The 110,328-nt window shown below is 64.3% G+C and carries 120 protein-coding genes and 1 pseudogene (2 of these 121 cut by a window edge); 54 read left to right on the top strand and 67 right to left on the bottom strand.

The genetic code is table 11. The features are described 5' to 3' along the window. Positions 1-407, top strand: the 3' end of a protein-coding gene (locus A3E1_RS0106345) for a lytic polysaccharide monooxygenase (RefSeq protein ID WP_020519912.1). It extends 691 nt beyond the left edge of the window; the window shows 407 of its 1,098 coding nt (coding positions 692-1,098); the start codon falls outside the window, past its left edge; it ends in the stop codon at positions 405-407. On the opposite strand, the gene A3E1_RS0106340 is transcribed toward A3E1_RS0106345, so the two are convergent. Continuing rightward, a complete protein-coding gene (locus A3E1_RS0106340; protein WP_020519911.1) occupies positions 404-1,939 on the bottom strand; it encodes a cation:proton antiporter in 1,536 nt (511 codons plus the stop codon). The two genes, A3E1_RS0106345 and A3E1_RS0106340, sit on opposite strands and share 4 nt — an antisense overlap. A gap of 237 nt (positions 1,940-2,176) precedes the next feature. Between A3E1_RS0106340 and A3E1_RS39210 the strand changes: the two genes are divergently transcribed. Further along, a complete protein-coding gene (locus A3E1_RS39210) occupies positions 2,177-4,429 on the top strand; it encodes an ATP-binding cassette domain-containing protein (RefSeq protein ID WP_169454370.1) in 2,253 nt (750 codons plus the stop codon). 185 nt (positions 4,430-4,614) lie between these two features. Here the strand turns inward: A3E1_RS39210 and A3E1_RS0106330 are convergent, their stop codons facing one another. The 5 genes from A3E1_RS0106330 to A3E1_RS0106310 all read right to left on the bottom strand — a co-directional run bounded on the left by A3E1_RS0106330 (position 4,615) and on the right by A3E1_RS0106310 (position 9,347). Next, entirely contained in the window at positions 4,615-5,049 is a 435-nt protein-coding gene (locus tag A3E1_RS0106330) for a DUF4395 domain-containing protein (protein ID WP_020519909.1), read from the bottom strand. Continuing rightward, positions 5,042-5,446: a TlpA family protein disulfide reductase gene (locus A3E1_RS0106325; protein WP_020519908.1), complete on the bottom strand. Its 405-nt coding sequence runs from the start codon at positions 5,444-5,446 to the stop codon at positions 5,042-5,044. The genes A3E1_RS0106330 and A3E1_RS0106325 overlap by 8 nt, the downstream gene beginning before the upstream one ends. A 24-nt stretch (positions 5,447-5,470) precedes the next feature. Further along, positions 5,471-7,444, bottom strand: a complete 1,974-nt coding sequence (locus A3E1_RS0106320) for an MDR family MFS transporter (RefSeq protein ID WP_020519907.1) — start codon at positions 7,442-7,444, stop codon at positions 5,471-5,473. Between the two features lie 66 nt (positions 7,445-7,510). Next, positions 7,511-8,338: an SGNH/GDSL hydrolase family protein gene (locus tag A3E1_RS0106315; RefSeq protein ID WP_020519906.1), complete on the bottom strand. Its 828-nt coding sequence runs from the start codon at positions 8,336-8,338 to the stop codon at positions 7,511-7,513. A gap of 67 nt (positions 8,339-8,405) precedes the next feature. Beyond that, positions 8,406-9,347: a ketopantoate reductase family protein gene (locus tag A3E1_RS0106310; protein ID WP_040390597.1), complete on the bottom strand. Its 942-nt coding sequence runs from the start codon at positions 9,345-9,347 to the stop codon at positions 8,406-8,408. A 79-nt stretch (positions 9,348-9,426) separates the two neighbouring features. Between A3E1_RS0106310 and A3E1_RS0106305 the strand changes: the two genes are divergently transcribed. After that, entirely contained in the window at positions 9,427-10,836 is a 1,410-nt protein-coding gene (locus tag A3E1_RS0106305; RefSeq protein WP_157631334.1) for a fibronectin type III domain-containing protein, read from the top strand. A 108-nt stretch (positions 10,837-10,944) separates the two neighbouring features. Here the strand turns inward: A3E1_RS0106305 and A3E1_RS0106300 are convergent, their stop codons facing one another. The 3 genes from A3E1_RS0106300 to trmB form a co-directional block, all read right to left on the bottom strand. Further along, positions 10,945-11,145 carry a hypothetical protein gene (locus A3E1_RS0106300; protein WP_020519903.1) on the bottom strand — a complete coding sequence of 67 codons (201 nt, stop codon included), beginning with the start codon at positions 11,143-11,145 and terminating at the stop codon, positions 10,945-10,947. A 79-nt stretch (positions 11,146-11,224) separates the two neighbouring features. Continuing rightward, positions 11,225-11,860 carry a phosphoribosyltransferase gene (locus A3E1_RS0106295; RefSeq protein ID WP_020519902.1) on the bottom strand — a complete coding sequence of 212 codons (636 nt, stop codon included), beginning with the start codon at positions 11,858-11,860 and terminating at the stop codon, positions 11,225-11,227. A gap of 4 nt (positions 11,861-11,864) precedes the next feature. After that, positions 11,865-12,533: a tRNA (guanosine(46)-N7)-methyltransferase TrmB gene (trmB, locus tag A3E1_RS0106290; protein ID WP_020519901.1), complete on the bottom strand. Its 669-nt coding sequence runs from the start codon at positions 12,531-12,533 to the stop codon at positions 11,865-11,867. A gap of 45 nt (positions 12,534-12,578) precedes the next feature. Here trmB and A3E1_RS44480 point away from each other — a divergent pair, with 45 nt between their 5' ends. The 3 genes from A3E1_RS44480 to valS all read left to right on the top strand — a co-directional run bounded on the left by A3E1_RS44480 (position 12,579) and on the right by valS (position 17,419). Beyond that, the gene (locus tag A3E1_RS44480; protein ID WP_020519900.1) at positions 12,579-14,552 is read left to right on the top strand and encodes an acyltransferase family protein; all 1,974 of its coding nucleotides are present in this window, start codon (positions 12,579-12,581) and stop codon (positions 14,550-14,552) included. A gap of 35 nt (positions 14,553-14,587) precedes the next feature. Continuing rightward, positions 14,588-14,854, top strand: a complete 267-nt coding sequence (locus A3E1_RS0106280) for a hypothetical protein (protein WP_020519899.1) — start codon at positions 14,588-14,590, stop codon at positions 14,852-14,854. Between the two features lie 186 nt (positions 14,855-15,040). Further along, the gene (gene valS / locus A3E1_RS0106275; RefSeq protein ID WP_020519898.1) at positions 15,041-17,419 is read left to right on the top strand and encodes a valine--tRNA ligase; all 2,379 of its coding nucleotides are present in this window, start codon (positions 15,041-15,043) and stop codon (positions 17,417-17,419) included. Between the two features lie 450 nt (positions 17,420-17,869). Here the strand turns inward: valS and A3E1_RS0106270 are convergent, their stop codons facing one another. Further along, positions 17,870-18,868, bottom strand: a complete 999-nt coding sequence (locus tag A3E1_RS0106270; RefSeq protein WP_020519897.1) for an LCP family protein — start codon at positions 18,866-18,868, stop codon at positions 17,870-17,872. Between the two features lie 97 nt (positions 18,869-18,965). On the opposite strand from A3E1_RS0106270, the gene A3E1_RS0106265 reads away from it, so the two are divergent. The 3 genes from A3E1_RS0106265 to A3E1_RS0106255 are packed head-to-tail and all read left to right on the top strand — an operon-like array spanning position 18,966 to position 22,393. Next, positions 18,966-20,909, top strand: a complete 1,944-nt coding sequence (locus tag A3E1_RS0106265) for a transglycosylase domain-containing protein (RefSeq protein ID WP_020519896.1) — start codon at positions 18,966-18,968, stop codon at positions 20,907-20,909. Beyond that, positions 20,906-21,715, top strand: coding sequence for a 1-aminocyclopropane-1-carboxylate deaminase/D-cysteine desulfhydrase (locus tag A3E1_RS0106260; RefSeq protein ID WP_020519895.1), 810 nt, complete (start codon positions 20,906-20,908; stop codon positions 21,713-21,715). The genes A3E1_RS0106265 and A3E1_RS0106260 overlap by 4 nt, the downstream gene beginning before the upstream one ends. Positions 21,716-21,769: 54 nt before the next feature. After that, positions 21,770-22,393 carry a DUF998 domain-containing protein gene (locus A3E1_RS0106255; RefSeq protein ID WP_020519894.1) on the top strand — a complete coding sequence of 208 codons (624 nt, stop codon included), beginning with the start codon at positions 21,770-21,772 and terminating at the stop codon, positions 22,391-22,393. 61 nt (positions 22,394-22,454) lie between these two features. Here the strand turns inward: A3E1_RS0106255 and A3E1_RS0106250 are convergent, their stop codons facing one another. Then, positions 22,455-23,648 carry an ATP-grasp domain-containing protein gene (locus A3E1_RS0106250; protein ID WP_020519893.1) on the bottom strand — a complete coding sequence of 398 codons (1,194 nt, stop codon included), beginning with the start codon at positions 23,646-23,648 and terminating at the stop codon, positions 22,455-22,457. A gap of 152 nt (positions 23,649-23,800) precedes the next feature. On the opposite strand from A3E1_RS0106250, the gene A3E1_RS0106245 reads away from it, so the two are divergent. From A3E1_RS0106245 to A3E1_RS0106235, 3 genes are read left to right on the top strand one after another with little or no spacing between them, the layout of a single operon-like run. Then, positions 23,801-24,676 carry a helix-turn-helix domain-containing protein gene (locus tag A3E1_RS0106245; protein ID WP_020519892.1) on the top strand — a complete coding sequence of 292 codons (876 nt, stop codon included), beginning with the start codon at positions 23,801-23,803 and terminating at the stop codon, positions 24,674-24,676. Next, on the top strand, positions 24,669-25,664 hold the full coding sequence (locus tag A3E1_RS0106240) for an aldo/keto reductase (protein WP_020519891.1): 996 nt from the start codon (positions 24,669-24,671) through the stop codon (positions 25,662-25,664). The genes A3E1_RS0106245 and A3E1_RS0106240 overlap by 8 nt, the downstream gene beginning before the upstream one ends. 9 nt (positions 25,665-25,673) lie before the next feature. Further along, entirely contained in the window at positions 25,674-26,225 is a 552-nt protein-coding gene (locus A3E1_RS0106235; RefSeq protein WP_020519890.1) for a YdeI/OmpD-associated family protein, read from the top strand. Between the two features lie 25 nt (positions 26,226-26,250). On the opposite strand, the gene A3E1_RS0106230 is transcribed toward A3E1_RS0106235, so the two are convergent. Together A3E1_RS0106230 and A3E1_RS39200 are read right to left on the bottom strand one after the other, a co-directional pair. Continuing rightward, positions 26,251-28,563 (bottom strand): glycoside hydrolase family 6 protein, encoded by a 2,313-nt coding sequence (locus tag A3E1_RS0106230; RefSeq protein WP_020519889.1) that lies wholly within the window; start codon positions 28,561-28,563, stop codon positions 26,251-26,253. Positions 28,564-28,721: 158 nt separating this feature from the next. Beyond that, positions 28,722-29,327 (bottom strand): TetR/AcrR family transcriptional regulator, encoded by a 606-nt coding sequence (locus A3E1_RS39200; protein ID WP_051104800.1) that lies wholly within the window; start codon positions 29,325-29,327, stop codon positions 28,722-28,724. Positions 29,328-29,345: 18 nt separating this feature from the next. On the opposite strand from A3E1_RS39200, the gene A3E1_RS0106220 reads away from it, so the two are divergent. After that, positions 29,346-30,311, top strand: coding sequence for an NAD-dependent epimerase/dehydratase family protein (locus tag A3E1_RS0106220; RefSeq protein WP_026208136.1), 966 nt, complete (start codon positions 29,346-29,348; stop codon positions 30,309-30,311). Next, positions 30,308-30,820 (top strand): CYTH domain-containing protein, encoded by a 513-nt coding sequence (locus tag A3E1_RS0106215; protein WP_020519886.1) that lies wholly within the window; start codon positions 30,308-30,310, stop codon positions 30,818-30,820. The genes A3E1_RS0106220 and A3E1_RS0106215 overlap by 4 nt, the downstream gene beginning before the upstream one ends. Here the strand turns inward: A3E1_RS0106215 and A3E1_RS39195 are convergent. The 4 genes from A3E1_RS39195 to A3E1_RS0106195 all read right to left on the bottom strand — a co-directional run bounded on the left by A3E1_RS39195 (position 30,817) and on the right by A3E1_RS0106195 (position 32,682). Further along, positions 30,817-31,266, bottom strand: a complete 450-nt coding sequence (locus A3E1_RS39195) for a ribosomal maturation YjgA family protein (RefSeq protein ID WP_020519885.1) — start codon at positions 31,264-31,266, stop codon at positions 30,817-30,819. The two genes, A3E1_RS0106215 and A3E1_RS39195, sit on opposite strands and share 4 nt — an antisense overlap. A 53-nt stretch (positions 31,267-31,319) precedes the next feature. Then, positions 31,320-31,622 (bottom strand): SemiSWEET family sugar transporter, encoded by a 303-nt coding sequence (locus A3E1_RS0106205; RefSeq protein ID WP_211215859.1) that lies wholly within the window; start codon positions 31,620-31,622, stop codon positions 31,320-31,322. A 98-nt stretch (positions 31,623-31,720) separates the two neighbouring features. Beyond that, positions 31,721-32,083: an Mth938-like domain-containing protein gene (locus A3E1_RS0106200; RefSeq protein ID WP_020519883.1), complete on the bottom strand. Its 363-nt coding sequence runs from the start codon at positions 32,081-32,083 to the stop codon at positions 31,721-31,723. Then, positions 32,083-32,682: a VOC family protein gene (locus tag A3E1_RS0106195; protein ID WP_020519882.1), complete on the bottom strand. Its 600-nt coding sequence runs from the start codon at positions 32,680-32,682 to the stop codon at positions 32,083-32,085. Before A3E1_RS0106195 ends, A3E1_RS0106200 begins: the two co-directional genes overlap by 1 nt. 23 nt (positions 32,683-32,705) lie before the next feature. On the opposite strand from A3E1_RS0106195, the gene A3E1_RS0106190 reads away from it, so the two are divergent. After that, positions 32,706-33,125, top strand: coding sequence for an NUDIX hydrolase (locus tag A3E1_RS0106190; protein ID WP_020519881.1), 420 nt, complete (start codon positions 32,706-32,708; stop codon positions 33,123-33,125). 110 nt (positions 33,126-33,235) lie between these two features. Continuing rightward, on the top strand, positions 33,236-33,445 hold the full coding sequence (locus A3E1_RS0106185) for a CsbD family protein (RefSeq protein ID WP_020519880.1): 210 nt from the start codon (positions 33,236-33,238) through the stop codon (positions 33,443-33,445). 5 nt (positions 33,446-33,450) lie between these two features. On the opposite strand, the gene A3E1_RS0106180 is transcribed toward A3E1_RS0106185, so the two are convergent. After that, a complete protein-coding gene (locus A3E1_RS0106180) occupies positions 33,451-33,732 on the bottom strand; it encodes a hypothetical protein (RefSeq protein ID WP_020519879.1) in 282 nt (93 codons plus the stop codon). A gap of 47 nt (positions 33,733-33,779) precedes the next feature. Between A3E1_RS0106180 and A3E1_RS0106175 the strand changes: the two genes are divergently transcribed. After that, the gene (locus tag A3E1_RS0106175) at positions 33,780-34,220 is read left to right on the top strand and encodes a GNAT family N-acetyltransferase (protein ID WP_020519878.1); all 441 of its coding nucleotides are present in this window, start codon (positions 33,780-33,782) and stop codon (positions 34,218-34,220) included. Here the strand turns inward: A3E1_RS0106175 and A3E1_RS0106170 are convergent. The 3 genes from A3E1_RS0106170 to A3E1_RS0106160 are packed head-to-tail and all read right to left on the bottom strand — an operon-like array spanning position 34,203 to position 36,721. Continuing rightward, positions 34,203-34,820, bottom strand: a complete 618-nt coding sequence (locus A3E1_RS0106170) for a pentapeptide repeat-containing protein (RefSeq protein ID WP_020519877.1) — start codon at positions 34,818-34,820, stop codon at positions 34,203-34,205. The genes A3E1_RS0106175 and A3E1_RS0106170 overlap by 18 nt on opposite strands. Before the next feature lie 22 nt (positions 34,821-34,842). Further along, positions 34,843-35,868: a 1-acyl-sn-glycerol-3-phosphate acyltransferase gene (locus A3E1_RS0106165; protein ID WP_211215858.1), complete on the bottom strand. Its 1,026-nt coding sequence runs from the start codon at positions 35,866-35,868 to the stop codon at positions 34,843-34,845. Positions 35,869-35,878: 10 nt separating this feature from the next. Then, positions 35,879-36,721, bottom strand: a complete 843-nt coding sequence (locus tag A3E1_RS0106160) for a patatin-like phospholipase family protein (RefSeq protein WP_020519875.1) — start codon at positions 36,719-36,721, stop codon at positions 35,879-35,881. A 31-nt stretch (positions 36,722-36,752) separates the two neighbouring features. Here A3E1_RS0106160 and A3E1_RS0106155 point away from each other — a divergent pair, with 31 nt between their 5' ends. Further along, complete coding sequence (locus A3E1_RS0106155) at positions 36,753-37,166, top strand: hypothetical protein (protein WP_157631333.1); 414 nt, start codon at positions 36,753-36,755, stop codon at positions 37,164-37,166. 34 nt (positions 37,167-37,200) lie between these two features. Continuing rightward, positions 37,201-38,541, top strand: coding sequence for a hypothetical protein (locus tag A3E1_RS0106150; RefSeq protein WP_020519873.1), 1,341 nt, complete (start codon positions 37,201-37,203; stop codon positions 38,539-38,541). Between the two features lie 100 nt (positions 38,542-38,641). Here the strand turns inward: A3E1_RS0106150 and A3E1_RS0106145 are convergent, their stop codons facing one another. The 7 genes and pseudogenes from A3E1_RS0106145 to A3E1_RS0106115 all read right to left on the bottom strand — a co-directional run bounded on the left by A3E1_RS0106145 (position 38,642) and on the right by A3E1_RS0106115 (position 44,306). Next, positions 38,642-39,319: a neutral zinc metallopeptidase gene (locus tag A3E1_RS0106145; RefSeq protein WP_020519872.1), complete on the bottom strand. Its 678-nt coding sequence runs from the start codon at positions 39,317-39,319 to the stop codon at positions 38,642-38,644. Between the two features lie 78 nt (positions 39,320-39,397). Next, positions 39,398-40,206, bottom strand: a pseudogene (locus tag A3E1_RS45940) (NAD(P)H-binding protein). Then, the gene (locus A3E1_RS0106135; protein ID WP_020519870.1) at positions 40,203-40,643 is read right to left on the bottom strand and encodes a hypothetical protein; all 441 of its coding nucleotides are present in this window, start codon (positions 40,641-40,643) and stop codon (positions 40,203-40,205) included. The pseudogene A3E1_RS45940 and the gene A3E1_RS0106135 overlap by 4 nt, the downstream one beginning before the upstream one ends. A 77-nt stretch (positions 40,644-40,720) precedes the next feature. Then, a complete protein-coding gene (locus A3E1_RS0106130) occupies positions 40,721-42,172 on the bottom strand; it encodes a multicopper oxidase family protein (RefSeq protein WP_020519869.1) in 1,452 nt (483 codons plus the stop codon). A gap of 4 nt (positions 42,173-42,176) precedes the next feature. Next, complete coding sequence (locus A3E1_RS0106125; protein WP_020519868.1) at positions 42,177-42,644, bottom strand: COX15/CtaA family protein; 468 nt, start codon at positions 42,642-42,644, stop codon at positions 42,177-42,179. 95 nt (positions 42,645-42,739) lie between these two features. Continuing rightward, positions 42,740-43,327 carry a suppressor of fused domain protein gene (locus tag A3E1_RS0106120; RefSeq protein WP_020519867.1) on the bottom strand — a complete coding sequence of 196 codons (588 nt, stop codon included), beginning with the start codon at positions 43,325-43,327 and terminating at the stop codon, positions 42,740-42,742. Between the two features lie 10 nt (positions 43,328-43,337). Further along, positions 43,338-44,306 (bottom strand): phosphotransferase family protein, encoded by a 969-nt coding sequence (locus tag A3E1_RS0106115; protein WP_020519866.1) that lies wholly within the window; start codon positions 44,304-44,306, stop codon positions 43,338-43,340. Between the two features lie 53 nt (positions 44,307-44,359). Here A3E1_RS0106115 and A3E1_RS39185 point away from each other — a divergent pair, with 53 nt between their 5' ends. Next, positions 44,360-45,274 (top strand): aminoglycoside phosphotransferase family protein, encoded by a 915-nt coding sequence (locus A3E1_RS39185; protein WP_020519865.1) that lies wholly within the window; start codon positions 44,360-44,362, stop codon positions 45,272-45,274. Between the two features lie 29 nt (positions 45,275-45,303). Next, positions 45,304-46,032 (top strand): hypothetical protein, encoded by a 729-nt coding sequence (locus A3E1_RS0106105; protein WP_020519864.1) that lies wholly within the window; start codon positions 45,304-45,306, stop codon positions 46,030-46,032. A 75-nt stretch (positions 46,033-46,107) separates the two neighbouring features. Here A3E1_RS0106105 and A3E1_RS0106100 read toward each other — a convergent pair whose 3' ends face one another. Beyond that, complete coding sequence (locus A3E1_RS0106100; protein WP_026208133.1) at positions 46,108-46,311, bottom strand: cold-shock protein; 204 nt, start codon at positions 46,309-46,311, stop codon at positions 46,108-46,110. A 252-nt stretch (positions 46,312-46,563) separates the two neighbouring features. On the opposite strand from A3E1_RS0106100, the gene A3E1_RS0106095 reads away from it, so the two are divergent. Beyond that, the gene (locus A3E1_RS0106095) at positions 46,564-47,142 is read left to right on the top strand and encodes a class I SAM-dependent methyltransferase (RefSeq protein ID WP_245571087.1); all 579 of its coding nucleotides are present in this window, start codon (positions 46,564-46,566) and stop codon (positions 47,140-47,142) included. Here A3E1_RS0106095 and A3E1_RS0106090 read toward each other — a convergent pair. Then, the gene (locus tag A3E1_RS0106090) at positions 47,129-47,782 is read right to left on the bottom strand and encodes a formylglycine-generating enzyme family protein (RefSeq protein ID WP_020519861.1); all 654 of its coding nucleotides are present in this window, start codon (positions 47,780-47,782) and stop codon (positions 47,129-47,131) included. The genes A3E1_RS0106095 and A3E1_RS0106090 overlap by 14 nt on opposite strands. A 42-nt stretch (positions 47,783-47,824) precedes the next feature. On the opposite strand from A3E1_RS0106090, the gene A3E1_RS39180 reads away from it, so the two are divergent. Further along, positions 47,825-48,259: a hypothetical protein gene (locus tag A3E1_RS39180; protein WP_020519860.1), complete on the top strand. Its 435-nt coding sequence runs from the start codon at positions 47,825-47,827 to the stop codon at positions 48,257-48,259. Here the strand turns inward: A3E1_RS39180 and A3E1_RS0106080 are convergent. Beyond that, positions 48,238-49,197 (bottom strand): GlxA family transcriptional regulator, encoded by a 960-nt coding sequence (locus A3E1_RS0106080; RefSeq protein ID WP_245571086.1) that lies wholly within the window; start codon positions 49,195-49,197, stop codon positions 48,238-48,240. The genes A3E1_RS39180 and A3E1_RS0106080 overlap by 22 nt on opposite strands. A gap of 96 nt (positions 49,198-49,293) precedes the next feature. On the opposite strand from A3E1_RS0106080, the gene A3E1_RS39175 reads away from it, so the two are divergent. Continuing rightward, positions 49,294-49,818, top strand: coding sequence for a hypothetical protein (locus tag A3E1_RS39175; protein WP_020519858.1), 525 nt, complete (start codon positions 49,294-49,296; stop codon positions 49,816-49,818). 11 nt (positions 49,819-49,829) lie between these two features. Further along, a complete protein-coding gene (locus A3E1_RS0106070) occupies positions 49,830-50,315 on the top strand; it encodes a GNAT family N-acetyltransferase (RefSeq protein ID WP_020519857.1) in 486 nt (161 codons plus the stop codon). On the opposite strand, the gene A3E1_RS0106065 is transcribed toward A3E1_RS0106070, so the two are convergent. Further along, positions 50,296-50,865, bottom strand: a complete 570-nt coding sequence (locus tag A3E1_RS0106065) for an HVO_A0114 family putative DNA-binding protein (protein WP_020519856.1) — start codon at positions 50,863-50,865, stop codon at positions 50,296-50,298. The genes A3E1_RS0106070 and A3E1_RS0106065 overlap by 20 nt on opposite strands. A gap of 84 nt (positions 50,866-50,949) precedes the next feature. Between A3E1_RS0106065 and A3E1_RS0106060 the strand changes: the two genes are divergently transcribed. Together A3E1_RS0106060 and A3E1_RS0106055 are read left to right on the top strand one after the other, a co-directional pair. After that, on the top strand, positions 50,950-52,002 hold the full coding sequence (locus A3E1_RS0106060; protein ID WP_020519855.1) for a hypothetical protein: 1,053 nt from the start codon (positions 50,950-50,952) through the stop codon (positions 52,000-52,002). A gap of 33 nt (positions 52,003-52,035) precedes the next feature. Next, complete coding sequence (locus A3E1_RS0106055) at positions 52,036-52,893, top strand: hypothetical protein (protein WP_020519854.1); 858 nt, start codon at positions 52,036-52,038, stop codon at positions 52,891-52,893. On the opposite strand, the gene A3E1_RS0106050 is transcribed toward A3E1_RS0106055, so the two are convergent. From A3E1_RS0106050 to A3E1_RS39170, 3 genes are all read right to left on the bottom strand, one after another. After that, complete coding sequence (locus A3E1_RS0106050) at positions 52,865-53,218, bottom strand: DUF952 domain-containing protein (RefSeq protein ID WP_020519853.1); 354 nt, start codon at positions 53,216-53,218, stop codon at positions 52,865-52,867. The genes A3E1_RS0106055 and A3E1_RS0106050 overlap by 29 nt on opposite strands. A gap of 10 nt (positions 53,219-53,228) precedes the next feature. Then, on the bottom strand, positions 53,229-53,804 hold the full coding sequence (locus tag A3E1_RS0106045) for a hypothetical protein (RefSeq protein ID WP_020519852.1): 576 nt from the start codon (positions 53,802-53,804) through the stop codon (positions 53,229-53,231). 73 nt (positions 53,805-53,877) lie between these two features. Next, positions 53,878-54,312: an aldo/keto reductase gene (locus A3E1_RS39170; RefSeq protein ID WP_020519851.1), complete on the bottom strand. Its 435-nt coding sequence runs from the start codon at positions 54,310-54,312 to the stop codon at positions 53,878-53,880. Positions 54,313-54,380: 68 nt separating this feature from the next. Between A3E1_RS39170 and A3E1_RS0106035 the strand changes: the two genes are divergently transcribed. Further along, on the top strand, positions 54,381-55,115 hold the full coding sequence (locus tag A3E1_RS0106035) for an SIR2 family NAD-dependent protein deacylase (RefSeq protein WP_026208131.1): 735 nt from the start codon (positions 54,381-54,383) through the stop codon (positions 55,113-55,115). 7 nt (positions 55,116-55,122) lie between these two features. Further along, positions 55,123-56,703 (top strand): hypothetical protein, encoded by a 1,581-nt coding sequence (locus A3E1_RS0106030; protein WP_020519849.1) that lies wholly within the window; start codon positions 55,123-55,125, stop codon positions 56,701-56,703. Position 56,704: 1 nt separating this feature from the next. Here A3E1_RS0106030 and A3E1_RS0106025 read toward each other — a convergent pair whose 3' ends face one another. From A3E1_RS0106025 to A3E1_RS0106015, 3 genes are read right to left on the bottom strand one after another with little or no spacing between them, the layout of a single operon-like run. Continuing rightward, positions 56,705-57,157, bottom strand: coding sequence for a hypothetical protein (locus A3E1_RS0106025; RefSeq protein ID WP_020519848.1), 453 nt, complete (start codon positions 57,155-57,157; stop codon positions 56,705-56,707). A gap of 10 nt (positions 57,158-57,167) precedes the next feature. Further along, positions 57,168-58,061: a class I SAM-dependent methyltransferase gene (locus A3E1_RS39165; RefSeq protein ID WP_157631331.1), complete on the bottom strand. Its 894-nt coding sequence runs from the start codon at positions 58,059-58,061 to the stop codon at positions 57,168-57,170. An 8-nt stretch (positions 58,062-58,069) separates the two neighbouring features. Continuing rightward, positions 58,070-58,456: a hypothetical protein gene (locus A3E1_RS0106015; RefSeq protein WP_020519846.1), complete on the bottom strand. Its 387-nt coding sequence runs from the start codon at positions 58,454-58,456 to the stop codon at positions 58,070-58,072. Positions 58,457-58,553: 97 nt separating this feature from the next. Here A3E1_RS0106015 and A3E1_RS39160 point away from each other — a divergent pair, with 97 nt between their 5' ends. Further along, the gene (locus A3E1_RS39160; RefSeq protein ID WP_020519845.1) at positions 58,554-59,000 is read left to right on the top strand and encodes a YidB family protein; all 447 of its coding nucleotides are present in this window, start codon (positions 58,554-58,556) and stop codon (positions 58,998-59,000) included. Between the two features lie 28 nt (positions 59,001-59,028). On the opposite strand, the gene A3E1_RS0106005 is transcribed toward A3E1_RS39160, so the two are convergent. Continuing rightward, the gene (locus tag A3E1_RS0106005; RefSeq protein ID WP_020519844.1) at positions 59,029-59,778 is read right to left on the bottom strand and encodes a DUF2127 domain-containing protein; all 750 of its coding nucleotides are present in this window, start codon (positions 59,776-59,778) and stop codon (positions 59,029-59,031) included. A gap of 2 nt (positions 59,779-59,780) precedes the next feature. Beyond that, complete coding sequence (locus A3E1_RS0106000) at positions 59,781-61,088, bottom strand: alpha/beta hydrolase (protein ID WP_040390344.1); 1,308 nt, start codon at positions 61,086-61,088, stop codon at positions 59,781-59,783. A 255-nt stretch (positions 61,089-61,343) separates the two neighbouring features. Between A3E1_RS0106000 and A3E1_RS48305 the strand changes: the two genes are divergently transcribed. Then, positions 61,344-62,048, top strand: coding sequence for a hypothetical protein (locus A3E1_RS48305; RefSeq protein WP_245571085.1), 705 nt, complete (start codon positions 61,344-61,346; stop codon positions 62,046-62,048). 6 nt (positions 62,049-62,054) lie between these two features. Here A3E1_RS48305 and A3E1_RS45565 read toward each other — a convergent pair whose 3' ends face one another. Genes A3E1_RS45565 through A3E1_RS0105980 form a run of 3 tightly spaced genes read right to left on the bottom strand, consistent with a single transcriptional unit; the run spans position 62,055 to position 66,102 of the window. Further along, positions 62,055-63,815 carry a polysaccharide deacetylase family protein gene (locus tag A3E1_RS45565; RefSeq protein WP_245571084.1) on the bottom strand — a complete coding sequence of 587 codons (1,761 nt, stop codon included), beginning with the start codon at positions 63,813-63,815 and terminating at the stop codon, positions 62,055-62,057. Beyond that, positions 63,812-64,939, bottom strand: a complete 1,128-nt coding sequence (locus A3E1_RS39145; protein WP_020519840.1) for a CapA family protein — start codon at positions 64,937-64,939, stop codon at positions 63,812-63,814. The genes A3E1_RS45565 and A3E1_RS39145 overlap by 4 nt, the downstream gene beginning before the upstream one ends. After that, positions 64,936-66,102 (bottom strand): YncE family protein, encoded by a 1,167-nt coding sequence (locus A3E1_RS0105980; RefSeq protein WP_026208129.1) that lies wholly within the window; start codon positions 66,100-66,102, stop codon positions 64,936-64,938. The genes A3E1_RS39145 and A3E1_RS0105980 overlap by 4 nt, the downstream gene beginning before the upstream one ends. 49 nt (positions 66,103-66,151) lie before the next feature. Here A3E1_RS0105980 and A3E1_RS0105975 point away from each other — a divergent pair, with 49 nt between their 5' ends. From A3E1_RS0105975 to A3E1_RS0105965, 3 genes are read left to right on the top strand one after another with little or no spacing between them, the layout of a single operon-like run. After that, the gene (locus tag A3E1_RS0105975; protein ID WP_020519838.1) at positions 66,152-66,910 is read left to right on the top strand and encodes a hypothetical protein; all 759 of its coding nucleotides are present in this window, start codon (positions 66,152-66,154) and stop codon (positions 66,908-66,910) included. A gap of 46 nt (positions 66,911-66,956) precedes the next feature. Next, entirely contained in the window at positions 66,957-68,000 is a 1,044-nt protein-coding gene (locus A3E1_RS47900) for a hypothetical protein (protein ID WP_020519837.1), read from the top strand. After that, entirely contained in the window at positions 68,000-69,529 is a 1,530-nt protein-coding gene (locus A3E1_RS0105965) for an alkaline phosphatase D family protein (protein ID WP_020519836.1), read from the top strand. The genes A3E1_RS47900 and A3E1_RS0105965 overlap by 1 nt, the downstream gene beginning before the upstream one ends. A gap of 65 nt (positions 69,530-69,594) precedes the next feature. On the opposite strand, the gene A3E1_RS0105960 is transcribed toward A3E1_RS0105965, so the two are convergent. Both A3E1_RS0105960 and A3E1_RS0105955 read right to left on the bottom strand, forming a co-directional pair. After that, positions 69,595-70,341 carry an ABC transporter permease gene (locus tag A3E1_RS0105960; RefSeq protein ID WP_020519835.1) on the bottom strand — a complete coding sequence of 249 codons (747 nt, stop codon included), beginning with the start codon at positions 70,339-70,341 and terminating at the stop codon, positions 69,595-69,597. Further along, a complete protein-coding gene (locus A3E1_RS0105955) occupies positions 70,338-71,231 on the bottom strand; it encodes an ATP-binding cassette domain-containing protein (protein WP_020519834.1) in 894 nt (297 codons plus the stop codon). The genes A3E1_RS0105960 and A3E1_RS0105955 overlap by 4 nt, the downstream gene beginning before the upstream one ends. A gap of 61 nt (positions 71,232-71,292) precedes the next feature. Between A3E1_RS0105955 and A3E1_RS0105950 the strand changes: the two genes are divergently transcribed. After that, a complete protein-coding gene (locus A3E1_RS0105950) occupies positions 71,293-71,865 on the top strand; it encodes a TetR/AcrR family transcriptional regulator (protein ID WP_020519833.1) in 573 nt (190 codons plus the stop codon). A 36-nt stretch (positions 71,866-71,901) separates the two neighbouring features. On the opposite strand, the gene A3E1_RS0105945 is transcribed toward A3E1_RS0105950, so the two are convergent. Next, positions 71,902-73,389, bottom strand: coding sequence for an alkaline phosphatase family protein (locus A3E1_RS0105945; RefSeq protein ID WP_157631330.1), 1,488 nt, complete (start codon positions 73,387-73,389; stop codon positions 71,902-71,904). Positions 73,390-73,446: 57 nt separating this feature from the next. Between A3E1_RS0105945 and A3E1_RS39140 the strand changes: the two genes are divergently transcribed. After that, a complete protein-coding gene (locus A3E1_RS39140) occupies positions 73,447-73,863 on the top strand; it encodes an NUDIX hydrolase (protein WP_020519831.1) in 417 nt (138 codons plus the stop codon). Here the strand turns inward: A3E1_RS39140 and A3E1_RS0105935 are convergent. Further along, entirely contained in the window at positions 73,852-74,925 is a 1,074-nt protein-coding gene (locus A3E1_RS0105935) for a DUF5925 domain-containing protein (RefSeq protein ID WP_040390583.1), read from the bottom strand. The two genes, A3E1_RS39140 and A3E1_RS0105935, sit on opposite strands and share 12 nt — an antisense overlap. 83 nt (positions 74,926-75,008) lie before the next feature. Between A3E1_RS0105935 and A3E1_RS0105930 the strand changes: the two genes are divergently transcribed. Next, positions 75,009-75,869 carry a DUF2268 domain-containing protein gene (locus tag A3E1_RS0105930; RefSeq protein WP_020519829.1) on the top strand — a complete coding sequence of 287 codons (861 nt, stop codon included), beginning with the start codon at positions 75,009-75,011 and terminating at the stop codon, positions 75,867-75,869. 17 nt (positions 75,870-75,886) lie between these two features. Here A3E1_RS0105930 and A3E1_RS0105925 read toward each other — a convergent pair whose 3' ends face one another. Continuing rightward, entirely contained in the window at positions 75,887-76,555 is a 669-nt protein-coding gene (locus A3E1_RS0105925) for an ArsR/SmtB family transcription factor (protein WP_020519828.1), read from the bottom strand. Positions 76,556-76,634: 79 nt separating this feature from the next. On the opposite strand from A3E1_RS0105925, the gene A3E1_RS0105920 reads away from it, so the two are divergent. Both A3E1_RS0105920 and A3E1_RS0105915 read left to right on the top strand, forming a co-directional pair. Continuing rightward, entirely contained in the window at positions 76,635-77,174 is a 540-nt protein-coding gene (locus A3E1_RS0105920) for an XdhC family protein (protein WP_020519827.1), read from the top strand. Between the two features lie 98 nt (positions 77,175-77,272). Next, positions 77,273-78,529: a Gfo/Idh/MocA family protein gene (locus A3E1_RS0105915; protein WP_020519826.1), complete on the top strand. Its 1,257-nt coding sequence runs from the start codon at positions 77,273-77,275 to the stop codon at positions 78,527-78,529. Between the two features lie 179 nt (positions 78,530-78,708). Here the strand turns inward: A3E1_RS0105915 and A3E1_RS48795 are convergent, their stop codons facing one another. Then, positions 78,709-78,831, bottom strand: a complete 123-nt coding sequence (locus A3E1_RS48795; protein ID WP_281167362.1) for a hypothetical protein — start codon at positions 78,829-78,831, stop codon at positions 78,709-78,711. Positions 78,832-78,918: 87 nt separating this feature from the next. Between A3E1_RS48795 and A3E1_RS0105905 the strand changes: the two genes are divergently transcribed. Beyond that, positions 78,919-79,158 (top strand): DUF6289 family protein, encoded by a 240-nt coding sequence (locus A3E1_RS0105905; RefSeq protein ID WP_157631329.1) that lies wholly within the window; start codon positions 78,919-78,921, stop codon positions 79,156-79,158. A 1-nt stretch (position 79,159) separates the two neighbouring features. Here A3E1_RS0105905 and A3E1_RS0105900 read toward each other — a convergent pair whose 3' ends face one another. Further along, positions 79,160-80,293 carry a thiolase family protein gene (locus A3E1_RS0105900; protein WP_020519823.1) on the bottom strand — a complete coding sequence of 378 codons (1,134 nt, stop codon included), beginning with the start codon at positions 80,291-80,293 and terminating at the stop codon, positions 79,160-79,162. Between the two features lie 37 nt (positions 80,294-80,330). On the opposite strand from A3E1_RS0105900, the gene A3E1_RS0105895 reads away from it, so the two are divergent. After that, positions 80,331-80,696 carry a PH domain-containing protein gene (locus A3E1_RS0105895; RefSeq protein ID WP_020519822.1) on the top strand — a complete coding sequence of 122 codons (366 nt, stop codon included), beginning with the start codon at positions 80,331-80,333 and terminating at the stop codon, positions 80,694-80,696. Here the strand turns inward: A3E1_RS0105895 and A3E1_RS0105890 are convergent. Genes A3E1_RS0105890 through A3E1_RS0105880 form a run of 3 tightly spaced genes read right to left on the bottom strand, consistent with a single transcriptional unit; the run spans position 80,693 to position 83,675 of the window. Next, positions 80,693-81,523, bottom strand: a complete 831-nt coding sequence (locus tag A3E1_RS0105890; RefSeq protein WP_020519821.1) for a carbohydrate ABC transporter permease — start codon at positions 81,521-81,523, stop codon at positions 80,693-80,695. The genes A3E1_RS0105895 and A3E1_RS0105890 overlap by 4 nt on opposite strands. Beyond that, the gene (locus A3E1_RS0105885; protein WP_020519820.1) at positions 81,520-82,401 is read right to left on the bottom strand and encodes a carbohydrate ABC transporter permease; all 882 of its coding nucleotides are present in this window, start codon (positions 82,399-82,401) and stop codon (positions 81,520-81,522) included. Before A3E1_RS0105885 ends, A3E1_RS0105890 begins: the two co-directional genes overlap by 4 nt. A gap of 2 nt (positions 82,402-82,403) precedes the next feature. Beyond that, complete coding sequence (locus A3E1_RS0105880) at positions 82,404-83,675, bottom strand: ABC transporter substrate-binding protein (protein WP_020519819.1); 1,272 nt, start codon at positions 83,673-83,675, stop codon at positions 82,404-82,406. A 77-nt stretch (positions 83,676-83,752) separates the two neighbouring features. Here A3E1_RS0105880 and A3E1_RS39135 point away from each other — a divergent pair, with 77 nt between their 5' ends. Further along, entirely contained in the window at positions 83,753-84,889 is a 1,137-nt protein-coding gene (locus A3E1_RS39135) for an ROK family transcriptional regulator (protein ID WP_020519818.1), read from the top strand. Positions 84,890-85,035: 146 nt separating this feature from the next. Here the strand turns inward: A3E1_RS39135 and A3E1_RS0105870 are convergent, their stop codons facing one another. Then, a complete protein-coding gene (locus tag A3E1_RS0105870) occupies positions 85,036-86,007 on the bottom strand; it encodes a LacI family DNA-binding transcriptional regulator (RefSeq protein ID WP_020519817.1) in 972 nt (323 codons plus the stop codon). 73 nt (positions 86,008-86,080) lie between these two features. On the opposite strand from A3E1_RS0105870, the gene A3E1_RS0105865 reads away from it, so the two are divergent. Together A3E1_RS0105865 and A3E1_RS39130 are read left to right on the top strand one after the other, a co-directional pair. Further along, positions 86,081-87,073, top strand: coding sequence for an ROK family protein (locus tag A3E1_RS0105865; protein ID WP_020519816.1), 993 nt, complete (start codon positions 86,081-86,083; stop codon positions 87,071-87,073). Between the two features lie 4 nt (positions 87,074-87,077). Continuing rightward, positions 87,078-87,494: a hypothetical protein gene (locus A3E1_RS39130; RefSeq protein ID WP_020519815.1), complete on the top strand. Its 417-nt coding sequence runs from the start codon at positions 87,078-87,080 to the stop codon at positions 87,492-87,494. Here A3E1_RS39130 and A3E1_RS0105855 read toward each other — a convergent pair. Beyond that, entirely contained in the window at positions 87,451-87,900 is a 450-nt protein-coding gene (locus A3E1_RS0105855; protein ID WP_026208125.1) for a VOC family protein, read from the bottom strand. The two genes, A3E1_RS39130 and A3E1_RS0105855, sit on opposite strands and share 44 nt — an antisense overlap. Before the next feature lie 49 nt (positions 87,901-87,949). On the opposite strand from A3E1_RS0105855, the gene A3E1_RS0105850 reads away from it, so the two are divergent. The 4 genes from A3E1_RS0105850 (at position 87,950) to A3E1_RS44465 (ending at position 91,140) form a co-directional block, all read left to right on the top strand. Then, the gene (locus tag A3E1_RS0105850; protein WP_020519813.1) at positions 87,950-88,135 is read left to right on the top strand and encodes a hypothetical protein; all 186 of its coding nucleotides are present in this window, start codon (positions 87,950-87,952) and stop codon (positions 88,133-88,135) included. A gap of 76 nt (positions 88,136-88,211) precedes the next feature. Next, positions 88,212-89,048 (top strand): DUF4397 domain-containing protein, encoded by an 837-nt coding sequence (locus tag A3E1_RS0105845; protein ID WP_245571083.1) that lies wholly within the window; start codon positions 88,212-88,214, stop codon positions 89,046-89,048. Next, a complete protein-coding gene (locus tag A3E1_RS0105840; RefSeq protein ID WP_083929370.1) occupies positions 88,961-89,638 on the top strand; it encodes a class F sortase in 678 nt (225 codons plus the stop codon). Before A3E1_RS0105845 ends, A3E1_RS0105840 begins: the two co-directional genes overlap by 88 nt. A 29-nt stretch (positions 89,639-89,667) precedes the next feature. Continuing rightward, on the top strand, positions 89,668-91,140 hold the full coding sequence (locus A3E1_RS44465; protein ID WP_020519810.1) for a serine/threonine-protein kinase: 1,473 nt from the start codon (positions 89,668-89,670) through the stop codon (positions 91,138-91,140). Here A3E1_RS44465 and A3E1_RS0105830 read toward each other — a convergent pair. Next, positions 91,105-91,575: a hypothetical protein gene (locus A3E1_RS0105830; protein ID WP_211215857.1), complete on the bottom strand. Its 471-nt coding sequence runs from the start codon at positions 91,573-91,575 to the stop codon at positions 91,105-91,107. The genes A3E1_RS44465 and A3E1_RS0105830 overlap by 36 nt on opposite strands. Positions 91,576-91,624: 49 nt before the next feature. Further along, entirely contained in the window at positions 91,625-94,744 is a 3,120-nt protein-coding gene (locus A3E1_RS0105825) for a GH92 family glycosyl hydrolase (protein ID WP_020519808.1), read from the bottom strand. A 114-nt stretch (positions 94,745-94,858) separates the two neighbouring features. On the opposite strand from A3E1_RS0105825, the gene A3E1_RS0105820 reads away from it, so the two are divergent. Then, complete coding sequence (locus A3E1_RS0105820) at positions 94,859-95,959, top strand: aromatic ring-hydroxylating oxygenase subunit alpha (RefSeq protein ID WP_020519807.1); 1,101 nt, start codon at positions 94,859-94,861, stop codon at positions 95,957-95,959. Here A3E1_RS0105820 and A3E1_RS0105815 read toward each other — a convergent pair. Further along, entirely contained in the window at positions 95,913-96,308 is a 396-nt protein-coding gene (locus A3E1_RS0105815) for an Rv0361 family membrane protein (RefSeq protein WP_020519806.1), read from the bottom strand. The genes A3E1_RS0105820 and A3E1_RS0105815 overlap by 47 nt on opposite strands. Next, positions 96,305-96,904, bottom strand: a complete 600-nt coding sequence (locus tag A3E1_RS0105810; RefSeq protein ID WP_211215876.1) for a nitroreductase family protein — start codon at positions 96,902-96,904, stop codon at positions 96,305-96,307. The genes A3E1_RS0105815 and A3E1_RS0105810 overlap by 4 nt, the downstream gene beginning before the upstream one ends. A 185-nt stretch (positions 96,905-97,089) precedes the next feature. Here A3E1_RS0105810 and A3E1_RS39120 point away from each other — a divergent pair, with 185 nt between their 5' ends. Further along, positions 97,090-97,899, top strand: a complete 810-nt coding sequence (locus A3E1_RS39120; RefSeq protein ID WP_020519804.1) for a nucleoside hydrolase — start codon at positions 97,090-97,092, stop codon at positions 97,897-97,899. Next, on the top strand, positions 97,896-98,639 hold the full coding sequence (locus A3E1_RS0105800) for an enoyl-CoA hydratase/isomerase family protein (protein WP_020519803.1): 744 nt from the start codon (positions 97,896-97,898) through the stop codon (positions 98,637-98,639). The genes A3E1_RS39120 and A3E1_RS0105800 overlap by 4 nt, the downstream gene beginning before the upstream one ends. Before the next feature lie 36 nt (positions 98,640-98,675). On the opposite strand, the gene A3E1_RS0105795 is transcribed toward A3E1_RS0105800, so the two are convergent. From A3E1_RS0105795 to A3E1_RS0105760, 8 genes are all read right to left on the bottom strand, one after another. After that, the gene (locus A3E1_RS0105795) at positions 98,676-99,077 is read right to left on the bottom strand and encodes a DUF4352 domain-containing protein (RefSeq protein WP_157631328.1); all 402 of its coding nucleotides are present in this window, start codon (positions 99,075-99,077) and stop codon (positions 98,676-98,678) included. A 314-nt stretch (positions 99,078-99,391) separates the two neighbouring features. Next, positions 99,392-100,171 (bottom strand): methyltransferase domain-containing protein, encoded by a 780-nt coding sequence (locus tag A3E1_RS44460; protein WP_020519801.1) that lies wholly within the window; start codon positions 100,169-100,171, stop codon positions 99,392-99,394. A gap of 136 nt (positions 100,172-100,307) precedes the next feature. After that, positions 100,308-100,754: a pyridoxamine 5'-phosphate oxidase family protein gene (locus A3E1_RS0105785; RefSeq protein WP_020519800.1), complete on the bottom strand. Its 447-nt coding sequence runs from the start codon at positions 100,752-100,754 to the stop codon at positions 100,308-100,310. Positions 100,755-100,777: 23 nt separating this feature from the next. Next, positions 100,778-101,236 carry a carboxymuconolactone decarboxylase family protein gene (locus tag A3E1_RS0105780; protein WP_020519799.1) on the bottom strand — a complete coding sequence of 153 codons (459 nt, stop codon included), beginning with the start codon at positions 101,234-101,236 and terminating at the stop codon, positions 100,778-100,780. Between the two features lie 100 nt (positions 101,237-101,336). Next, entirely contained in the window at positions 101,337-101,720 is a 384-nt protein-coding gene (locus A3E1_RS0105775) for a DUF742 domain-containing protein (RefSeq protein ID WP_020519798.1), read from the bottom strand. A 45-nt stretch (positions 101,721-101,765) separates the two neighbouring features. Further along, positions 101,766-103,490 (bottom strand): 1,4-alpha-glucan branching protein GlgB, encoded by a 1,725-nt coding sequence (glgB, locus tag A3E1_RS0105770; protein ID WP_020519797.1) that lies wholly within the window; start codon positions 103,488-103,490, stop codon positions 101,766-101,768. After that, entirely contained in the window at positions 103,487-104,728 is a 1,242-nt protein-coding gene (locus tag A3E1_RS39110) for a glycosyltransferase family 4 protein (protein WP_020519796.1), read from the bottom strand. The genes glgB and A3E1_RS39110 overlap by 4 nt, the downstream gene beginning before the upstream one ends. Before the next feature lie 120 nt (positions 104,729-104,848). Beyond that, positions 104,849-106,627 (bottom strand): amylo-alpha-1,6-glucosidase, encoded by a 1,779-nt coding sequence (locus A3E1_RS0105760; protein WP_020519795.1) that lies wholly within the window; start codon positions 106,625-106,627, stop codon positions 104,849-104,851. Between the two features lie 27 nt (positions 106,628-106,654). Between A3E1_RS0105760 and A3E1_RS0105755 the strand changes: the two genes are divergently transcribed. The 3 genes from A3E1_RS0105755 to A3E1_RS0105745 form a co-directional block, all read left to right on the top strand. Then, positions 106,655-109,258 carry an MGH1-like glycoside hydrolase domain-containing protein gene (locus A3E1_RS0105755; RefSeq protein ID WP_020519794.1) on the top strand — a complete coding sequence of 868 codons (2,604 nt, stop codon included), beginning with the start codon at positions 106,655-106,657 and terminating at the stop codon, positions 109,256-109,258. Positions 109,259-109,514: 256 nt separating this feature from the next. Next, the gene (locus tag A3E1_RS0105750; RefSeq protein ID WP_169454369.1) at positions 109,515-110,315 is read left to right on the top strand and encodes a winged helix-turn-helix domain-containing protein; all 801 of its coding nucleotides are present in this window, start codon (positions 109,515-109,517) and stop codon (positions 110,313-110,315) included. A gap of 10 nt (positions 110,316-110,325) precedes the next feature. Further along, positions 110,326-110,328, top strand: the 5' end (the start) of a protein-coding gene (locus A3E1_RS0105745) for an amidohydrolase (RefSeq protein ID WP_020519792.1). 1,185 nt of this gene lie beyond the right edge of the window; only the first 3 of its 1,188 coding nucleotides appear in the window; its start codon is at positions 110,326-110,328; its stop codon lies beyond the right edge, outside the window.

The raw sequence follows: 110,328 nt of genomic DNA, 5'->3' as shown, positions 1-110,328 counted from the left end.
TCACCGGGGTCGGGCCGAACCAGACTCAGCCGCCGCCCTCGTCGCCGCCACCGTCCTCGCCGCCGCCTTCGTCGCCACCGCCTTCCTCGCCGCCTCCCGGCGGGGCGTGCACCGCGACGTACGCCAAGACGGGTGAGTGGAACAACGGCTTCCAGGGCGGCATCACTGTCCGCAACAACAGCACGAGTGCCAGCCTCAATGGCTGGACCGTCACGGCGACGTTCGCGAATGGACAGACCGTGACGCAATCGTGGGACAGCACGTATAGCCAGAGCGGCAATACCGTGACGTTCCGCAACGCGGGCTATAACGGCACGATTTCGCCAAGTGGCACCAGAACATTGGGCTTCCTGGCGAACTGGTCGGGAACGAATTCGGCACCGACGCTGGCCTGCTCGTCTCCTTAGCTGGCCGCGGTTTTGAGGTCTAGCTGACGCAGGAGGTCATCGACCGCCTCAGGCTCGTGCGGCCGTCTACTTAGGACGGCCGCACGGGCCGCGGCGAGCATCTCGTGGCGGACCGCGAGGAAGCGCTGGCGTTGCGGAAAGCGCGTGTCGCCCTGCTCCTCGTCTGGCTCGCTCACCACGTTGCGGAACCAGATCGACAGCCAGTCTTCTTGCTCTGCCGTGATTTCGCCCGTGCGCTGCATCTCGGCCAGCCGCTGGGCGGCAGCGTCCACGGCGACTTCGGTCAGCTCTCGCTCGGCGATCCTGCGGCGCTCGAATCCCGTGTTCAGGCCCAGCTTTCGCACCAGCCAAGGCAACGTGAGCCCGGGCAAGGTGAGGGTCACCAAGGCGACGACGACCGCGACGAAGATGATTTGGTTGCGGCCCGGGAAACTTTCCGGCAAGGCGAGCGCGGTGGCCACGGTGACAACGGCCCGCATTCCGGCCCAGGACACCACTAACAGCTCGCGCCAGTTGCCCGGCGAGTCCTGATCACGCGCGTGTCCCTGACGGAGCCAGACGTAGCCACCGACGACGGACATCCACAGGAACCGCACGATCAGGAGGGTCAGGCACACGAGCAGAGCGAACGAGACGTAGCCCCATGCGTCGCGCCCGACATGGCGCAGCACATCGACGAACTCGATGCCAACGAGCCCGAACGTAAAGCCGGTCACGAGCACCTCGACGACTTCCCAGAACGGACGGCCATAGAGCCTGCCCTCCACGTCGTCAGGGTCCACCTTGCGGGCACTCATCCAGAACGCGGCCACGAGCACGGCCATGACACCGGAGGCTTTCGCGGACTCCGCGCCAAGGTAAGCGGCATAAGGCGTCACCAGACTCAGCCCGGCGCGCAGTCCAGCTCCGCCAAGCTTGTCGGCGAGCCAGCCGAAGACGACCGCGTTCACGATGCCAATACCGATGCCGGCCAGAGCCGAGTAAACGAAACTGCCCGCCGCGCTCCACCACGACAGCGATCCCGTGAGCACGCCCGCGACGGCGACCTGATAGATCGTCAGCGCGGTCACGTCGTTGAACAGGCCTTCACCTTCGAGCAGCGTGATGATCCGCCTGGGCAAACCGAGGCGACTGGCCACAGCTGAAATGGCGGCAGGATCAGGCGGCGCGCAGATCGCTCCTAAGACGACAGCCGCGCCCAGCGGAAGCGCGGGGTGGATGCGTGTGGCGACAAAGGCGACGGCGGCTGTCGTGACGAACACGAGCGCCACCGCGAGGGTGAGGATGGGCCGCCAGCCCTGCACGAAGCGGCGCCAGGAGCTGTTCTGGGCGGCCGTCCACAGCAGCGGGGGAAGAACGAGCGGAAGGATGAACGAAGGTTCGAAGCCGAAGTCGCGTCCCATGGGCAGCAACCCGAGCACGACACCGAAACCGGCGGCGATGACAGGACTCGGCAATCGCAGCCGTTCGCCAAGCGGAACCGAGATAAGTCCCAGCACGAGCAGGAACAGCAGCACACCCTCGTTGGTCACAAAGGTGATTATTAGGATTTGAGGGCCGGTACGTGCGGTCGCCTCGCGGCGAGTGGCGCACTAGGGCTCCGAGCTTGACCTGGTATTCCCTAATGGCTTTTGTAGTTGAGGCCCGGGGACACTGTCCACGCACCAGCCTCGACAAGAGTGCCACGTGATCGCTATTCCCGCCACGGAACTATGTCACCTTTGAGCGTGAGCTTGATCTAAGTGCGGGACTACCGCCAAGATGTCCGAGTGTCAAGCGAGAACCCCTCAGCTACCGCCCCTGCGGTCGCAGCTGGACAGACCCCTAACGCCGCCGTGCAGCACGCGGCACGCATCCGCATCGGGCGAGATGCCGACAACGACGTAGTCCTGGCTGACCTGCAGGTTTCCCGGCATCATTCCGAGGTCCGCCGTGTCGGCGACACTTACCAGGTCGTCGACTTGGGCAGCCGAAACGGCACCTACCTCAATGGACGGATGGTTCAGAAGCCAACCGTGATCCACGCTGGGGACGTCGTCTCCATCGGCCGTCACGAGTTACTTTTTGACGGCCACCGCCTCCATGACCACGTAGATACCGGCCCGGCATCCCTTCTCGCCGACGACCTGACGGTCCGCATCGGGAACAAAGTGCTTCTCGATGACGTGAGCTTCGCCCTCGCCGAGGGCAGCCTGCTCGCCGTCATCGGCCCCAGTGGCTGTGGCAAGTCCACTTTGGTCAAAGCGCTGACCGGCCTGAGGCCAGCGACCCAGGGCCGCATTTGGTACGGCGGACGCGACCTCTACGCCGACTACGCTCAGCTGCGCTACCGGCTCGGCATGGTCCCGCAGGACGACGTGCTGCACAAGCAGCTCAAGGTCCGCACGGCGCTGCGCTTCGCCGCCGCGCTGCGCTTCGCCGACGACGTCCCGCGTAAGGTCCGCTGGGCCAAGGTCGATGAGGTCATGCAGACGATGCGCCTGACCGAGCGCGCCAAGCAGCGCATCGACACCCTGTCGGGCGGTCAGCGCAAGCGTGCCTCGGTGGCCATGGAGCTGCTGACCGAACCGTCGTTGTTCTGCCTCGACGAGCCCACGTCCGGTTTGGACCCCGCGCTCGACAAGGAAGTCATGATGGAGCTGCGGGAGCTCGCCGACAAGGGCAAGACCGTGGTGATCGTGACGCATAGCGTGCTGCACCTGGATGTTTGCGACCGCGTCCTCGTCATGTGTCTCGGTGGCACGATGGGCTACTTCGGCCCGGTGGAACAGCTGCTCGGCTTCTTTGACGCCGAGGACTACGCCGATGTCTTCCAGAAGATCACTGATGAGCCAGAGCGCTGGACGCGGGCCTTCCGCAACTCGCCGCTCTACGCCCGCTACGTGAGCGCCGTGACGCCCACTGAGCGATCTGCTCCCCGTCCGGCTCTGGCCCCGGTGGCTGTTGTCGACGAGATTCAGATCCCGGCGGCGGCGGAACCGCACCACACGCAAGAGGTGCCGGCGAGCGTCACTGTTCCGGCGCAGCGCAGCGGACAGCTCGACGACGAGCCGACGTTGCACGTCATCCCGACTGACATGCCCCCGGAGCCCGAGCCGATTCAGCCCGGGCCGACGCTGGCTCGCACGAGGCCAAACGCGCCGCAGGCCAAGCCGGGCACGGCCAACATGGACAAGCAAGGCTGGCGCCTGTTCGCCCGCAACCCCAGTGCCCCGCTGCGCCAATACATCACGCTGTGCAACCGGATGTTGCGGGTCATCTTCTCCGACCGCGGCTTTAGCGCCTTCTTGATCGCTATGCCGTTAGTACTGGCGCTGCTGTCCTACACCGCTCCGGGCGACAACGGCCTGAAGTTCGGCACGTTCACCCAGGGCATTCAGGCCCAGCAGCTGCTCGTCGTGCTGGTCACGGGCGCGGCGTTCCTCGGAACCGCGGCAGCCATCCGCGAAATCGTCAACGAGGCGGCGATCTACGCCCGTGAACGTGCGGTGGGCTTGTCCGCAGCCGCCTACCTGAGTTCGAAGATCACCGTCTTCTTCCTCATCAACACGGCGCAGACGGCACTGTTCGTTTACTTGGCCCTGTTCGAGGGTCCGCCGAGCAAGTCGCTGGTCTTCCCGAGCCAGACCGTCGAAATCATCGTGGCCATGGTGGCTCTCGCGCTGGTGTCGACCCTGCTTGGGCTCCTGTTCAGCGCACTGGCCCGCACCACGGAGCAGACGACACCCATCATGGTCGTGCTTGTCATGGCGATGCTGGTCTTCTCCGGCGGTCTGTTCCTGCTTGCTGGCAGCCCGGTCATGGAGTACATCTCCTGGATCTTCCCGACCCGCTGGGGCTTTGCCGCCGGTGCTGAGACCACGCAACTGGCGGCCATGCTGCCCAAGGGATTCCAGGACCCACTGTTCGTGCACGACAAGGGTCTCTGGATAAAGAGCATGGTCTTCCTGTGCGTCCAGGCCGTGGTCTTCATCGCTCTGACCCGCCTGGCCCTGCGCAGGCACGAACCCGGTCGCTCATAACCATTTGCGACACCAGCCTCCATGCCGCGACCCCCGCGGCATGGAGGCTTTCCTTTCACCAGCCGCCGCAGCCCCACCGGGCGAAGCCACGAAGCAAGCGCGTTTCCCGCGTTAGACAACCTGCGGCCGAAGCCACGAAGCAGCCGGCATTACGGCGCGAAACGGCAAGCGGTGGCAGGTGACAGCTAACGCGAGGCGGGGACGCGGGCGGTCAAGGGACGGCCGACGAGACGGCGGTAGGCGAGGTAGACCTCGCAGCCGAGGCACAGGCCGAAGGCGGCATTGAGGAACGCGGCCGCCAGGGCGAAGGACGCCGCGACGATGCCGAGCACGGGCAGCCCTGTGAAATAGCCGATCGCGGAGACGGTGGCGAACACGAGACCGACAGTCTGGGCGAACCGCACCGGGGCGGCTGGTTCCAGGTCGGCGGGTGGCGAGAGCCGTGGCGCGACCAGCCAGCGGTACAAAAGCCCATACGGGCCGAGCCGCACAGAGAAGGCTGTCAGTCCAAACACGACGGCCTGAGCCAGCATGAGCCAGCCTGAACTGAACGTCAGGGCAAGCAGCACAACGACTGTCGTCAGGGCGGCGGCGAAGCGTGGCCCACGGGGATCAAGCATGGACGACTCCAATCGCGGAGCGAAGCTGTTCCAGGGTCGGGACGCCCTGGATCCGCCCGGCGACGTTGCCTGACGCATCGATGATGAACAAGGTCGGGGTCTTCCACACGTTCAGGGAGCGCACGGCGTCGAGGTGACTCTCCGCGTCGACCTCAACATGATCAACGTCCGACGAGGAAGCAAGCGAAGCGCAACGCACGCGCACAGCCCGGCACGGGGCACAGAAGGCGGATGAGAACTGCAGCAACGTCACGCGCCCGGGCCTGACGCCGAGTGAGGCGAAGTCAAAAACAACACGGGCCGCGACGAGCTTGCCCGCTCTAGAGCGGTGGAACAGCCCAAAGCCGAGGGCCGCCACGAGAACGGCGGCCCCGGCGAACAAACCGGTCAAGCCCACGTCAGCAAGACTGGCACACAGTTGTTAATTTGACTTAGCGGTTGATTCCTCAATCACAAATTGCCGCGCGGCGGAATCAAGCGCCTGTGAGAACTCTTCGTCTCCGACGTCTTTCCAGTCGGACAGTTCCGAGGCGAGCCAGTCCCGCCAGGCGGCCGAGATCCGGTCGTATTCGGCGAGGCCACGTGGCGTCATCCGCAGCTCGCCCTCAGTCTCGAAGAGGTAGCCGTCCCGGATGCACCGCTCGAAGGCTGGCCGCAGGACGCCAGGCGGCAGGTGATAGCGCGCGGCAATCGCCGACAGTTGCGCGTCGCCACGGTATTCCCCGAACAAGGCGACCCGGGATAGGCACCACGCATTGGCCGAATCCATGGGTACCCCCGCGGCTTTTAAAACACCCGGCGCGGCCTCGACGCCCTTGCGGCGCCAGACCCGCGATATCGCGGCCTCGAGCAGATCGGCCCGGTTGTCGTTCTCGGGCATCGAGAAGCCTTCGCCCATATCGGAAGCCGCCGCCTTGGCGGTGTCCCGCAACGGAACTTCCTTGAGGAAGAAGGCGATCAGCATGGCGAGGATGCCGATCGGGACAGCGAAGAGGAAGACGTTTTGCAGCGCGTCGGCATAACCACCGACCACGATGTCGCGCAACGGTTCCGGTAGCGAGTGCACGCCTTTCGGGCTCTGCAGCACGTTCGGGTCGACTCCGGCTGGCAACGCGGGAGCGTTAGCGAGCTGATCGCGCAAGCTGTTGGAGTAGACCGTTCCAAACAAAGCGACCCCAAAAGAGCTTCCGAGGGTACGCAGGAAGGTCACCCCCGAGGTGGCGACACCCAAATCCTTATACGCCACCGTGTTTTGCACCACGATGGTGAGCACCTGCATGCTCAGGCCCATGCCGAGCCCGAGAATGAACAGGTAAAGCGAGGACACGAGCAGTGAGGTCGAGGCGTCCATTCGCGACAGCAGGAACATGCCTAGCGCGGTCACGCCGCCGCCCAGAATCGGGAAGATCTTGTAGCGCCCGGTCCGTCCCACGATCGTGCCGCTGGCCATAGAGGTAATGAGCAAGCCGAACACCATCGGCATCATCCGCAGCCCGGATTCGGTCGCTGACACGCCTTCCACGTATTGCTGGAACGTCGGCAGGAATGTCATCGCGCCGAACATGGCGAAGCCGACGATGAACGACAGGATCCCGCAGAGCGTGAAGACCTGATTGCGGAACAATCGCATGGGCAGCATGGGTTCTGGGGCTCGCGACTCCACGAAGACGAACAGTCCCAGCAGAAGGAGCCCGGCGACACCAAGTCCGATAATCGTTGGCGAGCTCCACGCGTACTCGACACCGCCCCAGCTGGTCATCAGGATCAGGCAGGTCGACGCGGCCGCGATCACCGCGATACCAAGGTAATCGATGATCGGATGCGACGTCGGCTTGATGCGCGGCATCTTGTACTGGCAGTAGATGATCAGCGCGATGCCGATGGGAATGTTGACGTAGAACGCCCAGCGCCACGACAGGTGGTCGGTGAACAGTCCGCCGAGCAGTGGCCCAAGCACGGTGACGACACCGAACACGGCACCGAGGGCTCCCTGATATTTGCCGCGTTCCCGCAGCGGAATGTAGTCGGCGATCAGTGCCATCGCCGTGACCATCATGCCGCCGGCGCCGATGCCCTGCACACCGCGGGCGATGACGAGCCACAGCATCGAGTCGGCCATGCCGCAGAAGATCGACGCGATCAGGAAGATGGCGATGGATACCTGGAAGACGATCTTGCGGCCGAAAAGGTCACCGAGCTTGCCGACGAGCGCGGCCGCGATGGTTTCGGCTAGGAGGTAGGCGGTGACGACCCAGGAGATATGCGACGCTCCGCCGAGGTCACCGACGATCGTGGGCAGGGCCGTCCCGACGATGGTCTGGTCGAGTGCGGCAAGGAACATACCGATCGCGACGGTGCCGAAGACAGCGTTACGGCTGACGGAAGTGACCTCCACGAGACCACTCTGCCGAAATAACCGACTTGCCGCAGAAGTTTACGGCAAGTCGGCTTTGTCCTAGAACTACCAGTTGAAGCCCGCGGCGTAACTCACGCTCGCGAGCACGCCCTGGCCGGTGCGGTTCGGGTGGAAGTAGTCCCAGCTGGAGACCTGCGACAGCGCGAACGGATAGTTGAACACCGCGTTGTCGTCGAAGTCGCAGTTGGAGCCATAGGCGGCGCAAGCCTGGGCGAGCTGCGCGTTGAAGTCGACCACGCGCTGACGGACCCGGTTGCGGCGGTCTTCGTCAGCCTGGGCGGTGGACGTGGGGTTGGCCAGCATGGACTGGCAGATGCCGAACAGGCTCCACGCGCTGCGTGCCGAGGAGCTGCCCTTGCCGACGAACCACAGGCGCTTGATGTCCGGGATGGAGATCACGGCGACCTTGGCGTTGGGAAGGCCGTTCTTCAACGTCGAAAGAGCGGCATCGATCTGTGAACGGAACGTCGCGACCGAGGTCATCGAGCCTTCGCTGCTGGTGCAGGCATCGTTGGCGCCAATGAGGATGGTCACGTATTGCACGCCCTGGCCGACCGCCGTGTTGGCCTGGCCAGCCATGTCTGAGGCCTTGGCCCCGGACCGGCCGTCGTTGTAGTTCTTGCCGCTGATCGCGGGATTCTTGGCCAGGATCCGGCTGTAGTGACTGGCGACAACCGAGTCCGTGCCGGTGCTAAACGACCGGCTGGGTGCGTCTGAATACCAGCCGCTGGCGTTGAAGCCACGGGTGATCGAGTCACCCATGCTTGCCATAGAACTGGGGGGCGGGCCAGGATCGGCCGCTGCCGGGGTCGCCGGCAGCAGCGAGATCGCCAAGCCCGCGGCGAGCGCGAGGGACGTACGCGCGAACCGCATGGGGGTCCTCCGATGGGGGTTCGAAGTTAGTGCAGGTTACCGAACGGTAACGGAACCGTGACCCCGGTCACAAGTCCATCTTGGACAACCATTGCGAACCTGGCATAGTTCCAGGTGGAGAACCTGTTGCGGCGAACCAGTTCGCCATCTGACGGGCATGATCGTTGTAACGGGCATCTATCCCGTTTAACCGTCCAAGTAAGACGATCTCACCGTTGAGGTAGTCAGCTTCGACGATGCCTGTCCCCCGCTGCAGGCTCTGCCACGTCGAGCCACCGCTGCTTCTAACACCCACCTGAAGCACGTCACCCCGGCGCTCACTGTCTTGTTCTTCCGAGACGACGCTGATTCCCGCCGCTTCCAGCACCCGTTCGCCTTCGGCCCGCACGAGACGGGCGATCTCGGGCGCATCGGCAGGCTGGCAAACAGCGTGCACGGCGTTGCCGAGGTTCATCAGCAGCTTGCGGTACTTCCAGCGCATGATGTCTTCGCGCGGTTCGCTCAGGCAGCCAGCGGTGCGCAGCGCCGCCGCGATTTCGCCGGCCCGATCGTCCACTCCAGACGGATAGCGGCCGATATCCAGGATGCCGGGCACTGGCCACGACTTGACCTGCACCACACCCGGCTCCAGGTGCGTCGAGGGGAACATGACGCAAATCGCGTACACGTAGGCGTTAAGGCGCAACGCCGTCCGCTCATTGGCGACACCATTTTGCAGGCACACGACCGGCAGACGCGGGTCAAGACCCCGAAGCGCCGCCTCGGTGTCCTGCGACTTCATCCCGAGAAGAACCACATCATCGTCGCGCCACTCCAGCTCCGAGGGCCGGCTCACGGCCTGCACGGGCAAAAGTTCACTTCCTTGCTGGTACTCGAAAAGCAGCCCTTTGTCTTTGATGGCTTGATAGTGCTGACCCCGGGCGATGATCACCACGTCCTGACCCGCCCGGTGAAGCAGAGCCGCGACACTACCCCCGACGGCACCTGCTCCGTATACGACAAACCTCATGGCATCCGAACCTAGCGCGATCGTGGTCAGGCGGGCACTATGAGCGGGTGCTTGCACGAGCTGGTGGTGGCCTGAGCTGATGCCCACGCCCGAAGGATCTCTGCCGCGGGCGCGCCACCTCGTGTCGCAGCTCGATTTCCCAGGCGCTCAGCAGTTGCTGAGCGGCCTGCTGCCGAGCGTGCCCGCCGATCCGGCGGGAGCTGACGCCGAAGACGCTGAGGCGGCGGTGCTTTACGCGGGTGTGCTGTTGCGCTTGTCCGACCCGGTGATCGCCCGCACCTGGGGCGAGTTCGCCTATGCGGCGATGCGCCGCCTGCACGGCGAGCGTGATCGCCGCACGCTGCATGCGATTGGCGTGCTCGCGGTCACCGAACACCGGGCCGGGTTGCTCGAACAGTCCACTCGCCACTATCAGCAACTGATCACGGCTCTGGCGGCCGAGGAAGGTCCCGACGGCGATCGTGCCCTCGCGGCGCGGGCCGACGCGGCGATCGTGGAACACGCGCGCGGCCTGTGCGACACCGCCCGTCACGCGCTCAGTGAAGTGATCACGGCACACCAAGTCCGTTACGGCGCAACACATCCGGTCGGCATCCGGATGATGATCCGGCTCGCGGCGATGTGGCGGGACTGCCGCAATCCCGAGCAGGCCCACCTAACACTGGCCAAAGCCCGTGCCTACGCGGCCGAGCTGCCACCTGACGACGAAACCCATACCGCGCTGAGCAACGCGTCACGGGCGATGGCTGACCACAACCACCAATGTGGAGTCGCGACGCTGAACCCGGGTGCCCCGGCCGGAGTGTTCCCGGTGATGGTCGTTCCCGATCCACAGGACTTCATCGCGCCCCGGCGTCCCGGCACACCGCAGATGCCAGCCGATGAGTGGCCCGACGACGACTTGCTCGAACCGCCCGCACCGCCCAAGACTCCCGTTTACGTCCCGCCCCCGGCCGCCCCACCGCCGCCGGTGCTGGTGATACCAAGTCAAACGCTGATGCCACCGCCTCCGCCCCGGCCGGTGAAACCGCCAAAGGTCAAGCGCCGCAAGCCTTGGCTGGCTCCGCTCGCGGTCGGGGTGACAGCCCTCATCGCGGCCGCGCTAGTGACCGCCGGCATCCTCACCTCGGGCGGGCAGCAAAACCCGCAAGCTCAGGCGACATTGTCCGGCTCGGCGTCAGCCGCGCCCACCGAGGCGACCGTGAACGCACAGCCCTCGGGTCCGGTGGCAAACCTGCACCTAACCGATCAAGGCGACAAGCTGCTCATCACGTGGGTTTATCCGGCTAATGCCAAGGGCCCCATCGTGGTGTCGGCCGCGAAGGCCGGAGAACCCATGCGGCCCTTGCAGTCTTTGCCAGCGGGCACGGAAAGCATGACCCTGCCGGGCCTAGACCCGGCAGGGAACTATTGCGTCACCGTGACCGTCGCCTATCAGGCCGATCACATGGTCATGTCCCAGCCCGTCTGCACAGACCGCCGCCGATAAGCCAACCGCGTGGGCCATTTGGCTCGTGGCAAGGCGCACGACGGCGCCGTTTGCCGTTCTTGCAAACACGCCGGCGAGCAACACCGCCACGGGGCGAAGGATCCGCGGTTAGCCAGCTTTTCTATTCGACCAGATTCGCTGGCCGCCGCCCTGGGTGTTCTTGGGCGTGAAGTGCTGGCGGCCCGGCTGCTGCACGGGCTGGCCGGTCTTCTTGCCTTTGGCGCGGCGTTCGGCGCGGTTCATCGGGACGTCTTCGGCTTGCTCGGCTGACTCGTCCGGATTGGACTGTTGCGGAGTGGCTTCACTCATGAGATCTCTCCAAGCTGGATGAAAAAGCGGGAAAAATGGGGCCGGAGCGAATCACTCTCAGATCAACATGGCATCGAGCCTAGCAGGGCGTTGCTTCGGCGAGTAACCGAGTTACCTCGGTGTCAGAGGTCGCGGTGAAGTCGGCATACCACTGCCCGACGGCCTGAAAGTCAGCCGGGGCAAGGACCGTGACCACTTCGTCGGCCATGTTGTGCAGGCTGGCCACGGTATCGGCCGGGATCACGGGTGCGGCCAGGACGATGCGGGTCGCCCCGCGGAGCCGGGCGACGGCGCAGGCGGCGCCCGCGGTGGCACCCGTGGCTACCCCGTCGTCCACGATCACCGCTGTGTGCCCGGCGAGGAGGCAGGCGGGCCGGCCCTGGCGCCATAGGGCGACCCGGTGCTCCAGTTCGGCTCGCTCCGCCGCTTCCACCCGTTCGAGGTCGCCCTGCCGGGCGTAGGCGGTCACGGCGGGATTGAGCACCCGGGCGCCGTCTTCCCCGATCGCGCCCATGGCCACCTCAGGTTGCTGAGGAAGGCCGAGTTTGCGTACCACGATGACGTCCAGTGGTGCCTGAAGTGCTTGCGCCACTTCGAAAGCGACCGGGACTCCCCCACGCGGCAGCCCGAGCACGACGAGCGGCTGGCCACGCAGGTGTCGCAGGCGGGCCGCTAGCGCGCGCCCTGCTGCCACCCGGTCAGCGAACCGCTGCACCCCTTCACGATAGGCGCGTATAGACCAGATCCGTCACGGAACTGCCCGCTGCCAGCGCTCTGGCCTCGAATTTGGTGACGGGGCGCGACAGTGGGCGCTCGATGACACCGCCGCTGAGCGTGGGGTCAGCGTTGAGCACTTCGAGCATCTGCTCGGCGTAATGTGCCCAGTCGGTGGCCAAGTGCAGCACACCGCCGGGGCGCAGCCGCGACACGAGCAAGGTCACGTTCACACGCTGGATCAGCCTGCGCTTGTGATGACGCGCCTTGGGCCACGGATCCGGGAAGTAGATGTGCACCGCGTCGAGGGAGTCGGCCGGGAGCATGTGGCGCACGAGTTCCAGGGCGTCCCCGGCCGCGACCCTAACGTTGCCGAGCCCGGCCTCCTCCACGGTCGCGAGCAGGTTGCCCAAGCCGGGCGGAAAGACTTCCACCGCAAGGTAATCGCGGCCCGGGTCGGCGGCTGCCATCGCGACGGTCGCGTCACCCATGCCGGACCCGATCTCCAGCACGACCGGGGCTTGCCGGCCGAACAGAGCTGTCAGATCCAGGGCAGGGCCGGGGATGCGGAAGCCCAGACGGGGCAGCAAACGCTCCAGAGCGTCTTCGTGCCGTCCGCTGACCCGCCCACGGCGCGGATAGAACGTCGTGATCTTCGTTTGATGTACAGCCACACAGCTGACCCTACCGAGCCGCCTTTGGCCGTACCGTGCTGATCCATGGGTCCCGGCGGCTTACGGTACGCACCGGGACTCGATGGTGTCCGGGCACTGGCCGTCTTGTCGGTGTTTGTCTATCACCTGGCCGTGACCAGCGGCGGGGAGCATTACCTGTCCGGCGGGTTCATCGGCGTTGATGTGTTCTTCGTGCTGTCCGGATATCTGATCACCAGCCTGCTCATGGTGGAGTTCCGCACGACAGGCCGCTTGTCGCTCAAGGGTTTCTACGTGCGGCGGGCCAGGCGGCTGCTGCCAGCTGTCTTCGCGTTGCTGCTCATGGCCGGGCTGATCGGCTCGTTCTGGCTGACGCAGCAGGCCGCCCGGATCAAAGGCGACATCATCGCCTCCCTTGGCTACGTGACGAATTGGTGGCTCATCTTCCAGGAGCACTCCTATTTCGGGACCGGTGACCGGCCACCACTGCTGACCCATCTGTGGTCGCTGGCGGTCGAGGAGCAGTTCTATCTGGTGTGGCCGTTGCTGTTGCTGCTGTTCGCGCGCAACCGGGCACGCCGGCGGACCATGCTCACGGTGCTCCTTCTGCTCATTCTCACGTCCACGATGGCGGCGGCGTTGCTCTACGACCCGTGGGCTGACCCGTCGCGGGTTTACTACGGCACCGACACGCGCGCTGCCGCGCCGCTCATCGGTGCCGCTGCCGCGTTGCTCCTGCGCCCGTGGCAACAGAAGAAGAGTCACCGCAGCGGGCCGTGGGACGCCATCGGCTTCGCTGGCCTAGCCGGGCTGGCGGCCATCGCGTGGTTCATCGGCGACCGCGATCCGTTGCTGTATCACGGCGGTTTCCTGGTCACAGCGCTGGCAGCGGCGGCTCTCGTCGTGGCGGCCGGGCACCCGGCGACCCTGCTCGGCGATCTGCTTGGGCTGCAACCCTTGCGGTGGCTCGGTCAGCGGTCGTACGCGTTCTATCTGTGGCACTGGCCGGTGTGTGCGCTAACGCAACCCGGCCTTGACGTGCCATGGAGCGGGTGGGCCAACACCGGGCTGCGGCTCGGGCTAACCCTTGCCCTGGCTGAGATCTCGTACTGGCTCGTGGAGCGGCCGTTGCGCCCGAGGGTCGTCAAGTCCACTCCAGACGGTGCGACGATGATCCTTCCCGTCTACCGCAAGCGCCGGATCGCTCCCGCCGTCACGGTCACGGCGGTCGTGCTCGTTGCCTTCGCCGGGGTGGGTTATCAGCTCACGAGGACCGAACACGTGACTCCCCTTGCCGCGGGAGCGCCGCCGATCGACGACTCGCCTGACCTCATCGTCCCGGTCAAGGCCGTGCCGTCAGCGCCCGTCAAACGCGCCATACCCGTCAAGGTCACGCTGTTTGGCGACTCGCAAGGACGTGCCCTGTTCGCCAATAAGCCTGCTGACATCGCTACCTACCTCACCTTGACGGACGCTTCGGCACAGGCGTGCGGCATCTTGCGGGGCAAGGTGCGCAGCCGCATCGGCGAGACGCATGACCTCATCGGGGCGTGCCCGAACTGGCTTGGGCAATGGGAACGCGACGTGCTGAAGTCCAAACCAGACATTGCTCTGGTCATCATCGGCGCGTGGGAGGTTTTCGACCTTCAGACGAGTACCAGCAAAATGGTTTTTGGAACCCCGGAGTGGGACGCGCTATTGCTGAGCACTCTCGAACCGGGCTTGCGGGTCCTGAAAGCGAGCGGTGCCGCGGTGGCGATCGCGCTATTGCCTTGCTACCGCCCGTTTCGCAACACTGGAGGCGCTGGATACTGGCCCGACCGCGGCGATGACACCCGCACCCGGCACGTGAACACCCTGCTCAAGCAAGCGGCCGTAAGCATCGGGGCGACGACTATTGATCCGCCCGCGGAGTTCTGCACCGATGACGCGCTCTCGCGCGACGTGAAGGTCCGCTGGGATGGCATCCATTATGGAAAGCCTGGTGCGGCGCTGTATTTCGGGGCAATCATCCCACAATTGTTGATTGTGCCAAATTGACACATTCTCGCGTTCGCCGTGGAAGGCTCGGGCGCATGGGGAAAAACAAGAACGGCCGCATGGCCGACCGCGCACACGACGCCGTCACCAAGGTTGAGCAGGATCTCGACAAGGGCATTGACGACGTACGTGACTTCAACGAACGCGTCGAGGGCAAGGCCAAGAATATGGCCAGCAAGACCCATGAAAAAGTCAGAAATGACGCCGCCAACATGAAGAAGCGGGTCGTGGACACGGCTGACAAGATCGACCAGGACGTCTCCGACAAGGCGATGTCCCGGATGAAGGAACGTCACAGCTAACACGGCAGCGCGCAGCCGGCGGCAAATGCCGCCGGCTGTTACTATGACCGTTGTGACACACACCTTCCAAGCTGTAGTACGCGTAGCCAACTCAGGCCACGCGTAGCTTTCAGCTTGTCATCGTGCGCCTGGAGCGCATGGTGATCACATGTGTCATCCGGGTGCCCCGTCTGTAGGGGAAAATCCATGAAACCCGATCTCGATGCTCTCGCCACCAAGTGGTCATCCCGCTGGGAAGCCGAGCAGACCTACCGATTCGATCCCACAGCGCCCCGTGACCGGGTGTTCGCCATCGACACGCCACCGCCCACGGCTAGCGGCCAACTACACATGGGCAGTGTGTTCGGCTACGTGCAGACCGACGTGATCGCCCGATTCCAGCGCATGCTTGGCAAAACCGTGTTCTACCCCATGGGCTGGGACGACAACGGTCTGCCCACGGAACGGCGGGTGCAGAACTATTACGGCGTGCGCTGCGATCCGTCGCTTCCTTACGATCCCTCATTTCAGCCCGGCGGCGGTCAGACAGCCGTGAGCCGGCGTAACTTCACCGAGCTGTGCCACGAACTGACCACATTGGACGAGAAGTCGTTCGAAGAGGTGTTCCGCACCGCTGGACTGTCCGTGGACTGGTCCCTGCTTTACACGACCATCGGCGACAAGGCGCAAGCCGTGTCGCAGCGCGCTTTTCTCGACGCCCTTGCTCGCGGTGACGCCTACCGTTCTTACGCACCAACGTTATGGGACACGACTTTCCGCACCGCCGTGGCACAGGCCGAAACCGAGGACCGTCCGCGTGCCAGTGCCTATCACACGCTCGCGTTTGACGATGTGCTCGTGAAGACCACCCGCCCGGAGCTCCTTCCGGCATGTGTGGCGCTCGTGGCCCACCCCGATGACGAGCATTATCAGCCGCTTTTTGGGCGCTCACTGCGTACACCCCTGTTTGGGCAAGAGGTGCGGGTGTTCCCGCACCGCCTCGCGGACCCGGCGAAGGGCACGGGCATCGCGATGGTGTGCACCTTCGGCGACACGACCGACGTGATCTGGTGGCGTGAGCTGGACCTGCCCGCCCGGCCGGTGCTCGGTTTCGACGGGCGCTTCCTGCCGGAGGTGCCGCATCTGGCTGGCCTGACCGTGCCGCAGGGACGCACGAAAGTGCTTGAGCTGCTTGGCGAAACGCACCCCGAGCCGATCGAGCACCCGGTGAAGTTCTACGAGAAGGGCGACCGTCCACTGGAGATAGTGGTGACCGGGCAGTGGTATTTGCGCAACGGCGGGCGTGACCCGGAGTTGCGTGCGCACCTTTTGGAACGTGGCCGCGAGTTGCAATGGCACCCGCCGCACATGCGAGTGCGTTATGAGCACTGGGTGAACGGGCTCGCCGGCGACTGGCTCATCAGCCGCCAGCGCTACTTCGGGGTGCCGATTCCGTTGTGGTACAAGCTTTCTTCCTCGGGTGAGGTGCTTCACTCTGAGGTGATCCTGCCGTCGAAACTGCCGGTGGACCCGGCCTCTGAGACGCCGCCCGGCTATGACGAATCGCAACGCGGTGTGCCCGGCGGCTTCGCCGGCGAGACGGACATCTTCGACACGTGGGCCACTTCTTCTTTGACGCCAACGATCGCCGGGTTCGACGTGCCGATGGACCTGCGCCCACAAGGCCCCGAAATCATTCGCACCTGGCTTTTCGACACCATTTTGCGGTACTCCGAAAGCCTGCCCTGGAAGCACGCGATGATCAACGGGTGGATCCTCGATCCCGACCGCAAGAAGATGGGCAAGTCCATCGGCAACACCGTGACACCCCTTGCGTTGTTCTCCGAGTTTTCATCAGACGCGGTGCGCTACTGGGCCGCGTCGGCTACCCCGGGCACAGATACCGCGTTTGACACCGGTCAGATGCGCATCGGCCGCCGTCTCGCCACGAAAATCCTGAACGCTTCGCAGTTTGTGCTGTCGTTTGACCCTTCTTCATCGCCGCCTTCGGCCGCGCTGGATCTGTCGCTCCTAGCTGGACTGTCCGCTGTGGTGGACGAGGCCACTGCCGCCTTGGAGGAGTTCGACTTCGCCCGTGCGCTGTCAGTCACGGAGAAGTTCTTCTGGCACTTCTGCGACGACTATCTGGAGTTGGTGAAACTTCGCGCCTACGCCGGCGACGCCAGTGCCCAGACCACCCTGCGGTCAGCGTTGTCGGTGCTACTGCGCCTATTCGCGCCCATGATGCCTTTCGTGACCGAGGAGGCTTGGTCGTGGTTCAACACCGGCAGCATCCACCTGTCGCCCTGGCCCACCAGGGCTTCGCTGCCTGGGGGCCCTTCCGCAGATTCCTCGCCGGATTCTTTGTCTGGCTCGCAAACGGGCGCCGGTGACCCGGCGTTGCTTTCGCTGGCGGCTTCGGTGATCCGGCACGCCCGCAAGCAGAAGTCGGACGCGAAGCAGTCCATGAAGGCGCCGATCGAGACGCTGACGGTCACCATGACGGACGCGGAGTGGGCACTTCTCCAGCCCGCGCTGCCCGACATCCAGGCCGCCGGCGTGATCGGCACCCTCACCCGCGCTTAGCCGATCTTGCGGAGTGATCCACAGCCCGAAAAGGGTGATCAAACAGCCTGTTGATCACCCTTTTCGGGATCCCAATCATCTTCATTGATCCACCTCCGGCGAGCGCTCCGAAGCGGACGACGACGTCGCCCGCCCCTGATCCGGCGTTCCGGCGGAGCTGACAGCGCACACCGACTGCAACCGCCCGTGATCCGCCTTCCGGCGCATCTGCGATGCGCGCTGACCGCGACCGACCCGTGATCCACATCCCTAAACGTGATCGACAGCCCGGCAGACGTGATCAACAGGCGGTTTGATCACGTCTCAATGGCTGTGGATCGCGGAAAGGGATGTGGATCAGCATCCAGCCACCAGCCGGGCAGCGGACAGCGACGCGGGGCCGAATGAAGCGAGCCCGAGCGATACGGGACTAGCAGCTCGCGCGATCAAAGTTGCCGAAGCAAGCGGCGATCAAGACGTGGAGGCGACCGGCGAAGGTGAAGCGGTGGCTAGATACTGCGCCACGGTGTCGTTGACAAAGGTCGCGTAAAGCTCCCGTGCCTTCACCGGATCCGGCAGCACGACGCTTTGCCCATCGATCGTGGACACGCCCTTGTGCGGCGAGGTCAGGTACGTCATGTCGTTGCTGCGCAAGTCCCGCAGGGCGATGGCGGTCTTCATCAGGTCGAACCCGCGGTCGACCGTCACGGCTGATGTCACCGCTTGCAGGAACCCGTTGAGCCTGGCCGGGTCGGTGAGGATGCCGGCCTCGGTCGCCCGGTCGATCACGGCGGTGATCAGCTGCTGCTGGTGTTTCTGGCGGGAGAAGTCGCCGTCGGCGAACTGGTAGCGCTGCCGCACCCAGTCCAGCGCCTCGGCGCCGGTAAAACTGTGCGCGCCTTCGGTGAACACGCGATAGGGCGCATGGATGGAGGTCACTGTCTTTTCGACGGTCATGTCCACGCCACCAAGGGTGTCCACGACACTCTCAAACCCGGCGAAGTCGATCATCACGAAGTGGTCAACCGCGACGCCCGTGTAGTTCTGCACGGTCTGGACTAGAAGCGATGCCCCGCCCCAGGCATAGGCCGCGTTGATCTTCGCGTTGCCGTGCCCTGGCACTGGAACCCACGTATCGCGGGCGATAGAGCTCAAGTAGACGTGATCTCGGGCCTCGTTGACGTGCGCCAGCATGATCGTGTCGGTGCGGCTGTCCTCGGTCGAAGCGGGGTCCCGCGAGTCGCTGCCAACGATCAGAAGATTGAACGCCCCGGTTTCGCGCGGTTGCTGCGACTGGTCCGTGGTGATGGCGTCGACGCGGTCCAGATTGTTGTTCAGTGAGCGGCCGTAAAGCCAAAGGCCCGTTATGCCCACTCCCGTCAGCAAGGCGAGCGTAAGTCCCACTCCCAGCACGACCTTCGGCCAGCGCCTGCGGGAACGCTTGGCGTGAGAGCTCACGTAAATAGACATCGGCCGACCATAGGCAGGCAAACTGTGAGATTGCTAAGAGAATGCGAGCTATGCCACATCTCATGCTGTTCTCAGGATCAGCAGGCAGTCTTGCCAGGTGCACAAGATCGGCAAACTCCTCCTAGCCGGGCTTATCGGTGGCGTCCTCGTCGCCATCGCCGCCCTCCCCGCCACCGCCCTCGCCACTTGGGCCGTCAACCACTCCGGCGTCGCCTATGACGAATTGCCTGAGGTGCTGCGGAATCCGACGATCAGCCAGGCTAGCTATTTATATGCCAGCGACGGTCAGAGCTTGCTCACGACCTTCTATGACGAGAACCGCCGCAACGTGAAGCTCGGCGACGTCGCCAAGGTGATGCAGGACGCTGTCGTCGCGGCCGAGGACGCCCGCTTCTACGAGCACAACGGCGTTGACGTGATGGGTGTCGTGCGGGCGCTCGTGCGCAACAGTTCCGCGGGCGAAACGCAGCAGGGCGCCTCCACGCTGACGATGCAATATGTGCGCAACGTGCTCAAGAACGATCCTGCCTATGGCGAGAAGGCGACCGAGGTGAGCGCGTCGCGCAAAATCCAGGAGGCGCGTTACGCCATCACGCTGGAGCAGCATCTGTCCAAACAGGAGATCCTGGAGCGCTATCTCAACATCGCCTACTTCGGCAGTGGCGCCTACGGCATCGACGCGGCCGCGAACGTCTACTTCTCCAAAGAGCCGTCGCAACTCACGCTCAGCGAAGCGGCCACGCTCGCCGGCATGCTGCAAAACCCAGAGAAGACCGATTATGAGGTACGCCGTGAGTACTCCCTGAACGCGATGGTAGGCACGGGCGCCATCACTCAGGCACAGGCGGATGAGGCGAAGCAATCGCCCGTGACCTTCCAGAAAGGCAGCTCCCCCAACAACTGCACCGCCGCGTGGGCCGACACCGGTTTCTTCTGTGACTACTTCCGCCAGTGGTGGGACGGACAGTCCCTCGGCAACCTGAACACCGGCGGTTTCAAAATCGTGTCCACTTTAGACGCTAACGTGCACGCCAGCGCCCGGCAGCAGGTGAACTCGGTCTACGGCAACGACAGCAAGTTCGTTGCCCCGATGGCGGTCGTGGAGCCGGGCACCGGCAAAGTGCTGTCGCTGGCGGTGAACCGCACCTATGGCGACACGTTCAATCAGCTCGTCGCGGGTGGCCCGGGTGTCGATGGCTACCAGGCCGGCTCCACTTACAAGATGTTCGCGATGCTCGCCGCGCTCGAGGCCGGTCTGCCGCTGACGACGAGCTTTGACGCCACGGGAACGTTCGTCACCGACGCCCCGATCAGCACACCCGGAAAGAACAACTGCGGCGGAAAGTTCTGCATCTCAAACTCGAATCCGTCGTTCATGGACGGTCAGCGCAGCATGTGGGATGGGTTCGGCCGGTCGGTCAACACCTACTTCATGTGGCTGCACACCAACGTTGGCCCCGAAAAGACGGCGAACATGGCTAAGCGCCTGGGCATCAAGGAAACCCTTGGCGTCAACGCGTTTGTCATCGGGACGACCCCGACGTTCCCGCTGGAGCTGGCTAACGCCTACGCCACTGTGGCCGCTGACGGAAAGTATTGCACCCCAACGCCCGTGGTCTCCATCAACGGCGAACCGGTCGAGGCGCAGTGCCATCAGGCCATCAGCGCCGATGTCGCGCGAGCGGCCACTGACGCGGCCCGTTGCCCGGTGGGCCAGCAGGGCTACTTCGGCCGGTGCAACGGCGGCACGGCGACGGCGGTCAACGGCATCATGGGCAACCGCCCGGTCGCTGGAAAGACCGGAAGCTCGGACAACGGGCAGACGGAGTCGTTCGTCGCGTTCACACCGCAGCTCGCGGCAGCGATGATCACGGCGAACCCGGTGGACCCGACGGATGGTGTCGGTTCGGCAATCCTGTCCAAGGTCTACCGCGCCGTGGCCACGACGCTCGCGACCTCGCTGCAAGGGCAGCCCGTGGAGCAGTTCGGCAAGCCCAGTGATCAGATCGCCCTCGGCCGGGGGGTTAGGCTTCCCAGGTGAAGCTTGCCCTGCCGTCTCCGGTGGAGCAGGTGCACGATGAGCGGCTCAGCGTGCACCTGCTCCTCAAGCGTGACGATCTGATCCACCCGGATCTGCCGGGCAACAAGTGGCGCAAGCTGAAATACAACCTAGCCACGGCCAGAGAACAAGGCCACGACACGTTGCTCACCTTTGGCGGGGCGTATTCCAATCACCTGCGCGCGACAGCTGCCGCGGGTCACCTCTTCGGTTTCCACACCATCGGCATCGTGCGCGGAGAGGAGCACCTGCCGCTCAATCCAGTGCTGCGCTTCGCTGTCGACCGCGGGATGAAACTGTCCTATGTGGATCGTTCGGCGTACCGGCTCAAGCAGCCGCCGCCGGGCGACTACTACCTCATCCCCGAGGGCGGCACGAATTCCCTTGCGGTCAAAGGGGTCGCTGAGCTCGCCGCCGAGCTGGACCCGTATGACTACGTCTGTGTCGCTGTCGGCACGGGCGGCACGCTGGCCGGACTGGCTCACGGCCTCAAGACTGGCCGCGCGCTGGGCTTCGCTGTGCTGAAGGGAGGCGGGTTCCTACACGATGCTGTGGCAGAGCTGCTCCCGGAGCCGAGAGACAACTGGGCGATTGATACCTCCTTCCACTTTGGCGGCTACGCCAAATGCCCGCCGGAGTTACTCGCCTTCGTCGAGGACTTCAGGGCCAGGCACGGCATCGCCCTTGACCCCATCTACACCGGCAAGATGATGTACGGCATCTATGCGCTGGACGCCCGTGGCTTCTTCGCCCCCGGGGCAACCGTCTGTGCCGTGATCACCGGTTAAAAAATCTTGAACCGGCACCGATGAGTCTGGCCGGGACGCCCGGTCTTACCGGGCATGACGAAAACAACTAAGAACCTTTTGACCGCTGGAGTCATCGCCGGTCCCCTGTTCGTGATCACGGTGCTGATCCAGGAACTGACGCGTGAGGGCTTCGATCCGAAGAAGCATCCGCTGAGCTTGTTAAGCCTGGGCGACCTGGGCTGGCTGCAGATCACGAACTTTGTCCTATGTGGAGTGCTCGCCTTCGCTTCCGCCTTCGGCATGCGGCGGGTGCTAAGCCCCGGCCGGGCCGGCACTTGGGGACCTATCCTCATCGGCGTCTACGGCATTGGGCTGATCTGGGGCGGCGTCTTTGTCGCGGACCCGGCATTTGGGTACCCCATAGGAACTCCAGATAGCGCCCCGGCGGAGCTGAGCTGGCACGGGATCCTGCATGGCATCGCCCCTGCCGCCGCGAGCCTGGCCCTGATGGCCGCCTGCGTCGTTTTCGCCCGGCGGTTCGCCGCTGAAGGCAAGCGTGGCTGGGTCATCTACAGCATCGCGGTCCTCGTGGCTGAAGTGGTGCTGACGTCAGCTTCCTTCGCCCTGGCTGACTACCGGCTCATGTTCGCCGGTGGCGTCATCATCTGGACCTGGATCGCCGCGGTGACCGCGCATTACAGAAAAGTCTCCGCCTAGGACATGCGTGGCGAGGCCGGTGCGATGACACGGGCCTCGCCACTTCCCCCCACCCCGGGTGCTAAGCCACCCGCAGATCCAGCCGTTTGACACCGGCTGTGGCGGTAGCAGCGGCCTGCCCGGTAGTCGAACCCGTCGCCAGGACGTGCCCCAGCCGCAGGCCGGCATGAGTCGTCGTAGGAACGAATTCCCCCCGTTGCCGGTAGACCGCGGCATCGGCCACGCCGTCAAGCGCGAGCGCTCCAGCCAGATTGTGGCCGGCGATGCGTCCCGAGACAGGTGTCGTCACGAAACGGACCGCCGCACACCGGTCCTGCACTGGTTCAGGTTTCACATCGATGCCACACGCCGCGTCGGCAAGGCACCGGTAGTAGTCGATTCCCGTGGCTAGCTTGATGAGTTCCGGGATCATGCCGCCCGGAAGGCCCCAGCTCGCCTCGATGAGGCGGGGCACACCGTTTTCAATCCGCACCTCGATGTGCACGGGCCCCCAGTCCAGCCCGAGCCTTTGCACGAGGCGCTCCACGAAGGGCGCCAGCAGCAGCCGCTCTTCCCACCGGTGCCAGGCGGCCAGCTCGCTCGCCAGCTCGACGAAACCAGTTGGCCCGCCAACGGTTTTGCGCCCCATAGCGACAGGAATGCCGTGGAAAAGCTCCACGGCATACTCAGGTCCCGAAACGAATTTCTCGGCTAGCAGCGGGCCGGCTATCGGTTTGCCCCGGTGGTCTGGCGCCCCGAGCCATTCGGCCACATAGTTTTTCAGCTCACTTGGCGAGGAACACGCCATGACACCGACGCCACCGCGTGCGGCCGGAGGTTTGGCGACGACCGGATAGTGACTGGCCGGAACGGAAGCGACGTCGTCGCGGTGCTCCAGAAGCCAGAACGGAACCGGGTTCGCGGCGAGGCCGTTGGACAGCGCTCTAGCCCGTGGCTTTTGATGGGTGTCCCAGACGGCCGCTGGGTCCGGGCCATCGAGCCCCAATGCCCGGGCGGCAGCCACCGCGGCGACGAGCGTCCTTTCCTGACCCGGGAGCAGGGCAGCCACCGTGTGGCGGCTCATTAAGCCCAGCACGCACCTGACGATGCAGGCCGGATCGGTCGTGTCGCATGAACGGGAGTCAACATCCGTGGCACCGGATGCGTCCGTCAGGACGGTCACCGTCATGCCGTGCGCTTTAGCTTGTGCAGCTAATGCCGCTCCATCGCGGCTGTCGCCTTCCACAAGGACAAATAGCGGTGGGTTGATGGTCATCTTGACACCATCCTCATCGCTGGGACACCTGAGATGAGTGTCAGGTAGATCAAGTCTTTACGAAAGAGGGATTGCAATATTGCACGAACATATGCTGACATCATTCCGATGTAGAATTCTCGCGTGCTTGAAACGGAAGGTTTCGCAGGACAGTGAGTGAACGCGATACTCCTTCGGTTCGCGAACGTCAGCTCGCCAGAGAGCTGCGCACCCTGCGTGCGACCGCCAATCTCAACGGCAAGGAAGTCGCCGAGCGGCTGGGCTGGTCACCGTCCAAAGTGTCCCGGATCGAAAACGGCCGCATCGGCATCAGCCCTGAGGACCTCGACCGGCTCATCGAGCTATATGACGCGCCCACTGAGCGAGCGACCTACCTGCGCCGGCTAGCCCCGTCGGCCCAAGCCCGTGGCTGGTGGGACGCCTACGCTGAAACGCTTAGCTCCGGCTACTCCAGCCTGCTCAAGCTCGAAGCCGGATCGTCGTCGCTGCAATGCTATTGCGCCCTCATCCCGCACGCGCTGCTGCTGACGCCGGCCTTCGCCCGCAGCATCATCATGAACGCACCACACCGGCCGTCTGTGTCCGAAGTGGAGCGCCGGGTCGACATCGTGCGCCGCCGGCAGGAAATCCTGACCCGCAGCACCCGGCCGCCCCTTCAGCTGACTGCCGTCATTGACGAGGCCGTGCTGCACCGGCGCGTCATGACACGGGAGGAGGCCCGTTCAGACGTCGTCGACGAGCAGCTGCATTGGCTTGTCGAGTGCGCCCGCCGCCCAAACATCACCCTTCAGGTGCTTCCTTTCGCCGCGGGGCAACCGCCGGTCTCGGCCGGCTCGTTCTCGATTCTGGAGTCATACGCCAGCGGTGCGCCTGATGTGGTGTACCTGGAAAACAAGTCCCGCACGTTCTTCATCGATGCTGAACCCGAAGTTCATGCCTATACGCAAGACTTTGAGCTGCTCAGCAGGAACGCGCTCAGCCCCAAGGAATCGATAAGACGGATCATGAAATCCTTCGCAGATGCGTAACCGCCTTCTGGGCAACACCCGGCTCGCCGTGTCCGAGTTGGGATTGGGCTGCATGCCCATGTCAGAGTTCTATGGGCCCGCTAACGTCGCCGGATTCACCAAATCCGTTCAGCTGGCCATTGACCTCGGTGTCACCTATTTCGACACCGCCGCCTCCTATGGCGCTCCGCAGCACGGTGAGTCGGCTAACGAAGTTGTGCTCGGCGACGCTCTGGAAAACCGCCGCGACGAAATCGTCCTCGCCACCAAGTTCGGTGTCGTCCGCCAGGGCAACCGCCTGGTGGCCAACAACTCACGCGAGCACATCCTCGGCTCCATCGACGATTCGTTGCGCCGCTTGAAAACAGACCACATCGACCTGTATTACCTGCACCGCCACGACCGCCGGATTCCGATCGAAGAAGTCGTCGGCACGATGACCGAACTGGTCACCGCGGGCAAAGTGCGCTACCTCGGGCTGTCCGAAGTGGACCCCGCGACGCTGCGCCGGGCGTGCGCGGTCTACCCGATCACTGCTCTGCAAAGCGAATACTCCCTCATCAGCCGGCACTTGGAAAGCGGCACGATCGCGGCGGCCCGTGAGCTTGGGGTCGGGCTCGTGGCGTACTCCCCTTTGAGCCGGGCCCTGCTGTCGCAGCGCCCACCGGAATGGCATTTGCTTTCCCCCGGAGATCTGAGGCGATCCCTGCCCAGGTTTCGCAGCCCGAATCTGCAACACAACCTGGGTTTAGTGGACCGCGTCAACAAGATCGCCGCTGAGGTCGGCTGCACCACCGCTCAGCTCGCTCTCGCCTGGCTGCTGAGCAAGGGGCAGGACATCGTGCCGATCCCGAGCAGCACCCGGCCGGAGCACCTGCGTGAAAACGTTGAGGCGACGGAGTTTTCGCTGACCGACGAACAGGTCCGCCTGCTCGACCACGCGATCCGTCCCGAAGATATCGAGGGTGAGCGCAACACTCCCGCCGCACTCGCTCTCATGGCCCACTAACCTGATCCCATGGCGAAAGATGAGTTGCCGTTGCTCGGCTTCGAGACCCAGCAAGACTTTGAGCGCTGGCTGGAAAAGGAACACGCGATAAGTGACGGGGTCCTGGTCAAATTCGCGAAGAAGGGCCGCGGCATTCAAAGCGTCAACTACGCCGAGGCGCTGGAAGTCGCGCTGTGTTTCGGGTGGATCGACGGTCAGGCCAAACGGATCGACGATGACTTCTATCAGCAGCGGTTCACGCCCCGGCGCAAACGCAGCATCTGGTCGAAAATCAATACGGAGAAAGCCGAAGCGCTCATCGCGAGCGGGCGGATGCGCCCGGCCGGGCAGACTCAGGTCGATCTGGCCAAAGCCGACGGCCGTTGGGAGCGGGCCTATTCCGGTCCGGCCACAGCACAGGTGCCGCCAGAGGTCGCGGCCGACCCAGAAGCACTCCAGCAGATGGAAAAGCTGAACTCACAGAATCGCTATGCCTACATCCACCGGTTCACCCAAGCCAAGCGCGCTGAAACCAAAGAGAAACTGCTCACACAGTTGCGCGAGGGCCACAAGTTCTACTAGTGACCCTCGCGCAAGCCGCCCTAACTTAGGGCAGCGGTGGGTAAGCGTTCGCCATCAGCTGCTGGAACTGAGCCGAGAACCAGTGTCCCGACAGCGGTGCACCGGGCAGCGAGCCAGACATGTTGTTCCCGTTCAGGTTGTTGCCTGTATAGGTCGGGTCACACATGCGGTCGAAGCCCTTGCCTTCGTTGTTCGGGATCTCGGTGCTCGAGCCGTCGGACTCGCCCGGCGGCTTGGCCCAGACGTAGGCGTCGATACCGGTTTCCGGGGCTGCCGTTGGGCGCTCGCCCATACCGGCACCGGCCTGGTTGCACCAGTTGCCCTTGTGGATGCGGCGGTCGATGCGCGACTGGTTGATGTTCGTGTTGAGCACGGTCGACGTGCTCGCCGCCGTTGGCCGGGTCGCCCCGCCACCGGCACACGGGGTGACAACACAGTTGCCCCAGCCGTTGCGGGACGTGTCGATGAGCATGCCGATGTTGGGACTGAAGCCCTGCGTCACGAGACGTGACCGGAACGCTTGAGCGAACGTGAGTTCGTCGTTGTACTGGTTCCAGTCCACCCAGGTCGACGAGCGGACCTGTGCCCCGCCGATGGAGCCCTGCAGGTTGATGTAAGGCTCACGGAGAGCGGACGTGTTGGCGGTGTTGGTGATGAAGCCGTGCACGTTCGCCGGGGTGCTGCCTTCGGCATTGGCCGCTTCGAACAGCTTCTGAGCGGTCGGGCCGAAGTTGCTGTCCCAGCCGATCCAGCCGTGGTGAGCGGAGTCAATGTAGTTGTAGACGTTCGGGATCGCACCGAGCTTGCGCAGTGCGTAGCCAACACCGTTGACGTAGCCACCGTTGGAGTTCATGGTGGCGCACTTGGCGATGCTGAGGTTCGTCACGAGGTTCGGCAGCGAGTCGATCTCGATGGTGGCCACGATCCGCAGGTTCGCGTATGCGGGGCGAGCCAGGATCTCGGCCATCGGGTCGATGTATTCCGCCTTGTACCGCGGCAGTTCGCTGACACCCAGTTCGCCGTTGGAGGCGAGAGCGGAGCAGTCACGGCCGGGCAGGTTGTAAACAACCATCTGGAACACCAGTGGCGCGGCGCCGTTGGCGGCATCCTGAACGACAGCTTCGTTCAGGTGCGCTTCGAGCCCCATGTTGCCGGTGGTCGGGCTGCCGTTGCCGTAGAGCGCGCTGATCCGGTCGAACCACACGAACGTCGGCGTGTTGGCGACCCGGCTGCCGCCCGGTTCGGCCAGTGCGTTGGCCCGCCACAGCGGGTTGACGTATCCGGTCGAACCCACGTAGGGGTTATCGACGCGTCCAATGACGTCGTTGTCAATCTCGGTCACGTTCGCCTGTGCCCCGGTGTAACCGGTGGCCGACGCCGCGATCGTCGCGGTGCCGTTGACGGAGTCGCTGTCCTCGGCCGCTGAAACCGTGGCGTTGACGCCCGTGTTCCAGTTGGACGTGGTCAGGGTGACCGGAGAACTGACGGTGATGGAGGTGTCGCCGGTGCGCGCGAGCGCCACGGAGACGTTGCCCGACGGGGCCGCGTTCAGCTTCACGTTGAGCGAAGCCGAGCCACCTTCGGCCACGGACAGTGCTGCCGGAGTGAGCACAATGGACGGTGTTTGCGTCCCGGTCACCGTGAACGAGACGTTCGCGGTAGTCGTTGTGCCACCAAGGTTGTCCACCGCGCGGGCGGCGGCGGTGTGCGTGCCAACGGCCAGGCCGGTGGCACTGCCGGTGTACGGGCTAGAGGTGTCGCTGGCGACAACCGCCCCGTCCACCAGGAAGTCAACCCGGGCAACGGTTCCGTCCGAGTCAGAGGCGTTCGCGCCCAGGGGCACAGCCGTTCCAACGGCGAAGGAGGCACCGGCCGTCGGGCTGGTCAGGCTGACCGAGGGCAGCTGGTTGACCGGAGGCTGGCCGTTGCAGGCGACCCCGTTCACCGCGAACGATGACGGGCCACCGGAGTAGCTGCCGGTCCACCGGCCGTTGAACCCGATCCCGGTGGACGCGCCGGTGCCGAGGTTCTTGTTCCAGTCGAGCGGTGTAGCGGTCACGTTTTGCCCGGAGGTGGTCCAGTTCGCGGACCAGCCGTTTCCAAAGGTCTGACCGGCCGGGAGGGCGAAGGTCAGGGTCCAGGTGGTCCAGGCGTCACCGGTGTTCTTGACGGTGATGTTGGCCGTGAAGCCGCCGCTAGACGGGCCTTCCGTCCACGGATTGGCCGTGTACGTGACTTCACATGAGGCTGCTGCGTGAGCTGCCGTTACCGGGAGGGTCACCCCGGCGATGGCTAGCAGGCCAGCCCCAGCCAACGCAGCTTTTCTGCGCAGGTTCATGCCTTCTCCTTGGGAGCGTGCATATCAACAAAAGAAATGCCGAATTGAGGAAGACATGCCAGGCCCGGAACAGGCGGCGTCATTAAGCACTCACGGTCCTGCCCTGAACCGCTCGTGTGTCCACAGTGTTACATGGAAGCGCTCCCAAAGGCAATGGCCTATGGCTGGTACGTGAGCACCGCCGACATCAGCATGACCACATCACCGTGCAGCGCCGAGAAAGGACGGTCCGGACGCGACGGTTGATCGATCGCCTGCAGCAGCAATTCATTAATGCCACCAACGATCGCGAGTGCCTGCGAGGTCGTCAGCGGGCCAATGTCGGGATTGGACGCGCGGCCGAGCTCGACCAGGTCGACAATCGTCCGGGCGAAGCGGCGCAAGGTTTCCTGCCGCGTGCGGAACGCTCTGGGTCCCGCTCCCTGCAATTCAACCAGGAGGGTACGGGAGAACTCCGGCATCGAGTCCAAAGCGGATAGAAACGCGGCCGCCCCGTTGGTCACGAGGGTTTTCCAGTTCATCTCGGCGGCCGTTCCCGCGCCCCGAATCACTTTCACCAAGTTGCCGGTGACGTGTTCATACAGCGACAGCAGGCAGTCTTCCTTGCCCGAGAAGTGTTCATAGAACGTCCGCTTGGACACGTGAGCCATGGCGACGATATCGGCGATCGTCGTGGCGGCGTAGCCCTTCTCGGCCACGCACCCGGCGAGGGCGCCAATGAGATCACGGCGGATCGTCTCGTCGGTGCGCGTCGCGGAGGTCATGGCTGACAAGATAGCGCCATGCGCATACTGATCGTGGGTGGTACCCGCTTCGTTGGGCGTCACATCACCGCCGCAGCCGTAGCCGCTGGACATGACGTGACCCTGTTGCACCGGCGGCCGTCTGACCTCTTCCCCACGTCCGAACACCTGCTCACCGACCGCAACGAGGACCTGTCAGCACTGCACGGGCGCCAGTTCGACGCCACGGTTGACGTCTCGGCCTATTACCCCCGTCAGGTGAAGGCGCTGGCTCAGGCGCTCGGCGACGGTGCTGGACAGTACGTCTTCATTTCCTCGGTTTCCGCCTACGGTCAGCCAGACGGGCCGGGATATTCCGAACAGTCCCGTTTGCACGAACCGATCGACCCGGAACCGGAGAAGGTCACCAACGACAACTACGGCCCGCTGAAGGTCATGTGCGAGCAGGCCGCCGTCGAGGCCTTCGGTCCCAGCACGCTCATCATCCGCCCCACATACGTGATCGGCCCGCTGGACTACACCGGCCGCTTCACCTACTGGGTGCACCGCATCGCCGCTGGCGGTGAGGTGCTCGCTCCCGGCAAGCCCGAGTGGGGCCTGCAAGTCATCGACGGCCGCGACCTGGGCGACTGGACGGTCCGCATGGTCGAGCGCGCGGCGCCCGGCGCGTTCCACACCGTGCACCCCGCTCCCCCGTTCGGCTTCAAGGACATGCTCGACACCATCGCCGCGACCGTAGCCCCGGCCGGCACGACCATCACCTGGGTCGACCCGGAATTCGTTACGGAGCAAGAGCTTGGCGCCCTGCTTCCACTGTGGCCCGAAGGCGAACTCGAGTCCGTGCTCAGCGCGGCCGACCCGTCAGCCGCTTTGGGCGCTGGCCTCGTGCCCCGATCGCTCGCGGAGTCCATTAAGGACACGCTCGACCACGAACCCGTCCCCACGACTTTCCTGTCCCCTGAGCGTGAAGCCGAAGCCCTGAAAGCCTGGCACGAACGCTCATGACCTCCTGGCTGCGCGCGCCCGGCCAGGGCTCCTACGCCAAGCCTGAACGGGAGCGCCGGTTCTTACTCACCGGCCTCCCGCCCTCAGCCGGCTCTCCGCGCCTCATTGAGGACCATTACCTATCTGGTACTACGTTGCGCCTGCGCCGGGTCACCAACGGCACCGACATCGTGCACAAGTTCACCCAGAAAGTGCGCCCCGACCCCACCGACCCGTCTGTCGTGGCCATCACGAACATGTACCTCACCGCCGCTGAACATGCTGTCCTGCAAGCACTCCCCGGCGCACAGCTAACAAAGTCCCGCCGCGCCTGGCAGATCGGCCCGTTCTCCTTCGCCGTCGATGAGTTCCACGGCCACCTGCAAGGCTTACTGCTCGCCGAAATCGAACTCGAAGACCTCTCCACCGAACTTCCCTTGGCAGATCCGCTCTTTGGCACCGAAGTCACCCACGACGACCGCTTCTCCGGCGGCTCCCTCGCCACCGCCGTTGCTATACCGGCTTTTTAACCGCCAGCAACTTCCCGGTCTCCTGCGTTAGCTCGCGGACCGGGTGCCTCATCTGTTTGGGAACGTGCGCGGGCACGAAGGAACCAATGCGCGGCGGCCAATGGGATGACACCCACGGGGTACCAGGCGACATCGATGAGGTCGAACTGGGCGCCTAGCAGTTGGCGCGCGAGCCAGTTGCGTTGGGACAGTGCCGCGGGTATCGGGGTGAGCTGTGCGAACTCGATGAACCAGCAGTAGGCGATCGCGGCGCTGCCTGCGGTGAGTGGGGAGATCCGCGGCCAGATGAAGATCACTATCGTGTACACGATGGCCGCGGAAAAGGCAGCGCCTGCGTACTGTTGGATAGGCCCATCCATCGCGGCGCGGATGGCGAAGGCGGCGCCTGTGAAGCTGGCTGCCAATACCACCATCAGCAGCCGAGTCCAGCGCACTGCGAGCGACATCGCGCCATCATAAGCGGCACAGCACGCGGCTACGTCCGGTTGGGTGCCCACCGTCAACTTGACGTTGGCTCAACTGGCTGCGGGCGGTCGCGGTGGGCTGCGCGGATGAACAACGCGACGATAATGGTGGAGATGGTGACGGTCAACGCGACGATGTTGGGCACGATGAGCGCCCAGTCTCGGCTGACAACGCCATAGCCGAGCCACAGCGCGAACCCGGGCAGCAGCACGGCGAAGTAGCCAAGGGACAGGTCTTCAGACGAACGCCGCTGAATCATGCGGCGGATTTGCAGCACGGGAGCGACAGCCATGACGACTCCCCAAGCGGCTGCGGCGATGGCGAAAAGGGTCACCACGCGGATCACCTCGGTTAAGTGAGGCGCTCGGCCTGATGAGCTGCGTCAGCCGCGAGACACGGCCGGGAGCGCAAACGCAACCGCAGCCATGATAACCCTCAACACGTCGAGTGAAACAGCCCACCAACGGAAGCGCTGTCGCATAGGGAGTTGTAAAGACGGACCGCCTCTTGCGTTTGCGCCACGTGAACGGTCAAGCCTCGCGCCTCAAGCGCGGCAACCACTTCCGGTTGCACCTGCAGCACCAGGTCGATGCCACGCGAGAGCACGACCACGGTCGCGCCGTGCGACAGCAGCTCCTCGACGTCGGCGAGCTGGATGCCGGGGTCATGCCGTGTTCCCGTTTCGGACCAGTCCCACGCCCGGCCACCGCCGGGGTAGAGCTTGAAATCCTTGCCAGTGCCTAGGCCTTCGACCTCCATCCGGCCCCAGGACAGATGCGTCACCTTGGGAGACGGCATTAGTCGCGGCCTTGCCAGGTGCAGACGCAGATTTCGTTACCCTCCACATCGGACAGCACCCAGAACGCTGGCGCCGCCTTGTCGGACACGAGCGTGCCGCCGGCGGCCAGGGCGGCGTCGATGCGGGCGCGCGCGACGTCGTGTGGCACTGAAATGTCGAAGTGGATGCGGTTGCGCTGCGGGCGTGGCACCTCCATTTGCTGGAACCACACCGCAGGGCCCTGGCCGGACGGGTCGCTCAGGGCACCGTCGTCATCGTCGTTGTAGGCGAGCGCGGCTTTCCAAAACGGGCGGATGGCGTCGATGTCAATCGCGTCGATCGCGAGCTCCAAGGCTTGCACCGGGCCCGGAACGGTGTCAAAGCCGTGTTCGCGCAACGTTTTCGTGATTTGGGCGGCCAGTTCGACGTCGCGTGTCGCCAGCAAGACTTCCGTCGCGCGCAGGTCGATGGTCACGTCGCCGGAGGCGATCCACGTGGCCACCTCGGCACCTTGGGCCAGCGTGTGCACGGGAACTGTCGCGCGCACTTGGCCCAAGACAAAGCGCCAGCCCAAACCGGAAACCGCATCGGACATCTCTTGCCGCGTCAACTTCGCCATGCCCGAAAAGATACGGTAACCAGGTGACACAAAGCATCCCACCCATCGACAAAGTCGCGTGGATCCTCTTGCGGGACGGCAAGCTTCTGAGCACCCGTAATCACGGCCGCGAGCTGTTCTACTTTCCTGGCGGCAAACGTGAAGCGGGCGAGCAGGACCTCGACACGCTCGTGCGCGAGATCAAGGAGGAGCTGACCGTCGATATCAGGCGCGAGACAGCGCGCCTTTACGGTGTGTTTGAGGCGCTGGCGGACGCGCAAAACACACCGCGTCTGGTCACGATGGCGTGCTATTTCGCTTCGTACGACGGAATGCTTAAGCCCAGCAACGAGATCGCCGAGATGGCGTGGTTCACCTACGCGGACCGTCATCGGGTGTCGCTTGTGGACACACTCGTGTTCGACCAGCTCCGTGCCGATAACCTCTTAGGAAACGTTACTTAATGTTCCGTATTTCCGTTTAGAACATAATTCGGGCCAGATCACGTTTGAACCACAGCCAGCCGGGAACCCTAGTAGTGCAACCGAGCCTCGATATCAGGAGGTTAAGAACCATGAAGGACGCCCGCGACAAGGCTGAAGAGCTCAAGGGTAAGGCCAAGGAAAAGATTGGCGACTGGACCGATAACGAAAGCATGCAAGCCGAAGGCATGGCCGAGCAGGCCAAGGCTAAGGCGAAGATGACTGCCGACGACGTCAAAGACAAGGTCAAGGACAAGGCTGGCGAGCTAAAGGATAAGGCCAGCGACGCGATGCGGCGGTAAGTGAATTAGTTCCGGCTCAGCAGCTTGAGGACCGCGCGCTCCGCGCGTTGCCAAGGGTCTGCTGAGCCGGGCGCAATGGTAACGCCGTGCCAGGTGTAGGCGTTGACGTGTTTCACCTCAGGGTCATCATCATCGCGCCGCAGGAGTGCCTTGATAAGGGCCGCCACGGCCGCATTGTCCACATCGGACTCCGTCGTTATCACGCCCTTGGCGGGGAAGCAGAAACCTTTGCCGCGGCGCTTGCGCGAGATTCCGGCGACGTCAAGCTTCGATGGGCGCAGGCGCATGCTTTCCGCGTACCCATTGATGGTGCTCTTGAATCTATAGTGACGAAGTGATCAGCATCTCGAAACTCACCGAGGACGACCGGGCCGGCTGGGAGCGGTTGTTCCGGGCCTACATCGCATTCTATGAGCGGGAATTGCCGCAGGCGGTCTATGACCAGTCGTGGCAACGGTTTCAGGCCGCGACGGAAATTCACGCTCTCGGCGCCAAGCTCGACGGCGAGCTCGTCGGCATCACGCACTTCTTGAAGCACCCGCACACCAACGGTCCTGACGTGTGCTACTTGCAGGATCTGTTCACATCGCCGGAGGCGCGGGGCAAAGGTGTGGCGCGGGCTCTCATCGCCGCAGTCGCCGAGTGGGCGCGTGAGCAAGGGTGCGCCCGGGTTTACTGGTCGACAAGGGAATCCAACACGACGGCACGCCGTCTCTACGACCAGGTGGCGACGTTCGACGGGTTCATCCTGTACAAGCTAGGGCTTGACGGTTAAGCCGAGTGTTTCCGCGAGCGTAATGGCTTGCTGGGCATCGATAATCGCTCCCTTGACTTGGGTGGTCAAGGGGTCCAATGTGGACAGATCCGAGCCCCGCAGGTCAGCTTTGGTGAAGTCGGCCTGATGCAAGGACGCCCCGGAAAGGTCGACGTCGCGCAAGGTCGCGCCGGGAAACCTCGTGCCGGTCAGGTCGGCTTCACGCAAGCGGACACCCGTGAACACAGCCTTGGCTAGATCAGCGCCGGGCAACCCGGTGTAGGACCAGTCGCCGCCGGTGACTTTCAGCAGGCCAAACGTGCAGCGATCGAACATGCTGCCAACCAGCTTGCATTCTTCAAACGTCACGTCGAAAAACGAGCACGCGACGAAGGTGCAGTTGACGAATGCCGCGTTGCGGTGGACCGACGAGTTGAACTGGCAGTCGCGAAACACGCAGTCGGTGAAGACCGCCCCGTCGTTGGCCGCCTCGATCAGATCGATGTCGATAAAGGCGACACGCTCGGCGGCCCGCCCACTGATGTCAGCGTCGCCCCACTCCTCGTGCCGCACCTCAGACTCGGTCGCGGCCGGCTGCCGTCCACCCACACGTTCTGCCATGCGCCGATCGTATCCGTGGCGTTCAGTGCACGCGGACCGGGCGGTTCTCGGCGATCCAGGTGTCGATCTGCTCCCACCAGCCGTAGAGCCAGGTCACCTGAGCGTCGCGGTCCCGTGGGATGTCAGCGGCTCGTACGCGCCACCAGCGCGATTTGACGGTCTGTTCCATGGGCAGGCTGCGCCAGATGTCACGGGCCGTGATGAGGTCGTCAAGTCCCGTGTGCGCCACGAAGATGACGTCTGCCGTGGGCGCGGCCTCAACGGCGGCAAGCACTCCGCCGGTGCGTGGAGCGAGCAGATTGGACATGCCCCGTGCCCGGGCCGCCGCTTCATGCTGGCCTTGGGTTTCGAGTCGCTCGATCGCCCGCTCACGGCGGCCGTGCGTGAAGTTGCCGCCTTCGGGGAAGATGAGCAGCGCGTCGGTGTCGCCCAGCCCGCCCGCCAAACGGGTAATCTCTTGCGTCACACCGCTTCCCGGTCCCTTGCCCGGCCACACGAACGCGTGCGGCAGCCGGTTGATGACGACATCGAGGATCGGGTCGAACTGCAGGGCGCCCTTCATCACGATGCAGGGACGCCGGCGATACAGGCTGAGCAGCTGGTTCACGATGAGGAACGAATCGCCCGGTCCAGCGTGTCTGCTTAGGACGATGACGGGACGCGTCAGCCGCGCGGCCAGTTCTTCGGGGGTGAGTTCGGGTTCCTCGATTTCGACAGTCAGTTTGAAGAGCTTCGTCATGATGCGGAACAGGTTGGCCATGAACCAGCGCACGAGACCGTAATGCCGGTCTTGGTGTGCGGGAGTCTTGAGGCGGCCGCCGAATCCGCTTGCCACCCACAGGCCGAGACTGGCGAACAGCGCCGCCGACTCCATCACGAGCCACGCGACGCTGAAGAAGATGAGCCGCAGCATGCGCCGGCGGCCGGCCCGGGACGGACTCGCCACGACCGCCAGGATGAGCAGCAGTGGCAGCAGCACGATCCAGCCCAGGGTGATGACGATGACGAGTGGTGCGAAGATCAGACGGCGAATGATCCGGGGTGGCACCACATCCTCCTTAGGCCGCGGCAGCCTCCAAATAGGAGCGCGAAGCGGTGTACGCACGCTGAATATGCACATCGATACGCGAAGTGTCCCGGTACCGCAAGGGGGACAGATCGCCACGACTAACTGGATGATCGGCTCCCGCGGGCAGGACGTGCACCTTGACCTCCTTCGGCAGCGACGCCATCTCCTCGAAGAACCGGTGCCGCCGCGCGATCTCGAACGCGACCATCCCGAGTTGCCACGGCCGTTTGGGTGCGGTCAGCGGCTGCTCGATGCGCCCCACGTGCAGCACGTAGATCTCTTCCGCGCCAAGGCTTACCGCCCGCCCGACGGGGATGCTGTGCACGAGTCCGCCGTCGAGGAAGTGCTCGTCACCGATTTGCACCGCGGGCAGCATGCCGGGCACCGCTGAGGATGCCAGCACGGCTGGGATAACCGGGCCGTCGCAGAACCAGTGCGCCGTGGCCTTTTCAATGCTGGCCGCCACGCACTGGAACGGGATCTCCAGCTCCTCGATGCGCTCGACCGGCAGCAGCTCCGCGAGCAGCGCGGCGAGCCCTTCGTTGGGCTGCATGTGTGTGCCGGACTTGAGAAACGTCCCGACGCGTTTCGCCAGCGAAATGTCGAAAACCGACACCACGCGTGAACGCCACAGGTCAGCTAATTTCGCGACATCGTGCGGATAAGCCGCCGCGAACACCCCGTTGATCGCCCCGACCGAGGTCCCGACGATGACATCGGGCCGGATGCCCGCCTCGTAGAGCGCCTGCAGCATGCCCACCTCATGCGCCCCGAGCACCCCACCCCCGCCCAGCACAAATGCCGTCTTCACCGTTTGGGTCTGGTCGCTCACCGGGCAACTATGGCACGGATAGAGTTTGATCGTGACGCAGTGGCGGGAGCAGCGGGACCGGGCGGTGGCGGCGCATAGTGCGGCGCTGGAGCGACAGCGCGCCGCGGAGGCGGCGCAGGGGCGGGAGCTGGTCGCTGACTTCGTGCGCGAGGCGAAGGCGCGTGGACTTCAGCCGGAGCCGCTGAGCGCCCAGTCCTATAACGGCAGCACACGGTTCAAGACGAAGCTGCGCGGGTGGTATCTCAACCAGGCCCGCACGATCGCGGTCGGCGAGGACGCGAAATACTACGTTTTGCTTGTGCCGCATAGCTTTCAGGCTCGCTTCACGGGTGTCGCGCCCGCGCCGCAGGATCCGCCGAAGATCGTCGGCGAGGGTGGGCGCGATGGCGAGTCGATGTCGCTCAAGGAAATGCTGGTCAGGCGTCTGTCTCAAGTAGAGGGCTAGACACCCAGGCCGGACCCTATGTGGATTTCCGGCCATGGGACAGAACGTCATATTGTCGACGATCGCTGTCGTCACGGGAACGTGGCTGGGCGAGCGCCTCCCGCTCTACTGGGCACACCGGGGCTTTCTGCGCCAGGCTGGGTCAGCCGCCGCCGCACCCCTGGTCGTGGCCATCGCCCTGGCGGCCCTGGCCGTGTTGCTATCGATCGAGAGCTACGACCGGGGTGGCGAGCCCATCTTCCATCCACAGCCCTTACCTGCCTACGCTTTGTGGGCTGTGCTCAGCCCGGTCGCCGCGGTAGCGGTGGTGCGGTTCGTGCGGGCTCACCGGCCGGCCCTCGCCTGGATCACGGGAATCCGTGGTATGGCGGTCGTCCTGGACCTGGCCGCCATCGCGGCCGGCTGGCAGGCAGCGACCGATGCCAGCCTTAGTGGCGCATCAGCACCCCTGTGGTCTCCGCTGACACTGCTAGAAATCGAAGGCAGCGGAATCGCCTTCGGCACCATCGATAATGGCCTGTCCGCTTCGGAGGCGGCCGTCGGCTCAGCCAGCGGCCCGGTGCGCCAGCTCCTCATCTTCACGTTCTTCCTCATCGGTTACGGGCTTGCCACGAGCCGTGCCGACGTGACGCCGCGGCCCATCGTGCACGCCACCGATCCGGTGGCCCCGCAAGGCAAGTGGTCCGCGATCCAGTGGGCCGGCGCCGGGTTCACCACGATTTTCATAATCCTGTGGGGGTACGCCGTGAGCGTCCTGACAGCGGCCCTCAACGACAAGAACGATCCCGTTGGGGAGCACCACATTTGGGCACACGAACTCAGGCAAGCCGCGATCGTGGGCATCGTGGCCGGGCTCGTGCTGCTACTCGCCCGGCAAGGTCCTGTCATAGTGCCCGTCATCGTGACCTATGTGGTGCTCATGACAGCGGACGCGATCGCCGACCGCACCGGCGCGGCCGGCCCTGGCGCGGGTTTCGCGATGGCTGGGATCGCGATCGTTGTCCTATGTGGAGCGTGGATGCTCAGCCGGTTGCTCACGCCGGCGTTTCCGCGCACGCCACGTTCATCGCGCCGTGTTCTGATCGTGATGGCGGTGACGGCCGTGTTCGTGGCGGCCTCCAACAGCGTTCACGTGCCCGACTGGGAAACCGGTCTGCCGTGGGCTTATTTCGGGGTTCATGCCGTGGTCACGGGACTGCTCGTGAGCATCGGCGCCGTGGCGGCTCTCAGCGCCCGTGAGCGTCCTATCCGGACGGTCCGCACCGTAGCGATTGTCGTTGCCGTGGGCGGGCTCACGGCGTACCCACTGAGTCTTTTGGGAATGTATGGTCGCCGAAGCGCTGATGGCCGCGGCGGGTTATGCCTTCCCGGTTGATGGTCTCCCGATGCTGCCCGGCTCGCTCGTCGTCGGGATCGTGCTGGGTGCTGTGGGCGCGCTCGCGCACTTTCCCAGAGAGCAGACGGCTCCCGTCTTGCTACAGCCCACAGGCACCGAGGGAATCGCTGTAGCCGGAAGCGAATGACTCATAGCGTTGCTCGCCTGTGCCGTGTGATTCAGGAGCGAACCAGGGCTGGCCCGGATCGTCGCCAACGGCGATCAGGCCGGCCCGGAACTCCTCGAGGTCTCCGTCGTCGAGCCGCAATCCGCCCGAGCGCACGGAATCGCCAATGTAGGCACCGGCCATGCAGTCGGCTTGCAGCTCAAACTGGATCGTGAACTCATGGCTGACACCAAGCCGGGCTTGGATCGCGTGGGCATACTCGTGCCCCAGGAGGTAGTAGAGGAAAGCATCACCGATGCGCTGAAACGCGACTACCGCCCAGTCAACGTCATAGGCGATGAAGTCCCCCGCCGGACAATAGACGGCGTTGTTCTCCGGGATAGCCTGCTGCCCGCAGGCGACTTCGCCAGCGCGCCGGTACGCCGCTACCGATCTCAGCGGAACGAACCGTTGCCGCGAGGCCTGAAATTGTGCGGCCCAGTAATCCTCCGCGAGGTTCACCGCACCGTTGAGATCGGCTTCGAACTCCTCGATGCTCGTCGTGCCGTCTTCTTGCTGGCCGGGCGAGGGCGGCGCATTGTCTCGCGGTGGCTCGACGAAGCACGCCGCGAGGAGGATGGCCACGATCGCGGCGAAGGGGCCTGCTCGCATGGCTCCTTAGTACCCGCGTTGGCGGTTTGGCGAAACAGCCGGCTCCCGCGGTCTGCGGGAGCCGGCCGTTGGCCCAGGTTAGGCGGCCGGATCCCAGATTCCGGTCGCAGCCGTGGCCTTGACATACTCAGCGAAATCGCCTGGGTCGCGGCCCAGCGCACGCCGCACCCCGTCGGTCACGTGCTCGTTTCGTCCATCCAAGACAGTCGTGAACAGATAGATCAGCAGATCCACGACGTCTGACGGGACCCCTCCGGCCAGCAATGCCTTGGCATAGTCGCCCGGCTCGACGCTGATGAACTTCACGTCGCGTCCGACCGCCTCGGCGATCTCGGCGACCGCCGCCGCGAAGGTCAGCAGCCGTGGCCCGGTGACCTCATAGACCTCGCCGTCATGACCACTTTCGGTCAGCGCGGCCACCGCGACATCGGCGATGTCGTCAGCATCGACGAACGGCTCGGCTACCTCCCCCACAGGCAGCACCACCTCGCCGGACAAGACCGGCTCCAGCAAATAACTCTCGCTGAAGTTCTGGCTGAACCAGCTGGCCCGCACCACGGTCCACGCAGACCCGAGTCCTGCACGATCTTCTCGCTCGCCAGCGCCTCATCCTCGCCGCGGCCGGACAGCAGCACGAGTTTGCGCACCCCTGCCGCCTTGGCCAGCCCCGCGAGACGTTCAATCGCCTCAGGCGCGCCCGGAACAGCGAGATCGGGATAGAACGCGACGTAGGCCGCGTCAATCCCGTCGAGCGCCGGAGCCCAGGTTGACGGGTCGTCCCAGTCGAACACCGGACGGGACCCTATGCGGACCGCAAAGCCTTTGTCTTCAAGGCGTTGCACGATCCGGCGGCCCGTCTTACCCGTACCCCCGATAACCAGAATCATTCTTCCTGCTCCCCCTCGACGATCACATGCATTCGGTAAAGCCTGAACCCGAGCTGTTTCGCGACGTCCAGCATTTCCGTTTCATTAGCTGGCACAACGGTTTCCACCTCGGCGACCTCAGGGTGTTCCACTTGCAGCACCCGCATGAGCGCGGCGTTGAGCCACAGTTCCAGCCCACCGCCCCGGTGCGGTTGAGTCACCACGGTTTCGCGCTGCAGCGCCCGTTGCGGGCGCCACGGCTCGATCACCACCTGTGTGTAGCCAGCCAGGCTTTGCCCCCGCATGGCAGCCGCCGTGCGCAGCGTCCCCGCTGGGACGTTGTCACCCCACAGTTTCAGCTCATAGCCAGGATGGCTGGTCCCGGTCAGCTCGCTGAGCCAAACCGGATGCAGGCCAGTCATGTCAAGCAAGAGATGGTGATAGGCGTTGACCCGCATCCGTTAACGATCACAGAACCGCCGGCGGGCGAACAACGACAGATCCTGAATGGCTCGATAATCAGCTAGTTATGGATTCACTCCGGCACGCCTTGCAGCCGGAACGGCGTGCTCACGCCTTCGTACATCACGTGAGCCATCAAGCCTTCGGTCGCGTGGGGCAGATTGTGACAGTGGTCCATCCAGAGGCCAGGGTTGTCAGCGACGAACGCGATTTCGTAGGACTCGCCGTTGCCAACTTCTAGAGAGTCAGTCCACCAGGGGCTTCCGGTCGCCGCGACGCCATCGCGCGCCAGCACGACCGCATGGTGCCCGTGCAGGTGCATCGGGTGCGTTTCGCCGCTGCCGTTGCTGATGGTCATCCGCACGATGTCGCCTTCGGTCACCATGAACATGGGAATGTCGGGGTACAGATGGCCATTGACGGTCCAGAACAGGCCGGGCCTGCCGTCGATGAATCCCGGCCGGCGCCCAATGTCATAGCGGAACGTGCGGGTGGCGTTTGCGGGCTCCAACCCGAGCGCCGCAGGCTTGCCATAGCTCAGCAGATCCAGTGTCGCCTTCGGTCTTGGCACGGTTGGTGCCACCGCCGCTGTGCTCCCCAGCACGATCGACACCGCACCGGCGAGCTGAACGCGCACCGAGCCGCCATCGGCCGGCATCGTCAGCTCCAGATCGGCGCGGCCTCCGGCCGGGACGGGAACCGCGACGTTGTCGACCGTGCCCGGCTCGTTGACTTCGGTGCCGTCGATCGCGGCCACCTGGAACGGCGCGCCTGCCACCCACGCCGAGAGCAAACCGTTGTCGGTATTGATAACGCGCACCCGCACGGACTGTCCCGGGGCGGCGAGCACACTTTGCTCAGCTAAGCCGTTGACGGTCCGGTTGCCACCGTAAAGGTGATGCAGGGCGACAGTGTCCACTCCGGACAGTGGTGTCTTCGGGGCGATCACGATCGGGCCCAGCAGTCCGCCCGCGACCTGGTGATGCGAGAGCCGATGTGAGTGATACCAGAAGGTTCCGGCTTGGCCGGCAACGAAGCGGTAGACATAATGCTGTCCGGTCGCGACCGCGTCCTGGGTCACACCGGCGACACCATCAGCCGCGTTAGGCACATCAATGCCGTGCCAGTGCAGGGTTATCCCGTCTGGGACGGTCTCGTTGACGAGGGTCACCTCGACCAGCTGGCCTTGCACCGCTTGAATCAGCGGTCCCGGCGACTGCCCGTTAAGCGTGTACCCGTCGAACCGCTTGCCCGTTCCAAGCGTGAACTTTTCCTTGCGCGCCACCAGTTTCACGGTCACGTCAGCGGGACGCGCGGGATCGGCCGTAAAGCTGGTAAGGCTGCGTCCCGCGTGGTCGTGGTGCCCCGCATGACCCCCGAAGTCGGGCCGGCCCATATCGGTGATCTGAAACGACGCCGGAAGACGGCTGGCGTTCCAGAACCAGGCCAGCGGCGCGACGATCAGCGCCACCGCGAGGCACCCCACGATGAGACGAAGGCGGGTGCGCCGCTTCGGCTCAGGCATGGTCTCAGGTCATCGTCGGGCTAGTAGTTCTGGGCGCGGTGATGGTGTCAGGAGCCGCGCGCATATTGCGGGCGGCCGCCAGCGAAGCACCGACGAGAAGGAACGCGTTGAGCCCATGCAAAGCGCCCAGGAACGGCACGCCGTGACCGAGCAAGCCCAAAACGATCTGCAGCGCCACAAGACCCACCACGATGAGTGCGAACTTGACCGCGCCCGCGACCTTAACGAAGAAGGCCACGATCAGCAGGATCAAAGCCAGCGCTGGAATCACCATCATGCCGTTGATGCCGTGAATGGCGAATCCCACCACTTCAGAGAAGGGGGTCGCCTCGCTTTCCATAACCGATTTGTCGAGGACACCACCTCCCTCGACCCACTTGCCGAGGCCGGCGACCGCATAGACCATGACCATCGCCTGTATGGCGACCTCGGCGGCGATGACGTAGGCAAGGATTCGGTAGAAGCTGCGCATGTCCCGTCCTCCTCAGTGAGCGCGGATGCTCACTCCCATGATCTGCCTCATGGAGCCCACGTACAGCCATCTTTCTGACTTTTTTGGCAAAACGGTCAGATTCGGCCGGAGTAGACATCCGTTCGGGTCATGAGTTCCTGGATGAACGGAATCGGCGGCATCGTCCGTGCGACGGTGCGCTCGTCAGCGGTAATCGGCACGACCTGGATAACACGCACCGGACCCTCGGCGGTCGGGAAGTAATCCTTGTCTGTCGCTGTCAGCGGGCCAGAAAGGAACGCCGCCGCACAGCCGGGGAACGCCGGGAACTCGCGCGGTAGCCCGACCAGATGGCCCCAGTCGATCGGCGCGCCCGAATCCCAGGGGTAGGCCGCCAGATTCGCCAATTGGGCCGCCACAGCGTGCTCATCCTCGTTACTCAGCCAGCCCCGCCGGGCCAGGCGCAACTCTGCCCGCTGGCCGCCACCGGACGGGCCGTCGGGGCGGCCCACCGGCATGGGCGCGATGGACATGCCAATCGTGGTGAAGGTGGTGAGGCTCATTGACCCATGTGCCCGGTGCACGAGCACGTCAAGCCGGGAAATCGGCTGCGGGCCGTTGTCAAACGTGATGCCATCGTCTTCCTCGCCCCAGGTCTGCCGGATGGCGTGGAAGACGTCACGTAAAACAGCGGGTGCTGACATGCCGGCGAGATTACCGTTTTCCGTTACCGAACCAGACCCGGGCCAGCTCTTCGAAGCTCGTCACTTCCCCAGCTGGCACTTCGCGCAAATACCACGGCACGTTGGAATACACATGTAGCAGCGTATAGGCCATGACCCGATTCGGCAGCCCGTCGAGGTCACCGGCCGGATAGGCATAGCCTTCGGTCATCGCCCGGAAAACCGCTGCCTCCCCACGCGAGATGAACACTCCAAAGGCGACGAAGTCATATTCCGGGGCGCCCTGCATCGCTGGCTCGAAATCAAACAGTCCCGACAGCTGCCAGTCCCCGGTTTGCTGACTGACCAGCACGTGCGTGTCCATGAACTCGGTGTGCAGGAGCGACGGTTTTTCCAAGGTGAGGTCAGCGCTGTCCAGAAAGGACGGAATCTGCGCTAGCCACCGCTCTTCGAGGCCTTTGCTTTTCTGCCTCACGACACACTTCGCCCGTTGTTCGGCCACGAAGGACGTCCAGTCCCGCGGTTCCAGATAGGGGCCAGCGAAGGGCAGGCCTTCCATGGGAGTTAGCTCGGGTGGGGCGAGGGCATGCAGTTCCGCCAAGGCGACGCCGAGCTGCCTGCCGAGCCGCTCTCGTTCCACTGTGGACAGATGTGGCCAAGCCCGGCGCAGGGTCATGCCATGCATGCGCTCCATCAGCACGTAGCCCCAGCCGCCGAACACACCGGCCGCCTCCAGGGCTGGAGTCGGCAGGCTAAGACGGCCTTCCAGCGCCTGCATCACTCCGGCTTCCACGGCGAGCTCATCGCCGTACACGGGAGGGAAGAGCTTCAGCACCAGGCTCTGGCCGATGGCGAACACGGGCAGCGATCCCTCCGCGAACGGCTCGATCTGTGTCACGGGCAGCCCCAGATGCTGGCAGAGCTGGGCGACTCCGGGAAGCAGGTCGCTTTGCCCAATCGCTTTGTACTCAGCTTCGGTCGCGGCCGCCGGGAAGATCATGCCGATACCCAAGCACACGGGCGCGTGGCGTGTCTTTGTGATTTTCTAGTCTCATGGTCCCGCAGGTCCCCATCATGGTGCGCCGGACAGCCGACAGCCGTGGTGAGACCGGCAGGGCGTGGCTGGCTTCGCTTCCGGGCTACGTCAGTCACTTGAGCGAAGCCTGGTCGCTGCGGCTTGGCGAGGTGCTCGATGGCGGGACGGTAGCGCTGGTCGTCCGCGTTACGCGGCAAGACGGCACGTGCGCGGTCCTCAAGCTGCAACTGCCAGGCCTTGATTTCGCCACCCAGGTGCGGACGCTCGTAGCGGCAGGCGGATGTGGCTATGTTCGCGTCTACCGCCACGACCTGAGCCGTGACGCCGTCCTCCTGGAGCCGCTCGGGGCACCCTTAGCGCGGCCCGCGGAAGAGTCGCTGGACATCCTGGCGGCCACGCTAAAGCTCGCGTGGCGCCTTCCAGCCCCCGCCGCCGTGAGCACGCCGACGAAAGCCACCCAGCTGCGGGAGCTCATCAGCGACTTGTGGACGGAGCTGGGTCAGCCGTGCTCACGTCAGGTCGTCGACAGGGCACTGTCCTATGCCGACGATCTGGAGCAGACGTTTCGTGCCGACCGGCTCGTGCTGTGCCACGGCGATCCGCACCCCGACAACGCGCTGGCCGTTTTGCAGCCGCGGCAGGGCGCGGACGCGGGATACGTGTTCGTCGACCCGGATGGACTGCCCGCGCCGCCTGCCTACGACCTTGGCGTGGTCCTGCGCGGCTGGACCGCCGAGGTTCTCAGCTCGGCCACTCCCGCGAAGCTGCTGCGCGGCTATGCCGGGCGCCTGGCGTCGGCCACCGGCGTTGGCGTGGAAGAGATCTGGCAGTGGGGCTTTACCGAACGCGTCTCCTCCGGTCTCTACCTCCTGCGGCATGGTCATCTTGACGAAGGCCGCGACTATCTTGCCTCCGCCGAACACCTGATGTAATTCACATCCGCAGATGTATCGTGTGGCGCATGGTCCACACTGGACGCCGCTTGCCGCGCCTCGCCCTGATCGTGTTCGCCCTGCTAACGGCCAGCTGTCAGAGCGGTCCCAGCCTTGGCGATAGCCCCGACCTCAACGTCGTTTGCCGCGCGGCTAACGGAGGTGTGGCACCCGATTGCGTCGCTGACGTCACCCGTCTCAACGGTGTGCTCACCGAAGCGCTCAAGGCATTGCTGTCGTCAGAGGCGGCCGCGAACAACAACCTGCGCAGCGAGACCGGCCCCGTCGGCGGAACGGGCCCGACGTTTCATCCCCGTGTCATCGAAGGCGACCTGCACTACGAAGCGCCTATACGCCTTCAGGAAGACAAGAAAGCCGCCAACCTGCACATCATCATCGACCGCTGGGACATCATGCCCGAGGGCCAGAGCTGCTTGATGTCAGCCGAGGCGGTAGCCGAGGAGAAGTCGAAGGGAACCGTCGTCCACCGTTGCGATAGGACAGTCGACGCGGCGGGAAACACGATTCTCGTCAGCGATGTCTCGCGGCCCTATGGCGCGAACGAGTTCGCGAAGATCCTCGCGAGAGACTTTCACGTGACGGCGTTCCGCAAAGATTCGGCGGTCATCACTGTCAGTGTCGAAACCGTCGTGAATACCGATCCTGACCGGAGCAAGACCGGCGACTTGCCCACCATGCTCACCCTGGAACAGGCGATCGGGCTGGCGCTCAATTCAGGCTTCCGCCTGAGCTCCTAAGGGGCCCTGACCTCACGACATGGGAGAAAATACGACGGTGCCCGGAACTTGAAGTTCCGGGCACCGTATCATCGATTACAGCGTGGTGACGTTTTCCGCCTGGGGGCCTTTCTGGCCCTGCACCACGTCAAAGTTGACTTTCTGACCTTCACTCAGCTCTTTGAAGCCAGAGCCGGTGATCGCCGAGAAGTGCACAAAGACGTCCGAACCTCCGCCATCCTGTGCGATAAAGCCGAAGCCTTTGTCAGCGTTGAACCACTTCACGGTTCCTGTTGCCACGATCATTCTCCTCAATGTGAGGTCCAGGGACCGCCAGCTACCTTTGCCGGCTTTACACCACCTTGGAAGGCCTCACACAAGTCGACCGTAGCACGGGTACATTATCTAGAAAGGCTTGATCTCACCATGGCTCACAAATCAGCTGGAACAATTCGCCAATCTGAGCCCACCAGCCTCAGTAGTTGGTACTTCCCCGGCATGCCGCCTGGCCTGGACGAGTTACATCTCACGTCCCTGCGTCTGGTCCCCGAAGTGAGCCTTCACCTCGCTCAGGACGCGATCATTTTCTGGGCGCGTCTGGAAGCCGAGGCCAAAACCGGAACACCACCACCCTTCTGGGCGACAGCGTGGGCGGGTGGGCAAGCTCTCGCGCGCCACTTGCTGGATAACCCGTCCATTACCGAAGGCAAGCGGGTACTCGACATAGGTTCCGGTTCCGGCCTAGTCGCCATCGCCGCCGCCAAGGCAGGCGCCGCCAAGGTGGTCGCCAACGACATCGATCCGGGCGCTATCGCGGCGATTTCCGTGAACGCTGAGGCCAATGAGGTAGAAGTTCAGCCTTGGTTTGGCGACATCTTGCGCGGAGACATCACCGACTTCGATGTCGTCATCATCGGCGACGTGCTCTACGAGCCCGGGATCGCTGAAGACATGCTGCGGATCCTGCGCGCTCAGGCGGCCACCGGTGCCGTCGTGCTCGTGGGCGACCCCGGCCGCGGGCATCTTCCCTCTTTCGAGCTACGCCTGCTGGCGACCTACCCGATGGTCGACGCCGCGTTCACCGACGCTGAACTCAAGAACGCGAGTGTTTATCAGCTCATACCGAACTAAGGTTCCGGGCGATCCGGAACCCGACATCATCAATTTTGTAGGTAGTCATGCTGCGGCGGCGCACCGACGCGCGGCAGCTCCAGTGCTCGTCGAACCAGCCGCCTCCCCTCAGGACGCGATACGTTCCGTACACGCTGGGGTCGTAAATGTCCCAGCACCATTCGAAGACGTTGCCGAGCATGTCGTAGAGGCCCCACGCGTTGGGCAGCTTGCCACCCACGTCATGCGAATGGCCCTCGGAATTGCCGCGGTACCAGCCGATATCGTCCAGTGGCCCGTAGCGCGGGCCGCTCGTTGCGGCCCGGCAGGCGTGTTCCCACTCAGCCTCGGTGGGCAACCGGTACCCGTTGGCTTCCCAGGCGACGGTCTCCCCGTCAACGCGATAGGCCGGGCTCAAACCTTCCCGTTCGGACAGTCCGTTGCAGAACCGGATCGCGTCCCACCACGACACGCTGTCCACCGGCAGCCGCCCGCCCCGCACCGCGCTCGGCCACTCCCCCGTCACGGCCGCGTACTCCTCTTGTGTCACCGGGAACACACCGAGCTCGAAGCCCGCGACCTCAACCGGCCAGCTCCGCTGGGTCCGGCGGTCCGACAACGTCACCTCGCCGGCCGGGATAGCGACCATCCTCACGTTCATCGCGCCCGATCCTACTGCCGATCATGAGTAGACTCCCGAGCCATGACGGCCTTGCCTTTCGTTGATGAGCATCACGTGGTCGTCGCGGGTTCTGTGGCTCAGGTGTGGGAAAGGCTCATCCGGCTGTTGCCCGGATTCGCGAGCGGTGGGCCGCTGGTGCACATGCTAGGCACGGAACCTCGCTATGCCTCAGGCACCATTCCGGCCGAGGGTTCCGCGCTCGCCGGGTTCAAAGTGGAGCGGTCCGTTCCGGGACAGTTACTTCTCCTCACGGGCCGCCATCGCTTCTCGCGCTATGCGCTGACGTTCACGCTGACCGCGCAAGACGGCGAAACACTGCTGGCGGCACGCACTAACGCGGCTTTCCCTGGCGTGCTTGGCTTTTTCTACCGTCAGCTGGTCATCGGCTCAGGCGCGCACCGCGTGCTCGTCAAGCGGTTCCTGAACCAGCTCCGTCACGAGGCCATGGCACGATAACGCGACGGTGCCGTGCCGAAACGCTCCACAAAGGACTGACGCAAGGCATCCGGCGTCCCGAAACCGCAACGGGCCGCGATTTCGGCGACGGTAAGCGAAGTGTCCGCAAGCAATCGGGCTGCCGCGTCGGTGCGAGCCTTGCGTACGAAACGGCTTGGGGTTTCGCCGAGGTGTGCGAGAAACAGCCGCGTCAGCTGACGCGCACTTACGCCTGCGACCGCGGCGAGCTTTTCGTTGGAAAGATCCTCGGCGAGGCTCGCCAGAATGTGTTCCGTCACGCGGCGTACGGGTGGGTGTTCGGGCACAGGACTCGTGGTGTAGATGCTCATCTGGGCCTGGTTTCCCGGGCGCTGCAAGTAGGTCACCAGTTCCCGGGCGACTTGCTGTGCCAGCTCGGCGCCATGGTCTTCTTCGATGAAGGCCAGCATCAGATCCATGGCACTGGTCACGCCTGCGGCCGTGGCGATATTGCCGTCGCGGATGAAGATGGGATCAGGATCGACTAGTACCTCTGGAAACCGCTCACGCAAGCCTGGGGCGAAGCGCCAGTGCGTGGTGGCCCGGCGTCCGTTGAGCAGACCGGTTGCCGCCAGCACGCTCGCTCCAGTGCAGACAGACGCGACGCGGCGGCTCTCGCGGGCCAGTCGCCTGACGTGGGCGACCAGACCGGCTTGCTCAGAGGCACGGCGATGGCCGAGTCCACCTGAGACGACGAGGGTGTCGATGGGGCCGCGCACCCGCTCAAGTGACCGCTGTGCTTGCAGAACCAGCCCAGAATCACAGGTTATGGGCTTGCCGCCCGGAGTCGCGAGCACCATCTGATAGCGGTCCGCCAAGTTGCCGGTCAGGTTAGCCATGCCCAGCGGCGTGGTGATGCAGGCGATATCGATCAGTTCGGCGTGCTCGTATCCGACGACAACGATCCGGCGATGACTCACCACCGCACTATGTCAGAACGGACATGGTTCCCAAAGTTTCGGACATGTGCGCGCTGAGGCATTTTCTGGCGCTCCTTGAACGGGCAGCCTTCGGGTATGACTGAGACATTGACGTGGCTGAAGCACCGCTGGCCCACGCTCCTGGGGATCATTCTCGCCGTGGCGATCGGGTTCGACGTCGCCGATGGGCGGGACGTGGCGTTCGTTCTCGTGCTGGGGGCGCTGGGTTATCTAGTACCAGCTGCTTTGAACCGGAAATCTCTGACCTGGCCGGTGGCGATCGGCCTGTTCGTGGTCGTCACCTTGTCCAGGGTCTTTGATTTTCCTGTCCTGCCAGCGCTTCTCGGCATCACGGGGGTCTTCACCATCTGGGCGCTCGTGACCAGGCAATGGTTTCAAGCGGCAGCGGCTGTCCTGTTTGGAGCGGCTGGCTTTCTCGCCACCGTCGCCGACCTCCGCGTTGGCGGCATCCTTGTCGCCGTTGGCCTTATCGGCCATGCCCTATGGGACGCCTGGCATCTGCGGACCGGCAAGGTAGTAACGGGAAGCTACGCCGAATGGTGTGGCGTGGTCGACGTGATCCTCGGCGCCGTCGTCCTCGCCGCCGTGTGGTCCATGTAACCTCAACCAGCGTGACAGGCTATGTGATCCGGACAGCCGGCCCTGGTGACGTGTCCACCCTCGCCAGACTGCGCTGGCAGTTCAAGACCGAAACCGAGACGGGCAGCCATCTCCCGGAGCGGGAGTTCATGGCGCGGTGCGAACCCTGGCTGCGTGCCCGTCTCGGTGGCACCGTGCAGGTGTGGGTCGCGCAAACCGACGAAGGCCTGTGCGGTCATGTGTTCCTAAACCTTGTGGAGAAGGTGCCGAGCCCGTTTTCAAGTTCCGGCGAGCTCGGCTACGTGACCAACTTCTATGTGGTACCACGCTGGCGCAATCGTGGTGTGGGCCAAGCGCTTCTGGCCGCGGTCAAGACATACGCCGAAGCCAGCCAGCTGGACACCCTGATTGTCTGGCCGTCAGAGCGAAGCGCGCTGCTCTACCACCGCTCAGGTTTCCTCGCTCCAGACAGCTTGCTCGAGTTGCCGATCGAATCCGCTACGCCGCCTCAGGCATAAAGAAACTCAGCAGCCTCACGCGACGGCCATCTTCGGGACGCTGGTCGGCGGAGCGGTTGACGTAAGGCTCGATCAGAATCTCCATTTTGGACTGGATCTCGTTGAGTTCATCGGCCGTCAGCACGACGCCAACGTTCAGTGCCCCTGAAGCACGCCACCACTCCCCCGGCAAATCCGGCTGAACCTCACTGGCCCAACGGCGGGGCATGTCATAGAGCCCGGCCATCATCACGCTAGCGAGCTGCTTGGCCGCGGCAAGGTGTTCCGGTTCGTCAGGTGCGTCCAGAAACAACCCTGAGCCGACCCCCATCCACTCGCCCGTCGCCGTTTCCTTAACTAGGCCAACGCTAGCCAGCTGCTCCACGTCTGCTTCGATTTCCTTCTCGCCGCGGTTCCACCGCTCAGCCATCATGGCCACCGGCCACGGGCCTTCTTTGCGAAGCACTTCGAACATCTGGTACCGGTTGGGATCCGCCAGAGCGAGCATGGTGTCGACATCACGGATGACAACGTCACCGACTTCGTTTAGTTCCGCTTGCTTACGCGCCATACCGCGACCCTACGACACCGAAGGCGCACCCTGCTGTCCGGAAATCAGGTGTGCACGCGGACCGGAACGCGGTTTAGTAGGCGGATGATGGTGTTCGCTTGCCGCGGCTGTGAGGCTCCGCTAACCGTGCCGGTGGCGCGGATGGCACTTCCCGTCCACGCGAGCGGTAGCTATGAGCACGCGCTACTCGGGGTGCTGATGGCGCCGGGAACCTACGCGGTCGATCCCGAACCCTATGGGCCGCCATGGGTTACATGGGCTGAGGCCGGCCCGGCACAGGCAGAGTCCCGTGGGTTGTACGCGCCCGTTTACGCCTTGTCATACGGGTCCCAAGGGACCATCGTCCTCGCACCGGGCGACGTCCTTGGGACCGTTCTCATCCCAGATCGCCTCGACGGCTACTGCTATGGAACGGACGGCCGGGACGGCCCAAACGTGGCCTGCGCCAGATGTGGCCGGCCAGTCGCGACCCGGATAGATGACTGCTCATACTGGCAGGCGGTTCGGCTGGATCCGCAAGCCGTCTACGGCGAAGACGTTGACAGTCAAGACCTGCCGATGAGCTGGGCCATGCTGCGAGACGTACGTCCTGGCCTTCCCCCACTTGAGCCGCCGGGTTTTTGGGATTCGCGTTGGGAGGCCGCCGTTGCCGTGGCGCTAGCTCACCTGCTCGCAGCCTCGGGCGGTGCTCGAATCACCGTCCCTGACGGCCAAATCGCCGACCTCTTCCGCCGAATCCTGGACGCCTTTGTCCCGCCGGGTCCGCTCAACCTGTCGCTGGCGCTCGCCGGGCCAGGTCTGCCTTCCGCAGGGGCAGACATTTCCCTTGTGCCACAACACCCGCAGACCGGCGAACTGTGGCACGAGCCCGGGGCAACACGGGTCGTTCCGTTGGCGTGGGACGTGTGGGCTCACCTGGCCTTCCAACGCGATCGAAAACCAGTCCCGGGTGGGGCTATGCCCGACGAGGCTTTCCGAGACGAGCAGTTACCCCTGCGTCCTCTAGGGATGTTCGTGCCCGACGGCGACACGCTCCTCCGGACTCTGGCGCGCTTACCAGAAGTCAAGCAGCCATGGCTACGCGCGATCTATGACCGCCTGAACCAACGTCCCCGCCCATACCCGTACCCCTTCTAGGTTCTGTCACACCCCCTCCATAACGTGACCCTCATGCCATCACCGCTCCACGAGGGGCTCATCGAAATCTTCCGGCAAAGACCCGCTTTCGCTGCCGACCTCGTCGCTGGACTGTTCAATGTGGACCTTCCTGACTGGCAGCACGCACGCCTCGACTCCGGCGACCTACCCGATCTGGCCCCGACCGAGTACCGCGCAGACGTCGTGGTGACCCTGTTGTCAGGGCAGCAAGCGGTGCTCGCGGTAATCATTGAGGTACAGCTAAAGCCCGATCCGGCCAAACGGCGTACCTGGCCGGTCTACTTGACCACGCTGCATGCGCGCCTGCGTTGTCCTGCGGTATTGCTGGTGCTTAGCCCAGACAATCGGTGCGCCGATTGGTGTGCCCAGACGATCCACATTGGACACCCCGGTTGGGACCTACGTCCGCTGGTGCTCGGGCCGCGGCAGGTGCCCGTCGTTACCGACGCTGACGAGGCCGCCGGCAACCCAGAGTTGTCGCTCCTATCCGTAGTGGCACATAGCGAAGATCCACAGCGGGACAAGATTTTCGATTCATTCCTGCATGCGCTGCAGACCATCGAGGACGAGCGTGCCAGCCTGTACGCTGACCTTGTGCTCGCAGCGCTGCCGGCAGCGACCCGACACCACCTGGAGGCACTCATGAGCACCGGCACCTATGAATACCAGAGCGACTTCGCCCGCCGTTACTACTCCCAGGGGAAGGCTGAAGGCGAGGCCAAATCGTTGCTGGCCGTGCTAGCTGCCCGCGGTTTCGAGGTTCCCGACGCGGTCCGTGACCGCATCACCGCATGCACAGACCTTGACCAGCTCGAAGCGTGGATCAAGCGGGCCGTCACCGTCAGTTCTCTCGAGGAGCTGTTCGGCTAAGAACCGCGTCAATCTCGGCCGGACCGGCCACTCTGTACACCTCGACCACTGCACTGAGCGGAAGCGCCGCGTAAACGTGCGGAAAGCTGCCACCGCGGCGAGGTGCCTCCTCCCAGCGCAACCATTCGGCGACGGCGTCGGTGTCGATGGCCGCGATCACGAGTTCCGGCTCGTCCGAGAACACGCGCTGCGCGGTCTCGACAACCTGGCTGCGATCGGAAAGGTGGATAAACCCATCGCGCCGGTCGTGCGCCGAGCCCTCGAACTCGCCATTTACCTGAAACTCATCCCACTCGGCAGGCCGCAGAATCTTGTAAATCACCATTGCTCTACTCCTAGCGCAGGATAGACATGGCCGCAGCGAACTTTGCGGGATTGAGGCGATGCATCGATCCTTCTGGGTCTGACACGACGACGGCGGCCCACTGTGGCTTGCTGCCGCTGAGGCCGAATTCCACCGCGACCGGATGGGTGCAGAGGATCAGCTCAGGGCGGCTGGGCAGGTGCGGGGTCACGGTCGGATCGGCTTGTCGCCACAGGGGCTCGGGTCCCACTGACAGCCACGCGTTGACAGCGCCTAACTCGGCTGACTCGATGGTGTCACTAGGCTTTTCACCAAGCAGTGCGGTGAATGCCTCCTCGACTGTGGAGGCAGCTGCGGCCAGCACGCGTTCAGCGGCGGAGCCGGCCTCTGACCAGTGTTCAGCGGGCCAGCCGGTGCCGACGAAGGCCTGACCGGGCCACATCACCTCCATCGCGAGAAACTTCGCGCCACTGCTGAGCTGTTGCGCAGCAGCCATCGTGTCGCTGCCGACAGAGAAGGCGACACAGGACTCCCAGCGACCATCGGCCGCGAGCTGGAGAAGGGGTGTCGCCGTTGGGGTCCCGAGAACGTTCCATAGTGTCGCCATGCGCCCGACTCTAAAGCCCCTCTGCCGGTATCGCCTGCGCCGGCTGGGACTCGAAACGATGACGAGGCGAAACTCAGCCGAGCAACGCTAGGTCCTCCGCGGTCATCAGCTCAGCCGCGGCAGCGTTTTCCGCTAGGTGATCCAGAGAACCTGTGCCAGGAATCGGCAGGATGTTGGGCGATCGGGCCAGCAGCCAAGCCAGCGCGACCTGGGCGGCGGTGACCGCGTGGCGATTGGCGACCGCTGCGAGGTTGTTGTCTTGCATGAGGGGCTGGAATCCCCCGACAGGATAGAAGGGGACATAGGCAACGCCCGCCTGCAGACAGGCATCGACGAGTGCGTCATCCCCGCGATTGGCGATGTTGTAAGCGTTTTGGACGCAGACGATCGGCGCGATCGTACGAGCCTGTGTGAACTGGGCGAGGTCGATGTTGGAGATGCCGAGGTGCCGGATCAGTCCCTCTTCAACCTTTAGATCGCCGCCTAACGCCCACACTTCATTAGCCACGCTAATGATCTTAGGGTTCGCCGCGCCGGGCCGTCTAACCCATTTGCGTTCGCTGGGAACATAGAGCAATGACCGACCGCAAGCCAATGATTGCTGTCCTAACTGGAGCGGGGATCTCCACGGAGTCTGGCATCCCTGACTTTCGCGGGCCTAACGGCGTGTGGACCCGGGATCCAGCCAAGGAGAAGCTGTTCACACTGCAGAACTACCTCGCCGATCCCGAGGTGCGCAAGGCGAGCTGGCTAGCACGCAAGGACAATCCGGCCTGGGCGGCCGAGCCGAACGCGGCACACCTCGCGCTGGTTGAGCTGGAGCGGGCTGGGTTCTCGGTGCGCATCATCACGCAGAACATCGACGGGCTGCACCAGAAGGCCGGGTCGACGCCGCGCAAGGTGCTTGAGCTACACGGCAACATGTTCACGGTCAGATGTGTGAGCTGCCGTGAAGAGAGCACGATGCGCGAGGCCATCGAGCGCGTGGAGGCTGGCGAACCGGATCCGGCGTGCCAGCAGTGTGGTGGCATCCTCAAAGCGGGCACGATCATGTTCGGCGAGAGCCTCAACGCCGCGACCCTCGACAGCGCCGCTCGAATAGCCATGGCGGCCGAGATCTTCTGGGCGGTCGGCACTTCGCTAACAGTCGAACCGGCCGCTTCGCTGTGCGAGGTGGCGGTGCGGTCGGGGGCCACGCTCACCATCGTGAACGCCGATCCGACTCCTTATGACCACCTGGCGGCTCACCGCGTACCAGACCAAATTGGCGAAGCCCTGCCCCAGATGGTCCGGGAGTTAACGGCCCTATGATGTCCGGATGGTCGCCGACACGGAACGTCCGTTGCTGCAGCGCACGTGGCTTCTGATCACTGCTGAGGCAGTTGTGGCTTTTGCTGCCTGCCTGATTTTGCCGCTGCTTATGTCCCAGGCGCCGTTCAATCCGCTCAAGCGGACCGGACAGGTGAGTGGACTGGCGACCATCCAGATCGGGTTCATCGTTTGCGGGCTCGGTCTGGTGGCGCTGCTGCTGATCGCCCGCCGGTGGCGTGAGGGCAAATACTTCGATTTGGTGACGCGGCTGTCGAGTGCGGCGATCGCCGGGCTGGCCAGTGGATTCCTCGCGGCGGGGGCGACGCTGGCCTTGCTGGGCACGCCGTGGCCGATGTTTGGGCTCAATGGCGACAGCGGGCGCATCGTCGAATGGTCGGCGGCGATCGTGGACGGGAAGGTCGTAGAGGACATCTATCCCCCACTGCCGCTTTACACGCTCGGATATTTCGCCGAGATTTTCCACGACGGCAACACCGCCTATGCCTTCAAAGACTTGCAGATCCTTGGTGCCGCCGTGACCGGGCCGCTGGCCTATCTCGCGTGGCGGATGGTGCTGAGCCCACTGTGGGCTCTGGCCGTCGGCGTGCTCCCGGCATCGGCGTTCATGGACTCGTACAAGCCTTACGGCCAAACGATTCTCATCGTGCTGCTGCCCGTGCTGGCGGCGTTCTTCGCGACGCTGCGCCGCACCGGGACGCAAGACTGGAAACCGGTGCTACTCAAGGGCTTCGGCTTCGGGTTGTTGTTCAGCGCGATGTTCCTGACGTATTCAGGCTGGTTCATCTGGGCCGCGCTAGGCAGTGTGGTGGCAGCGGCGTTGCTCTTCCCGTGGAAGACCGGTCCGCTTAAGGGGCTGGCGTATCTGGGGACGGCCCTCGCGACCTTCTTACTGCTTTGCGGCTGGTACCTCGAGAATCTGTTGCGCTCCAACGCCAAGGACCGTGCATTCGGGTTCGACGCCTACACCGATCCGGCCTACTTCAACATGTGGCGCACGGATATGCCTGGTGAGGTGCCGCAGTGGCCGCCGCCGGGCGAATTCGGTGGTGTGCACCTGTTCACGATCGTGCTGTTCGTTGGGCTCGGCATTTCAATCTGGCTGGGCATCAAGCGATCCGTTGTCATCACAGCGGTGTGCGTCTTCGCCAGTGCGTGGCTGCTGCGTCTTTGGTATGCCTCGCACATGTTCTCCACCGGCACCGTCCAGCTGTGGCCACGGACGTCAAACCAGCTGCTCTACGCCGGCATGGTGTTGTGCGCACTGGCCATCCTCCTGATCTACCGGCAGCTGAAGGACAAACCCGTGCTGCAGAACGGGATGCGCTCGTCGGCTGTCGTGGGCGCGGTTTGCGGGCTGCTCATGCTCTTTGGCTCGGTGATGTCGTCGATGGCTGACCGTTATATGCCAGCCAAAGACAACACCTACAAGATCCTGCCGTGGGTGTCGCACACCGTCACGCAGCTCGATGGCTCGTGCCCGAAGTTCGCACCCAACGGCCAGTGCAGCAAGGACGGCGACCAGTCGTGGCAGCAGATGTTCGCGCCCGGAAACCAGGGAGAGCAGTAAGCTAACGCCGAAACGTCATGTGCCAGTTGGTTTCCCAGTCGCCATCCGTGGGGCGAAACGCTTGCTCCCAAAGGAATTCGCTCTCGGAAACAATTGTCCAAAGTGCACGGACATCGACTGGTACTCCGTTGAAGCTCTCCACAGCGTTGAACTCCAGCCGGTGTGTCCCGGTCTTGCGCCCGTAGATAGCCGGCTGGAGCACGCCGTCAGTGCCGCTGGCCCAATAGTGCGCCCAGCGGTCATCGTCAGATTCGTATAGCCCAAAGTTGCTGCCGCTGTAGCCAAGCGTTGGGAACGTGATCTCGTCAACGAACCCGTGCCCGCCTGAAAGTGGTCTGACCACACAGACCGCCGGGAACTCGTCCCAGTCGGTGCTGCCCGTGAGGCGGGAGCTTAACCGTCGGTTATGGACGGTCCACGAACCATGAAAGAAGTCAAAGTCGTCTCTGGACACGCACGTGAATCTACCGCGTTTCGAGCCAGATGCTACTGCCCGGATCGTGTGCCCAGTGCGGCAATGCCTCGCCGACGGCTTCGCGATGCCACTGCCCGAGATACGAGTTGAACCATGTGATCCGCAACCGGTCGTTGTTGGTTAGCAGCGCCCGCAACACGTAGGCCTCGTTCCACGCCCGGCCACGGTAGACCCACTTTCGCGGGTACTCGAACGGATAGAAGATGTCGTGGATGTGCACGTGCACACCGGCTGGAAGCGATGGGATCACGTCGAGGAACAGCTGGTTGACGTCACTGCCGATCCGGCTCACGTGCGAGGAGTCGATGAACAGCACGTCGCCGGGACCCACGTCGAGCTTTCCGGCGGCGAACAGGGGCGCCTCTATGAGGCACACCTTGCTGTCGTCGCCCGGGCGCAGCAAACTGTGCAGGCGCGAAGGGTTCGGCTCGATGAACGTGAATTTCATCGACTTGCCCAGGAACAAGTCGTTGACATCTAACGCGAGCGCTGACGACCAGCCGGAACCAATCTCGACGTACCGGGCGGGCTTGAGTTTGCGCAGCATGCAATAGAGCACGACACCGTCGCCGTTGGCGAACCACTTGTTGCGCAGCTGATAGCGCAGCCCGTCCTGGGCCTCAAGCTCAAAAGGCATCTGCGCGGCTAGTTCAGCGAACTCCGGCAGGAGCGCCAATTGCTCCTGTGTGCGCAGGTCGATGCCCGGCAAGGTGGCCGGTGAGGTGAACAGCTGCGCCTCACGGCGGCGCACCTCTTCGAGGTCGGGCAGGGGCGAATGCCAGTGTCCCGGCGGGTAGGGCCCTGTGATCTGGCCCAGCCACGCCGGGACGCCGCGAATCCTGGTCGCTACAGCAGAAGTTGACACAACTGGCGTAACGCCCACAAAACACCTTAGGCAACGCCGATCGCGGACCTCACTTCGTTGATCGCCGCGACCTCAGCCTCGTTCACTCCCTTATGAGCGTTCGCGACCTCGTTACATGCCGTCGCGATGACGGACTGGAAAGCGGCCAGTTCCTCGGGCGATTTCGTCGACAAGATCTGCTTGGCCTGCCCGAGAGCGGCGATCACGGCGGCCTTGTCTTTGGCGCCGGGCGGAATGCCCCCTGATTTGAGCAATCCCTGGAGCGGCTGCGGCGCCGCGGCTAGCGCCTTGGCGCCAGCCATGCTCTCTTTGAACATCGCGAAGAAGCCTGGGTCAGCGGACGAGACTAGGGTCATGGCTCCGAAGGCAGCGGTGCGAATCGTGTCCCGCTCCTGGTCGGTGTATTCGGTCATAAGCGCTATCTTCGCGAAACCCGCTCCCGCGCGAGGCGGTTTCGCATAGTTTCTAAGGCGTACGCAAGGTCCGCGCCGTAAACGGGGGTAACAGTAGATGGACCTCAACCAGATCATGCAACTAGCCCAGAATCCGCAGGTCCAGCAGCTGTTGAAGGGCCTGCTCAATCAGTTCATGAGCGGTAAGGGCGGCGGCCAGGCCAACCTGCAAGGGCTGGTCAGCCAGTTGCAGCAGTCCGGGCTTGGCGACCAGGTGAACTCGTGGGTCGCGGGCGGCCCGAATCAGGAAGTCTCCGGTAAGCAGATCCAGGAAGCGCTTGGAGCGGGCACGCTCGACCAGCTCGCCGCGCAGGCGGGTCTTCCACCGGAGCAAGCGGCCGATGACCTCGCGGCGCTGCTGCCCGAGGTAGTCAACGCGGCCACGCCGAATGGGTCGATGCCGCAACCGGCCGCGCCCGCCGCCGGTGCTGGCGCCGCGCCTCAGTTGGACATCGATGACCTTCTGAAGCAACTGCTGGGCGGGCTGTCTCAGCCCAAGCAATAGGTAACTGTCCGGGAAGGCCGCGGGAGGTTCAGCCCGCGGCCTTCTTGATGACCTGCATCAGACTCTCGTGGTGCTGTTCCTCCTCGTACGCGGCACGCCCGCCGTTGATGCCGAACAACCGCTTGCGGTAAAGCAGGAATGCCACGGCGGCGACATTGATGATGAGCGCCGCGATGCGCAGCCACGTGACTTTGTGCGTGAGTTCAAAGATTTCGACCGGGATGAAGAAGGCCGTAGCCACCGCGGCGACGTATTCGCCCCAGCGCTTGAGCAGCCACAGCCCGACGCCTTCGGTAAGCGAAATCACGCTGTACAGCACCAGAAAGAAGGTGATCCAGCCGAGTGTGCCGGGACGGGTTTCCAGCACGACGCGGATCGCGTGCACGATCGATGAGTCCTGAAGATTCCAATGTAGACGGTCTGCTAACGGTTGCAGGAGTGGCAAGTCGGCCTCGAACGCCCTGCGGACAGCGTCAGCATGCGCACGATAGCGGAACACGCCATAGGCGACCAGGAGCACGACCGTGCCCTTGAGAAGGCGGTCCACCGCTAACAGGCGCAGCACGATCGCGTCACGTAAAAGCTTGCCCCGCAAGGGAACTGGCGCTTCTTCGGCCGGGCCGCTCGCGCGCGGCGCGCCGGGGACGAAGTCACCGCAGCGCAAGCACCGCCACGCTTCGCCCGCGGGAGTCTCGACATGCAGGTGCGCACGTAACTCTGGCTCATCGGGGGCGTAGGTCAGATGATGCCGCGTACAGGCGAGAAGGTTGATGTCCACGGCTACTCCGGCGCCAGGCCGGTGCGCGAGGCCAGCCAGCCGAGGCTCTGTTCCAGCCCGGGCACCCAGACCTGCCAGGTGTGGCCGCCGGGCAGCTCCAGGAACGTCATTTCCATGCCAGCCGCCTCACATATCTTGAGTACTTCGCGCAGCTGCACGTTATAGGTCTGGTCATCCTCGCCCACCACGATGCGCCCAGCCGTGCCGTGGAACCGCCGCGTCTTCATGACTTCGACCGGGCTGACCTCTTTATACGCGTCAGCGTTGCCATCGAAGTACTTGCCGATAGTCTGCGCCTTCGAGCTGTCGACCGGTTCGTATTCTCCCGAGATATCAAGGAACCGGCCATAGACCTCAGGCGCACGGGTCGCCATTTGCAGCGCGCAGGTGCCGCCGTTGGACAGTCCGCCGATCGCCCAATGCTTGGCGCCGCCAGCGGTCTGCAGATTTCCTGTGATCCACGTGGGCACATCCACCGATAGATAGGTCGCGGCGTTGCCGTGCTTGGAGTCCACGCACAGCGGGTTGGCGAAGTTGGCGCCCAGGTTGTCCGCCATGACCACGATCGGTGCCAGACCTTGATGACTGGCCGCGTAACGGTCCATCATCTTGGCGAGCTGCCCCGAAATCAGCCAGGAATCGGCGTTTCCGGGCTGGCCGGCCAGCAACACCAGCACCGGCAGCAAGGGCCGGGGATTCTTCAGCGCGTACGCCGGGGGCAGGTAGACATATCCAGGCCGTGCCGTGAACCCGCTCGCGCTCGGCGGGATGTCGACACGCGAGATGGTCCCTTTGGGCGGCAGCGGTTCTGTGGGCCGCCACACATCCGACACGTAGGCGCCCTCTGGGACGGACACGAGCAGCTGTGCTTGGCCCACCGTGGAAAGGTCGGTCAGCTCGGGCCTGGTCAGCCCGAGGGCCGTTCCCAGGGTGGGATATTGGCCGTAGAAACGGTTTATCTGCGTACCAGCGATGGTGATGAAGATGGCGAGACCGGCCAAGGCGGCGGCGAACTTGCACACCAGGCGCACCGGCACGAAGAAGTGCGCGATCCCCAGAACCAGGCCAAAGAGGCCGAGTCCCGCCCACACGAGCACATCGGTGGGCAGCTGATCGGGAAAAGGGCGCCAGACTTTGGTGATGAGCAGGTTCCCGGCGAGGATGAGAACCGCCGTGAAGACGGCCAGCAGGACGACCCGCCACCACCACGACCACTGGGCTGGCCAAAGGATCAGGGCCAGAAGTATGAGACCGCCAATGATGGTCAGTACCGCTGGCAGCCAGCCGGTCACCAAAGATACATCAACCACACGGAAATCATATTTTGTCCGAATTCCCGGATGTGGGACGGATCAAAAGTAGTTACAGACAGGTCACGAAAGTAGTGGTCGATAGCGCTCAATAGTGACCCCGGTCACGGTCTTAGGGTGGTCGACCTGCGAAAACGCTGTCAGGCTCGACCGATGCGTGGCAACGGAGCACACGTGAGACGGCAATGGCGCCATCGAGCCCCCCGCCAATCTCACCCCTTCATGACATACCTATCCATCGACTCGCGTCGGACCATGTTCACGGCGGGCCTCGCGGCCTTCCTTGGTTTCGCCGCACTCGCCGGACAGGGCGGTCCCACCGCAACCGCCGGCGAACCACTTGCCAGTGACGGCAACGTCACCGCAGTGGCAGTAACCGACACTCAGCGTACCGAGGCTGATGTCGCTGCGACTCGCTCGTTGGCCAACCGGCCGATGATCACCGACTTCGGCGCGGCCGAACCGGTCTTGGAGAAGCAGGCAGAAGCCCCCAAGGCAGAGGAGAAGCCGGCCCCACCGGCCGAACCAGCGCCTGTGGCTGGCCTCGACCAAACACAGATGAACAACGCCAAGAAGATCGTCGAGACGGCGAAGTCGATGGGTCTGGGCAAGCGCGCTCAGGTCATCGCGATCGCCACCGCGATGCAGGAAAGCCAGTTGCGGAACCTGGCCAGCACGGTCTACCCGGAGTCCTACCGGTACACCAATGAGGGCGAAGGCTCGGACCACGACTCGGTCGGCTTGTTCCAGCAGCGGCCGCAGTCGGGCTGGGGCACGGTTGAGAACCTGCTCAAGCCGGAATACGCGACCAAGGCGTTCCTCAAGGCCCTCGTTCAGGTGCCCGGCTGGGAGAACCTGCCGCTGACCGTCGCCGCTCAGTCGGTGCAGGTCTCGGCTTTCCCAGACCACTACGCCAAGCACGAGGACCGCGCGACGACCGTGGTCGACGCCCTGCAGTAGCTAGCGCTACTCCTGTCCCGCGTGGACCGGAAGGTGAATGCCGTAAAGCTTCGGGGGATCTACCCCTGGCGGCAAGGCCACCAACGGAAAACGCGGTAACAGGTTCGGCAGGATCGACCGCAGTGCCTCGGCTGATCCCCGGCGATCGCCTCCGCCATCGTGCATGAGGACGATAGAGCCGGGGACGGCACTGCTCGTCACCATCGATGAAATTGCGCGGGCCCCCGGCCGCAGCCAGTCTCTGGGATCGACGTCCCAGTGCAGTGAAGTCATGCCCAGGCTGCGGGCAGCCCGCACCGCGTTGGCGGTCCAGTTTCCGCCAGGGTGGCGGAAGTAGGAGATCCGGGCGCGCGGCGCTGCCGCCCGGATGGCATCGTTCGTGCGCTGCATATCGGCGACGATCGTGGCGTAGGAACGGTTTCCCAGACTGGTGTCGTGTGCCCAGCTGTGATTGCACAGCGTGTGGCCGTCGGCAGCGATCTCACGGACGAGCTCGGGGAATTCAACGACGTTTACCCCGATGACACAGAACGTGGCCTTAACCCGGTACTGCCGCAACGTTTCCAGCACGTCGGGCGTCCACCGGGGATCAGGCCCATCATCAAGGGTCAAAGCGACTTCATAGGTGCCAGTGGTCCGCAGGCTTCCATGCGGGCCATTGGCGTCTTCAGGCAACGGCGGCCGGTCGGGACCCGTGATCGGGTTGAACCGGCTCAGTGGCAACACTCTCTGCGTCACGTTCGGCGCGATTACCAACGGCGGCGGCGCGAGCGGTGCCGCCCGGGTCGGGCTGGGCACCGGATCCGCTGGCGCGGCAACGGGAATCTGCTCCTGGCTTAGATGCGCGACACCAAAACCAATTCCTAGTACGACGGCGACAACGCCCGCCCCGATAGCGACCGGCTTGATGCCGCGCAAAAACTGCCACCCTCCAAAAAGGACGCTCACCTTGGCACGGGTTTCGCTGGACCGCTGCCAAGCCTGTCTCCCCCACTGCCCGAACTTCGGCAGCCAGGTCGCCGCCAGGGCAAGGAAACCTTCGGCGGCTAACCGTGAAACCTGCTTCGCCCTAGCCCAGGCGACATCAAGCCGCTGCTGAAACTGGTGCCCGGCAGGCGTTCGCGGTTCGGCGAGTGCCCGCGCCGCGACCCGCACCTCCCGCGCCGCGACCCGCATATTGGCGACGGTCACGCTGAACGTGGCATCAACAGCGGCGACCCGAGCGCGGAACGTAGCAGCGATAGCGGCGAGCCGTGCACGGAGCTTGCCGGGCGAAGGGAGCGGGCCATCGGGCGGTGCGGATGCGGGAGAGCGCTGGCCGGCGGGCGCGGCGGGTGTGGGTTCTTCGTGCCAGGGCCAGGTTTCGGTGCGTTGCGGCGACGGCGGTGTTGTTTCGGCGGCGCGCAGCTCGGCTTGACGTTGTGCCCACGTGGCTTTGGCGTCGGCTTTCACGTCTGCCACGAGGTCCTTCGCGGCGGCGATCCGCGCCATGGCCTCCGGGACCGCGGCGGCGATCCGGGCTTTTACTTCCGGGACCGCGGCCTCGGCCAGCGAACGTGCCACGCAAACGCGAGCGGCGATTCGGTTCCGGACACCTGGGACAGACCCGATCACGGCACGGCGAAGCGACGTGAAGCCGTCGTGCACTTCGGAGGCTAGCCGCATGCCGTGAGCGACAATCACGGCCAGCCGCCGGGTGACGATAAACAGCAGCTGCCAGAACGCCGTTTGCATATCCGTCCACATGCGACGGAGCTGTTCCTTCATGAGCCGTGCCGGTGGTGTGCGGAGACGAACTCGATCGGTGCTCCCATGGCCCCTGCCCACGCGACGATGCGGTCATAGGCGCGCTGATAGGTGTCGCGCTGTCCACTGGACAGATCCGGGCGGGCCAGTTCAGTGGTCAGGTCAACGACACGGCCCGACGGGTAATACTCCATCCACATGGGAGCGACCTCCACCTTGGACACTTCCCATTTCCCCGGCTCACCACGGCTGAAGGTGTAGCGGGCCGTGTAGGCGTCCTGTGTGTTTTCCGGCGAACCGTCAGGGAAACGCACCATCACGTTGCCCATCCCGTAGGCGACCCACTTACTGCCAATCCTTTCTAGCGGCTGCACTACGTGCGCGTGCGTCCCGACGATGAGATCGATGTCGGGCGAGGCGAGCAGCTCCTGTGCCAGACCGGTCTGACCGTAGTCGGCCTCGTTCATGTATTCCGTGCCCCAGTGCAGGCTCAGCACGACAACCTCGGCTCCCGCGGCTTTGGCACGCTGTGCCTCGCCCAGAATCGCTTGTGTGTCAATGAGGTTGGACGCCCACGGTTTGCCGGGCGGGAGTTCCATCCCGTTGAAGCTAAACGTGTAGGACAAGTGCCCTACGCGTACCCCCTGATGGTTGAGGATTGTTGGGGTGGCGGCTTCCTCGGCCGTCCGCGCGGACCCGGCGTGCCGGATGCCGACGCGGTCAAGGCCATCGAGGGTACGCACGAGCCCGTCCCACCCGTAGTCAATGACGTGGTTGGACGCCGTCGAGCAGCTGTCGTAACCCAGCTCCGCTGAGGTGTCCGCGAGCACCGGCGGGGCGTTGAAGATGGGATACCCGGTCCACTCGTCGCCTGGCGCGGCGAATGGCGTCTCCATGTGGCAGATGGCGATGTCGGCCGCGGAAACCATGGGGCGCAAGGCTTGCAGCACACGGCCGAACCCGCCTTCGGCGACGGCCTGCTCTGACAGCTGCGGCTGTGAGATGAAATCGCCCGTGGCGACCACGGTGAAGGAGGTGACCGGCGCGGGGGTGGGCGAAGCCGCCGTCTCCGAGACGGCTGTTGACGTTGCCACCGTCCCGCAGGCGGTCAGCCCTAACGCGAGTCCCGCTACAAGAATTCTCATCGAATGTTTCCCGTATGGCCGAGCGAATACCTCCCCGGCTGCGGCCAGACGATGAGGCCGTGCGGGCCGGCGCCGACCGGGATGCGTCCTTTCAGCTCGCCAGAAGTGGTGTCGAAGGCATACACCTCGCCGTGATAACGACCAGTGAGCCACAGCGTTTTGCCGTCGGCTGACACTCCACCCATATCGGGGCTGCCGCCGCCGGGGATTGTCCACTTCTCTATGGGCGTCAGCGTGGACAGGTCGAGCACGGTCACGGAACCTTCGCCGCGGTTGGAGATGTAAGCGACTTTCGCGTCCCGGCTGAAGTAAATGCCATGCGCGCCTTTGCCTGTCGGGATATAACCGATGCGCTGCGTCGCCTGGGAGTCGAAGACGTACACACCGTCGGCGTGCATGTCGGCGACGAGGAAAACCGAACCGTCTGGCACGAGCCGGGTGTCCTGTGGCATGCCGTTGGAAACGACGTCAAGTTCGAACAGCCGCAACTGCTGTCCAGAAGCGACGTCGATCGCGATCATCCGGTTGTCGAACTCGCAGCTGGCGAGCATGGTCTTCCCGTCGAGCGTGAAGTCCATGTGGTTGATGCCTTCGCAGTCGGGGAATTCGCTGCTCTTCACGCGTTGCCACGTCTTGGGGTCATAGAAGTCGAGCCGCTGATATGCCTCTGCGACCACGATGGCGAACTGCCCGTCGGGGGTGAAGTAGAGGTTGTACACGTCCTCGATGTCCATGATCTGGCCCGGCTTGCCCGTGACCGGATCGATGGGAAGCACAGCACCACCGGGGATGCGGCTGGACGTGACGTAAAGGGTTCTCATGTCATAGGACGGGACGACGTGCTGTGGTTCCGGCCCGCCGTAGAATTCGTCGATCACCTGCATCGTGTTCGGGTCGATCACATGAACACGGTCGCTGTTGGTGTTCGGGACGTAGACAAGCTCGCGGTCGCCTTTGACGTCATCGCGAAGCATGTTCGGCCCGGCTGCCGCATAGATGTTCTTGCGGTCCGGGTAGTCCGGCATCCCGGCCAGCAGGTCGTTGGGCATCTTTACCGGTGGCTGCTCTACTTGCGGGGCGGCGGGTGGCTCGGGTGCCTTCATCGTTTCGGCACAGCCCGCCAGCAACGACACACAAAGTAATCCAGCCGCTACTCTACGCATAACGGGCATATTGCCATAAAACTCGCAGCTGCCGGACTATTTTCTAGATGTGGGCGCAGGTTGGTTCAGGCATCTCGATGAATCTGGCCGCCTGCCCTTGTTCTGGTTCTTCCTGGGCGTGGTCGTGGGCTTCCTGTTCATCCGGCTTTCGGTGCGGATGATCCGGGCTCAGGTGAAGTGGTGGCCGGGCAATGTGAAGCCGGGCGGGATGCACATTCATCACGTCGTGTTCGGTGTCATCTTCATGCTCACTGGTGGCATCGCCGGGCTAGCCATCACTGGCGAAGAGGTGGTGACGCGGTCGGTTTGCGCCGCGATCTTCGGCATTGGCTCGGCTCTGGTGCTCGACGAGTTCGCGCTCATCTTGCATCTCGACGACGTCTACTGGCAGGAACGCGGCCGCACCTCCATTGACGCGGTCTTCGTGGCGGTGGCCCTGACGGGTTTGCTCGTGCTGGGACTCAAGCCCGTCGCCGTCGATGACGTTCTGCTCGCGCGCGAAGAGGGCGCTCCGTGGCTGCTCGGAGCCGGTATCGGGGCGTTCCACTTAGTACTGGCCGTCATCACCCTTCTCAAAGGCAAGATCTGGACCGGATTGCTCGGGCTATTCGTCCCGCTGTTCCTTTATATTGGGGCATGTCGATTAGGACGGCCCGGGTCTCCGTGGGCCCGCTGGCGATACAAGAACAAGCCGCGCAAGCTAGCCCGGGCGGAGCTGCGGGAGAACCGCTATCGGCGGCCGGTTATCAAGGCCAAGATCTGGCTACAGGAGTTCCTCGCCGGCCGCCACGACTTGCCTCCGCCATAGCCTTTCGTTCACGTGACGGTCACCTGCGCACAGAAGGCTGCCGGGCGTGAGCGGCAATCTGATCACGAACCCAGGCGCGGAAAGCGGCCTCAATGGCTGGACCACATTGGAAGGCCAAGCCGCCGTCATCACCTACGGCGCGAGTGGCTACCCCACCAGCACCGGCCCCGGGCCCACTGACCGTGGCACCAGTTTCTTCGGCGGCGGGAGCGTAGCGCGCACCCGGCTACAGCAAACCATCGCGTTACCCCTGCTGTCCGATGTGGACGCGGGACGAGCGCGTTTCTCGTTTAGCGGCTGGCTTGGCGGCTATGCCGCGCAGGACGATGGCGTGCGGCTATCGGTCGAATTCCTTGACAGCGCGCAACTTCCCCTTGGGGTGGTCGTGCTCGGCCCGGTCACGGCGTCGGAGCGCGGCAACAACACCGGTCTGTATCTGCGGACAGCTAACGGGACAGTGCCTCCGGGAAGCCGGTCGGCGCGCGTCCTGCTGCTTTTCACCCGCACCGGCGGGACCTCCAACGACGGCTACGCCGACTCGATCTCGCTGAGCGTCAGCGTCCCGGGCACCAATCTGCTCACCAATCCGGGTGCCGAAAACGGGCTCACCGGCTGGGTCACGGCCGAGGGTGCGCCAGCCGCGATCCTTTACGACACCAGTGGGTACCCAACGAGCACCGGCCCCGGCCCAGGAAACCGCGGTGCACGGTTCTTCGCCGGTGGCACCGTGGCACGCAGCCGCATGACGCAGACGGTCACGCTGCCCAACCCGGCCGGGATCGACACCGGCACGACCCGTTATGACCTGGAAGCCTGGCTCGGCGGGTGGACCTCGCAAAACGACCGCGCCCAGTTCACCGTCACGTTCCTCAACGCGAGTGGGCAAACCTTGAGCACCGTCGTCCTTGGACCCGTCACCGCGACTGACCGCGGCAACGCCACCGGGCTGTTCCTGCGATCGGCCACCGGGTTCGTGCCCGTGGGCAGCCGCTCGGCCCGCGCTGAGGTGTTGTTCATTCGCGCTGGCGGCAACGCCAACGACGGTTACGCCGATGCGCTTTCGCTCGCCCTGACCCCGGGGAGCATGTGATGACGATCAGCCGGCGCAACCTCTTGCGTGCCGCCGCGGCGGCGGGTGGCTTCACCGCCGCCTGGCCACTCATGCGTCATTTGAGCCCGGCGCAGGCTCATGCCGCGGCCCAGGCCCTTGGCGCCACATGGGATCCGTCGCCGTTTACGCTCGGCGTGGGCTCCGGTGATCCGCTGCCGAACAGTGTCGTCCTGTGGACGCGGCTGGCTCCGTCGCCGCTGGCTGATGTCCAGCCGCTGCCCGACATTGTGCAAGTGGACTGGGCGGTGGCCACGGACGCGGGCATGACCAACGTGGTCGCCACGGGTTCGGTGGCGGCGTCTGTCCTTCTTGGACACAGCGTCCACGTGCTCGTCAACGGACTGTCCCCGGGACAGCGCTACTGGTATCGCTTCTCCGCCATGGGCGTCACGTCGCGTACCGGCCGGACGAAGACCGCTCCGGTGGGCAGCATCAGCCAAGTCCGGTTCGCCTCACTGAACTGCCAGAACTACCAGTCCGGCGAATACGCCGGTATGCGTGACATCGCCCAGGACAGCAACCTCGACTTCGTGGTGCACCTTGGCGACTACACATACGAGGGTTCTGAGCTGGGCACGGCGTATACGCTGAGCGACTACCGCAAGCTTTCGGCTCTGTATAAGGGCGACGCTCTCCTGCGCGACGCGCACGCGGCGCACCCGTGGTTCCTCACCTGGGACGATCACGAGGTCGTCAACGACTACTCCGGCTCAACGGGTTCGGCGACGTTCGTTCAGCGCCGTTCGGCCGCCTACCAAGCCTGGTATGAACACATGCCGCTCGGCCTCGAAGGCGACACGGCGCTGCCCGACCCACAGCTGTTCCGCTACCGCCAGTGGGGTGACCTGCTTGAACTGGTCGTCTTGGATCTGCGGCAGTACCGCTCGGACCAGAACTTGAGCGACGGCACGATTCTTGGTGCGCGCCAACGAGATTGGCTGCTGAACACGGTGACATCACGCAATGGCGGCTGGCACTGCTGGGTGAACTCCATCATGCTTTCGCAACTGCGCGGCTCACCCGGCGGCTCCTACATGTTCACCGACCAGTGGGACGGCTTTCTCAACGAGCGAAAGTCCTTGCTCACCAGTGCTTACAACGCTGGCCTCCAGGACTTCGTCGTCATCACGGGCGACTGGCACAGCGCGTTCATTCAGGACATCCGCCCCGACTTCGACAACCTGTCCTCGCCGAAGTTCGGCACGGAGTTCGTGGCGCACTCCGCCACATCGAGCGCCTACTCCGCGTCGTGGAACGCCACGAACGGTCCCATCATGGGCTCGGCCAACCCGCACTTGCAGTATTTCGAAGGTAACCGTTACGGCTACGACCTCTACGAGGTCACGCCGCAGCGCTGGACCACGAAGTTGCGGGTGGTCTCCGATCGTGCCAACGCCAACGCGACGGTCAGCACGCTGACCTCCTGGCACATCAACCGCGGCACGGCTGGCGCCTTCGAAGACGGTGCCACGTCTGGCTCCCCCGCTCAGTACCGGCGGGCGAGCTGATCCGTTAAGGAAGCCCGCCGCGTGCCTTGCGCGGCGGGCTCAACAGCGGCGGGCTTAGCGGACCGCTAGCGAGAAGCGCCGCGGCGAAACAGCGTGCGGGCCAAGGCATAGCCCACGAGCAGGATCCCCAGACTCCATGCGACTGCGAGCCAGGCTGAGTTGCCCAGTGGCGTGCCCATCAGCAGTCCGCGCACGGTTTCGATGATCGGCGTGACGGGCTGATGCTCGGCGAACCACTGCAACCCTGACGGCATCGTCGACGTGGGCACGAAAGCACTGCTCACGTAAGGCAGGAAGAGGATGAAGAACGGAAACGCCCCCGCCCCTTCCGTGCTCTTGGCGATCAGTCCAAAGCAGACGGACAGCCACGCGATCGCGGTCATGTAAAGCATGAGCACGCCCACGGCACCGGCCCACTGTGCCAAGCCACCCGCCGGGCGGAAGCCCATCAGCACGGCCAGGCCGGCGACGAGCGCGGTCGGCAGGAAGTTGCGTACGACCCCGGCCACCACGTGACCGGTCAGCACACTCGCGCCGTTGATCGGCATGGACCGGAACCGGTCAATGACACCGGTTTGCATGTCGTTAGCGACGCCAAGCGAGGTCTGCGCGGCGCCATATCCCCCGCATAGCAACAGAATGCCGGGGACGACGTAATTGATGTAAGCCGTGCCCGTGGTGATCGCCCCGCCGAAGACGTAAACGAACATCAGCAGGATGGTGACCGGCAGGATCACGCTGAGCAGCAAGGCATCCAGCGATCGGGTGAGGTGCCGCAAACTGCGGCCGGACATCACCAATGCGTCGGTCATGACAGTCTCCCCGTGCCGGTGAGTTGCAGGAATACATCGTCCAAAGTGGGCTTGCTCAAGGAAACCTCCGCGACGCCATCCACCTGATTAACAATTCGGCGCACCTCATCGAAGCTGCCATCCGTGGCCACTTGAAGCGTCAGGTCATCGGCCGAAGCGACGGCGGAAGGCAGCAATGACGCCGCCGCTGCGAGCGCGGCGGGTGAAGTGAACGTCAGAGACAGATGCCCGCCCGCGACACGGGACTTCAGCGATGCTGGTGTCCCCGAGGCGATGATCTTCCCGTGATCCATCACGGCGACGTGCGAGGCGAGCCGGTCGGCTTCCTCAAGGTATTGCGTCGTCAGGAAAATCGTCACACCGTCAGCGGCCAATGTGGACACCATCTCCCAAACCCCTGCCCGCCCAAGCGGATCCAGCCCTGTGGTCGGTTCGTCAAGGAACAGCACCGACGGCCGTGCCAGCAAGCTGATCGCCAAGTCGAGTCGTCTGCGCATACCCCCGGAATAGGTTTTGACTTGCCTGTTGCCAGCATCGGCGAGGTCAAAGCGCGCCAACACTGACGGCACCTCGACTTTCACCCGCCACAGGCGGGCCATCATGCGCAGGTTCTCCGCGCCCGTGAGCAGTTCGTCAACGGCGGCATACTGCCCGGTCAAGCTAATGGCCTTGCGCACGGCGCGTGGTGAGCGCACCACGTCATGCCCCGCGACTGACGCCGTGCCGGAAGTTGGCAGTAGCAAGGTGGACAGGATGCGCACCAGCGTCGTCTTCCCCGCGCCGTTATGGCCGAGAAGGGCGAAGACCTGCCCAGCGGGCACTTCTAGGTCGATGCCCGCTAACGCGGGAACCGAGCCAAAGGACTTCGTCAGCCCATGAACGGAAATCATGCGGGGAACTATACAAGTGTTTAATACATCTGTATAGAACGTACGTGTATATGATCTCCTCGTGGGACATCGCGAACAACTGCTCGAAGGGGCCAAGAAGTGCCTGCTCGAGCGTGGCTACGCCCGGACGACGGCACGCGACATCGTGGCCGCTTCCGGCACGAACCTCGCCTCGATCGGCTATCACTTCGGCTCCAAGGACGCTCTGCTGACCCAGGCGATGGTCGAAGCCATTGGAGAATGGGGCGACGAGGTCGCCCACGCGCTCACGATCGCGCATCAGCAGGATCCGGCGTCGCGCTTCGAGGCGATGATCGCCGGGCTGATCAGGTCATTCGAGAGCCAGCCCAACCTGTGGAAGGCGAGTTTCGAGATCTCCATGCACGCCGAACGCGACTCGGCACTCAAGGAGCAACTGGCTCAGGCGACCGATCTCGGCCGGGAAGGCTTAGCCCAGATCTTCCTCGACACCGAGGACATCGATGTCACGACGAAACGGACCGTGGGCGCGATCCTTTCGGCGATCATCCCGGGCGTCTACAACCAGTGGCTCGTCGACCCGGCGGGAGCGCCCAGCGCCAAGGATTTCGCCGCTGGGCTAAGGCACATCGCCGCCGTCATCAAAGCCGGGTGAGGGGCGGCCCCGGCGAAAGGGCCGCCCACAGGGCGGTTAGCTGATCCGCAGATCGTCGATAACCCAGTACCAGTTGTTGGAAGCGTTGTAATAACGGAACTTCACGCGAACCGACGTCGTGCCAGCCGGTGCCGTCAGCGACAAGGCTTCGACCTTCGCGCGGGCATCCGCGCTGTAGCGCTTCACGAGCACGTCAGCACCGCCGTTGTAGGACACCAGCACGTCACCGGTCTGGCTGCCCTCCTGCAGATAGTGCGTGACGTAACGCAACGTGTAGGCGCCACCCGAGACCGTGAACGCGGGACTGACCAAAGTGGAGTCGAAAGACGTTCCGCCGGACCGGTCAGCGAACTCATCGGAATCGGCGACGGCGAAAATTCCCCGTGTCCGCAAGCCATTCTCGCGATTCTGCGACGATTGCGTACGCGTCCAGAACTCCTCATTGCTAAAAGACCACCCGCGCCATTCGGTCACGCCACCGCTTGGCATGGCGTTTCTCAGCACGCTCCAGCCCGACGGGCCGTTAGGGGTCCAGCCGAGCACCGATGACGCAATGCCGGTCTCGTGCACCCGCGACTGCAATGGCAAGGCGTCGAAGGGATCCGACGAGCGGACGTTCACCGGCTTGCCATCCAGATTCCACGACGGGTCAACGCTCACCCCGAGATGCGAGAAAACCGTTGGGGCGACATCGACTAGGCGGGTGTCGATGGGGCTGATGCCGCCGCCCTTGTTGCTGAGAATCCACGTCCGCCGCTCGTCCATGCCACAGCCGCCGTGGCCACCGCCCGGCACGGCGTGCCCGTGGTCGGTGGTGACGACGATCAGCCAGTCTTCGTTGGCATAACCTGGCCGGGCGGCGACCGCGTCGAGCATCTGCTTGAGCTGCTGGTCCTGCTTGTTGATGGCGTTGATGTAAGCGGAACCGGTGCCACTGGCGTGTGCCACGACGTCAGTGTTACCCAGGTAGACGAACGCCGCGTCCACATTGGTGTCACGCAAGCGGGAAACGGCGTCGTTGGTGACTTTGACGTCTTCGCCCACGTAGCCGTTGGCGTCACCGTCATAGGTGATCCGCGAGTCCACCCCGGCACCGAACGTCCCCTGAGCGTGCAGTGGCTTCCAGTCCAGGATGGACAGCGTCGACAGCGAGGAGTTCACCTGCTCAAGACGGGTCAGGAAGTCGGGGTACGTTCCATATTGCTTGCCGCTGAACGTGTTGTCGCGGACCCCGTGCTTGTCGGGCCACGTCCCCGTAGCGATGGTTGACCAGCCCGGACCGCTGGAGGAAGCAGCGACCGTGCCGCAGTAGAGCAAACTCTGCCCAAGCGTTCCATTCGCAGCCAAACCGTCCAAAGTGGGCGCACTGGCCTCAATGACCTTGGCCCAGTTAAGACCGTCCATGCCAACGACGAGGACCTTCTTCACCGGCGCGGCCGCACCTGCCGCGACACTCGGGATGACCAGCAACGGAGCGGTCAATGCCAGTGCGGCTAGCGCCGCGATGCGTATCTTTGGCAACATACTTGGCAACATACGGGTTAGGACAGCGGGTCAGAATGAACGGCAGGCCTCAGCACCGTGACGTTGACTAGACAAGTTCAGCGAGTCTCCGCCTGCGGCCTGGCCCGCGACGGAGACGCGCTCCTGCTTGTCCACATTGGCCGCAGCGCCTACGGCGACGCCGGCAAGTGGACGGTTCCCGGTGGGGGCATCGAACATGGCGAAGACCCACGCGAGGCGGTCACGCGGGCCTTCAGCGAGCAAACCGGGCTAACCGTCGAGACCGGCCAGCTCCTGCACGTCGGCTCCGACTATCGCCACCTGCCCGGTGGCATTGACTTCCACGGCATTTTCATCGTGTACGCCGTGAGCGTCACCTCAGGTGAGTTGCGTCCCGAGCCTGACGGCGCGGTCCTGTCCCCCACCTGGGTAAAGCCCTCCGAACTGGACAGTCTGCCGGTCCTCGACGCGATCAAACCGGTGCTACAGATATAGCCCCGTCGGCGGTTCCGCGGCCTGATGCGTCAAGTCCGCCGAACCGTTCTTCAGCGCATAGAGTTCCGCGAGCGTCCCGCCACCGTCGCGCACGCCCAACGGCGTGCCCAGCCATGCGACGGATTCCGCATAGGACAGTGCGCCGACCTCAACTTGCGCCAGGCAACGCCCCGGCCGGACGACCGCTGGGTGCAGGCGGGACACCGGCTCGTTGGTCGTCAGGCCGATGAGCACGTTGCGTCCTTGCGCGAGCAGCCCGTCGGTGAGGTTCAGCAAACGGGACAATGCCTGACCGCTGGCCTGTTTGGCCAACGGTGAGATCAGCTCATCGCAATCCTCGATGATCAGCAGACACCACTTGCGTTTGCTTTCCTCATCTCCCATGGCGACGGCCATCAAGTACCCACTGTTGGAAAAGAGGTTTTCGGGGTCAAGAATGCAGTCGACCTGGCACCAATCGCTCCACGCCTGAGCCAGCGCCCGCAGCGCCGTGGTCTTGCCGGTGCCGGGCGGCCCGTGCAGCAGAAGGATCCGGCCCGGAAGCGTTTCGGGCCTGAGGGTCATGAGTTTGTCGAAAGTGGACGCGACTGGCGCGTGGTAGTTGCGGCGGATGAGCTGCCAGTCGGGCGTGGTGATGCGGCGGTTTTGACGGCGTGGGCCGTGTCCGCTCAGATGCCAGAACCCCATGGACACATGGTCTTTGGGCTCCTTGCGCTTGTCCTTGGCGTCGCGTGTGGCTTCCAGCAGAATCCGCGTGGCCAGCTCATCGCTGGTCGCCGTGACCGTCACCTCAGCGGTGTTGCCTTCCCAGCGCACAGCGCGCAGGGTCCAGCCATCGCCCATCACGAGGTGTGCGCGGTGGTTCTTGTTGGTCGCGACTCGTGTGACCTCCCCGGTCTTGGGGCGCAGCGGAGCGTCCTTGAGCACCTTAGACAGCCGGGCGGTGTGCGCGTAGGGCTGCTCGCCCGTGGTGAAGGCAGCCAGAATCAGCGCATCGATGACATCGTGAGGCGTGTCAGAGTCGTCGATGACGGCGTTGAAGGGCAGCTCATGCGTGCGCATCCGTTGATGATCCCGGATGAGGGCCGTGCTGGGCATCTCATTTGTTTGACCCTCCCGTAGCGGGAGGTTTTAGCTTGGGCCACATGGAAATTGACGTTATCGACACGTTCGCTGAACTGTCCGCGCTGATGCGGCGGCCGTTGAGTGAACGTCCCGCCGCGCTTCGCGACCTGCTCGCACCCATGTATGCACATGTGCCCATGCAGGGCGATATTGTTGAGCTGCACCACTTTGGCGGCGGCTGCCGGGTCGACCGTGACGACGATCGCTACCTTCGCGCGCTGGAGCGCCTCGTCGCCGCTGATGTCCGCGGTCAGATCGCACACGCGCTAGACCAAGCGTGGCAACACCTTTCAGCCTCGGTGCCGGGCATCACAGGCCCAGAATCGTTGCGGGTGCTGTTCATGCTCGGCGATCCCGGCGACCCGCATCTGGCGAGCACCGGCGGATATTACGGCATGGGCGGGATGCCCGGCTGGCTCTACCTCATCGGCTGGCCGAGCGATGAGGTCATCGGCAAACTCGCCTACTGCGCCGTGCACGAGTTCCACCACCAGGTGCGTTACCACAACGTCGCGTGGAACCCGATGACCGTGACGGTTGGCGAACACGTTGTCACGGAAGGGCTTGCGGAGGCATTCGTCGAGGAACTCTACGGTGCTGAGGCTCGCGGTCCTTGGGGCCGTTCACTTTCAGCTGATGCCTTCGCTGGCGCGCTGGCGCGCATCACCGCCGACCTCGGCGTGACCGGGATGCAGAACACACCCGCTTACGTGCTCGGCGACGACGCCGCCATTCGCTTCGGCCAACAACCCAAAGGCCTACCACCTTTCGCTGGGTACCCGGTGGGCCTGCACCTGGTCGAAAAGCACCTGCGAGCGACCGGCCTGACGGCAGCCGCCAGCACCATCCTGCCTGCGGCGGAAATCCTCCGCTCCGCGTAAACCTTCGCGGCCTGTCGTTAGGACAGCGATTCGGGGGTGACGCCGAGCAGGCCGGCGAAGGCGGCAGTCCCGGCGGGGGTTAGGCGCAGGGCGCGTTCGGACTTGGTTCGTTCGATCCAGCCGCTGTCAAAGGCGGTCCGGCACAGCGCCGCCCCTGCCGCCCCGGCTAGGTGGAACCTCCGCTCTGTCCAATCCAGACACGGTCTGGCCAGGGTGCGGCGGGTGGCCTGCAGGGCGGCCACGTCGACGCCGACCTGTTCGAGCCAGGCCAGGCCGTCTTTGGTGAGGGCGAAGCCCGAGTCCACGATGAGTTTCTGGCGCAGCATCGCGTCGGAGATGGCTACGCCTAATTCCCCACCGATGTGGTCATAGCAGGTGCGGGCCCGGGCCATCGCGGCCTTGGGCTCGACGGAATCGATATGCGACAGGATGTCTTCGAGCAGGCCAGCCATCTTGCGGTCGGCTAACCGCAGATATCTGTGCCGGCCCTTGTGTTCGTCGGCGAGCATGCCGCCGGCCACGAGCAAAGTGAGGTGGGCGCTGGCCGTTGAGGGTGCCACGCCAGCGTGTTTGGCCAGCTGGCCCATGGTCCAGGGCTTGCCGTTGAGCAGCGCCAGGCACATGGCCGCTCGCGTCTGATCCGCGAGCAGACCGGCGAACCCGGCCAGAGCTGCTGAATCAACCATCCACTCATACTGGGTGCCGATATTGCGGCCGTCAACGAAACGTCGCGAAAAAGGCTCGTTTCATGGCAGAGTATTCGCCATGGCGCACTCCCATCTTTCAGGCGATCCGGCCTGCGCGATGGCACACGGGCAATTGCCCCCCAATGCTGAGCCCCGCACCCTGGTCAGCGTTTTTATCTCACCGGTGAGCGATTACCTGCTCCATTTTGGACGGGATCTTGGCTTCAAAACGGTACTTTTGGAACCCGATTCCGGGCGGCTCGCGTTCGCCGAGTGGCGCAACGCCGATGACGTCGCCACGGCCCCCCGCGATGACTTCGTCGACATACATACCGACATCGTGGTGACCGACCACGACCGGCCCGAGCTCGGCGCGACCCTCGACGCCCTGTTGCGGTTGCCGTCGCGGTGGATCGGTGTCATGGGCAGCGTCCGGCATACCGCCCCGCACATTGAGGCGTTACGCGCACGCAACGTCCCTGACTACGCCATTAACCGCATCCAGCGCCCGATCGGCCTGAATATCGGCTCGCAAACTCCGGCTGAGATCGCCATCGCCACGATCGCGGGGCTCCTCGCGTCGCGCAACCGCCGTCCGGGCGGCTTCACCTTCGCCTGACACCAGCCGCGGGTCCTATATGGATAGTGACCTGCGGTTGCCTCATGGTAAACGGTTACCTATAGTGGCCAGAACGTCGTGAGAGCAGAGGTGGCCTGGTGGGTGTCGTGCGTCTAGCGCTGATCGGCGCGGGTGATCGGGGGAACTCTTACGCCCGGTGGGCGTTTGGCAATCCCGGCCGGATCGAGTTCGCGGCCGTCGCCGAGCCTGACGCCGAACGCCGGGAAAGGTTCGCTACCGCCCACGGCATCAGCCCGGATGCGGCCTTCTCCGGTTGGGAGGAGCTGCTCGCCGCGGATCTCGGGATCGACGCGGTCATCATCGCCACCCAGGACAAGGATCACGCTGGCCCGGCCATAGCGGCCGCGGCCCGTGGCTATGACATCTTGCTAGAGAAACCGCTAGCACCGTCGCCCGAGGACTGTGTGCGCATCGTCGACGCCGTGAACGAGGCCGGCGTGATGCTCGCGGTGTGCCACGTGCTGCGCTACTCGCCGTACACCCAGTTGGTTAAAGAGCTTGTTGATGGTGGCGCGATCGGCGAGGTCGTCTCGGTGCAGCACCACGAGCCGGTCGGTTTCTGGCACCAGGCGCATTCGTTCGTGCGCGGAAACTGGCGCCGTGAGGATTTGTCGAGCTTCATGCTGCTGGCCAAGTCGTGCCATGACATCGACTGGCTTCAGCACATCGTGGGCCGTGACATCGCTAGGGTGTCGAGCTTTGGCGGTCTGCGGCATTTCCGCCCGGAGAACCGGCCCGACGGTGCGGCTGACCGCTGTCTTGATTGTTCGGTTGAACCAGACTGCCCCTACTCGGCCCCGCGCCTTTACTTCGGCCGCCTCCACGCGGGCGAGCACCGCTGGCCGCTTTCGGTTGTCACGCCTGTGTTCACGGAAGAGGCGCTGACCGCGGCACTGCGCGAAGGACCTTACGGGCGCTGCGTTTACGCGTGCGACAACGATGTCGTTGACCACCAAGTGGTCGCGATGGAATTCGACGGCGGGGTCAGCGCGACGTTCACGATGAACGCCTTCAATACCGGTGGGCACAGGCGCACCCGGGTCTTTGGCACGCGCGGTGAGCTGGTGTGCGACGGCGAGACCGTGACCGTGCACGACTTCGTGACCAGGACGGCCACGGAACACCGGCCAAAGACCGCCGGGGCCGACGCGGCCGGTGGCCATGGCGGCGGCGACTTCGGGCTGATGGAAGCCTTCGTGATCGCCGTGGCCACGGGCGATAGCAGCCACATCCTGTCCGGTCCGGCGCAGACGCTCAATTCGCACCTGGCCACGTTCGCCGCCGAGCAGGCCCGCCATGAAGGAGCCGTCATCACCGTCGCCCGCCCGGCTTGATGCTGATTGTCTTGGCGGTCTGCCCGGCATCGGCAAGTCACTGCTGAGCCAGCGTGTGGCGCGGCATCTCCAGCTGACGTGGCTGCGCATCGATGCCATTGAGGCGGCCCTTTGGCGAGCGGGTGTGCCGTCTAGCGCGGGCACCGGGTTGAGCGCTTACGCGGTGGCCCGCGGGAACCTTAGCGGATCAGTACGTTGGCTCCGACCGTGCACAGCACTGACAGCAGGACCGAGATGAGGACCATCGCCAGGCAACCCCATGCGCCGCCGAGCGGCCGAATCTCCATGTTCCCTATCCGCATGCACCCATCATCCCGCTTTGTGGCCCTAGCGAACACAGTCCACTAGCCGTATCGTTCCATTTACGTTTATGGATATGTGGAGGACTCATGAAACGGTTGGCATTAATAGCGGCTGCGGTGGGGCTCACCATCGCGATGGGCACGGCGCCGGCGAACGCGGAGACAAAGGTTCAGGGCGGTGTCATCACCTACGTCGCGTACTTCAGCGACGCGACTTACTCGAACCTGGTCGGCGGCTCGACGTTTAGCCAGTGTCCCGGTGACCCGAGCTATCACTGGGGCGCTTATACCGCGTACCACACCACTTATACCGAGCCGTGCCCGTGAGCTAGAGCAACTCGAGGATGGTGGCGTTGGCCATGCCACCACCCTCACACATCGTTTGCAGGCCATAGCGAATGCCGTTGTCGCGTTGGTAGTGCAGCATCGACGTCATGAGCCGGGCACCGGTCGCACCAAGCGGATGGCCCAGGGCGATCGCTCCCCCACGCGGGTTCAACCGGTCAGCACGCGCGCCGGTTGAGGCCAGCCAAGCTAGCGGCACGGGCGCGAAGGCCTCGTTCACCTCGTACACGCCGATGTCGTCAATGGACAGACCCGAGCGTTGCAGCGCCTTAAAAGTGGCCGGGATCGGGGCGGTCAGCATGATGACGGGATCGTCCGCGGCGACGACGGCGGTGTGAATCCGGGCCAGGGGCGTTAGCCCATGCTCAGCGGCGAAGGAAGAAGTCGTTACCGCGACGGCGGCCGCGCCATCTGAGATCTGCGAGGCCGATCCAGCCGTGACCACACCGTCTTGCTTGAACGGTGTCTTTAGAGCGCCGAGGGCGGCCAGGGTCGTGTCGCGCCGGATGCCCTCGTCGGCCGAAACTCCGGCAACGGGCGTGATCTCGTCAGCGAACGACGCGGCAGCAGCCTTCTCATGCGACGCGAGGGCGTATTCGTCTAGCTGAGACCGGGTAAAGCCCCACCGCGAAGCGATCATCTCGGCGCCGACGCCCTGCGAGAACGGGATCTGCGCCTCGGCGTCAAACCCCTCCTCCGCGGCGAACCGGGCGCGAACCAAGGGGCCGTAAGGCTGTGCCGTCCCGGCTGACGATCCCATCGGTACCCGGCTCATCGCCTCGACGCCACCGGCCACGATCAGGTCGGCGTGCCCGGCGACCACCGACGCGGCGGCGAAGTGGATGGCCTGCTGCGAGGAGCCACACTGGCGGTCCAGGGTCGTTCCGGGGATCGTCACCGGCCACCCGGCGGCCAGCACCACATTGCGGCCCACATTCCAGGACTGCTCGCCAGATTGCGAGACACAGCCGAAAATCACATCATCGACCAGAGCCGGGTCGACGGCGAGCGCGTTGAGCGCAAAAGAACCCAGGTCAACGGGATGAACGCCGGACAAGCCGCCATTGCGTTTGCCAACGGGAGTGCGCGCGGTCGCCACGATGACGGCATCTCTCATTGGCCCATTGTTGCGCGGCCCAGGTACCAAGGAGAGCGTGAGTGAGATTGTTTACGACCGCAAGGAACAGCTGAACCAAATCAAGAGCGGTCTGCTGGACGGTGAGAAGGTCATCGCCGTTTACGACGCCATCGGGACCGGGACCGGCTTCATCGGCCTAACCGACCGCCGGGTGATCATTCAGGACAAGTCCTTCGTCGGCAAGAAGGTCGCCATCACCAGCATCCCCTACAACAAGATCACTAGCGTGAGCGTCGTCAGCAACAAGTCGTGGGCGGGAACGTTTTTCTCCACCGGGTCGATCGCCATCAAGGTGGGCGCTCACGTTTACGAGGTGGAGTTCCGTGGTGACCACAAGAGCCACCACGTTCACAACGTCATCTTCCACTACATCTCGCGTTAGCCCTTTAGAGCTCCCGCCATCAGTCCCCGCATGAAGAAGCGGCCCAGCAGCAGATAGACCACGAGCGTCGGGATGCTCGCCAGGAACGCGCTCGCCATGGCCTCGTTGAACGGCACGGTCTGTGCCCCGGCGATGTTGTTGAGCGCGACCGTCACGGGGTTGTATTCCTGTCGCGTGAGCACGACCCCGAACAGGAAGTCGTTCCACGCTGAGGTGAACTGCCAGATCATCGAAACGGCGAAGGCCGGGACGGCGAGCGGCAGTCCAATGTAGGCGAATGTGCGCAGCATTCCGGCCCCGTCGACCCGGGCCGCTTCGATGAGCTCGTCGGACACCCCGATGAAGAAGTTACGGAAGATCAGGGTGGTGATCGGCAGCCCGTAGATGATGTGCACCAGGATCAGCCCGTCAAGCCCGCCGTAGAGCTTGAGGTCGATCATCGTCTGGAACATCGGGATGATGACGGCCTGGTACGGGATGAACATGCCGAACAAAATCAGCGGGAACACCACGTCAGCACCGGGAAAGCGCCACTTCGACAGCACGAAACCGTTGGCGGCACCCATAATCGACGAGATGAGCGAGGCGGGGATCGCCAGCATCAGGCTGTTGACCATGCCGTCGGTCAGCTTGGGCCACACTGCCCGGAAGCTGTCGAGTGAGAACGACTTGGGCAGCGACCACATGTGCACGACGTCCACTTCGGACGGTGACTTGAACGCCGTCACGAGCAGAACGTAGACCGGCATCAGGAAGAAGATGGCGAAGAACACCAGCGCCAGCGTGCGCCAGCCGCGGGTGCGCGAGGGCGTGACCACGGCGCTCATCTGATTCGCTCCTTCTTCGTCGCCCACCACACATACGGCGCGACCACGATCGTGATCGCGAGGAAAAGCATCGTCGCGATCGCGGCACCGCGAGCGTAGAAGCCGCCGCGGAACGAGGTCAGGTACATATACACCGCAGGGGTTTCCGTGCGCGGGTCAAGCGGTGCGATGGCGTAGATGAGGTCGAACGTTTTCATCGAGATGTGCACCAGGATGACGAGCGCGCTCATGATGGCTGGGATCATCATCGGCCGCACGACATGCCAGTAGACGCGAAACTCTGACGCGCCATCGACGCGTGCGGCTTCCCTTAGCTCGTCGGGAATGCTGCGCAGCCCGGCGAGGAACAGCGCCATGACATATCCCGACAGCGCCCAGCCCGCGGGCAGCGCGATCGAGGCGACCGCCCAGTCGGAATCTGATTTGTGCCACTCCGAGTGCCCGCCAACCAGGCCGAGCAGATCGTTGATTCCCGTTGTTCCCGCACCTGTGTCGCTGTTGAGCAGCCAGCGCCAGATGATGCCGGTGGCGATGAACGAGATGGCCATCGGGAACAGGTAGATCGAGCGGAAGACGTTTTCCCCGCGTACCCCCTTGTCCATAAGGAGAGCGAGCACCCCGCCCACCAGAAGCGAGCCGCCGATAAAGACCAGCGTGAAGATCAGGAGGTTTCTGATGTCGTTGTGGAAGGTCTCGTCAGCGAACAGTTCCTGATACCACTTGAATCCGGCCCAGCCGGTGGTCTGCGCCTGGCCCTTCCAGTCACTTAGCGACACTTGGGCGTTGACGCCGATGAAGTAGTAGACGAACCACCCGAGCGCTATCAGTGAGGGACTCACCAATAGCAGCCCGGGCAGCCAGCGCTTTGCCTTTCGCATGGTTACTTGTTCGCGGTGTAGGCCTTGGACACGGCTTCGGCGAACTTGGCCGATTCCTTGTCCTGCAAGAAAACGCCGTAGGCCTTCTCGATCTCGGCCTTCCAGGCGTTGTTGGCGACCACTCCATGCACGAGTGAGCCAACCACCACGGTGCTGCTGTTCTGCCACTCCTGCAGCGCCCAGGCGAGGTAGTCCTTGTACTTGGCCTTGTCGGCGTCCAGGCGCGCCGGCACGGAACCCTTGAGCGGGTTGAACAGGTCTTGCCCCTCCGGTGAGGCGCAGAGTTTGAGCCAGGACTCGGCGTGCGCCCGGTGGGGGGCGCCCTTCGGCAGGGTGAACGAGTCAGCCAGGAAGTTGTAGACCCCGGTCGACCCGGGCGATGCCACGACATCGTAGGTGTCTTTGTATTTCAAAGCTTTCGCGCCTTGCAGGTAACCGGCGGCCCAGTCACCCATCACGTGGTAGGCAGCCGTGCCCGCGAGGACTTTGTCGATCGTCGCCTGCCAGTCATCCGTGCCGACAACAGAAACGGCCATGACCTTCTTGAACGTGTCAAGCGCGGCGATGGTTTCAGCGCCCTTCCAGTCGGTCGCGCCCGTCCACAGCCCGTTGTACTTGGCCACGCCCAGCTCTCCCAGCAGGACGTTCTCGAGCAGGTGCAGCTGTGTCCACGTGGCGCCGACGCTCAGGGCGGCGACGTTCTTGGCCTTCAGCGTTTCGGCCTGGGCAAGGAATTCCGCCCACGTCTTGGCCGGCGCCGCGATGCCCCACTCGGTCAGCTTCTTCGGCACATACCACATCAGGTTGGAGCGGTGAATGTTCACCGGCACCGCGTAAATCTTGCCGCCGATCGACAGGTTGTCGATGAGACCCTTGGGGAACTTGGCTTTCCAGCCGTTAGAGTCATACATCGCGGTCAGATCTTCGAGCCATCCGGCCTTAATGTCGTCGCTGGCTTCTAGTCCGGCGTGCAGCTGGTAGGAATCCGGGGGTTGCGCGCCCCGCATGCGGTTAGCCAGAACCTGTTTCGCCTGGGTCCCAGACCCGCCCGCCACCGCCGCGTTAACGAATTCAACGCCAGTGTTGTCAGCCTTGAACTTTTCGATGAGCGCCTTGAGGCCCTCCTCCTCGCCCGGCCCCGACCACCACGAGAAGACTTCTACCTTCTCCCCAGAGTCCGTGGAGCCTGGAGGGTTTGAACAGGCTGGTAACGCTGCTAGTGCAGTTACTCCCGCACCAGCCATCAAGATCTGTCTACGGTTGAATGCTGCCATGCCGGTAACAAAACTCCGGCGGCTAGGTTCTGTCAACGGTTGGCAATACCAACGTGACCAGACCGTAACTTTTGCCAATGCTTGACATAAGTGGCACGATCGTTGGCATGAACGTGGCAGCGCGGCGGGTCGCGGAGGTCCTTCGCAACCGCGGTCCGCGCACTCGAGCCGAGCTGATCATGCTGACGGGCCTCTCGCGGCCGACCGTCGGCGGCGCTTTGTCGAGCCTAGCCAAGGCAGGCATCGTCGTTGAGGAGCCGGGCACGCCCGCGGGCGGCAGGCCAGCGGCGGTCTTCCGGCTAACGCGCAAGGCGGGAATCGCGGTCGGTGTCGACATTGGACGGCGGCACATTCGCGTCGCGGTCGCCGACTTGGGCCACACCTTGCTGGCCGACCAGGCGATCCGGCTCGACCTCGACGGCGATGACCATCCGCACCACGCGCTCGACCTGGCGGCCGCTCAGGTGACGGCGGTGCTCACGGCCGTCGGGGCGTCGCTGGACGAGGTCGCCGGGATCGGGCTCGGGATTCCCGCGCCGCTGACCCGGGAAGGGCGCATAGGTTCGCCGGAGTTGCTGCCCGCCTGGGCCGAACTGTCCGCGCGCGATGAGCTGATGAAAAGATTAGACACCCAGGGGGTACGCGTTGAGAACGACGCCAACCTGGCAGCCCTCGCCGAGCACACGTGGGGCGCTGGCAAGGATTGCGACGACCTCGTCTACGTCAAGCTGGCCACGGGCATCGGCGCCGGCATCGTCCTAGCCGGACGGTTGTATCGCGGATCCGTTGGCACAGCAGGCGAATTGGGCCATGTCACGCTCGACGCCCGCGGGCCGGTGTGCCGGTGCGGCAACAGGGGCTGTGTCGAGCTCGTCGCCGGCGGCCGGGTGCTGCTCGCCCAGTCGGGCGCCCGTGATCTGGACGAGATGGCGACCCTTGCGGCGCAAGGCGATCCGTCCTGCCGCCGCCTGCTCGCCGACGCGGGCCGTTATCTCGGCATCGCCCTGGGCGGCATGCTCAACCTGCTCAACCCCGACCGCATCATCGTCGGCGGATTCACCGCTGTGGACGTCCTGTTGGAACCGCTGCGCCTGGGCCTGGCCGAAACGGCCATGGCCGCCGCGGTCGAAGCCGTTCAAGTGCGCCCAGGTCACCTTGGCGAAAGCGCCGGCGCCCTCGGCGGAGTGGCCCTGGCCCTCGGCGTGGACAAATGATGCACGGTTCCTTTCCCTTGTGGCCCAACGGCTTCGCCAATCCCGTTCCGCGCGACGAGCCCTGCATGCCCTGGACCGGCCGGGACGCGCGGGCGGCGTGCCTCCGGCGCGCGACGGGGTTCGAGCGGGTTCGGGCAGGAGTGTCGCTAGGCCAGACCGCGCTGCACGAGGCGGGTGGGCAGGGTGACGGTCCGGGGCCAGGAGCTTTCTTTCGCGATGCGAGCGAACAGCAAATCGGCTGCCTGACGGGCCAGTTCTCTGGTGTCGTAGGCAATGACGGTCAGCGGAAGCGGCATCAGGTGCGACAGCTCGAAATCGTCGAACCCGACAAGGGCCGCGTCGCTCTTGCGGCGCCACAGTTCCTGCACCACACCGACCGTGATGCGGTTGTTCAGGCCGAAGAAAGCCGTTGGCGGATCAGCCGAATCCAGCATCCGGCCAACCGCGGCCGCCGCCGTGACCGGGTCACGCACGCCGTCGCACACGAGCGAGGCATCATAGGGAACCTCCGCCGCGGCCAGCGCATCCTGAGCACCACCAAGGCGTTCCCGCATCGTGTAGACGCCGATCGAGTCAAGCAGGATGCCGATGCGGCGGTGCCCCAGCGCCAGCAGATGCTCCAATCCCGAGCGTGCCCCGCCCCGGTTGTCCAGCAACACGGTGTCGGCCACGAGCCCACCCGCGGGCCGGTCCAGGAACACTACAGGAATGCCGCGCTCGACTTCTTCGCGAAGGAACACGTGGTCATAGCCCGCGGGCACGATCAGCAGCCCGTCCACGCGCCGCGAGCACAGATCCCGCAGCAGTTGCTCCTCGCGCACCGGGTCCTCTTCGGAACTCGCCGTGATGAGCAGGGTGTCACGGGCCGCCGCCATCTCCGCCGTCACGTGCGCGATGGTCGCGTAGAACGGGTTGGCGATCTCCTCGATCAGCAGCCCGATCGTGGCGGTCTGCTGACCCGACCGCAGGGCGCTCGCGAGCGAATTGCGGCGGAAACCCAGCTCCTCCACGGCGGCGAGCACCCGCTGCACCAGCTCCTGCTGCACGTTGGGTGCTTTGTTGACGACCCGCGAGACAGTCTTCAGGCTTACCCCGGCGCGCCGGGCGACATCGACCATCGTGGGCCTCTGGGGAACGCTCACGCGTGCAGGCTACCTTTCCCGGTCACGGATAACGGTGTACGGAGAACATATGACTGACCTGGCATTAGCGGTAGACATCGGCGGCACGAAGATGGCGGCCGGGCTCGTGCGCACCGATGGCACCGTCGTGTCCCACCGGACGATCCCGACGCCCCGGGACACCGATGGAGAACAGGTCTGGGAACCGTTGGCGGCGCTGCTGAAAGAGGTCTCCGCGGGTGCCGCTCTGGCGGGTGTCGGTGCCGGATCTGCTGGTCCTGCCGACCGTGCCAAGGGCGAGGTCAGTCCCGTGAACATCCCGTCCTGGCGGGGATTCCCGTTGCGGCAGCGCATTAGCGAGACGCTCCCCGGAGTACCGGTGGCGCTGGCTGGCGATGGCATTTGCGCGGCCGCGGGTGAACACTGGCGCGGTGCCGGGCGCGGGCATCAGGATTTGCTCGTCATGGTCGTGTCCACCGGGGTCGGCGGCGGTCTCATCCTCGGCGGGCGCCTGGTTCAGGGCCGGTCCGGCAACGCGGGTCACATCGGGCACACCGTGGTCGACATGGGTGGCGATCCGTGCGCGTGCGGCGGTTACGGCTGCGTCGAGGCTTACGCGAGCGGACCCAACATGGTTCGCTGGGCGCTGGCACACGGCTGGCAACCGTCCCCCGCCGCCGGCACGCAAGCCGGGGGAACCGGCACGCAGACCGGTGCCGCGAGCACGCGGGCAGGCGCGGGCGTGGGGGTAACCGGGGAGCACCTGGCCGAAAGCGCGCGCAGCGGGCATCCTATTGCGCGGCAAGCGTTTTCGCGCGCGGGTCACGCTATCGCCGCAGGGATCGTGTCGACAGCGGCGCTATGCGATCTGTCCTCTGTGGTCATTGGCGGCGGAGTGTCACGGTCGGCTGATCTGCTACTGCCCCCGGTTCGCCAATACTTGGCGCGGCACGCCAAGCTCGGATTCCTCAACGACCTCACCGTCACCGCCGCTGAGCTTGGCGGCCAGGCAGGTCTCGTCGGAGCCGCGGCCCTCGTCCACGAACCGCAGCGCTATAACTAAGCGCATGACCCGCATCGTGCTCGTGCTGCTTGGCGTGTTTCACCTGGCTTGGGGCGTGCCCGCGGTGGTCGCGCCGCGCTGGTTCTTCGACCACTTCCCGGGCTTCGGCTTTCAGTGGACAGCCGCTTATCCGCCCTATAACGAGCACTTGATGACCGACGTCGGCGCGGCCGCGACCACTTTCGGGGTGCTGCTTCTGCTCGCCGCGGCGGCGCACGACGTCAAGGTCACGAGGGTCGTCCTCACCGGAATCATCGTGTTTTCCGCGCTGCACTTGGGCTATCACGTTGCCCGGCACGGAGCATTGCACGGCACCGATCTCGTGCTGAGCCTGCTCAGCCTGATCCTCGGCGTGATCGTCCCGTTAGGACTGCTCGTTATGACACGCAGAACTCGTTCCCCTCAGGATCAGCCATCGTGACCCACGTGTGCACGGGGCCTTGCTTGCCTTCCCAGAGGCGGCGGGCGCCCAGGCCGGTGAGGCGCTCGATCTCGGCATCACGGTCTTCGGTCTCGAAGTAGAGGTCGAGGTGCACCCGGTTCTTGGTTGACTTGGTCTCGGGGACGGTCTGAAACAACATCCGCCCCCGCAACGGCTGGTTTCGCCCGCTCATGCTCGCCTCGGGATCGCGGATGGCGGCGGCGGTCTTGAAGACCAGGCGGCCGTCGACCTCGATCGCCTTGTCTTCGGGCAGCTGCCCGGAAGCTAACAGCTGCTTGATGAAGTCATCGTGATGCTCGATATCCCAGCCGAGCGCGGCGCTCCAGAAGGCGGCAAGCCGGTGCGGATCGGCACAGTCGACAACAACCTGAAAATTCACTCCCATGCCCGGCAAGCTATCGGCACCCACCGACAAAAATGTCAGACTCACCCGCATGAGTAACGGCATTCGCATAACCCTGGGCATCGTCGCGACCCTCGTCGGGCTGGTCTGGATCGGGCAGGGCCTCAATATCCTGCCGGGCAGCAGCATGACCGGCGATATGAAGTGGGCTTACATCGGTGGCGTAGTCGCCCTGGTGGGACTGGTGCTGCTGTTCATGGGAAAACGGAAAGCTTAAGCCACAATTGGCACAAACATCGGGTGAATGGCCTATATCAATGTGCCCGTTCGTCCGGCAGGGTTCTCCCGTGCACGTGACGCTATTCAGAGCAATTGCGGTGCTGGCCGCGGCAGCACTGTCCACTGTGGGCGCGGTGCCGGCCCAAGCGGCCACGATTGGCTACGTCCGGCTCGCGCACCTGTCCCCCGATACCCCCAATGTGGACGTCTACCTCAGTTCGCAGACAGGGGCGATCAAGGAGCAGGAGATCAAGGGTGTCGGCTACGGGGTGATGTCGCAATATCTGCGGCTGCCCGTGGGCGGCTACACGGTCGCGATGCGAAAATCGGGCGCCCCGAAGACCGATCCGCCGGTGCTCACCACGCAGGTGAGCGTCACTGACGGCAGTGCCCAGACCGTGGCCGGGGTCGGCCGTTACAGCGAGCTGGGCTTGAAGGTCCTGAAAGATGACCTGACCCTGCCCACTGGCAACAAGAGCAAGGTCCGCATCATTCAGGCCTCAGTGCAGGTGCCGCTGCTGGGCGTTTTGGCCAACGGCAGCACCGTCGCCGACAACGTCGCCTTCGCGACGACGACCGACTATCAGCTGGTGAACCCGGGGTCCTTACAGCTGCAGATCCGCCCCGCCGATGGCCGTCCGGCCACGAATATCGCCGCCAACCTGGGCAACGGCAACGTCTACTCGTTGCTGATCCTCGACTCAGGTAACAACACGCTCAAGACCGAGCTGCGTAAGGATGCCACCCGCCAAGGTGGGCTTCCCGACGGCGGAGTGGACACGGGCGGTGGTGGCATGGCCGGTGCATCTGATACGAATCGGGTATGGCTGATCGGAGCGGGCATGGTGCTGGCCCTGATCGTGGCCGGCTCCTTCCTCGTGATCAGGCGCCGTCGATCAACCGTGTTGTAAGACATCGCCGCGCTGGGGTCAAGGGCTGGGTAACCGCCCTGATCGCCAGCGCGGCTCTCATCGCGGCGCCCTTCGTCGTGCCGGCTTCCCGGGCGATCTTCCAGGACGCGCCCCCGCCGCCAGAAAGCGTCGTTGAGTTCAGTCAGGTGCTCACAGGGCCGCCGTCTCGCCTGCGCATTCCCGCGATCGGTGTGGATGCCCAGCTGGTGCGGCTCAAGCTCGACCGGTCCGGCAAACTCGAAGCGCCAGAAGACTTTCACACCCCAGGGTGGTACGCCGATGGCACCGCCCCAGGCGACTCCGGTCCCGCGGTCATCGCCGGGCATCTCGATTCACTTGATGGCAAAGCGGTCTTTTACCGGCTACATGAGCTGAAACCAGCAGATGTCATCGAGATTGAGCGAGACGGCCAATGGTTGTCCTTTCATGTAACGGCGGCCCACCGCTACGCTAAGAGCCGATTCCCAACCGCTGAGGTGTATGGGCCGACACCGGACGCGCAGTTGAGGCTGATTACCTGCGGCGGCGGATTCGACAAGGAACGGCGGTCCTACTACGACAATGTCGTGGTGTTCGCGGTGGCCGCGTAAAGCTTGGTAGCAGCAATCACTGGGGAGCCATGACTGAGCAGCGTTTCGGGCTCATCGCGGACCGCTATCTGCTGCGTGACCAGTTAGGTCACGGGGGGATGGGCCGGGTCTGGCTGGCGCGTGACGAGATGCTTGACCGTGAAGTGGCCATCAAAGAGGTCGCTCCCCCGACGGTCCTGACCGAGGAAGAAAGCGAACAGCTGCACAAGCTGATTCTGCGCGAGGCACGGGCCGCCGGGCGGATCAATCATCCACACGTTGTGAAGATCTTCGATGTGATCCAGACCGAGGAATGGCCTTGGATCGTCATGGAATACATCCCGTCCGAGACGCTGCAGCGGACAGTCCAGTTTGGAGGGCCGCTGCCCCCGCGACGGGTCGCCGAGATCGGGCTGGAGATGCTCGAAGCTTTGGTGGCCGCGCACGAGGCCGGTGTGCTGCACCGTGATGTCAAGCCGGACAACGTTTTGCTGGCCGATGACGGGCGCGTGGTGTTGTCTGACTTCGGTTTGGCCTCGGTCGACACTGACGGCAGTGTCACCCGCACCAGTCAGCTGGGCACCCCGCAATATGTCGCACCAGAACGGGCCCGTTACGGAACGTCGAGCCGCGAGGCCGATTACTGGTCGCTCGGGGCGACGCTCTATGCCGCGGTGGAAGGCCGGTCTCCTTACGCGCGTGAAACCGTGATGGAGACACTGACCGCGCTGGCCGTCGACGATCCCGACCCGATGCGCCTCGCCGGGCCGCTTGAGCCCGCGATCCAGGGCCTGCTGCGCCGCAATCCGAAGGAACGGCTAAAGCCCGCCGAGTTAGAAGACCTCCTGCGCGCGGTGGCCGAAGGCAGACCGCCGCGGCCCGCCGGCGATCCGCCCCGCGAACGCAGTAAGCGCCTGCTCGTCACGGCGGCCTTCGCGGTGCCGATCGCTGTGGTGGCGGCTTTTAGCTTGCTCCACCGCACCAGCAGCCCGGTCGCGAACACGCCCTCGGCTTCGCCTACGCCAACCTCAGTTCCCGCTGCGCCCGGGCTGCCGGCGTGTGACCGCCGGCCCCCGCCCCACGCCGTTCCCCCTCCGGCTGGAGTGCGGCCGCCACCGGGCGATGAGTCCAAAGCCCTGTTGCCCGGGTGGGTTTGGTTCACCGACGGCGCGACCTTCCACTTAGGAGTCCCACAGCGCTGGCTGACGTGGCGGGCCGGTGAGACGTGGTGCTTCGCCGATCCGAATAGCAGCCGCCTTTTCGCGGTCACGACGGCATCAGCGCCGATTGAAGCGCTCCCGGCGTACACCCTGGTGAATAGAGAAGAGCATCTTCGCGCCGAGCCGGAGTTGCAGTGGGAGTTCAGCTACGACGGCCCGGCGCATCGCCGTCACGCGATCGCCTTGCTCACCAAGGGACATACGCTTTTCTTCGCGACCGAGGAGTCGGATTTCCAGCCGACGCGGCAATCTTTCTACGGCGGGCTTTTAGCTTCCTTTAGAGGCAAGAAGATCCCGCGCTAGGTGCGAGCGGCGCAACCCGGTGGAGAACAGGCGGCGCAGGTCGGCCCTGGTGTCGTGCATCAGCTGAACGTGGAAGTAGTTGATGTGCTCCAGGACCGCGAACAGCGCTAGCCCCACGCCGAGGTAGGACCCGCGACCGGGCTCGCCGAGGAGACTGACCGCCAATGCGGTCAGCAGCAACGGGATATTGGCGATCCGCAGGACGCGAAAGACGCCGATGAAGGGCAGTCGCGCAAGCCGCGCGCGTAGTTGCCGGATCTTTAGCATCCAGTAGGCGGAGCCTTGCACGAGCAGCAGCGCGAACGCCGCGAACCCGGCGGCATTGGCTGTCGTGGCCGGGAAATCCAGTATGCCGAACCACGCGACCATCCAAAGTGGAATGTTGACGAGCTCCAGGATGGCCAGGTTCTTCATTCGGCGGATCGCGGCAGGCACAGAGATCATCTAAGCGGGCCGGCCGCGCGAACGCAACCGGCCCACCTGTTTACGCGTAGACCTCGATCTCGTACACCCGCGCGGCGTTGTCCGTGGTGGACGTGGGCGCGCTGATGTTCACCCGCACATACCGGGCGCTGACCGGAGTGAGCGGATGGTTCGTCACGTTGGCCGTGTTGCCGGTGACCGTCGTGACCGTCGTCCAGGACGTCCCGTTGCTGGAGACCTGAATCGTGAAGTCGCGCGTGTTCCATGCGGCGTTCTCGCCGCCGGCACCAGCGTGCCGGATCGTGACCGACTGGACGTTGAAGGCCGATGCGAGGTCGACCTGCCACCACTTCGTGGCGCCTAGCGAACACCACTTATCGGTGCTGCCGCCGGTGACAGAACCGTTGACGGCCTTGGCCGGTCCCTCGTTGGCGTTGCACGAGGAGTCCGCTGTCGCCGCCTTGTTGAGTGCCACATTGGACGGTCCAGGCGTTGCGCCACCGTAAACCTCGAACTCGTCGATCCGCGCGGCTGTGTTGCCGTTGTTGGCTGGAGTCGTGACGTCCAGCCGCACATAGCGGGCGTTGACGGCCGAGATCGGGTGGTAGGTCCGCGAGGAGCGGTTGCCGCTCACGGTCGCCCGGGTCGTCCAGTTCGTGCCGTCGGTGCTCGTCAAAATGTTGAAGGCGCCGGTGTTCCAGCCGGAGTTCTCGCCACCGAGCGCCGCGTGCTTCACCACGAATGACGAAACACTCATGCTCGATCCGAGGTCCACTTGGAGCTGCTTGGTTCCAGCCGCCGACGAGCACCACTTGCTGGTGGCCGAGAGCACGCCGTCAAAAGCCTTCGCCGGGCCCTCGGTGGCATTGCACGCGGCGACATTCGAGCTCGCTGGCTTGTTCAACGCCAAGTTGGTACCAAGTGAGGGCGCCGCGGGCGGTGGAGTCCAGCCGTCCTGGAACGACGGTGGCACATCAGCCGCGCCCGTTCCCCAAGACGCCGAAGGTGATCCGCCCATGGTGTAGGAAAGCGTCGCCCCGGCGGACAGTTGCGGCCACCGCAGGAACGACTTACTCTGCGCGGTCCCGTTGAGCGAGAACGCCTGCACGTACTGCCCGGAGCCACTGGAGGTAATGGTGATGTCGCCACCGGGCCGGTCGATGAGCACCGAGGAGAACAGCGGCCCGTGCAGCGCAAGGACATCCGCTCCCGGGGTCGGCGGATACATGCCCAGGGCACCCCAGACATACCACGCGCTGGTGGCGCCCAAGTCGTCGTTGCCCGGCAGGCCACCCGCCCCTGTGGTGAACGATTCCGTCATCACGCGCCGCACGGTCGAGGACGCCCCGGCCGGGTAACGCGCGTAGTTGTAGGCCCACGGCACGCCGTGTTCCGGTTCGTTGCCGATGTAGAAATACGGCCGCGTGAGCCCACCGTTGAGCTCAGTGAAGTGGTGATCGAGCCGTTGCTTGGCGGTCAGTGGCCCACCCATCAGATCGATCAGCGAAGCGAAGTTATAGGTGACCATCCACGTGTACTGCGACGCGTTGCCCTCGGTGTAGCCAGCGTCAGCGGCCGGATCGAGGGGCCAGGTCCACGTCGCGTCAGCGTTACGCCGGTGGATGTAGGACGACTCGGTCGAGAAGACGTTGGCCCACCACTGCGCCCGCGTCATGTACGTGTTGTACAGCGACGCGTTGCCTTGGCGCTGCGCGAACTGGGCGACGGCGAAGTCACTGGCCGAATACTCCAGCGAGTCTGACGGGTCTTCGTAGACGTAATGCCTTGATACGTAACCACTTTGCCGTCCCCGGATCGAGCTGCCCTGCATCGTCCCGCCATTCGACGAAGAGTTCATCAGGGTGAGCGCCGAGGCTGTGTCGAAGTTGGTCACGCCAAAGGCGTTCATCGAACTGACGATGACCGGGCCGGGGTCGCCCGTCATGACGAAGTGCTCGTTGGAGTTGTGCGACCACTTGGGCAGCAGGCCGCCCTGCTGGCCGTCCAGGACCATCGACTGCGCCATGTCGGCCGCCTCGTTGGGCGCGATGAGCGCGATCAGCGAGGCCCACGAGCGGTAGATGTCCCAGCCGGAGTAGTTCTGGTAGACCGTGCGGCTCGACGTGCGGACCGCCTGGTCGAAACCGCGGTACTGGCCGTTGACGTCACTGGCGATGTTGGGGTTGATGAGCACGCGGTAGAGCGCGGTGTAGAACTTTTGCAGGTCCGCCGCTGATCCGCCCGTCGCCTGAACCCGGTTGAGGATGGTGTTCCACTCGGTGTCCAGATTGGACCGCACGGTGTCGAACGCGAAGCCACTCTGCTCGGCGTTGAGGTTGGCCTGTGCGTTGGCGATGCTGACGAACGAGATGCCGACCTTCATCTGCACGACCGCGTTGCCGCTCGTGTCGAAGTTCAGGTAGGCACCCGAGTTCACGCCGGACGATGACGTCGAGCCGGCGTTCACCGTGCCGCCGACCCACGTGCCGACTGACGTCGGGCTGCGGTCGAATTGGGCGTACCAGAAGATCTGATAGGTCTTGGAAGATCCGCAGAATCCGCCGCCGGTGAACGTCCCACTGACCGTCGAGCCGCTGATCGTGAGCGACCCGCTGCGGTTGCCGGTGGCACTGCGCGAGTTGTTGATCAGGACCTTCGCCGTGGTCGTCGCCGGGTAGGTCAGCCGCATGATCCCGGAGCGCTTGGTAGCGGACAGTTCCGCGGTCGTGCCACCGAGGACAGCTTTGTAGTAACCGGCCACGGCGACTTCGCTGGCCTTGGTCTGAGTCTGCTGGTAGGACGTCCAGCCGGTGCCCGGCGAAGTGCCAATGTTGCCGGTGATCGGCAGGAAGCCGATGTCTTCGTTGTTGGCACAGCCAGCCCCGTTGAAGTGGGTGAGGCTGAACTCCTGGATCTGGGTGTCGGAGAAACGGTAACCCGATGGGGACGCGGTCGGGGTATCCGGGCTGAACTGCACCATGCCGAACGGCGCGACCGGGCCGGGCACGGTGCTCCCGCCGGCGCCACCGGGAACGGGGTTCGGGGAGTTGCTGTCATCGGTGCCGATGAATGGGTTGACGTGCTGTGTTAGCGGAAGCACGGCGGCTTGAGCCGGGACGGCAGACACGGGCAGTAACGCCAGGGTCAGGGCCACCGTGAACAGCAGGGGTGCACGGGACATTTCGTTCTCCTATCGAGACAACGTTGTCAGCGCGTGGGCATAGCCAAATACCTGGATTCGTCGATGTCAAGCTGGACCTTCCCAACTGAGTCACCAGTCAGGAATACTGTCCAGGTGACTGCCCCGATTGATCCCACTGAACTGGCCGGCGCGCTACGCCCCTTCGGCGAATCGACCATGTTGCCCGCGTCCGCGTACACCTCCGCCGAGGTCTTCGCGTGGGAGCAGCGCCACTTCTTCACCGGATCATGGGACTGTTTAGGCCGGGTGGAAGACCTTGCCGCCCAAGGCAATCAGCACGCCTTCAACGGTTATCTCGTTACCTTCGCCGATAAGCCGAGAGCGTTCGCCAACTTCTGCCGCCACCGCGCCCACGAGCTGCTCCCCACCGGAACGGCGTGCGACCGGCCCGCGCTCGTGTGCCCCTATCACGGCTGGTCCTACGAGCTGGACGGTGCTTTGAAAGCGGCTCCCCGCGCCGAGATCAGCAAAGACCACTTTGGACTGATCGAGCTGCCCGCCGTCGACTGGCATGGCTGGCTGTTCGTCAACGCCTCAGGCGACGCAGGCCCGTTTTCGGCCCACCTTGGCGATCTTGACCGCCTGGTCGCGCCCTACGCACCCGAGCGGCTGGAAACGAAGGTCACGCACACCTACGAGATCGCGGCCAACTGGAAGATCCTCGCCGAGAACTACCACGAGTGCTATCACTGCCCGCTGATCCACCCGGAGCTATGCGCCGTCTCCCCGCCCACAAGCGGCAACAACTGGCACGAGATGGGAAACTGGGTGGGCGGGTCGATGGACTTGCGTGAGCACGCCGAGACGATGTCGTACGACGGGAAATCCCACGGTGTCATGCTCCCCAACGCTCCACAAAAGACAGTGCGTTACGTCGGCCTGTTCCCGAACCTGTTGCTGTCCCTGCACCCTGACTACGTCATGACGCACCGCATGACCCCGGTCAGCGCGGAGCGCACCATCGTGGAGTGCAGCTGGCTGTTCGATCCAGAGGCGGTCAGCACGGGCTATGCCGTTGACTTCTGGGATCTGGTGAACAAGCAGGACTGGGCGGCCTGTGAGTCGGTGCAGCGGGGAGTGTCTTCCCCGCATTACCGCCCAGGCCCGCTCGCACCAAACGAAAACGCGGTCTACGACTGGATCAGTCTCATATCACGCGGATATCGCACACCAGCCAGTCTCCGTCTTCTTTGACCAGCTCGATCTCGATGGTCTCGGTGTCCGGCTCGCCATCTTCACGGACCTCGACGCGTGCCCGCACCTCAGCGACGGTGTCCCGCTGTTCGGTGTTGAGGATCTCCCAGCTGACTAGCTCCTCGTCGGAGTCAAGCGGGTCCACGTCATCGCGCTTGGCCAAGCACGTGAGTTCCCGGACTTCTTCGATGTCGCGATCCTTAATGGCTTCAAGGTAATTCTCGGCGGCACGCTCGGCGCTCGATTGTGACCACCACACGTATCCCCCGATGCCACAAGCACAGCAGATAACGAGCACAAAGGCGGTGACGACTCCGACGATCAGCCAGGTCTTCTGGTTCTTGTTCATTTACGGATGAGTACCTCTCCCAGCGGCTTACGCACAATGTCGGGGACATGTGCCCCCGGCGCAGGGTAGCCCACGGGGATAACGACATAGGCGCGCTCTTCTTGAGGCCTGCCACACACCTCGTTGAGGAACTTCATCGGGCTGGGCGTGTGCGTCAGGGTGGCCAGGCCGGCCTGATGCAGGGTGGCCAGGAGCAGCCCGACAGCTATGCCCACGGATTCCTTGACGTAATAGGGCCTGGGCGTGCTCGGGCCCTGATGCACTTCGAAAACGACGATGACCGCTGGAGCGATCTCCAGGAACGGCTTATCGGCATCTGTGCCCAGCGGAGCTAGGGCGTCAAGCCATTCCTGCGTGGCACGGCGGGTGTAGAACTCGCGCTCTTCCTCCTCGGCCGCCGCACGCAAGCGGCGCTTGGCCTCAGGATCGGTCAGCACCACGAATCGCCACGGCTGCAAGTTGGCTCCGCTGGGCGCGGTCGCCGCAGCCGCGATCGCCGCCTCGATCACGTCGAAGGGCACCGGTTCGGGCGAGAAGTCGCGCACTGAGCGGCGGCGGGCCATGGTCGCCGCGAACTCGTTCGCCACCTGGATCATCTGATCCTGGGGCAGGCGCAGGTCAGGCGCCGGCACAGTCTTCAATGACATCCCCACAGGCTATAGCGCGCCGCCGTGGCGGCGGGCATACCGTTTTGGTCGCGAGCCATGCGATATGCCCGCCTGTCCCGGGGACGTCATCGCCTCTCCGCGGGGCCGCGCTCAAGGCCGAGTAGATTCCAGCTATGAAGGTGCTGCTGGACACCGACATCGGCAACGATATCGATGATGCGTTGACCCTTTCCTACCTGCTGAACCATCCTGACTGTGAGCTTCTTGGCGTCACGACCGTGACCGCCGCGCCACACGACCGGGCCAAACTTGCCAGCGCGATCGCCTACGGCCGCGGCATCCCCATCGCCGCGGGAGCGGCCCGCCCCCTTCAGCGTGAGCCGTTACAGGAGCCGCCGTTCTCGCGACCCGGTTCCTGGCCGCACGAAGACACTTTCCCCAATTCCGCGGTGAACCTGATGCGCGAAGCCATTCTGGCACACCCCGATGAGGTGACGATCGTCGCGATTGGACCGTTGACCAATGTTGCCCAGTTACTGCATGAAGAGCCCGGGCTGCCATTGAAGTCCATCGTGCTTATGGGCGGGCGGTACTTTACGCCCGGCGACCGTCCAGAGTGGAACATCCACAACGACCCGGAGGCCGCTCTTGCCGTATTCGGCTCATCATTGCCCGTACGCGCCATTGGGCTCGACGTCACCCGCCAGGTAACCATGACCGAAGCCGCGTTCCGTGCGCACTTCACCGGCATCCTCGCCGACTTCGCCGAGCCGTGGCTTCAGCTCAGGGGCGGGGTCACCTTCCACGACCCACTCGCCGCCGCGACCCTTTTCCAGCCCTTCTGTGGGTACGAGAGAGGCTTCGTGACCGTGGATGACAAGGGCTTCACAGCGTTTCGCCCCGACCCCGCCGGCCCGCACGAGGTCGCGGTCACTGTGGACGGCCCGGCATTCCTCGCCCACCATCTATCCTTTGTCGCATGATCTCGATCTCGCGCACGGCTGAAGATGTCACCGTGGTGACCCTGAACCACGGCAAGGTAAACGCCTTAGACCTTGAGTTGTGCCAGGCGATTGCGGCGACTTTCCGGGAACTCGCGTCGGCTCCCCATGGCGGCGTCGTCCTAACCGGAGCGGGCTCGGCGTTCTCCGCTGGCGTCGACCTGTGGCGCATCGTCGAGGGCGGCCCGGCTTACGTGCGCGAGTTCCTCCCGGCGCTAGTTGACGCTTTCGAAGCGCTGTTCTTCTGCCCGCAGCCCGTTGTCGTGGCCGTTAACGGTCACGCCATCGCCGGCGGCTGCGTCATGGTCGCGTGCGCGGACTACCGCTTGATGAGCACCGGCCGTCTCGGCATCGGCATTCCCGAACTCGTCGTCGGTGTGCCTTTTCCCGCCGCGGCGTGGGATGTCATGGCCTATGCCGTTGGTGCGCAGGAAGCCCGGCGCGCCGCCTTCACCGGCACGATCTATCAGCCCGTCGACGCGCTCGCTCTCGGCTACGCCGACGAGCTGACAGCTCCGGAAGCCTTGCTAGACAAGGCGGTCAGCCACGCCACCCGTCTCGCGTCCACCATCCCCGCGGCGACGTTCCGCCTGACCAAACGCACCCTGCGCACCAAAGTCATTCAGTCAGCGGATCTGACCGAGGTCATGCAGCTGTGGGAAGAACGCGCCGCCGATGGCTGGATTCGCGACTATCTCAGCCGCACCCTGCACCGCGGTTAGCTGGCCCCGCATGTTATCGCGGGACCAGCAGGCGTGCTAAACGGTCCAATAAGCGGCCGCTTTGCCATCCCACGAGCCGGTGAACTGAATCTTCGCGCCCTTTCCAGGAACGACGTCTTTGGGAACGTCGAACACCACCACGCCGCTCTTTTTCTGGCCTGGGTTCAGTTGCGTGCTGTCGAGGTAGTTCTCCACAGTGGACGCGATCTCCGCGTCGTACACGGCACCGTCAGCGGTCACCAGCTTGGCATCCATCGGGTTGGCGAAATAGGTTTCGCCTTTCTTGAACTCGACGGTCAGTGTCACGGCGAAGAAGTGACCCTTCTTGGCCGTGATGAACTGGTTGCCAGACGACACCGGCGCTTTAGGCCCCGCAACGGTTACGGTCAGTTCGTCACCGGAAGCGGTGGTGATATTCACCGCCTCGCCGACACCCACCGTGGTGGCACCCTTGACCTGTTTCTGAGGTCCTTGATTCGTGTCGCCAGCCGGTGCGGAAGACGGGCTTCCGCTGACGCCGCAAGCGATTGACGTGACGAAGGCGAGGCCGGCTAGAAGCGCGCGCGAGGATGAGCGGACATTCACTGTTCGTTTTACCTTTCTCACGGACTGCTATCGCTGCGCGACGCTACGGGTCAAGCGAGAAGCATCGGTCTATATGCCTGGTTCCCGATAGATCCATTTCGACAAAGTGACTACGTGGATGAATTGACCTCAGCCTGTTGGCATAGTTGATTGCCCGGAGGGCCACCTCAAGGCGTCCGAAATGCAGGAGCCCAGGCGAGGGCCTCGCACCAGAATCTGGCGACGAAGGCGCCGGGGTCTTGTCCCCAGGCGGTCCAAGCCAGACTCATCTCCTCTAGCTCCTCCGCCGAAGTCCAGCCCTCGGAGACGACGCGGGAAACCACCGCTGGGTAACGGAATAGCGCCGCGGTGAAGGAGCCGAAGGACGCGGTTTCCTCAGCGGTGCCGTGGTGGATCACGCGTGCGGAGGCTTCGGCGTTGACAAAACCGGCCTCGGTCAGCAAGTGGCGCAACTGTTTGCCTACGAACGGGCTCGTTCCCTCGCGCAGCTTCTTGGCGATCTCCGTGGAGCGGCGCAGCACCGCGTTCGTGGGGTAGACCAGTTCACCGTCCCAGTCCGCGTCCACGACACCGATCACGGCGCCCGGTCTCGCGACCCGCGACGCTTCCCTGAGCACAGCCAACGGGTCCGCGACGTGCTGCAGCAGAGCACTGGCGAACAGAGCGTCGAAGCTGGCATCCGGAAACGGCAGATTCGTGACGTCGCCTGTGACGACCGTGATGCCGTCAGCCGATCGCGGATCGAGGTCGATTCCTGTTGTGGTGCCAGGGGAAACAGCCGCAGCCAGGCCCACGGTGATGGAACACGGGCCGCAGCCCAAGTCAAGCAGATCCATCTCTGGTGTGAGGTGCGGCAACAGAAACGCGGCTTGAGACGCGGCCGTCCGGCTCGCGTGCTCCGGCCTGCGGCGGCGCATTGACTCTGTTTGAGTCGCTTGCATGTTCATGGCGAATCCTTAGGAGACAAGCGCTCCCGTCAGATCCGCCTTAACGCCCTATCGCGGAGGGAGCGCAGAACTTCGACATTGTTCTGACCTCCTTTCCGTCCGTCGCCAAGCGTTCCCTCACCCTAGCGGACACGGCTTAGGCGAGCCACTGACTGTCGCGCATGAGATCCCGGCCGGCGATTTCGTTGACTTCACGCCAAGCCTGAATCGTTCGCGGGACGATGCGGAAGTAGGGATACGAGGCTTTGGCCTGGCGTGGATCGAAGCCGGCCTTGGCGGCGAAGGAATCCGCGAGTTCGTCCGAAATGGACTCCAGCAGCTCCGCCTCGCCCGTGATGAGGACGACATCACGAGTCGGCCCGAGCGAGACATGAGCTAGGGCACGGGCCCGCAGATTCACGAGGGTCGGATTTGACGATCGTGTTGACATCAGCAGGCCCGTGCCGTCCCAGAGGAACGAAAGCGGCATCAGATAAGGGGCTCCATCGGGCGACGCGGTGGCTACCCACGCGTCGACATCATGGGTGAGGCGGTCAAGGGTGTCGCGTTTGCGTTCTTCCAGCGTTCTGGCGGGTGGCAACATCCCTTGATCCTTTCATGAGCCCGTTACCAGGCCTGACCGGCCGGCTGGCGGGTGGTGGCGTTCAGCCGGTTGAAGGCGTTAGTCAGGGCGATGGTGAGGATCACCGCTGCCATTCCCTTCTCGTCGAAGTGCTTGGCCGCGGCTTCCCAGACCTCGTCCGGAACAGCTTCACCCTTGTCGGCCAGGCGAGTGGCTTCTTCGGTGAGGGCGAGCGCGGCGCGCTCAGCCTCATCGAAGTAGGGCGACTCACGCCACGCGGAAACCGCGATGAGGCGATCGTCAGAGTTGCCCGCCTTACGGGCGGTCTTGGCGCCAGAATCAACGCACGCGCTGCATCCGTTGATCTGGCTTGCTCGCAGGTGAACCAGTTCCAGCACCTTGTCCGGAACGCCGCCCTTGCGCGTCGCCTTGTTCAGGGCGATCAGCGCCTGCATCGCTTCGGGGATGACGATGGCTGGGTTCGGCATGCGGGCATCCAACATGATTTGCTCCTTAGGTCAGTTTTTTGAGCTACACCGACCTGACGAATCAAGAAGCAAAAGTGTGACAACTGTGAGCGCGCTCACACGTAGATCAAGCGGGTCACGCGGAAACGGGATAAGAGCGCAGGCCAGCGAGCAAGGCTTCGAGGGTGTCCGTTGACGGGAGGTCGCCGGTGCGGCGCGGAGGGCTGTGCGGCACGATCGCGGACATCTCATTGAGGTCGCCGAGCAGGACCCGCACGACGTTGAGCGACAGTCCCAAGTGGGAGGTCAGCTCGGCGACGGAGACCGGCTGCTGTGCGCGCTTGAGAATGCTGTGGTGCTCGGGCTGCAGGTAGAGGTCGGCCTTGGCGACGTTGTAGGGCCGGGAAACCACATAGGTCAGCAGGTCGAAGTTCTCACTCGTGCTGGTGCGCCCTCCCGTGAGCGCGTATGACCGCACGAGCGGTCCTGCCTCCTCATCTAGCCAACGGTCTTCATTCATTTGTCGCCCTCGCCCAGCCATTAGGTTGAACCCGCCAGCCGAATCTTAATCAAAATCCGGCGGCATTAGCCAGAGCGCCGCGTGCGGTCCAATAACGACATCTTTGCCGCCAATAACGCCGTAATTGCCGGAGCCAGTTCCGCCATAACAAGCGGCGTCGGTGTTAAGGATTTCGCGCCAGCCCGTTAGGCCAATCGATAGGCGTTGATGCACTCCAGAGAAATTCGCGACGCAGACCAGCGAATCGCGGCGAAACGCGATCGTATTGGTGAGGGGATCGCTATGCAGCCATTCAAAGGCGCTGCCCCATAGCGCGGGTGATGCGGCATAAATCCGGTTCACGTCACGAACAAGGGATCGCACGCCATCGTCCACATAGGACCAATCGAGTCCGCGCGTTTCACTCCACTCGGTCTCCTGACCCAGCTCGGCTCCCATGAACAGCAACTTCTTGCCGGGAAACGCCCACATGTAGGCGAGCAGCCCACGCAACCCGGCTAGCCGGTTCCACCGGTCACCGGGCAGCTTGGCCAGCAGTGAGCGTTTGCCGTGCACGACCTCGTCGTGACTGATCGACAACATGAAGTGTTCCTGCCCGGCATACAGCGTCGGCAGCGTCAGCGTGTCGTGGTGATAGCGCCGGTGAATCGGTTCCTCACGGAAGTAGGACAGGGTGTCGTGCATCCAGCCCATGTTCCACTTGAAGCCGAACCCCAGCGCCGTCGGCGACCAGTCGACCGGCTGCGTGACGCCAGGCCAGGCCGTGGACTCCTCCGCGATCATGAGGACACCGGGATAGTCGCGGTGCACCACCGTGTTCAGTTCTCTTAGCAGGGCAACGGCTTCCAGGTTGGTGTTGCCGCCGAAGACGTTTGGCTCCCACTCCCCCGCCTGACGCGAGTAGTCGAGGTAGAGCATCGAGGCGACGGCATCGACCCGCAGACCGTCCACATGGAACTCTTCACACCAATAACGAGCGTTATCGATAAGGAAGTCTTTAACCTCCCAGCGCCCATAGTTGAAGATGAGGCTGCCCCAGTCGGGATGTTCCCCGCGCCGTGGGTCGGGATGCTCGTAAAGCGCCGTCCCGTCAAAGCCCGCCAGGGCCCACTCGTCGCGCGGAAAGTGCGCGGGCACCCAGTCGAGCAGCACACCGATCCCCGCCTGGTGCAGCCGGTCGATCAGATGGCGGAAGTCATCGGGTGTGCCCATCCGGGATGTCGGGGCGTAGAACCCCGTTACCTGGTACCCCCATGATCCCCCGAAGGGGTGCTCCATGACGGGTAAGAATTCGACGTGGGTGAATCCGAGGTCCAGCACGTAAGCGACGAGTTCGTCGGCAAGTTCCTTATAGGACAGTCCCGGGCGCCAGGAGCCAAGGTGCACCTCGTAGACCGAGATCGGGCGAACGTGGTGGTCAGTGGCGCGGCTGGCCATCCACCACTCATCGTTCCAGGTGTAGGAGCTCGAATACAGCACCGAAGCGTTGGCGGGCGGGCATTCGGTGGCGAAGGCGACCGGGTCGGCACGATAGGACCACTGCCCCGACGCGTCGAGCACGCGATAGCGGTAGCGCTGGCCCGCGAGCGCGGAGGCACAAACGCCGCGCCACACCCCAGCCGAAGAAGGCTCCAGCGGCACACCGTCGTCTGGCCACCAGCCGGTGAAGTCTCCAATGACTTGCACCGAGCGGGCGTTTGGTGCCCACACCGCGAACCGGAAGCCGCCATCCGGCTCGGCGTGGGCCCCAAGCTCTCTCCAGACCGTCATCGCAGCGCGTTTCCGTCGGCGAACGCGACGGCCGGCACCGAAGCCGCATCTGGACCGGTCTCGATCGCATCGGCGTACGCCGACGCCACCCGCGACGCGATCCCTTGCCACCCATAGCGTTCCGTAATCATCGCGGCCGCGCGCCGGGTCATCTCCTTGGCCTTGATGGGCTCAGCGATCAGCGTGCCGACCGCCGAAGCCAGCGCGTCCGGATCGCTGTGCGGGAAGGTCATGCCCGTGACGCCGGCTTCCACGATCTCGGCCAGCCCACCGGTTGACGCGACAGCCAACGGCGCCCCCGCTGAAGCCGCCTCCAGCGCCACCATGCCGAACGGTTCATACAGCGACGGCACGACCGTGGCCGCGGTCGCCCCGAGCAGAGCGGGCAGCTCGCGTTCGGTCAGGAAGCCCGTGAACGCGACCGTGGAGGTCACGCCCCTGCGGCGTACCGCCTCTTGAAGTTCCTCTTTGTACGGCCCGTCCCCCGCGATGACCACCTTGAGCCCCGGGTGTTCGGCTTTGAGCTTGGGCACCGCGTCGACGAGGTCTTGCACGCCCTTCTCGTAGACGAGCCGCCCGGCGAAGCCGACGAGCGGGCCCTTGCCGGCGAAGCGTTCCCGTGCGACACGGACTGCTGCGGCGGTCGCCCGCCAGGCTTTACGGTCGACCCCGTTGGGCACGACTTCGATCTTCGCGCCGTCCACTTGGAACAGCCGCTGCACTTCCCACTTCATGTAGGCCGAGCAGACGAGCACCTTCGCCGCCCGGTGGCCGAGCCACCACTCGACGGAGTGGATGCTGCGGTTGAGTTCGCCGGGCAGCCAGCCTTGGTGCCGCCCGGCTTCGGTCGCGTGAATGGTGGCGACCAGCGGGAGGTCCAGGTGTTCGGCGAGGGTGACCGCCGTGTGTGTCACGAGCCAGTCGTGCGCGTGAATGACATCGAACGCTGAGCTTTCCGCCGCTCGCAGTCCCGCCCGGGTAAGGGTGTGGTTGAACGCCATTGTCCAGGCGAGCAGGGACTCGGTGGCGAGCGGAAAGCTAACGGGGTCTTCGGGAGCCCGGACGACGCGGACCCCTTCCCGCATTTCATCTATGGGCGCTCCAGGGGCATGGCGTGTTACCACCGTGACCTTGTGGCCGATCTGGGCCAGCGAGGTCGCCAGCGCGTGCACATGCCGCCCCAGTCCGCCGACCACAACGGGCGGATACTCCCACGACAGCATCAGGACATTAGCCATCGATCCTCCTAGCGGGTATACGCCGATAGGCACCTGTGAAGAGGTGCCACGCATCGTCGGGGTTAGACACATCATGTCTGACGCGCATTACCGCTGTCCGGAACTTAAGTTTCGTGATCGTTACAGCCTGTTACTGCGGAGTAATTCCGCCACGCTCCACGCTTGAAAGGGGCATCCCGTGGCCAGATGTGGCGCGTCGCCGTCAAAAGTTTCACTGACAGAAAGCAGCCCGTAATCCTGGCGGTGCGCCATCAGGGCGGTCAGGAGCCCGTCGACGGGCAGCCCGGCAAGGTGGCTGGCCGTCGCGAAAGGACCGATGAGCCACGGCCAGACGGTCCCTTGGTGATAGGCGGCGTCGCGTTCCTTCAACGTCCCGCGGTGCTGGCCCCGGTACGAGGGATCAGAAGGAGCCAGGCTGCGCATACCCATCGGCGTCAGCAGCTTCTCCCCGATGGCTCGCAGGACCACCGGGTCCGGTGCCATGGGCGCGTGCGGCAGCGAATAGGCCAGCAGCTGGTTGGGCCGCAGGGCCGGGTCGCCGGTCGTGTCGGGCAGCCAGCGGCCCGGTTTGATTCCGGTCAGGCGGGCGGTTACCGATGGGGCGAAGGTGCGGCGAAACGAGGCCACGGCAGTTTGCCACAGTGGGTGGCCCAGCACGGCCAAAGCGTTGCACCACAAGGCATTGATGTCGACGGCCTTGCCACGCCGCGGGGTGACCGGCTCGCCGTCGACGCGGGCGTCCATCCACGTCAGCGCCTCGCCCGGAGCGCCTTGGGCGAGCAGTGCGTCAGCGGGATCGCACTTGATGCCAAAGCGAGTGCCGTTCAGGTGTGCCTTGAGGACCTGATCGAGCGCGGGACGCAACTCGGCCAGCAGCGCGCCATCGTGAGCGACGGTCGCGTGCCGGTCGACGGCGTGGATGAACCACAGCGTCGCGTCAGCGGTGTTGTATCCGGTAACGCCACCGTCAGAGGTGTTGGCGAGCATGCCCTCGCTCAAGGTCCCCGCGTAGGTCTGCAGCAGCCGGCGCCCTTCCCCGAACCGCCCTGTGCTCAGAAACAGTCCTTCGTATGCGGTCATGGTGTCGCGCGACCACGCCCCGAACCACGGATAGCCGGCGACGACGTCGGGCCCGCGCACGATGAACGCGTCGGCGGCCAGCTCCAGCGAGCCGAAGCGGGCGTTGCGCGTGTGCGCTGAGGCGATGATGTCCACGGCCGGCGGCGGGTCGAGGGAGCCGTGCCAGGCAACGACTTCGGCCACGTCACCGGGACGCTCCAAAACCGCTGAGAACCGTCCCGCGAGCAGAAGGTCCTCCGTGGCGGTGTAGCCCCGCTCCGCTTCGGCGCGATAGTGCACTCCTTTGAGCCACGTGCCGTCCGGTGTCCACTGTGGACCGCGAAGTGAGTAATGCTCAAGAACGCCTTCGGCGACTTGCTGTTCGCCGTGCTGGTCGCGCCACGCGCACAAGGCTTCCAGCTCGAGCGTGACCGGTCCCCCCGCGAGCAGCCGGTGCACCACGGCGACACACGCGTGCCCGTGCCACATCGCAAGTTCGCGCTCTATAACGGTTTCGCCGAGGCGCCATCGCCAGCGGGGCAAGCCATTAACAAGCGTGAAATTTTCTAGATATATATGGCCCTGTGGCGCGATCGTCGCGTCGGCCCACTCGTGTGTGGCCAGTCTGACCCCGTTCACCAGGGGATCGAGCGCCGCTAAGGCGAGTGTCCGGGTGGCGGGAGTTTTCCCCGCGACCATGAGAAGCCCGTGGTAGCGGCGGGTGCGAAGCCCGCTCACGGTTCCCATGGCGTAACCGCCTAAACCGTCGGGCACGAGCCACTCGCGGGCGGTGCCCTCGGCAAGGCGGGTGCAAACCTGAGATCCGAACTCGATGCGCACCCACTCATGATGCGCTACGAATAGTGGATGAATCCCGAACTGCTCCGTGTGCGCTCGGCCAGCCTCCGTGAGGAAAAGTGGCGCGCCTGGGGACCCTACGTGTCTGAGCGGGCCTGGGGCACCGTCCGGGAGGATTACAGCGAGTGGGGCGAGGCATGGGAATATTTCCCGCACGATCACGCCCGCTCGCGCACCTACCGCTGGAACGAAGACGGCCTGGCCGGCATCTGCGATGACCGCCAGACGTTCTGCTTCGGGCTCGCCCTGTGGAACGGCAACGATCCGATCCTCAAGGAGCGGATCTTCGGGCTGACCGGCCATGAGGGCAACCACGGCGAGGACGCCAAGGAGTACTGGTGGTACGTGGACTCCACCCCCACCCATTCCTGGATGACCTGGCGCTACCACTACCCGCAACGTGAGTTTCCTTATGGGGAGCTGGTTTCGGCCAACCAGGAACGCGGCCGCGATGTGCCGGAATTCGAGCTGCTCGACACCGGTGTCTTCGACGAGGACCGGTATTGGGCGATCACGGTCGACTACGCCAAGGCGGGCCCGACCGACATCTGTGCTCGCATCACTGTCGCGAATAGAGGGCCGGAGGCGGCGACTCTGCACGTGCTTCCGACGCTGTGGTTCCGCAACACGTGGGCGTGGGGCCTGCCGGGCCGCGAAGACCGGCCGCTCATTCAAGGTGCCACGGGCGTCCTAAAGGGACAGCACAAGATCTTCGGCTCGCTGACGGTGTCCGGTGAGGGCGAGCCAGCGGCGCTGTTGTGCGACAACGAAACCAACGCGGAGAAGCTCTGGGGTCTGCCTAACCGGTCGCCCTATCCCAAGGACGGGATTAACGACCATGTGATTCATGGTGCTCAAACCATTAACCCCCAATCAGTGGGTACTAAGGGAGCACTGCACTACGTGCTGGATGTCCCAGCGGGCGGCCAGCGGGAGATAAAGATCCGCATCACTCAGGGCGCCCCGGGCGGAGATTTCGACGACGTCATCAGCACACGCCAAGCCGAAGCGGATCAGTATTTCGCCGAGCTGATCCCCGCGGGCACTCCCCCGGAGGAAGTCAAACTCGCGCGTGCCGCGGTCGCCGGCCTGATGTGGTCCAAGCAGTTCTACCACTTCGATGTCGCCCGCTGGCTCGATGGCGACCCGGCCTCGGCACCGCCGCCCGAGGCGCGAAAGCACGGCCGCAACGCGTCCTGGCGGCACATGAGCAGCTTCGATGTCATCTCCATGCCGGACAAGTGGGAGTACCCGTGGTACGCGGCGTGGGATCTGGCGTTTCACTGTGTCGCGATCGCCCGGGTCGACCCGCAGTTCGCCAAGGAGCAGATGCTGTTGCTGCTCAAGGACTGGTATCTGCATCCCAACGGTCAGATCCCGGCCTATGAGTGGGCCTTCGGTGATGTGAACCCGCCCGTGCACGCGTGGGCCGCGCTGAAAGTCTTCGAGCTCGACGGGTCCCGTGATTACGTCTTCCTCAGCCAGGTCATGCACAAACTGATGCTGAACTTCACCTGGTGGGTCAACCGCAAGGACTCCGACGGCAACAACCTGTTCGAGGGTGGTTTCCTCGGCCTGGACAACATCGGGCCGTTTGACCGGTCAGCCGCGCTGCCCGTCGCCGGGACGCTGGAACAGTCCGACAGCACGGCGTGGATGGCCATGTATGCCCTGAACCTGCTTGAGATGTCACTTGTCCTGGCGACCTGGGATCCGGTGTGGGCCGACATCGCGACGAAATTCTTCGAGCACTTCGCCTTCATCGCCAACGCGGCCCGTGAGCTGTGGGATGACGCGGACGGCTTCTCCTATGACCACATTAGACAGCCCGACGGCAAGACGGTGCCGATGAAGGTGCGCTCGATCGTCGGCCTGCTGCCCCTATGTGCCACGACGACCCTGAGTTCGGTGACGCTCGTGCGCTTGCCGGAACTGGCCGCCAGGTTGCGCTGGTTCCTCAGTGAACGGCCCGAGTTCGTCGCCGTGCTCGGGGAGCGGCGCATCTCACGCGACGGGCAGCAGCAACGGCTGCTCTCAGCGGTCAGCCCGTCGCGGCGGGCACGATTGCTGGCGCGCCTGTTCGACCCGGAGGAGTTCCTGTCGCCACACGGCCTGCGCACCCTGTCACGTGGGCACCTCACCGAACCGTTCTCGGTCCGTCTCGGCGAAACGAACTTCACCATCGGCTATGAACCGGCTGAGTCACAGACGGGCACTTTTGGCGGCAATTCAAACTGGCGCGGGCCCATCTGGTACCCCATAAATTATCTTTTGCTTGGCGCCTTGCGGCAGTTCGGCACCTTTTACCACGATGACCTGCGCTTCGACTTCCCCACGCGGTCCGGTGAGAAGTTAACCCTGCATCAAATCGCCGACAATTTGTCAGACCGGCTGATCTCGCTTTTCCTTCCCGGCAGCGATGGTGTCCGTCCCATCTGGACTGATCAGCCACGGATCGCCGGGCACCCCGACTGGGAATCGTTGCTGGTCTTCCCCGAATACTTCAACGGCGACACCGGTGCGGCCCTGGGTGCGTGGCACCAAACTGGATGGACCGGCCTCGTGCTCGATCTGATTTTGTCCCGTCAGCGAAACCAGCCGCCGGCCCTCTGATCAAAAATCAGCTCTTCGGCAGGGGTGCGAAAAAGCGGGGAACCTGCGACGCTTTGCGATGCAGGGGGATCTCGCAAGGGGCATCATGGGGTGGCGCATTCATTTCACGGCTGAGGATATGGCCCGGACCAGGGTCGCATCCACGCTAGGGCCGTTGGCCGAAACGATGTTCGGCCTCTGGATGATCCGCCGCTATGGTACGAAAGTCCGGTTAAGTCCCTGGCATGAACGAGCGGTCCGAAACCTCACCCCCGAGATGCGTCCCCTGCTCGCGTTGCTGCCGGCAGACGCCCTCGGCGTCGACCTATGGAGCCTGACCGGCGAGGCCGCGACGTTCGAGCAGGGAATCGACGCCCTGATGGCGATGCAGCCGGCCCACGTGCGCGCTGAGCTGGCCTACACTTGCTCGTTCACCCACCTGCCAAACACGGTCTGGCGCATCGCCGATAACGATGGCCACGGGCGGCAGGCGCTTGCCCGGGCCGCGCGCGTGTCCTATCGCACCCTGGTAGAGCCGCACTGGACCCGGATCTCCGATCAGTTGCAGGCCGCGCGCATGAGCAAAGGCCGGCTCATGCTCGAAGGCGGCCTGGAGCGTCTGCTCACGACACTTAGCCCGCTGGTTCACTGGCAGCCGCCGGTCCTTGAGCTCCTGGTCGATGAGGACGCCGACATCTACCTTTCCGGCCGCGGGCTCAACCTCGTGCCATCGTTGCTGCTGGGCGAGCGCCCGATGCTGCTCACCGACATCGTCCACCAGGATCAGCCGCCGACCCTCGTGTTCCCGGCCGCGAGCGATCCGGCAGGCATGCTGGAGCCGGCGAAACGCGGTGGCCTGGCCACGATGCTGGGCCGCACGCGAGCGGCGGTCCTGGCCGCCCTCGGCGAAGGCGCCACGACGGCGGAGGTCGCTCAGCGGGTGAAGCTGCCGGCCGCGCACGCCAATCATCAGCTCACCTTGCTGCGCCAAGCCGGGCTCGTCGCGACAAACCGGCGCGACGACCAGGTGCTGCATTCACTAACTTCACTGGGCGAAAAGTTCCGCGACGGAGCCTAGGGTGAGGCTTATG

The sequence above is a fragment of the Catelliglobosispora koreensis DSM 44566 genome (assembly GCF_000379685.1).
GTDB classification, from domain to species: Bacteria; Actinomycetota; Actinomycetes; order Mycobacteriales; family Micromonosporaceae; genus Catelliglobosispora; species Catelliglobosispora koreensis.
Note: the sequence above shows the minus strand (reverse complement) of the source record. Positions and strands in the feature narration are given on the sequence as shown.

Coding starts and splice junctions, on each gene's coding strand:
- A3E1_RS0106105 (WP_020519864.1), top strand. CDS start 45,304: ATGGTCCACACTGGACGCCGCTTGCCGCGCCTCGCCCTGATCGTGTTC.
- A3E1_RS48795 (WP_281167362.1), bottom strand. CDS start 78,831: ATGCGGATAGGGAACATGGAGATTCGGCCGCTCGGCGGCGCATGGGGT.
- A3E1_RS0106200 (WP_020519883.1), bottom strand. CDS start 32,083: ATGCCGTCTCCCAAGGTGACGCATCTGTCCTGGGGCCGGATGGAGGTC.
- A3E1_RS39135 (WP_020519818.1), top strand. CDS start 83,753: ATGCTTGACATAAGTGGCACGATCGTTGGCATGAACGTGGCAGCGCGG.
- A3E1_RS0105885 (WP_020519820.1), bottom strand. CDS start 82,401: ATGCGAAAGGCAAAGCGCTGGCTGCCCGGGCTGCTATTGGTGAGTCCC.
- A3E1_RS0106195 (WP_020519882.1), bottom strand. CDS start 32,682: ATGGCGAAGTTGACGCGGCAAGAGATGTCCGATGCGGTTTCCGGTTTG.
- A3E1_RS0106055 (WP_020519854.1), top strand. CDS start 52,036: ATGCCATCACCGCTCCACGAGGGGCTCATCGAAATCTTCCGGCAAAGA.
- A3E1_RS0105775 (WP_020519798.1), bottom strand. CDS start 101,720: ATGAATGAAGACCGTTGGCTAGATGAGGAGGCAGGACCGCTCGTGCGG.
- A3E1_RS0106215 (WP_020519886.1), top strand. CDS start 30,308: ATGACCTCCTGGCTGCGCGCGCCCGGCCAGGGCTCCTACGCCAAGCCT.
- A3E1_RS0105850 (WP_020519813.1), top strand. CDS start 87,950: ATGAGTAACGGCATTCGCATAACCCTGGGCATCGTCGCGACCCTCGTC.
- A3E1_RS0105945 (WP_157631330.1), bottom strand. CDS start 73,389: ATGTTGCCAAAGATACGCATCGCGGCGCTAGCCGCACTGGCATTGACC.
- A3E1_RS0105935 (WP_040390583.1), bottom strand. CDS start 74,925: ATGCGCACGCATGAGCTGCCCTTCAACGCCGTCATCGACGACTCTGAC.
- A3E1_RS0106150 (WP_020519873.1), top strand. CDS start 37,201: ATGGGACAGAACGTCATATTGTCGACGATCGCTGTCGTCACGGGAACG.
- A3E1_RS0106035 (WP_026208131.1), top strand. CDS start 54,381: ATGACCGACCGCAAGCCAATGATTGCTGTCCTAACTGGAGCGGGGATC.
- A3E1_RS0105960 (WP_020519835.1), bottom strand. CDS start 70,341: ATGACCGACGCATTGGTGATGTCCGGCCGCAGTTTGCGGCACCTCACC.
- A3E1_RS39185 (WP_020519865.1), top strand. CDS start 44,360: ATGGTCCCGCAGGTCCCCATCATGGTGCGCCGGACAGCCGACAGCCGT.
- A3E1_RS0105930 (WP_020519829.1), top strand. CDS start 75,009: ATGGAAATTGACGTTATCGACACGTTCGCTGAACTGTCCGCGCTGATG.
- A3E1_RS0106220 (WP_026208136.1), top strand. CDS start 29,346: ATGCGCATACTGATCGTGGGTGGTACCCGCTTCGTTGGGCGTCACATC.
- A3E1_RS0106060 (WP_020519855.1), top strand. CDS start 50,950: ATGATGGTGTTCGCTTGCCGCGGCTGTGAGGCTCCGCTAACCGTGCCG.
- A3E1_RS0106255 (WP_020519894.1), top strand. CDS start 21,770: ATGACGAAAACAACTAAGAACCTTTTGACCGCTGGAGTCATCGCCGGT.
- A3E1_RS0106065 (WP_020519856.1), bottom strand. CDS start 50,865: ATGGCGCGTAAGCAAGCGGAACTAAACGAAGTCGGTGACGTTGTCATC.
- A3E1_RS0105965 (WP_020519836.1), top strand. CDS start 68,000: ATGACGATCAGCCGGCGCAACCTCTTGCGTGCCGCCGCGGCGGCGGGT.
- A3E1_RS0105825 (WP_020519808.1), bottom strand. CDS start 94,744: ATGTCCCGTGCACCCCTGCTGTTCACGGTGGCCCTGACCCTGGCGTTA.
- A3E1_RS0105905 (WP_157631329.1), top strand. CDS start 78,919: ATGAAACGGTTGGCATTAATAGCGGCTGCGGTGGGGCTCACCATCGCG.
- A3E1_RS0106120 (WP_020519867.1), bottom strand. CDS start 43,327: ATGTCAGCACCCGCTGTTTTACGTGACGTCTTCCACGCCATCCGGCAG.
- A3E1_RS0106050 (WP_020519853.1), bottom strand. CDS start 53,218: ATGGTGATTTACAAGATTCTGCGGCCTGCCGAGTGGGATGAGTTTCAG.
- A3E1_RS0105925 (WP_020519828.1), bottom strand. CDS start 76,555: ATGGTTGATTCAGCAGCTCTGGCCGGGTTCGCCGGTCTGCTCGCGGAT.
- A3E1_RS48305 (WP_245571085.1), top strand. CDS start 61,344: ATGTTCACGGCGGGCCTCGCGGCCTTCCTTGGTTTCGCCGCACTCGCC.
- A3E1_RS0106030 (WP_020519849.1), top strand. CDS start 55,123: ATGGTCGCCGACACGGAACGTCCGTTGCTGCAGCGCACGTGGCTTCTG.
- A3E1_RS39120 (WP_020519804.1), top strand. CDS start 97,090: ATGAAGGTGCTGCTGGACACCGACATCGGCAACGATATCGATGATGCG.
- glgB (WP_020519797.1), bottom strand. CDS start 103,490: ATGACGGTCTGGAGAGAGCTTGGGGCCCACGCCGAGCCGGATGGCGGC.
- A3E1_RS0106235 (WP_020519890.1), top strand. CDS start 25,674: ATGGCGAAAGATGAGTTGCCGTTGCTCGGCTTCGAGACCCAGCAAGAC.
- A3E1_RS0106145 (WP_020519872.1), bottom strand. CDS start 39,319: ATGCGAGCAGGCCCCTTCGCCGCGATCGTGGCCATCCTCCTCGCGGCG.
- A3E1_RS0105980 (WP_026208129.1), bottom strand. CDS start 66,102: ATGCGTAGAGTAGCGGCTGGATTACTTTGTGTGTCGTTGCTGGCGGGC.
- A3E1_RS0106315 (WP_020519906.1), bottom strand. CDS start 8,338: ATGCGGTTCGCGCGTACGTCCCTCGCGCTCGCCGCGGGCTTGGCGATC.
- A3E1_RS0105900 (WP_020519823.1), bottom strand. CDS start 80,293: ATGAGAGATGCCGTCATCGTGGCGACCGCGCGCACTCCCGTTGGCAAA.
- A3E1_RS0106250 (WP_020519893.1), bottom strand. CDS start 23,648: ATGACCATCAACCCACCGCTATTTGTCCTTGTGGAAGGCGACAGCCGC.
- A3E1_RS0105890 (WP_020519821.1), bottom strand. CDS start 81,523: ATGAGCGCCGTGGTCACGCCCTCGCGCACCCGCGGCTGGCGCACGCTG.
- A3E1_RS0106280 (WP_020519899.1), top strand. CDS start 14,588: ATGGGGAAAAACAAGAACGGCCGCATGGCCGACCGCGCACACGACGCC.
- A3E1_RS0106135 (WP_020519870.1), bottom strand. CDS start 40,643: ATGCGGGTCAACGCCTATCACCATCTCTTGCTTGACATGACTGGCCTG.
- A3E1_RS0105880 (WP_020519819.1), bottom strand. CDS start 83,675: ATGGCAGCATTCAACCGTAGACAGATCTTGATGGCTGGTGCGGGAGTA.
- A3E1_RS0105755 (WP_020519794.1), top strand. CDS start 106,655: ATGAATCCCGAACTGCTCCGTGTGCGCTCGGCCAGCCTCCGTGAGGAA.
- A3E1_RS0105785 (WP_020519800.1), bottom strand. CDS start 100,754: ATGTTGCCACCCGCCAGAACGCTGGAAGAACGCAAACGCGACACCCTT.
- valS (WP_020519898.1), top strand. CDS start 15,041: ATGAAACCCGATCTCGATGCTCTCGCCACCAAGTGGTCATCCCGCTGG.
- A3E1_RS0105840 (WP_083929370.1), top strand. CDS start 88,961: ATGGCTGATCGGAGCGGGCATGGTGCTGGCCCTGATCGTGGCCGGCTC.
- A3E1_RS45565 (WP_245571084.1), bottom strand. CDS start 63,815: ATGAAGGAACAGCTCCGTCGCATGTGGACGGATATGCAAACGGCGTTC.
- A3E1_RS39180 (WP_020519860.1), top strand. CDS start 47,825: ATGACGGCCTTGCCTTTCGTTGATGAGCATCACGTGGTCGTCGCGGGT.
- A3E1_RS0105865 (WP_020519816.1), top strand. CDS start 86,081: ATGACTGACCTGGCATTAGCGGTAGACATCGGCGGCACGAAGATGGCG.
- A3E1_RS0105800 (WP_020519803.1), top strand. CDS start 97,896: ATGATCTCGATCTCGCGCACGGCTGAAGATGTCACCGTGGTGACCCTG.
- A3E1_RS44460 (WP_020519801.1), bottom strand. CDS start 100,171: ATGAACATGCAAGCGACTCAAACAGAGTCAATGCGCCGCCGCAGGCCG.
- A3E1_RS0105750 (WP_169454369.1), top strand. CDS start 109,515: ATGCGTCCCCTGCTCGCGTTGCTGCCGGCAGACGCCCTCGGCGTCGAC.
- A3E1_RS39175 (WP_020519858.1), top strand. CDS start 49,294: ATGACTGAGACATTGACGTGGCTGAAGCACCGCTGGCCCACGCTCCTG.
- A3E1_RS0106310 (WP_040390597.1), bottom strand. CDS start 9,347: ATGAGGTTTGTCGTATACGGAGCAGGTGCCGTCGGGGGTAGTGTCGCG.
- A3E1_RS39195 (WP_020519885.1), bottom strand. CDS start 31,266: ATGTCGCTCGCAGTGCGCTGGACTCGGCTGCTGATGGTGGTATTGGCA.
- A3E1_RS0106330 (WP_020519909.1), bottom strand. CDS start 5,049: ATGCTTGATCCCCGTGGGCCACGCTTCGCCGCCGCCCTGACGACAGTC.
- A3E1_RS0106125 (WP_020519868.1), bottom strand. CDS start 42,644: ATGCGCAGCTTCTACCGAATCCTTGCCTACGTCATCGCCGCCGAGGTC.
- A3E1_RS0106305 (WP_157631334.1), top strand. CDS start 9,427: ATGCCCACGCCCGAAGGATCTCTGCCGCGGGCGCGCCACCTCGTGTCG.
- A3E1_RS39130 (WP_020519815.1), top strand. CDS start 87,078: ATGACCCGCATCGTGCTCGTGCTGCTTGGCGTGTTTCACCTGGCTTGG.
- A3E1_RS44465 (WP_020519810.1), top strand. CDS start 89,668: ATGACTGAGCAGCGTTTCGGGCTCATCGCGGACCGCTATCTGCTGCGT.
- A3E1_RS0105780 (WP_020519799.1), bottom strand. CDS start 101,236: ATGTTGGATGCCCGCATGCCGAACCCAGCCATCGTCATCCCCGAAGCG.
- A3E1_RS0105920 (WP_020519827.1), top strand. CDS start 76,635: ATGGCGCACTCCCATCTTTCAGGCGATCCGGCCTGCGCGATGGCACAC.
- A3E1_RS0106045 (WP_020519852.1), bottom strand. CDS start 53,804: ATGGCGACACTATGGAACGTTCTCGGGACCCCAACGGCGACACCCCTT.
- A3E1_RS0106240 (WP_020519891.1), top strand. CDS start 24,669: ATGCGTAACCGCCTTCTGGGCAACACCCGGCTCGCCGTGTCCGAGTTG.
- A3E1_RS0105955 (WP_020519834.1), bottom strand. CDS start 71,231: ATGATTTCCGTTCATGGGCTGACGAAGTCCTTTGGCTCGGTTCCCGCG.
- A3E1_RS0106230 (WP_020519889.1), bottom strand. CDS start 28,563: ATGAACCTGCGCAGAAAAGCTGCGTTGGCTGGGGCTGGCCTGCTAGCC.
- A3E1_RS0105810 (WP_211215876.1), bottom strand. CDS start 96,904: ATGATCCAGGTGGCGAACGAGTTCGCGGCGACCATGGCCCGCCGCCGC.
- A3E1_RS0106170 (WP_020519877.1), bottom strand. CDS start 34,820: ATGGCAGAACGTGTGGGTGGACGGCAGCCGGCCGCGACCGAGTCTGAG.
- A3E1_RS0106185 (WP_020519880.1), top strand. CDS start 33,236: ATGAAGGACGCCCGCGACAAGGCTGAAGAGCTCAAGGGTAAGGCCAAG.
- A3E1_RS0106180 (WP_020519879.1), bottom strand. CDS start 33,732: ATGCGCCTGCGCCCATCGAAGCTTGACGTCGCCGGAATCTCGCGCAAG.
- A3E1_RS0105855 (WP_026208125.1), bottom strand. CDS start 87,900: ATGGGAGTGAATTTTCAGGTTGTTGTCGACTGTGCCGATCCGCACCGG.
- A3E1_RS0106300 (WP_020519903.1), bottom strand. CDS start 11,145: ATGAGTGAAGCCACTCCGCAACAGTCCAATCCGGACGAGTCAGCCGAG.
- A3E1_RS0106115 (WP_020519866.1), bottom strand. CDS start 44,306: ATGATCTTCCCGGCGGCCGCGACCGAAGCTGAGTACAAAGCGATTGGG.
- A3E1_RS0106015 (WP_020519846.1), bottom strand. CDS start 58,456: ATGACCGAATACACCGACCAGGAGCGGGACACGATTCGCACCGCTGCC.
- A3E1_RS39145 (WP_020519840.1), bottom strand. CDS start 64,939: ATGAGAATTCTTGTAGCGGGACTCGCGTTAGGGCTGACCGCCTGCGGG.
- A3E1_RS39200 (WP_051104800.1), bottom strand. CDS start 29,327: ATGACCTCCGCGACGCGCACCGACGAGACGATCCGCCGTGATCTCATT.
- A3E1_RS0106270 (WP_020519897.1), bottom strand. CDS start 18,868: ATGTCTATTTACGTGAGCTCTCACGCCAAGCGTTCCCGCAGGCGCTGG.
- A3E1_RS44480 (WP_020519900.1), top strand. CDS start 12,579: ATGGGTCCCGGCGGCTTACGGTACGCACCGGGACTCGATGGTGTCCGG.
- A3E1_RS39160 (WP_020519845.1), top strand. CDS start 58,554: ATGGACCTCAACCAGATCATGCAACTAGCCCAGAATCCGCAGGTCCAG.
- A3E1_RS0106130 (WP_020519869.1), bottom strand. CDS start 42,172: ATGCCTGAGCCGAAGCGGCGCACCCGCCTTCGTCTCATCGTGGGGTGC.
- A3E1_RS0106090 (WP_020519861.1), bottom strand. CDS start 47,782: ATGAACGTGAGGATGGTCGCTATCCCGGCCGGCGAGGTGACGTTGTCG.
- A3E1_RS0105870 (WP_020519817.1), bottom strand. CDS start 86,007: ATGGTCGATGTCGCCCGGCGCGCCGGGGTAAGCCTGAAGACTGTCTCG.
- A3E1_RS39110 (WP_020519796.1), bottom strand. CDS start 104,728: ATGGCTAATGTCCTGATGCTGTCGTGGGAGTATCCGCCCGTTGTGGTC.
- A3E1_RS0105815 (WP_020519806.1), bottom strand. CDS start 96,308: ATGAACAAGAACCAGAAGACCTGGCTGATCGTCGGAGTCGTCACCGCC.